Genomic DNA, 115,343 nt, shown 5'->3' with positions numbered 1-115,343 from the left:
CTTCGCGTCGCTGCCCTCGCTCTTGCGGGCGGACGCCGCGAAGGACAGCACCGAGTACGCCATGAACCCGTAGAAGATGCAGCGCATGGCCGAGAACACCCGCTTGCCCGGCTTGTCGCCGCCGGGGCCTGATGAGCCGAGCAAGGCCTCGGTGAGCCGCCACAGCGCCATCCCGATCAGGCCGATCCCGACGGCCCACACCAGCACCTTGCCGAACGGCTGCTGGGCCAGCTCGCGGATGGCCCCGCTGCTGTCGGCCTCCTCGCCCCCGCCGCCGAACGCGACGCGCAGGGCCAGCAGCCCGATCAACAGGTAGAGCACTCCTCGGGCCACCAGACCCCAGCGCGCGCCTGTGTCGACGACCGAACTGTTCGCCGCTTTACGGGCCTTGGCCCCGCCCCTGCCCTTGATTGCCATCACGCGCTTTCCTCCCGCCCTGTGTGCACCCGTGGTTCGGCGCAGGGACGACAAGTGCCCCGGGTCGGGCGCGACATGCGGTGACGCGCGGCACGTACCGGGTCAGAGAGGGGCGTCCACGTGCCGGGGGCGGGCGGTCGACAGCCGGCGCAGGGCTGCCTCCGAGGAGGAGCCGGGGGCAGCGGTGTGGATGACCAGCTGCTGGTCCTGGCCGGTGATGTCGAGAACGTCGCAGTTCACGGTGACCGGTCCGACCCGCGGGTGGTCGAAGGTCTTGCGCAGCGTCGGCGTCGCGTCCACGTCGTGCGAGGCCCACAACCGGGCGAACTGCTCGCTCCCGGCGAGCAGTTCGTCCACCAGGCGCGTCACCTCGCGGGAGCCCGGGTAGCGGGCGGCGGTGGCGCGCAGTCGCCGGGCCGAGTTCCGGGCGAAGGCGTCCGCGTCGGACACCCCGTACAGCCGCCGCCCGCCGGGGTGCGGGCCGAGGAAGAACCGGCGCACCAGGTTCCGCTCGTGCGGCGGGACCGCGGAGAAGTCCTCCATGAGAGCCGCGGCCACGTCGTTCCAGGCGAGGACCTCGAACGACGCGGAGGTCACGGTCGCCGCCGCCTGCGGCAGCCGGTGCAGCAGGTCGAGGATGCTGCGGCGCACCTCGCGCGGCGGTCCCGGCGCCGGCACCGGGGGCGACCCGGCGAGGTGGTGGACGTGGTCGCGCTCGGCGTCCGAGAGCCGCAGCGCGCGGGACAGCTGGGCCAGCACCTCGCGGGACGGATGCGGGCCACGGGCCTGCTCCAGGCGCGTGTAGTACTCGGTCGAGATGAACGCCAGCTGGGCGACCTCCTCACGGCGCAGCCCCGGCGTGCGGCGCCGTGGGCCCCCGGGCAGTCCCACCTCGGCGGGCACGATCCGCTCACGCCTGCTGCGCAGGAAGCCCGCCAGCTCTCGTCTGTCCACGCGACCAGTGTGCGACGTGCACAGACGCGCAGCCAGGTACGGGTGGTGCCTGGTTGCGCGGGCGGCCCCGGCGCAGGCTCGGCCCCATGAACAGCGATAGCGCAGGCAGCGCACCCTCTACCGACACCTCCGCACCGGCCCCGCTCGGGCTGCTCGCGGGGAAGACCGCCCTCATCACCGGAGCAGGCCGGGGAATCGGCGCCGCGGCGGCCCGGCTGTTCGCCCGGGAAGGCGCACGTGTGCTGCTCGCCGCCCGGACCGAGCGGCAGCTGAAGGCCGTGGCGGAGGAGATCGGGGCCGCGGGAGGTGAGGCCGCATATGTGGTGTGCGACCTGGCGGACGCCGCGAGCGTACGCTCCGCCGTGCGCCGCGCCGTGGAGCTGTACGGGCGGCTCGACGTCGCGTTCAACAACGGCGGTACGTTCGTGCCGCCGGGCCCGATGGACCGGGTGGAGGAGGGCGACTTCGACCACGTCTACGCCGTGAACCTCAAGGGCCCCTGGCTGGCCATGGCCGCCGAGGTCGCCGCCATCAGGGCCACGGCCGGAACGGGCGCCATCGTCAACAACTCCAGCGTCGGCAGCTTCCGCGCCAACCCCGAACTCCCCGCCTACGCCGCGATGAAGCGCGGCCTCAACAGCCTCACCGAGTCGGCCGCCGTCACCTACGGACCGGAGGGCATCCGGGTCAACGCCATCGCCCCGGGACACACCGCGACCGAGATGATCCGCGACTGGGAAGCGCACTCCCCGGGACTGTCCGAGCGGCTCACCACGCATACGCCCCTCGGTCGCGCGGCCGCCCCTGAGGAGATCGCCCAAGCGGCGGCCTGGCTGCTCAGCGACCGGGCCTCGTACGTCACCGGAACCATCCTGCGGGTCGACGGGGGAGCGCGCGTGTGACCGCGGACGGAGTTCGGCCGGACTTTGAACTCATGGATGACAAAGTATGGACGAGTTGAGCAGAAGTCCCTTAGCGTGACGGCGCAACCGTAGGAACCCTGTCCTTCCGCGCATCGCGGATCCGTTCAAAGACAGGCTCTCAGCTCGACCGGAGTGCAATCCGGCGGCCTCCGGTCCCGTCCTGGAGGACCGATGCATCCACGGCTGTTCCACCGCGCCCGAAGACGCCTCACCACCCTGCTCGTCGGTGGCTTTCTCGCCGGAGGTGTCTGGATCGCGCCCCCGTCCGTCGCCGCCGCCGACGAGATCCCGCCGCAGGAACCCGGCGTCACCCTGCGCGTCTTCGACACGCAGGTACCGCTCAGCAAGCTGTGCACGCTCAAGCCCGGCCAGACCCCCAACCACGACAAGCTGATGCAGACCGTGGACTGGTCCACGGTCGACGACTTCGGCGGATTCGCCGACAACTTCACGGCCCAGGCCTCCGGTTACCTGGTCGTCCCGAGCGACGGCACGTACTCCTTCCGTCTCACCAGCGACGACGGCTCACGGCTCACCGTCGACGACCGTGAGGTCATCGACCACGACGGGCTGCACGGCGCCGAACCGAAGGACGGAGCCGTCCAACTCACCGCGGGCTCCCACCCGTTCCGCGTCGACTACTTCGAGGCGACCGGCGGCCAGCAGCTCACGCTCGCCTGGAAGCCGCCGGGCGCGAGCGACTTCGGTGTGGTGCCGCGCGAGGCACTGAGCACCGACGCCGGGGTCGTCCGGGTCACCGCGCCGGGCCGCAAGGAGTGCGAGGCGGGCGCGGACAGCCCCGGCGACGGCCTGCCGCTGACCGACGTACGCCCCGATCTCGACCTCACCGACCTGCGCCCGGACGGCTTCGAACCGCAGGTCACCGGCATGGACTGGCTGCCCGACGGGCGCCTCGCGCTCAGCACGTGGGGCGGCTCCGAGAACGTGGCGGGCGAGGTGTACCTCCTCGACCACGTCACCGGTGACACCGACCGCTCCAAAGTGACCGTCAAGAAGATCGCGAGCGGCCTTCGCGAACCGATGGGCATCAAGTACGTCGACGGTTCCCTGTACGTGTCGCAGAAGCACGAACTGACCCAACTCGTCGACACCGACCAGGACTTCGTCACCGACGAGTACCGCACGGTCGCCACCTGGCCGTACGGCGGCAAGTTCCACGAGTTCGCCTTCGGACTGCTCTACCGCGACGGCTCCTTCTACGTGAACCTCTCCGTCGCCATCGACTACGGCGGCGCGACCACCACTCCGCAGCCGGCGCCGGGCCGCGGCACCACGTACAAGGTCAGCAGGAAGACGGGGAAGATCCAGGCGGTCGCGGGCGGTCTGCGCACCCCCAACGGGATCGGCTGGGGCCCGGACGACTCCCTCTTCACCACCGACAACCAGGGCGGCTGGCTGCCCGCGTCGAAGCTCGTCCAGATCAAACAGGGCCGCTTCTTCAACCACTACACCGAGCCGTCGGGCCCGTTCGACGACCAGCCCGTCACGCAGCCGGTGCTCTGGCTCCCGCAGAACGAGATCGCCAACTCACCGAGTACACCGCTGTACTTGACCAAGGGCCGGTTCGCGGGCCAGATGCTCTTCGGTGACGTCACCTACGGCGGACTCCAGCGCGGGTACCTGGAGAAAGTGAAGGGCCAGTACCAGGGAGCCGTGTTCCGCTACACCCAAGGGCTCGAGGCCGGCGTCAACCGGATCACCATGGGCCCGGACGGCGCGATCTACACGGGCGGGCTCGGCGCCGACGGCAACTGGGGCCAGGAAGGCAAGCTGCGGTTCGGCCTGCAGAAGCTCACACCCAATGGGGGCAACACCTTCGACATCAAGGAGATGCGCGCGGTCCCCGGCGGCTTCGACCTGGAGTACACCCAGCCGGTGTCGCAGGACACCGCGGACAAGCTGGCCGAGCGCTACACGGCCGAGCAGTGGCGTTACACCCCGACCAGTGACTACGGCGGACCGAAGATCGCCGAGGAGCAGCTCGCCGTGCGTTCGGCGACCCTCGCCGACAAGGGCCGCACGGTGCGGCTGCGGCTCGACGGCCTCAAGCCGGGGCGCGTCGTGCACGTCCGTTCGCCGCGCCCCTTCGCGTCGACGTCCGGCGAGTCCCTGTGGAGCACGGAGGCCTGGTACACCCTCAACGAAATGCCGGGCAAGCAGCCGCCGGCCGCCACGCAGTACGAGGCCGAGGAGGCACGCCTCACCGGCACCGCCGGCGTCCACACCGACCACACCGGCTACTCGGGCAGCGGCTTCGTCGACCGCTACAACACCGAGGGCAAGGCCGCCACGACCTTCGACGTGACGGTCCCCAAGGCCGGTGACTACGACGTGAACCTGCGCTACTCCAACGGCCCCAACCCCTACGAGGGCACCAAGTCCCTCTCCCTGTACGCCAACGGGGAGAAACTGAGACAGACCTCGCTCGCCTCGACCGGCACCTGGGACGCCTGGTCGACGAAGACCGAACGCGTCAGGCTGCGCGCCGGGAAGAACACCATCGCCTACCGCTTCGACACCGGGGACGCGGGGCACGTCAACCTCGACCTGATCACCGTGCGCCCGCACGGCGCGCCGGTCGCCCTCTTCGACGGCACCACCGCGTCCCAGGCGCAGTGGCAGCATCCGGACGGGCGGCGTGCCGAATGGCCGCTCGCCGACGAACGGTCGATGGAGGTGTGCTGCGGTGATCTCCGGACCAAGGACGCCTATCAGGACTTCGCACTGCACGCGGAGTTCCGCGTCCCGCTGCTGCCGGCCGACGTGACCGGCCAGGACCGCGGCAACAGCGGCATCTACCTCCAGGACCGCTATGAGCTCCAGATCCTCGACTCGTACGGCGACACGACCCTCGACACGAACGAGGCCGGTGCGATCTACCTGAAGAAGGCGCCGGACGTCAACGCGTCGCAGGCGCCGGAGACGTGGCAGACGTACGACATCACGTTCCGCGCGGCGCGCTTCGACGACAGCGGGAAGAAGACCGCCGACGCGCGGGTCACCGTGGTGTGGAACGGCAAGAAGGTCCACGACGACGTCGCGATCGACGGCCCGACCGGCGCGGGCGCGCCGGAGGGGCCTGCGGCCGGGGCGATCCGCCTCCAGGACCACGGCAACAAGGTGCGGTTCCGCGACATCCGGGTGACGCCGCTGAGCTGAGAGGCGTCCGAGGCGCCCGGGAGGGGAGGCGCGCGCACAGGACCGTGCGCGCGCCTCTTCTCTGTCATCATGTGATGACATCACTTGATGACATGGATGACATGGATGACATGAACGGGAAAACCTTGCGTCCTTCCATACCGGCGCCCGCCTCCGGCACCTCCGCGACGGCCCCCGCACTCCGCCACCCGCGCGCACTCGTGCCCGTCCTCGTCTCGCTCGGCATGCTCGTCGCCGTCGTCAGCAGCCTCGGCGCGCCGCTGATCCCCACCATCGCCGCCGAGGACCACGTCGGCGTCTCCACCGCGCAGTGGGCGCTCACCGTGACGATGCTGGTCGGCGCCATCGCCACGCCGGTCATGGGGCGCCTCGGCGACGGCCCGTACCGCAAGCGGGTCATCCTCACCGGACTCGGCGCCGTCATGGCGGGCAGCCTGCTGGCGGCGCTGCCGCTCGGTTTCCCCTGTCTGCTCGCCGGGCGGGCCCTGCAAGGCGTCGGCATGGGGCTCGTCCCGCTCGCCATCGCCACGGCCCGCGACGCGCTGCCGCCGGAGAAGGCGCGCGCGGCGGTGGCGACACTCTCCTTGACCACCGCCGCGGGGATCGGACTCGGCTACCCGATCACCGGGCTGTTCGCGGAGTACCTCGGCATGTACGCGGGATTCTGGTTCGCGGCCGCCACGGCGGTCGCCGCGTTCGTCGCCACCGTGATCGTCGTGCCCGCGCCGCCGCACCGCCCGACCACGCCCATGGACGTGCCCGGCGGGCTGCTGCTGGCCGGCGGCATGGCGGCGCTGCTGCTGAGCCTGGCGGAGGGGGAGCGCTGGGGGTGGACCTCAGGACCCCTGCTGGCACTCGCCGTCGCCGCCATCGCTCTGCTCACCGGATGGGTGGCCCACTCGCTGCACTCCGCGCACCCGCTGGTCCGGGTGAGTCTCGTCAAGGACCGCGGCGTGCTCGTCGCCAACCTGACCACGATGGTCGGCGGCGTCGGCACGTACCTGCTGATCGCTCTGGTGACCCGGTACGTCCAGACGCCCGAGACCGCCGGATACGGCTTCGGCGCGTCCATCGTCGTCACCGGGCTGCTGCTCGTCCCGTTCTCCGCGGCCAGTCTGCTCACCGGCCGGCTGGTCCGCATGATGGGCAGCGCCGCCACCCCGGCCCGCATGCTGCCGCTCGGCTGCCTGCTCTCGTTCGCCGGACTGGTCTGCTTCCTGCTCGCCCGCTCCAGCCTGTGGGGCATCGGCGTGATGATGGCGCTGGCCGGACTCGGCGTGGGCGTGACGTTCGCCGTCACCCCCGGCCTGATCGTCGGCGGGGTGCCCGCGGCGGAGACGGGCAGCGCGATGAGTTTCAATCAGGTCGTGAAGTACATCGGATACTCGACCGGCAGCGCGCTCAGCGCGGTCGTCCTCCAGGCCCACACCGACGTCGGCGCGGTGCTGCCGACGAACGACGGCTACCGCAGTGCGGGCCTCGTCGGCTGCGCCGCCTTCCTGATCACCGGGGTGATCGCCGTGGTACTGACCCGGGTCGGCGCGCGGCCGCGGCCCTCCCTCGTCACGGCCGGTGTCGCGGCCGGCACGGTCGACGCCGGCGTCGCGGTCGAGGCGAGCAAAGACGCGGGCCGCCCGTGACCGGGCAGGCGCAGGACCGGCGCCGCAGCGCCGCCCCCAGTCGCGAGGCGCTGCTGCGGGCGGCGACGGAACTGTTCTCCGAGCGCGGCTACGACCGCACCACCATCCGCGAGATCGGCGAGCGGGCCGGGGTCGACGCCGCGCTGATCGCCCGCCACTTCGGCAGCAAGGCCCTTCTCTACGTGGAGGTGCTCCGCTCCGAGCACGGCGACAGCGCCCCGGACGACCTGCTCACCGAGCCCCGGCTGCGCGAGGTCGCCGAGCGGGCCGAGCGGCGGGGCCCGGTACCGCTGCTGCGCGTCGCGGTCCAGCCGCTGAGCGAAGAGCGCGCCCAGGACGCCACGCGCGCCGCTCTGCAGGCGCGGCTCGTGGAACCGTTGCGGTCCCGCTTCGCCCGCGAGGGCCGCGACCGTCCGGGCCTGCGGGCCGACGTGCTGGTCGCGGCGGTCGCCGGAGTCCTGCTCGCCCGCCACTCCGGGGCGTTCGACGACCTGGCCGAGGCCGAGGTCGGCGACGTCGTCGACATCCTCATGGAGATGTACGCGGGCGGCGCCTGAGCACCGCCCGCGCCGAGGCCGGGGTCAGCAGACGCTGTCGGTCGGCTTCGGGTTGCCCAGGCCGAACAGCGGTCGCAGCCGCAGCCCCGCCCAGGTGCCGAGGATCGCCACGCCGCCCCAGATCCAGCCGTGCAGCGAGCCCGAGGCGATGCCCGCGAGGTAGGCGCCGATGTTGCAGCCTCCCGCGAGCCGCGCCCCGATTCCCATCAGGAGACCGCCGATGACCGCGGCGAGCGCCGTCCGTGCGGGGATGCCACGGTGCAGCTTCCACACACCGCCCGCGGCGGCCGCGACGGCGGCGCCGACCATGATGCCGATGTCGGTGAGGCTGTTCTTGTCGGCGAGCACGGGGCCCGACAACTGGGCCGCGCTACCGGGCTGCCGCCAGTACGTCCAGGCCTCGGGCGAGCCGCCGAGCCAGCCCACCACCTTGGAGCCCCACAGGGAGAACGCGCTCGTGATGCCCCAGGCGCCGCCCGAGACGAGGAGCACTCCGGCGCCGAGCACCGCGAGCACCACGGCGCCCACGACCAGCGGCCAGGAGCCGCGCACCGTACGGGCCAGAGCGCCCCGCGCCGAGGGCGCGGCGCCGACCGGCGGGGGGTTGCGGCGGGCCTGGACGGTACGGGCGACGAACCAGATCGCGGCCAGCGCCACGATGGTCACCGCCCAGGATCCGAACCAGCCGACGTGGTCGGAGAGGAGGAACGGGTCGAACGCGGGCAGGTCTTTCCAGAGCCCGAACTGCCACGCGGCGAGCGTCGAACCGGTGATGAACCCGAAGAGGGTGAGCACGATGGTGCTCTGCCCCGAGCCGACGGCGAAGAGGGTGCCGGAGGCGCAGGCGCCGCCGAGCTGCATGCCGATCGCGAAGAGGAACGCCCCGACCAGCAGGCCCACGCCGATCGGCCCAGCGCTGGGCGCGGGCACCGTGCCGAAGAGGCCGCTGCCGGTCCCGATGATCAGCGCGAAGAGCGTCGCGGTCGTGCCGAGGAGCAGGGTGTGGGCGCGCAGCCCGGTGCCGTTCCCGACGGCGACCAGCTGCCGCCAGGCGGAGGTGAACCCGAACCGCGAGTGGAACAGCGCGAACCCGAGCGCGATGCCGAGCAGGAGCAGGACACCCGGCTTGGCACCGTGCTCGGCGAAGACGTAGCCGGACAGGGCCACGCCGATGACGCCGGCGCCGACCAGCGGAGCCCGCCTGACCGGCGGCGCGGGTTCGGCGAGGGGAGCGGGGGACGAGGTGGGGGCAGGCGCGAGCAGGGCGGCCCTGGGCGGCGCCCCGGCGGGGGGAGCGGTGGTCACGGTGTGTCTCCGGGAGCGGGAGGGGGGAATGCCGGACGGGCGGTGAGGGCGCTGCGGTGTTCCGCGGCGCGACGTCAGCTGCGACAGAGCGCGTCGTCGACGCTCCACGGCGTGGCCGCGAAGAGCGCGAGAGCGAGCTGACGAGCAGGTCCGAACATGTGCACCACTCTAAGGATGTCTTCGAGATCCCATAAAGGTGTCTCATATGCCGAGCGTCCGACCTTGCCGTGCCGGCATACAGTCATGCCTATGACGCAAGAGAACGGTGAGCTGGACAGCCTGGTACGCAAGCGCATCCGCGCCCTGCGCATGGCCCAGGGCTGGTCCCTGGAAGAGCTGGCCGGCCGCGCGAAGGTCAGCCAGTCCACCCTGTCCCGTATCGAGAACGGCCGGCGACGCCTGGCCCTGGACCAACTCGTGATCCTCGCGCGCGCCCTGGACACCTCGCTCGATCAGCTGGTCGAGACGGCAACGGACGACGTCGTCTCCCATCCGACGATCGACAGCGCCCGCGGCCAGCTGCGCTGGCCCATCAAGGCGCAACCCGGCATGAGCGTCATCCGGCAGCGGATGACCGAGCCGCCGCCCGACAACCCCTCGCGCATGCGCGCCCACCCGGGCCACGAATGGCTCGTCGTCCTGTCCGGCACGGCGATCCTGCTCCTGGGCGATCGGCGCCTGCGGATCGAGACCGACCAGGCGGCGGAGTTCCCCACGATGCTCCCGCACGCCATCGGCGCCGACGGCGGCCCCTGCGACGTCCTCGGCATCTTCGACCGCGAGGCCCGCCGCGGCCACCAGCGCGGCGAGAACACGTAGATCTTCGGCAGGTGTACCCATCGGTTTCCCGGGTATCCGGCGCGCAACGGGGAACGTCAGGCCAAGCTCGAAACACAAGGAGCGGGACTCAATGATCACCGTGACGGCGCAGGGGCGGAACCAGGCCACTCGGAACGAGGAGGACCTGGTCGAGCGCGCATACACGGATCCGTCCTCCATCGCGCCGAAGGATGCGCGGGAGGTCGGCAAGCGGTTCTTCGACCGCCTCGGACAGCTCGAGGAAGGCACGCACGAATTCCAGTACGTGCGCAACTGCCTGATCGAGATGAACCTCTCTCTGGTGCAGTACGCGGCCTCGCGGTTCAAGCACCGCGGCCCGCAGGAGATGGAGGACATCATCCAGGTCGGCACGATCGGCCTGATCAAGGCGATCGACCGGTTCGAACTCACCCGCGAGGTCGAGTTCACCTCGTTCGCCGTGCCGTACATCACGGGTGAGATCAAGCGGTTCTTCCGCGACACCACCTGGGCCGTGCACGTCCCGCGCAGGCTCCAGGAAGCCCGGCTCGAACTGTCGAAGGCCACCGAGGAGCTGCGCTCGCGGTTGGGGCGTTCACCGTCGACGGTCGAACTCGCCGACCTGATGCAGCTGGAGCCGTCCGAGGTGGCGCAGGCGCAGATGGCGTCCAACGGCTACAACGCCGTCTCCCTGGACGCGGCGATCAACGGCCAGGACGACGAGTCCGACACCATGCTGGCCGACTTCATCGGCGTCGACGAGGAGTCCTTCGAACTCGTCGAGAACTTCCACTCCCTGGCCCCGCTGATAGCGGAGCTCGACGAGCGGGACCGCACCCTCCTGCACCTGCGCTTCGTGGAGGAGCGGACGCAGCAGCAGATCGCCGACGAGCTGGGCTGCTCGCAGATGCACGTGTCGCGGCTGATCACCCGGGTCGTGGGCAAGCTCCGCGCCGGCCTGCTGACCACCGACTAGTCGTCGCCGCCGGCCCCGCGGGGACGGAGACGACGAAGGCGCTGCCGCGGATCTCCCGCGGCAGCGCCTTCGTCGTCTCCGTGCTCAGCGCGGAGTGAGCCGGAACTGGCTCTCGAGTTCCTGGTCACCGGAGGCCGAGCCGACGTCCTCGACGGTGAAGGCCCGCTCCAGCGCCTTGCGTACGGTCGTCACGTCGTGCGGCGCCCCCTGGGCGGTCAGCGAGACGGAGCCCTCGATCCCACCCGTACCGGACGCGGACGTCGGTGCCGCGTCCGATCCGTCGGCGACCGCGTCGAACACGGCCGTCCAGACCGTGGCGTGCGCGGTGTCGGCGCCCGGTGTGTCCTGCGACGGGGACTGATCGGGGAACTCCGCGGAGAGGTGCGACAGCACACGCCGGGCGTCGTCGTCCGAGCAGTTGCTCAAGGTCACGGTGACCGGGTGGTCGTTGTGGTCGTCGGGTGCGGCGTTCATGCGAATCTCCTGGATCGTCGAGCGACAGAGCTGCCCGGCGGCCCTCGAATGCTCTGTCTGCGGGGGCCGGTCCTCGGGTTCCCACGTAAGCCGGACGCAGTCGTCCGGTTCCGGTCTCTCCTCCCAGCGTGACCCACGCCGATCGCGGGCGCACCCAGGTGAGGGCCACCGGCGCGCATCAACCTTCCCGGCCCTGGGTACGCGGGGTGATCTCCGCTCCGGGCGGTCACGTGGCGAGGCCTCGCACAGTGTGAGCCCCTGGGGGGAGGACCTTCACCCGCCCGGCCGCACACCGCACACCCGCACACGAGCACGCAGGGAGGCGCGAGAACATGCGCGCACTGACATGGCAGGGAAAGCGCGACGTCCGCGTCGAGGAAGTCCCCGATCCGCGGATCGAGAAGCCCGACGACATCGTCGTCCAGGTCACATCGACCGGTATCTGCGGCTCCGACCTGCACCTCTACGAGGTCTTCGGCCCGTACCTGGACGTGGGCGACATCCTGGGGCACGAAACGATGGGCATCGTCGCGGAGATCGGGCCCGAGGTCACCGGCGTAGCAGTGGGCGACCGCGTGGTGATTCCGTTCAACGTCTCCTGCAACACCTGCTGGATGTGCACACAAGGCCTGCACTCCCAGTGCGAGACGACGCAGGTGAAGTCCATGGGCAGCGGAGCCGCCCTGTTCGGCTACACCAAGTTGTACGGACAGGTGCCCGGCGGCCAGGCCGAGTACCTGCGGGTCCCCTTCGGCAACACCCTGCCCATCAAGGTGCCGGACGGCCCGCCGGACGACCGGTTCGTCTACCTGTCCGACGTCCTGCCCACCGCCTGGCAGGCCGTGGAGTACGCCGACATCCCCCCAGGTGGCAGCGTCACCGTCCTGGGCCTCGGCCCCATCGGGGACATGGCGACCCGGATCGCCCGGCTGCGCGGCGCGGAACAGGTCATCGGGGTCGACCTTGTCGACGCCCGGCTCGACCGCGCCCGGCGCAACGGCGTCACCGTCCTGGACCTGCGCGAGCTCGGCAAGGACGTGGGAGACGCGGTGCGCGACCTCACCCAGGGCCGCGGGACGGACGCGGTGATCGACGCGGTCGGTATCGAGGCGCACGGCGCGCCGGTCGCGCAGGCCGCCCAGTGGGCCACCGGGCTGCTCCCCGACAAACTCGCCCGGCCCCTGATGGAGAAGGCCGGCATCGACCGGCTCGGCGCCCTGCACACCGGGATCGACGCGGTACGCCGTGGTGGCACGCTGTCCATCAGCGGCGTCTACGGCGGCGCGGCGAGTCCGATGCCGCTGCTCCAGATGTTCGACAAGCAGCTCCAGGTACGCATGGGGCAGGCCAATGTGTGGCGGTGGGTCGACGACATCCGCCCGCACCTCACCGATGACGACCCCCTGGGCGTCGACGGATTCGCCACGCACCACCTGCCTCTCGCGGAGGGGCCGGCCGCGTACGCGACGTTCCAGGCCAAGGAGGACGGCATGGTGAAGACACTCCTGAAGCCGTGACCGTGACCGTGACCGTGACCGTGACCGTGACCGTGACCGTGACCGTGAGCGGAAGCGAACCGGAGGCGCCCCATGACCGCACTCGCACGGGCCGGCCAACTCCATCGGCCGCCCCCGCGCCTTCTGGCGCCCCCCGGCGTGTACGCGCCGCAGTACGACACCGAGCTGCTGATCCGCGCCCTGGGCGACGAGCCGGTGGGCGGGAACACGAAGGTGCTGGACCTGGGCACCGGCTCGGGAGCACTGGCCCTGGCCGCGGCGCGGCTGGGCGCGCGGGTGACCGCTGTCGACCTGTCGTGGCGGGCTGTGTGGACGGCGCGTCTGAACGCACGTATCCACCGGACCCCGATCACGGTCCGGCACGGCGATCTGGGCGCGGCGTTCGCCCCGGGCTCCTTCGACCTGATCGTCAGCAACCCGCCCTACGTGCCCGCGCCCTCCCGGCTCCCGCCCCGCCATGGCGCCGCCCAGGCCTGGGACGGCGGGCTCGACGGCCGCATCGTGGTCGACCGCGTCTGCGCCGCCGCCGCGCGCGCACTGCGGCCGGGAGGCACCCTGCTGATGGTCCACTCCGGGTTGTGCGACGCGTCCGCGAGCCTGGGCCGGCTCGCCGACCTCGGGATGGAAGCGGCGGTGACCGACAGGATCTTCGTGCCGTTCGGACCGGTTCTGCGGGCGCGCCGGGCCTGGCTGTGTGCCCGAGGACTTCTCGACGACGATGCGATACAAGAAGAGCTGGTGGTCATTCGTGCAGAACTCCTCTGAACGCCCGCGCCGCGTCACGCTCGACCGCGAAGGACCTCTGCTGATCGAGGGGCCGGTCGAAGTGACCGACGGCGACGGGACGGCACACGTGTCGCGGCGGTTCCAGACCGCGATCTGCACATGCCGCCGCAGCCGGACCTTCCCCTGGTGCGACACCAGTCACCGCAGACGCCGCCGTGTCGAAGAGGCCGGCGACGCGGCGACGGAAGGGGGAAAGCCGTGACCACGCTGACGGAGTCGCGACTCCTGCAGCCCGAACTGCCCGTACCGTGCGGCCAGTTGTCCGGCGCGGTCGTCGGCGCGCTGCGGCGCGACGAGCTGCCGGCCGAAGCGCTCGCCCGCGCCCGGTCGAGCGCCGAGACCGCCGAGCCGTACGGCCGGGACCTCCAGCTGGCGCTGTACGTGCTCTACGAACTGCACTACCAGGGGTTCCACGGGGTCGACGCCGAGTGGGAATGGGACCCGTACCTGCTGACCCTGCGGCGCGACATGGAGCGGCGCTTCCTCGACGCCCTGCGCGCCGACGCCGCGCCGCAGGCCGATGCCGGGCGGACGCTGGCGGAGCTGCTGGTGGAGGGCGCCGGATTCGACGGCACCAGCGTCAGCCACCATCTGCAACGCGACGGTGAGCTGTGGCAGTTCAGGGAGTACGCGGCGCTGCGCTCGCTGTACCACCTCAAGGAAGCGGACCCGCACGCCTGGGTCATCCCCCGGCTGCACGGCCGGGCGAAGGCGGCCATGGTGGCTGTCGAGTACGACGAGTTCGGTGCCGGCCGCGCGGACGACATCCATGCCGGGCTGTTCGCCGCGCTGATGGTGGACCTCGGTCTCGACACGGCGTACGGCCACTACCTCGACGCGGCGCCGGCACCGGCCCTCGCCACGGTCAACGTGATGTCGCTGTTCGGGCTGCACCGCGGCCTGCGCGGCGCACTGGTCGGCCACTTCGCCACCGTCGAGATCACATCCTCGCCCGGCTCGCGCCGCCTCGCGGACGCGCTCCGGCGCCTGGGCGTCGGAGCGGCGGCGCAGCGGTTCTACGACGAGCACGTCGAAGCGGACGCCGTGCACGAACAGGTCGTGCGACGGGACGTGGTCGGCGGTCTCCTCGGCGCGGAACCGGAGCTCGACGCCGATGTCGCCTTCGGTGTCACCGCGACCGGCTTCCTCGAGGAGCGCCTGGCGGAACAGCTGTTGTCGCGGTGGCGGCAGGGGCAGAGCGCACTGCGCCTCCCGCTGCCACCGGGAGCGGTAGGTGCGCTGTGAGCTCATTCGGGAGCAATCGGCAGGTATGACCGGCACCGTACCGAGTACACGATCAGGAAGAGAACCGAAAGAAAGGCGCATCATCATGGCTGACACCTCGCTCGACGGCCGTCGTGTCCTGGTACTCGTCACCAATTACGGTGTCGAGCAGGACGAACTGCTGGTCCCGCTCAACAAGCTGAAGGCCCAGGGCGCGAAGGTCACCGTCGCCGCCGCGAAGGCGGAATCCGTGCGGACGCTGGTGGGGGACAAGGACCCCGGTGAGACCGTGGAGCCCACGACCACGTTCGACGCGGTGGACTCCGACGACTACGAACTCCTTCTGATCCCCGGCGGCACCCTCAACGTCGACACGCTCCGCCTCGACGCGAAGGCGGTCGAGACGGCCAAGGCGTTCGTCACCTCCGGACGGCCGATCGCGGCGATCTGCCACGGGCCCTGGCTCCTGGTGGAAGCGGGCGTCCTCGAGGACAAGACGCTGACCTCCTATCCGTCCCTGAAGACCGACATCCGCAACGCCGGGGCCAAGGCGTGGGTGGACGAATCCGTCGTGAGCGACTCGGCGGGCGGCTACACCCTGGTCACCTCCCGTACGCCGAAGGACCTCGACGACTTCCTGGGCGCGATCAACAAGGTTCTCAACGCCTCCTGACCCGTCTCCGCGGCCCGTCCCGGACCGCCCAACCTTTGGGGAGCCAGATGAGCGCCCGCGCAGCCGTCTTCGACGTGGACGGAACTCTCGCCGACACCAACCATCTGCACACCGTGTGCTGGTGGGAGGCGTTGCGCCAAGCCGGTCACCACGTGCCGATGGTCTCGGTCCTGGGCGCCATCGGCCTCGGCTCGTCCGACCTGCTGGAGCACCTGCTCGGGAAGGAGCGGGACCGCGACCAGGACGCCACCATCAGCGCCGCGCACAAAACGCTCTACGCCACCTGGTACGAGCGCATCGCCCCCTTCGAAGGCGCCGCCGATCTGCTGCGGCGGCTGCACGACGACGGCTGGCCGGTGGTCCTGGCGACGTCGGCGGGCGGGCCGGAGCTGGCGGCGCTGCGCTCGGCCATCGACGCGGACGAGGCGATCACCGCCACCGCGAGCTCCGATGACGTGACGGAGGGGAAGCCTGCGGCGGAGCCCGTGCGGCACGCGCTGGACCTGGCGCAGGCGGAGCCGCAGGGCAGCGTCTTCGTCGGCGACTCGGTCTGGGACATGCAGGCGGGGCGGCGCGCCGGAGTGATCCCTGTCGGTGTGCTCAGCGGCGGGGTGAGCCGGGCCGAGCTGGAAAAGGCAGGCGCCGTGGAGGTCTACGCGGACACGGCCGATCTCCTGCGAGGACTCGAACGCAGCGCGTTCGGGCGTCGGCACAGGGACTGAACCCTGACCGGACCGCCCTGGCCGATGTCGGCTTGGGCATGGTTTGACCCCGGCGTGGGGGGACACCCGGCGGCTCCGAGGACGAGACGAGAGAGGCCGGTGGGACACATGGTGGACCGCTTCGCTGTGGAGCAGTCGGTGCTCGAGGCAGCCGAAGGCGACCCGGCCCGCCTTCCCGAGCGCCTGTGCGAGGCGTTGCGGGAGAGCGTGTCGATGGATGCCGCCACCCTCTCGCTGTTCACGGACACTCCCCACCGCCAGCTGCTGTGTGCGACCAGCGACGCGGCCCTGCGCGTGGAGAAACTGCAGTTCGGGCTGGGTGAAGGTCCGTGCGTCACGGCCGCACGGACGGGCGACAAAGTGATCGTCAACGATCTGCGTCAGGGTCTGACGGACTGGCCCCTGTTCGGAGCCTGCGCCCAGGAGCAGCTTGCCGATGTCGGCGCGATCTACGCCTTCCCTCTGCGGCTCGACGCCCGCCGTACGCTCGGCGCCGCCGACGTGCTGTGCGGGGACCCGCGCGATCCGGACCCGGACCTCATCGAGAAGGGCGTCATCGCCGCTCACGCCGCGAGCATGGCCCTGATGAACACCTATCAGGCCACGGTCGGACAGGGCGGACTGCCGCCGTGGGAGCCCGAGGACATCATGGACTCCTACTGGGGCCCGACCCACGCCGCTGTCGGCGCACTCGTCGTACAGCTGGACATCACGGCCGAGGAGGCGCTGACGCGCATGCGTGCTCGCGCCTTCGGCAGCGGCCGCTCGCTGCCGGAGATCGCGGACGACGTCATCGCGCACCCTTCCAGCTGGTCGGAGGGCGGCCCGGTCTGACGTACGGGCGAGAATCAGGCGGCAGACCGGATGGGTGACGCCGTCGGTACGGAGTTCAGCTCGGCGCGGAAAGCGACGACACTCTCGCGAGCTGCCTTGAGGCCGATCCGGGTGAAGTCCCTTTCCAGTTCGGCGAGTTCGGCCAACGTCTCCTGGCGGGCTCGGCCCAAGCGGGCCCGCGACTTGGTGAGGCCGAGCCGGGCCAGCGCCGCCCCGCGCTTCTCGTGCATCGCGCTGAACTCCGCCAACGCGATGCCGTACGTGACGCGGGCGGCCTCGAACCACCCGGCGCGGTAGAGAACGTTGCCGCGCATCTTGTGGTTGTAGGCGAGCGCGCCGGCCAGGTTCATGGAGCGGCAGACCACCTCGGCCTCGGTGAGCAACGCGAGCGCACGGTCCGACTCGCCCCGCAGCGACAGCACGTCGGCCACCCCGCGCAGCGACCAGGCACGCCCCCGGGCGTCGTCCGCCTCGGTGGCGATACGCACGGATTCCTCGAAGAGGTCGAGGGCCCTGTCGTAGTCACCCCTGTTGCGGTGCATCTGGGCGATGCCGGACATCGCCCAGACCATGTGACGGGCCTCGCCGTGCGCCCGGCCCTGTTCGAGGAGCTCCTCGTGCAGCTCGGCGACCGCGGCATAGTCGCCCTGGATGCGGCCGGTCTCGGCGAGCCCCGCGAGGGAGTATCCGTGCGCGATCCGGTCCCCACTGCGGGCGGCGAGCGCGACGGACCAGGCGAGGAGCCGGCGGGCCAGGGCGAGCGCGCCGCACTGCCGGGCCAGGGTGCCGCCGCTCCACAGCGCCCAGGCCATCGCGCCCTCGTCCCCCGCGGTCCGCGCGCTGCGGTAGCTCTCGTGCCAGGCGGCGCGCGCGTCCCCGACCCGGCCGAGACGCCGGTTGGCCTCGGCCACCGCCAGGGCGGCGCGGGCCCTGTCCGTGGCGGTGGCCGCGTCGGCGAGGGCGCGGCTCGCGGTCGCCAGGACGTCCTCGTACGAGGAGTTCACTCCGAGCTCCGCGCTCAGTTCACCTTGGTACTCGGGCGCGAATGCCTTGCCGTACATCAGTCCGTGGCCTCTCGGTCAACTCCGTGGTTCGACCAAGAAACTACGAGGTGGCGGAGGTGGAGCGAATCCCTCCGTGTATGGGTCGTGCCGTACGTCTGAAGTGCTACGCCGACGGCCCGTCTCCTCACCGGGATGTAGGGGAGGGGCGGAGCGGGGGCGCCCTGCGCCCACAGGCGCCCAGAGATATTCGGACTGTTTGTCCTGTTTCCCTACTGTGACGTCGGGTACCCCGAGAAGCGAGAAGGGGGCGGAACGTCATGTTCCGCCCAGCGCCCTGACTCGTACGTTCTGGAGATTTCATGTCGGACCAGCGGAAGAGCTCATTTGCGACCGTTAATCCCTACAGCGGGGAGACGCTCGCGGAATTTCCGTCCATCGAGGGTAAGGAAGTCGATTCCGCCCTTGAGGCCGCGGGAAGCGCCTTCGATGCATGGCGCAAGCGGCCGATAGCGGAGCGGGCCGCCGTGGTCGGACGTGCGGCTGAGATAATGAAGGAACGCAAAGAAGAGCTGGCGCAGACCATCACGCTGGAGATGGGAAAGCTGATCTCCGAAGCGCGCGGCGAAGTGGACCTCGCCGCCTCGATCCTGCAGTACTACGCCCAGCACGGCCCGGACTTCGCCGCCGCCGAACCGCTCGACGTCGAGGAGGGCGAGGCGTACCTCGTCAGCGAACCCCTCGGCGTCCTGCTCGGCGTCATGCCGTGGAACTTCCCGCTCTACCAGGTGGTTCGCTTCGCCGGTCCCAACCTGGTCCTCGGCAACACCGTGCTGGTCAAGCACGCCGGTATCTGCGCGCAGTCCGCGCTGGCCCTGGAGGCACTCTTCCGTGACGCGGGCGCCCCCGAGGGCGTCTACACGAACCTGTTCGTGAGCCACGACGAGATCTCCCGCATCATCGACAGCCCGGTGGTCCGGGGTGCCTCGCTCACCGGCAGCGAAGGGGCGGGCGCCCAGGTCGCCGAGCGGGCCGGGCGGAACATGAAGCCCAGCCTGCTGGAGCTGGGCGGCAGCGACGTCTTCATCGTCCTGGACGGTGAGCGCCTCGAGCGGACGGTCGGCGCCGCTGTGGCGGGCCGGATGGCGAACACCGGTCAGAGCTGCGTGGCCTCGAAGCGGTTCATCGTGCTGGACGACGTGTACGACGACTTCGTCGAGGGGATGCGCCGCAAGTTCGAGGAGCTGCGGCCGGGCGACCCCGCGGACGAGTCGACCACCCTCGGCCCGCTCTCCTCGGAGAAGGCGGCCGCCGACCTGGCCGACCAACTCCGCGAGACGGTGGACCAGGGCGCGGAACTGGTCACCGGCGGTCACCGCATCGACCGCCCGGGCGCCTTCGTCGAACCGACGATCATCACCGGCGTCAAGCCGGGGATGCGCGCCTACGCGGAGGAGCTCTTCGGTCCTGCCGCGGTGATCTACCGGGTCGCCGACGAGGACGAGGCCATCGCCCTCGCCAACGACAGCCAGTACGGCCTCGGTGGATCCGTGTTCTGCGCGGACGTCGAACGCGGGCGCCGGGTGGCGGAACGCGTGGAGACCGGCATGGTGTGGGTCAACCACCCCACCTCGACCCAGCCCGACCTGCCGTTCGGCGGCATCAAGCGCTCCGGCTACGGCCGCGAGCTGTCCAAGCTCGGCATGCAGGAATTCGTGAACCGCAAGCTCGTCCGGGTCCTGCCGCCCGACGCGGAGCTGAGCGGAATCGCCGGCTGAGGGCTTCCCTCCGCGCCCCGCACACCTGCGACGGGACGCACCCGAACGAACGATCCGGACGTACGACTCCGGACGCGCATCCAGACCATCGACCGGCATATCGACCGGCATATCGACAGACATCAGGAGATCCACCGTGACCGCAGTTCCCGACATCACCCTCAACAACGGCGTCAAGATCCCCCAGCTGGGCTTCGGCACCTTCCAGATCGAGCCGGACGAGACCCAGGAGACAACCCTGGCGGCCCTGGAGGCCGGCTACCGGCACATCGACACCGCGCAGATGTACGGCAACGAGAAGGAGGTCGGCGAGGCGGTCCGCGCATCCGGTATCGACCGCGCCGACATCTTCGTGACCAGCAAGCTCAACAACGACGCCCACGCGCACGACGACGCCCTCAAGGCGTTCGACCGCACCATGGACGAGGTGGGCCTCGACTACCTGGACCTCTTCCTCATCCACTGGCCGGCCCCCGCCAAGGGCGACTTCGTGGAGACGTGGAAGGCCCTGGAGGAGATCTACCGCTCCGGCCGCGCCAAGGCCATCGGCGTCTCGAACTTCCAGCCCCACCATCTGCGCCGGCTCATGCAGAACAGCGAGGTGGTGCCCGCGGTCAACCAGATCGAGGTGCACCCCTTCCTCACCCAGGACGACGTCAGGGCGTTCGGCGCCGAGCACGACATCGCCACCGAGGCCTGGTCGCCCATCGCCCAGGGCAAGGTGCTCGACGACCCGACCATCAACCGCATCGCCCAGGCGGTGGGCAAGTCGCCCGCCCAGGTGACGCTGCGCTGGCACATCCAGCGCGGGGACATCGTCTTCCCCAAGTCGGTCACGCAGAAGAGGATCCTGGAGAACTTCGACCTCTTCGACTTCGAGCTCAGCGAGGGCGACATCGGCGAGATCTCCGCGCTGAACCGCAACGAGCGGACCGGTCCCGACCCGGACCGCCTCCTCGCCTGAGAGCAGCCCTCCTCGCCACCGCTGTGGCGCTCGTTCCACGAAAGGCCCGGTCCTCGGACCGGGCCTTTCGGCTGCCCTGCCCGAACTCCCGCAGACACCCCGAAAACGGCCCGGGACAGTGAGCCCACCCATAGGAGCCACGTCACATGCGAAGAACGGTAGTAGTGCCGTGGCCGCCCCACCCGAAGCTATGGGCGGTTTGTCCGGACTCCTGCCTGGTCCGTCTTCGTACCCCGGTAGTACGTCACACCTTTGCGTCCCCCTCCACGCGCCGCTAACCCTTGCAGTCGTTCCGGTCGTCATTCCGCGCCGGGCCGACCATCACGTAGCGCACGCATTGGAGAGTCACCCCGCATGATCGCCCTGTCGCAGACCAGCCTCCGCTTCCGCAAGACCTCCTTCTCTGGCATAGCCGCCGCGGGCGCCGTCGCCGCGGCCCTCACGCTGGTCCCCTCGACCGCGCACGCCGCCGAGCCGGCCGCCGCGAAGACGACCAAGGCCGCCACGAGCACCAAGGCCGCCACGAGCACCAAGGCGGCCCAGGCCGCGACGGCGAAGAGCTACCCCGACAACCTCGACGGCTGGATCCGCCAGTCCCTCGACATCATGAAGGCCAAGGGCATCCCCGGCTCCTACGACGGCCTGCACCGCAACATCATGCGCGAGTCCTCCGGCAACCCGAACGCCCAGAACAACTGGGACGTCAACGCGGTGGCGGGCACCCCGTCCAAGGGCCTGCTGCAGGTCATCCAGCCGACGTTCGCCGCCTACCACGTCTCGGGCACCGCGAACGACCTGACCGACCCGGTCGCCAACATCACCGCGGCCGCCAACTACGCCGCCGACAAGTACGGCTCCATCGACAACGTCGACTCGGCGTACTGAGCAACCGGTCGACGACGAAGGGCAGCGCATGCCGCACGACAGCGGAAACGAGCACCAGGCACACATGGCCGACGGCTCGGCGGTGCCCCCCTACGGGCCCGCGCGGGTACGCCGCGCCCGCCGCAAGCCCCGCAAAAAGGCCCTGCGCTACGTCGCATGGGGTGCCCTCGGCCTGGTCATCGCAGGCGGCGGCGGTACGGCCTACGCCTGGCAGCACCTCAACGGAAACATCCAGGGCACCGACGTGAACGCCGCCCTCGGAAAGAACCGGCCCGGCGAACAGCACAACGGCTCGATGAACATCCTCCTGCTCGGGTCCGACTCCCGGGCCGGAACCCACGGCCAGTACGGCCGCGGCGTCGAAGGAGCCCGCGCCGACACGGCGATGGTGCTGCACGTCGACAAGACCCACAAGAAGGCCTCGGTCGTCAGCATCCCGCGCGACACGATGGTCGAGCGGCCTCAGTGCGCGACGGGCCATGGCGGCACCGCACCGGCCGCACACCAGGCCATGTTCAACTCGTCCTACCAGGTCGGCGGTCCCGCCTGCACCGTCAAGACGGTCGAGAAGATGTCGGGCGTCCGCATGGACCACTACCTCGAAGTCGACTTCAAGGGCTTCCAGAAGCTCATCGACGAACTCGGCGGCGTGGACATCACCACCCACAAGGCGATCAACGACCCCAACAGCGGACTCTCCCTGAAGGCCGGACAGCACACGCTGAAGGGCAAGCAGGCACTGGAGCTCGTCCGCACCCGGCACGGCGTGGGCGACGGCAGTGACCTGGGCCGCATCCAGCTCCAGCAGGCCTTCATCAAGGCCCTGATCCACCGCGCCGACACCGTCGACCCGCTCAGCGACCCCGGCAAGGCCTACGACCTGGCCGACACCGCGACCAAGACCGTCAGCGCCGACTCCGGGCTGGCCTCCACGGACAAGCTCCTCGGCCTGGGCAAGGACCTGAAGGGCATCAGCCCCGACCACACGAACATGGTCACCATGCCGGTCACCTACGACACGCAGGACTCGGGCCGCGTGCTGCCGCTGGAGAAGGCATCGCACCAGGTCTGGAGCGCCCTGCGGCACGACCGCCCCATCCCGGAGGCCGCGACGCACGGCTCGGTGGCCGACCGCACGGATTCACCGGTGTCGGCGGGCGCCTGACCGGGCAGACGGACTCAGCTGCCTGCTAGAACGGACCCACAGATCGGTATGGGCCGGCAGGTTGCGCCCACTACTTCGTCGGGACGGTTTGCATGCGCAGTGTCGGTGTGGAAGAGGAACTGCTGCTCGTGGACAGCGAGAGCGGCGAGCCGCGGGCCCTGTCGCACGCGGTGCTGGCGATGGCCGCGCGCCAGGGGCAGGGCGACGACGAGGCGTTCGAGGCGGAACTCCACCGCCAGCAACTGGAGTTCGCCACCAGCCCGCGCGAGGCCATGTCGGAGCTCGCCCAGGAGATCGTCCAATGGCGCCGGGAAGCCGCGCGGCACGCGGAGACGCTCGGCGCCTCGGTCGCCGCCCTGGCCACGTCGCCGCTGCCGGTGAACCCCAAGGTCGGCACCGGGGAACGCCACCAGTGGCTCGCGGAGCACTTCGGTCTGACCACACTGGAACAACTCACCTGCGGCTGCCACGTACACGTCTCCGTGGAGTCCGACGACGAGGGTGTGGCGGTGCTGAACCGGATCCGGCCCTGGCTGTCCGTGCTGATCGCGCTGAGCGCCAACTCCCCGTTCTGGCAGGGCAAGGACTCCGACTACAGCAGCTACCGGAGCCGGGTATGGGGGCGTTGGCCGTCGGCGGGTCCGGTGGAGCTCTTCGACAGTGCCGACGCCTATCACGAGCAGATCCGCGCCATGGTCGCGACCGGTGTCCTGAAGGACCAGGGCATGGTCTACTTCGACGCCCGCCTCTCGGCGAACTATCCGACCGTCGAGGTACGCGTGGCCGATGTCTGCCTGGAGCCGTCGATGACCGTGCTCCTGGCCATGCTGGTACGCGGGCTCGTCGAGACGGCGGCCCGGCAGTGGCGGGCCGGCGAACCCCCTGCCGAGATCCCGGTGGCGCTGCTCCGGCTCGCCACCTGGCGCGCGGGCCGCTCCGGCCTGGACGATCAGCTGGTGAGCCCGGTACTCATGCGCCCCGTCCCGGCCCTCACCGCCGTGGAGTCCCTCTTCGAGTACGTCCGGCCCGCGCTGGAGGACTCCGGCGACTACGACGAGGCCCGCTCCCGCCTGGCCCGCATCCTGCGTGACGGCAACGGCGCGCGCATCCAGCGGGAGACCCTCGCGCGCACGGACAGCCTGCGGGATGTGGTCGACGAGTGCGTACGGCGCACCAGCAGCGCGGTGTGAGCACGCGCGGTGTGAGCACGCGCAGTGTGAGCACGCGCAGTGGAGCCGGGGGAGGGGCCCCGCCCCCGGCTCGTGCGTCGCGGCCCTCGTTCACTTCGGGCAGTACTCCGCCTCGATGACCGCCTGGCTGTCCCCCGACCAGTCGCCGTTGAAGTTGAAGGCCAGCGCATGCTTGCCGTCCGCGGTGGTCACGGCCTGGGACGCCGAACCCTGGATGTTGCCGCCGTGCCCCCAGACCGTGACGCCGCAGGACGGCGAGAACTTCATCAGCCCGAGACCGTAGGCCGTGATCAGACCGGCCCCGCTGACCGGGACCGTGGTCTTCATCTCCTTGAGCTGCGCCGCGGGCAGCAGCTTGCCGCCCAGCAGGGCCGAGTAGAAGCGGTTCAGGTCACCGGAGTCGGAGATCATCGCGCCCGCCGAACCCGCGGCCGACGGGTTGAGCTCGGTGACGTCATAGGTCGGGCCCGTCGGCTGCGGTGTCAGGGAGAGCTTGGAGTACGCGCGCGAACTCGGCGCCGGCATCGACGAGTTCGTGCGGGGGACCGAAGTGGCGTACAGGCCGAGCGGCTGGACGATGCGCCGCTTGATCTCGTCCTCGTAGGGGTGGCCCGTGACCTTCTCGATGATCATTCCGGCCAGGATGTAGTTGGTGTTCGAGTAGCTCCAGCTCGTGCCCGGGTCGAAGAGCGGCTTCTGGCGCACGGCGATGCCCACCAACTGCGCGGGCGTGTAGGTGTCGTAGCGGTGCTCGAGGAACTTCTCGGTGAAGCCCTTCTCCAGGAACTCGGGGTCGGAGGTGTAACTGGGCACCCCGCTGGTGTGGTTGAGCAGTTGCCGCACCGACAGCAGGCGGCCGTCGTTGCCGTTGCCCCGGACCACCCCGGGCAGCCATTTCTCGACCGTGCTGTCGAGGTCGATCCTGCCGTCCGCCTCCAACTGGAGCAGCACCGTCGCGACGAACGTCTTGGTCATGCTGCCGATCCGGTAGCGGTCGAACGCGGAGCGCGGCGCGCCCGTCGTGAGGTTCCCGACACCGGCGGCGCCCGGCCAGAGCGAGAACGCGTCCTTGACCTGCCCGGCGACCCCGGGCACCCCGGCCTTCACCGCGGCGTTCATGGCCGCTTGGGTCTGCGCGTGGCCCAAGCCTTGCACCGAGCTCCCGCCCGAGCTCCCGCCCGAGTCCTGACCGGCCGCCGCGGGTGAGGTGAACGATGCCGCGGTCAGCGCCGCGGCCGCCACCAGACCCACCGCGCCGATCCTTGCTCTGCGTACTGCCATCTGCTGCCCCTCTCAGTTGCTCGCTCCTCGAACTGGTGCTGTCCGGAAGCTAGGGGCAGCGACCCGGCCGTCGCTTCGTCGCGGTCGACGACGCGGAGCAGGGCATTCATCGGGGGCGACGAACGACTCTGGCGGAGGCCTGTCAGGCGCGCTGGAAGAACTCCACCTCCGCGAGAGCGATGTGGTGGCCGCGGGTCAGCCCGGCGGGGGCTTCGAGGGTGAGGCGGATGCGCGTCACCTCGCTGATGCCGACCTGCATCGTCTGCGAGCCCGCCTTGTCGCTCAAGGAGAACTCCTTGTGCTCGATCGCGCCGTCCCGCCCCGTCACCTCGGCGTCGATGCGCAGGGCCCGTCCCTCCTGGGCGTACTCCTCGGCGGACCTCGACGCGCCATTGGTGATGACCACGTCCAGCAGCCGGAACGGCTTGTCGAACGTGTACGTGACGGAGGCGCCCGGCCCTGGCACCGCCCAGTAGTGGTTGCTCACCCCGTCGGTGGTGTTGGCCGCCGGATGCCCGGGCACCGCCGCCGTGGCGGAGACGCTCGACGGGGTCACCGCCTTGGCCTTGCCGAGTTTGTCCCGGGTGTCCTCGAACAGATGGCGTCCGGCGGGGAGCAACAGGAAACCGGCCGCGCACAGTGCAAGGACGACGGCGAGAATGATCAACAGCCGCACCATGCGGCCCGATCCGGACCGGGTGCGCCGCCGGAACGGCCACACCGTCCGCCACCACGGCAGGGGAGCGGCCGTCGCGGCCGGGGCCAGCGGCGCGGCACACCGCCGGCAGAAGCGACGGCCGGGCGGGTTGGGTGTCCCGCACACCGGGCACGGCGGACCGGAGATGTCCTCGTCCGCCGCGACGGGACGCACCACGGGGCGCGGGGTGACCGCCCGGCCGGGTTTCACCGGTTGTGGCGCGGCGGGGGCCTGCGGCGGCACCGGGCGGCCGGGCGCGCTCGGACCAGGGCCGGCGCCGGAGGCAGGGGCAGGCGCGGCGGTCGAGGGAGGGGTCGCCGGCTTGGGCGGCGCCCCGGCGCTCGCGTCGGTGACGGGCAGTGGGCGGGGCGGGGAAGAGGGCAGGGGCGGGGGCAGGGGCGATGCGCTGGTCACGGGGGTGTGGGCCACCGGGGCACCGGGGGACCGTGGTACGCGGGATGTCGGTTCGGGGGCCGGTTCGGGGGCCGGACCGGAAGCCGGAGCCTCCATCGACCCGGACGGGCCGCCCGCCCCGGACGGTGCCGCTGCCCCGGACGGCCCCGTCGAGCTGGACGTCCGTGCCGTGTCCGGGAGATCGCCGCCGCGGTCCGGGCCGGGCGTTCCGGACGGCTCCGCGCCGGTCGCAGGGGCGGGAGACGTACCGGCGGCAGAGGCGGGCGGCGCAGCGACGGTACCGATGTCCGCCTCCGGCTCGGCGGACACCCGTGCCGAGCGGCCCGCCGCGGCCTCGTCCGACCAGCCCAGGTAGTTGCCGCAGTTGCCGCAGAAGTCGTCCGTCTCGCCGTTGGACGCTCCGCAGGCAGGGCACTCGCGCATGGCCGTCACCTTCCGTCGTCGGTGGGCGGTCCGGCCAGGACCTCCACCCGGTATGCCGTGTGCACCGGGCACAGGGCCCGGACAAGTTCGCGCACCCGCTCCGCGTCGACCTGTGCCGTCCGGTCGGGCCAGACCCGGATCAGCACTTCGGCGTCGGGCGCGGGGGGCAACTCCGCTTCCGCTGTGCGCGACCAGGCCGCCGCGCCGCCCCCGACCACGTCCGCGCCCACGCCGAGCACCAGCCGCAGCGCCTCGGTCAGGCCGCGCGCGGTGCCGCGGCCACGATGCAGTTCCATGGCACGGACCGTGGCCTCGCGGCGCAGTTCGAGCGGCCAGCGTGGGTCGTCGGCGCCGCCGACCCACGAGGCGAGCCAGGCCAGGAAGTCGGCCGGCGCGACCCGTGGATCGAGGTAGGCGGGCAGGTTGTCCAGCGTCGCGAACACCGGCGCGAGGACCGTGTCGAGCCCGGCCGTGAACCGCTGGGCGAAGTCGTCCTCGGCGTACAGCGCGGGCAGTTGCTGCCCGATGGGGTACCGGCTGGGCAGGCCGGGGACCGCGGACCGGCTCATGCGCGGCCCCCCGAGTCCGCGACGCCCACGACCACTTGATGCTGGTACGAGAAGACGAGGGTGCCCGCACCGATGTCGATGCGGTCGGCGGGTGAGCCGCGCCGCCCGGTGATCGGATCGGCGGCGAACAGCCGGATGTCCTCCACCAGCACGTCCTTGGCGGCACGTTGCAGCACGCCGAACACCTCCCCGTACTGCACCGGCCTCCCGAACTGCCAGCCCGTGCCGTCGGGTCCGCCGTGCAGGGGGTTGAGGTGGCGGAAGAGGGCGGCCAGCGCCGCCTCGCGCACCCGGTCGGTCTCGCCGGCCGGTGCCGTGAGCCGGGCGACGACGGTGACGCCCTGGTAGACCGGCGGCTCCACGATGAGCCGGGTGCCGATCAGACGCCGCTCGTCGAGCGCTTCGGTGATCGTGGCGAGAACCTGGTCGGAGGGGATCAACTGCTCGAAGCGGAGCCGGTCGTCGCCCTCGTCGGCCACCGCGTCCGGCACGACCAGCACCCGTACCGCACCCGGGCTGTCGGCGGCGGGCAGGCAGCGCACCCGGCGTACGGAAGGCGCCGCCCGGCGGGCGATGATCTCGTGGTCCTCGGCGGTCACCGCGCGTTCCTGCATCCGCAGCGCCTGCGGGGCGCGCAGCTTGGCGTTCTCGACGCTCTCCCCGGCGACGCCGCCGAGCGCCGCCTCCCGGTTGTCCACCCGGGCGACGTACGGCACGGAGCTGCGCAGCACATTGATCGCGCCCCGGGCCACGTTGCCGGCCGGGCCGCCGCCCGTGCGGTAGCGGGCCACGCGCACCTGGGCGCCCTTCGGCGGTACGGCCCCGCAGGCGCGCAGGGTGCCGTCGGCCTCGCGGAGCACCGGTGGGAACGTGAACTCCCCTGTGGAGGCGTTCACTTGAACGTGCCGGTCCTCCGGGCCCGAATGCCCGAAGTGGTCCACGACGGCCCAGCGTCCCCACCCCTCGGGCGAGGACACCTCCACCAGCGGCGGTTCCCCGTCGAGCAGCACGGGCGGGCGGTCGAGCCGGAACGACTGCCCGGCGACACCTTCCGACGTGCCCAGCGGCACATCGGTCACCGTCTCGGCGTGCTCCGCCCGCATGGTGCCGCCGACGGTGAACACCGACGCCTCGCGCACCGTGGGGGACTCGGAGTAGAACGGCTGTCCTGGCTCCGCCTCGACGACCCGGCAGCGCAGCCAGCCGGCGCGCGTGCCGCCGACGACCGACGCCGTGTGCCCGGCCGGCACGTACACGATGACCTCGCCCGGCTTGTTCAGGCCGCCGGTCGAATCCTCGCCGGTCTCGCAGCGCTGCCAGCGCCCACCGTCCCACGCCTCCCACACCAGCGGGGGCTGGCGCGGGTCCACGCCGACTCCTTCGACCTGGCTGTCCAGACGCACCGCGACGATGCACCGGGGCACGGCCGTCGGCAGCCCGAACAGCAGCGCGTCGCCGGGCTCGGGCGTCGCCTGGAAGCACGGCACGCCGTGGCCGTCGGCGAGCGCACCGGTCCTGTCCGTCTGCTCACCGCTGCGCGGCGCGGTCACCAGGCGCGTCAACTCGCTGGGCAGGATGCTCAGTTCGCCGGTGGTGGCGAACACCACGGCGTCCTCGTTCTCCCCGGCCGCGGTGGTGACCTCGGTGCCCGCGCTCAGCGTGACCGCGTCCGGCTGCGGGGCCGACAGCCAGAAGTCGATCTCGGCGCCGGCGGCCACGGGCGGGAACAGTTCGATGCCCAACAGGTCGAGGAATGCCAGGTAGTTCTTGTCCGGGACCCGGTTCAGCCGGTACAGCAGCTGGTCCACGAGGTAGGCGAACGTCTCGATCAGCGTGACACCGGGGTCGGACACGTTGTGGTCCGTCCACTCGGGAGCGCGCTGCTGCACGTACCGCTTCGCCTCGTCGACGAGCTGCTGGAACCGTCGGTCGTCCAGATTGGGGGAGGGCAGGGCCATCAGTTGCCGACCGCTTCCTCGGTCCCCTCCTCCGAGGGGATCGTGTAGAAGGGAAAGACCAGGTTGCGCCGGTCGTTGGTGGTGCGCACGGTGTAGTGCACGTCGATGTAGAGGGTGCCGGCGTCCACCGAGTCGAAGGCGACGACCACCTCGTCCACGGTGACCCGCGGCTCCCACCGCTCCAGCGCCTCGCGCACCTGCTGGGCGACGCGTCCGGCGGTGGCGCCGTCGCCGGGCGCGAAGACGTAGTCGTGGATGCCGCAGCCGAACTCGGGCCGCATCGGCCGCTCGCCGGGCGCCGTGCCGAGGACGAGCCGGATGGCCTCCTCGATCTCCCGCCCCCGCTCGACCATGGCGATGCCACCGGTGGGGCCGACCCGCAGCGGGAACGCCCAGCCCCGGCCGATGAACCGTTCGCTCACAGAACTCCCCCTATCTGTACGGTCAGTGCGCCCGGCAGGAGCTGGGCACCGCACGCCGCCTTGTCGCCCGCCCGGGCGGCGGGCAGCCCGCCGATCAGGACCGTGCCCCCGACCAGGTCGGCAGGGTCGGGCACGATCACATTGGTCAGCAACAGCGCGGCGTGCGGCACGATCGGGCAGACGTGCAGGCTGCCGACGACGGCCGCCGGCAGACCGCCGATCAGCACGCTCTCGACCGCGAGGGCGGCCGGGGGCGGCGGGGTGGTGACGCGGCCGCCGTGGCTGGTGGGGTCACCGGTGCGGGCTGCTGCGGGCATCGAGGCTCCTTCGCGCGAGGTCGGGGACGGTTCCGGTGTCCGGAAGTCCGGAAGTCCGGAAGTCCGGAAGTCCGGAAGTCCGGAAGTCCGGAAGTCCGGAAGTCCGTGAAGTTCAGGGTCAATTGATCTTGATGAGTTTCGCCTTGAGGATCCCCATGAGCCCGCCGTCGACGGCGACCTCGGAGCGGCCGGTCACAGCCACCTTGCGGCCGCTGACGTCGACCCTGGACTGGCCCTCGATGTTCACCCTGCGCCCCTTGATGTTGACCTCGCCGCGCCCCGCGTCGAGCGTGATGCCGTCCTTCTCCATGACCAGCGACGTCGCGACCTGCCCGGCCGCCCGGTACACGGTCACCTCGATCCGGTCCTTGCGGTCGTCGAGCGTTACTTCGAGACGCTTGTCCCCGGTCATCAGGCGCAGCCCCGAAGGGCCGGGGTTCGGGGCGTCGAGCAGCTCGACCCGGTGCCCCGAACGCGACACCACGGAACGGCGGTTGACCTTCCCGCTCGTCTTGTCGATCAGCGGCACATCGTGCGGCGAGGGCTTGTCGACGCCGTTGTAGAGCCCGCCGATGACGTACGGACTGTCGAGCAGACCCTGCTCGAACCCGACGAGCACCTCGTCGTTGACCTCGGGGCTGACCACGCCGCCGCCGCCCTTGCCACCCCACTGCACGGTCCGAACCCAGTCGCTCACATAAGTGTCGTCCAGCCAGGGGAACTTGAGGCGTACACCGCCACGGTCCGCACCCGTCGGCTCCTCCCGCACATCCGTCACCACGCCGATCGCCAGACCCGGCAGACGCGGGCCACGACCCGGCGCGTTGGCCCCCGTGACCAGACCGGTCAGTGAGCGGTCCGGGCTCGAACTCACCCACACCGTGGTGCGGTAGCCGCCGTGCGGCTCCACGACGTGCTGCACGGCGGTCGCCGTGTACCGCCCGGAGAACGCCTTGCCGACGTTGCCGAGCGCGATCGGCTGCCCGGCGCGCAGCAGCGGGTTGCCCTCCACGACCGCCTCCAACTCGGCGAACCCCGAAGCCACTTGCTCGGCCGTCGCGCGCGCCACGGCCGTCGTCTCGGCCTGCGTGCGGTACGGGGTGTCGGTGACGGTGAGCTGGGTCGCCTTGCCGAACCGGTTGACCGACGCCGGGTCGAGACCCGGCACCGCGGTACCGCTGACCATGGACGCCTGCTCCGCGACCAACTGCCGCTTGGTGGTGACGTCCCAGCCGCGCACCTGCACCTTGGAGGCCGCGTCGGCGGTCGTCAGGGCGGCGCGCAACGCCAGCAGGTTCCCCCCGTACTGCAAAACCATCGGGTTCGTGGCCGCCGGCGTCGACGGCGCGGGCGCCCCGGAAGCCCGCAGCGGCCGGGTGAACTGCAGCACGCCCTTGTCGTCGACGCGCACCACGGCACCGCACTCGCCCGCCAGGTACTGGAGGAAGTCCCAGTCGGAGACATTGGCCTGCGACAGCTGCTGGTGCGTGACGGCCGGCGCCTCCACCTTCCCGACGGCAAGGCCGGCAGCCGTCGCCACCTTGCGGATGATCGCGGACGTCGTCATGTTCCGGTACGCCACCACTTTGCGGCCGCGCTGGAGGCGGTGCGTCTTGGAGTAGGCACGGACGACGGTGAACGTACCGGTGCTGTCCCGGTCCAGTTCGAGGGCCGTGACCTCGCCGTTGAAGAGGCGCTGGCGTGCCTGCCCCTTCACGGTCACCATCGACACCCGCAGCGGGGTGCCGATGGTGATGCCGGTCGCGGCCAGGAACTCGTGGTTCGGGTCGCGGTAGCTGAGCACAGCCATGTCGGGCAGGCCGACGTTCTCGTCCACCACGCAGCTCACCAGCTGCGCCACCCAGGCGCTCGGCAGCTCCGCGGGTGCCTCGACGACGGGATCGGCCGCGAACGACCGCCCGCCGCGTGCCTCGGGTGTCGTCATGACTCCTCCTCGTCCCACGCGTTCCGGACACCCGGCACCACGAGCTCGGTGCCGGGGACCAGCGCCATCGGGTCATCGATCTCGTTGGCCTCCGCGATGGCCCGCCAGGCGGTCGCGTCCCCGTACTCCCGCCAGGCCAGCATCGCGAGACTGTCGCCCGCCACGACCGTGTGCGTACTGCGCGCGGTGCGCGATCCCGACGTCGGGTTCTGCCCCGGCGGATCGACGCTCGCCTCCTCGATGGAGAGCGAGCAGTTGGCCCGCAGCGGCTTTCCGTCCACGTCGAAGAGCGTGTACGACACCGACAGGCTGGACATGACCCCGTCGAACGACGTGGTGCGCGCGGTACCCCACTCGAACCGCACCCAGGGACTCGCCGGCTTCTTGCGCCCCAGGCTCGCCGGGGTCGGCACACACGCCTTCATCAGCTTCTCCACCGCCTGTTCCACGGAGTTGTCGTGGGTGGCGGTGGCGTCCAGGAACACTTCGAGGCTCAGGCTGCGCGGCCCGCTGCCGACGAACTCCGGCAGCGCGGACTCGCCCGCCATCCGTGAGGGGGTGCGCCGCCACTCGGTGGACTTGCTCAGCTGCAGCGTCGAGGGGTTGAACTGGAGGTCGAGGCGCGCGATCGTGCCGCCGGGCCGCGACCCGACCGAGGTCGGCGGCTCCTTCAGGGTGAGCTGGGCCCTGGCCCGGCCGGCGCGGCCCGATGGGGACATGACGTGCGTTCCTCTCCGAAAATGTGCGGGGCCTCTGCGAACGGCGGGTCGGCAGTGCGGTTCAGGAGGGCGACAGGCCTTCGTGTGCGATCTCCAGCGTCTCCACCGCCGCCGCGGAGTTGGCCGGGTCGAACGACGGCCCCTGCCAGCGCACGGGCACGATGCCGTAGACCTGCCAGCCGATGATCCGGCTCAGGTCCGGCCGCAGCGCGACGATCTCGCCGTCCTTGGGCTCGACCCGGCGCAGCGTCTCGTCGAGCCAGCGCGCGATCTTCGCGGTGTCGGTCGTGACGGGCCGGGTGAGCGTGATGTTCGACCAGGTGACACGGCCCGGCAGCTGCCAGGAGAAGCCGTTGTTGCCGCCCTCGGCATAGCTCTCCATCTCGACCTCCGCACCCATGCCGGAACAGGTGTGGAAGGCGCCCAAATCGTTGCCGCCGATGGCGAGCCGGAAGAACACACTCGTAGCGAAGATGTTGTCCGTCATGTGTCCGTCCGTCGTCCGTTCTTCGTGCGGTGCTCGACCGTGTTCGTCTGCGCTCGTCTGCGCTGGTCCGTGGTCGTTCCTGATCGGGCGGGCCCGAGGTCAGCGGCGGCCGTCGGCGGGCCTGCCCGTCCGGTCCCGGCCCCGCCGTAATTCGGTACGCAGCAGGCGGGACACCGGGTCGATCAACCGACGGGCCAGCTCGTCCAGTTCGGCACCGGGGGGCGGCGTCGCCGCCTTGCTTCCACCGTCGCCGCCCGTGCCCTTGGCGGAGGCCTTGCCACCCTGGGCCGCCTCGGTCTGCGTCCCCATGGTGGAGGTCGTCGTGGCCGACGCCGTGGCGCCGTCTCCTCCCGTCGGGGCGCCGCCCACGTCCCGCTGGACGACCCGGGCCGCGGGGCGCACCACGGGAGCGGGCCCGGCCCCCGAACTCTGGGCGGGCCGGGTCGTGAACGTCGGCTGAACCGGCGGGAGTTGTGACCGAGGGGCGGTCACGGGCAGCGCGCGGGTCGGCGCCTGGGCCGGTGCCGAGGCGGCCGGGTGCGATACCGGCACGGCCGGGGCATGGGCTGCGGCGGGCTGCACGAGGCGGGGCGGGGCAACGCCGAGAGGGGCGCGCTGGATGTCCGGCGCGCTGCCACCCGGGGTCTGGGGTGCGTGCCCCCAACGGGGTACGACGACAGGGCGGACGTCGGCGCGCGGAGTGGGCGCGGCCACGCCGTCGGCCGCCCGCGTGCTCAGGGTGAGGCGGCGCGCGGGAAGGAGTTGCACGGTGGGCCGGAGCGTGGGTTCGGTGGGGGCAACGGAGGTCCCCGGGGCAGTCACGGCCCGTGCGACGACCAGGGGCGCGGCGGGGGATTCGCTCCCGGCTCGCCGGGGTGACGCCGCGTCCGGGTACCCGGTGCCGCGCACCGCGCTCGTGGTCGTAAACCGCTCTTGGGGGAGCGGGCCGACGGGCTGAGCGGTTGTGGGGGTGGCGGTCCGGCGTTGTACGAGTTCGCCGGGTGTGCCGGGGGCGAGCGGCCCGCTCGGGGCAGCGGCGTGCGGCGCGGCGGAAGGTGACGGTGGCGATACGCCCGTGGCGGGCGAGCGGCCCAGCAGGGGAGCCTGCCCGGTTGCCCCGGGGGTGGCCGTCGGTGGATGTTGCGGGGCGCGCTGTACGGGAGTTCGCGCGGGCGGCGCGTTCCGCGGCCCCGGGCCCGCGGCAGGACCGGGCGTCTTGGCGTCGGCCGGGAGCGCGGGCAAGGGCGCGCCGAGTCCAGTACGGGCGCGCGGCCGGGACGGCTGGGCCGACGGGAGGGGTGCGGAAGGTCCCGAGGCGGCGGACGGGGACGTTCGGCGTTCGGCATGTGCCTGGTCCGAAGCCCCGTCGGCCGGGCCGCCGTCCGTTCGGCTCTGCACCACGGGAAGGGGGGACGGACGCCCGGCAGGCGGTGTCACGCCCCCCGGGGCCGAGGTGACGGCTGTGGACGGAAGGTCGGACAGCGGCGCGCCCAGCGGCGGACGGCCGGCGATCTGCCGCCGCTGAACGTCCGTGCGGGGAGCGTCCGCGCGGGGAATGGGGCTTGGCGACGGCGCGGCAGCCGGGGTCCGTTCTGCGGGGATGGCGGGAGCGAGCGCCGGTATCCGGCGCACCGGCACCGCCGTGCTGCGGGCGACGATCAGCGAGCGGCCCGAGGGGGTCGGGCGGACGATGCGCGAAGAGGACCCCGGTCCGACGGACCCGGGGTCGCGCGGTTCGGTCCGTGTGCGTGCCGCTGCGGACGGAGCCGTGGCTTCTGTACGGGGTGCGTGAGGTGCGGGGCGGTGCTCCGGGGCCGGGGTCGCGGGCAGCGCCGTGCTCGTCCGGCTCTCAGGTACCACCGCCACCCGGCGCACCACAGGGAGGCCGGGGGCCGCAGCCGCGGGAGTACTGCTCGGTGTGCCGGGCTGTGGCGTGGAGGACGACGAGGGTGCGGCTGTGTCCAGCACCGCGGGGGACTGCGAGGACATGAGGGCCCGCTGCACGGGTGCCCCGCCGGACGCGAACGCGGGCGCCGGGGCGGCCCGACCTGGGCGGGGAACCGAGACCGAACGGCCCTGCTCATCCCGCGAGTCGGTGTCCTCCTCAGGGGCGCGCGTGGTCCGCGATGCGGTGGCCTCGCGGCTTTCGTCCCCGGGCGCACCGGAGCCGGACGTCGCCTCGCGGCGCCGCACCGTGCGCGAGCCGCGCGCAGGAAGCGGCGCCGACGGAGCACCGCTCTGCACGCTCCCGTCGCCCGGCGCACCGGAGCCGGACGTCGCTTCGCGGCGTTGCACCGTGCGCGACCCCGGCGCGGGAAGCGACGCCGACGGACCACCGCCCCGCACGCTCCCGTCACCCGGCGCGCGGCGCTGAACCTGCGGCAGCTCTCCTGGGGACGGTGCCGCAGAAGGTCGGCCGTCCGGTGTCCGGCGCTGAACCCGCGGCGCCCGCTCGGCGTCCCGGCGCTCCGGCCTCGTACGTTCGGAAGCACGGCCGGAAGTACGGCTGGAAAGTGAGCCCGAGCTGGGCGTGGGGTCGGGCGTGGAGGCGGGCGGGCGGGCGCCACCCGGTACCCGGGGCACCCCTTCACGCGCCACCTCGGCACCGGTGGGCGCGGGTCGCCGGACCTGCGTCAACTCCGGCCGCGCGGGCGGCTTCGGTGCCACAGGACCGACCTTGGCGGCGCCCTCCGTGACGTCGGGCTCCGCCCCGTCCTGCCGCAACGCGCGGAGCAGCAACGGACCGCCCTCGCTGTGCGTGGGCCGAGGCGCGGCCGGGCGGGCGACCCCGCCCACGAGGCCGGCCGGAGCGGAGGGCAGCAGCCCGTGCGCGAGACCCGTGTCGAACGACGGATCGCGCCACGCCGCCAGCTTCGAACGGAAGACCAGGCCGTCACTGACCGCCAACGGTGCGTGCGAGACGGTGAGTTGGGGCCCACCGGCATGCCGCCAGCCGCCGTCCCAGCCCTCGGGCACCCCGACGGGACCCCGCTCCGGCGTACCGGCGTCGGGGCCGGGACGCGGCGCGGCCGGGGTCTGTGCCTCGACGGCGCGCCCCCTGCGACGTGCCCTGTCCCGCCATGCCATGCGCTCAACCGCCTTCGTTCACACGGGTGTTGATACGGGCGATCTCGGTGACCCACTCCCGGCGTTCGCCGTGGGTCAGGTCGAGGATCTCCTCGCGGGGCCAGTGGAAGTGGTAGGCGATGTACGCGATCTCCTCCCGCAGCCGGGGGAGCGCGTACGTCACGATTCCCCCAGGCGCCCACCCGAGAGGTCGACCTCGAAGCCGCCCTCGCAGTGCGGGCACGTGACGGCCGCGCGGGTGTGGCCCTCGCTGTTGACGCGCCGGTAGAAGTCCTGGAGGAACGCCACATCGGTGGCGTACATCCGCTCCACGATCCCGGCGTGCACATCGGTGATCGTGCCGATCCGGGTGATCACCTGGCTGAGCAGCACCACGCTCAGATACGCCGGGTTCTCCTTGACCCGCAGGTCGATCTGGGGCCGCAGCTCGTCGCGTGCGGTGGCCAGGCGCATCGCGCCGTGCCGGTGCACCGTGCCCGCCTCGTCGACGTACCCGCGCGGCAGCTCGAAGTCGAACTCCGTGCGCAGCCCGTGGTCCTGATGGGAGGCGGGAGGGGGAGCGGGGGAGGCGGGCACGGGGGCCGCCGCCCCCGCCTCCGCGGCAGGCGCCGTGGCCTGGAGGATCTCCTCCAGGTTGCCCGCCGTCACCGTACGACGCCTCATTCGACGACGATCTCCTCGAACACGATGGTCACCGACTCGGTGGCCGCGGAGGACTCGCCCGCCTTCAGCGAGGGGCCCTCCCACTTGGACGCCCAGCCCTGCAGCAGCTGGATGCGGCGGACGGTCTCGCCCGTGGAGTCCTTGATCTCGATGGTGAGGTTCTGCCGCGCCGTGTCGACGGCACCGTTGTTGAGAGTCTCCTTGATCCACTTCGTGAACTCGCTGCTCTGGTCGAGTCCGCGGGTGATCGTGATCTCACCTGCCTGCCGGGCGCCGGGCTGCTTGCGGATGATCTGCTTGCCCTCCGCGCTGACCTGGCGGACCTCGACGACCTCCTCCTCGACGGTCAGACCGCTGATCTCCTGGATCGACTCGACCAGGTAGCCACCGAGCTGCACGCCGAAGATGTGGGTGGAAAGAGCATCGCCCTCTGCCATGACTGTCTGTCACCTTTCATTGCTACCGCGGAAGTTGAGGCCGCAGGGGCCGGTATCACTCGTCGACGAGGCTGGTGCTGTCGGAGAACTGGGCGAGCCGGAACACCACGAACTCGGCGGGCTTCACGGGCGACACACCGATCTCGCAGACCACCCGGCCCTGGTCGATGGACTCCTGCGGGTTGTTGTCGCGGTCGCACTTCACGTAGAACGCCTCCGTGGCGGTCTGCCCGAACAGCGCTCCCCGGCGCCACTCCTCGGTGAGGAACGCGCTGACGTTGCGGCGGATGCTCGACCACAGGCGGTCGTCGTTCGGCTCGAACACCACCCACTGGGTGCCCAGGAGGATGGACTCCTCCAGGTAGTTGAAGAGGCGGCGCACGTTCAGGTAGCGCCAGGCGGGGTCCGAGGAGAGGGTGCGAGCGCCCCAGATCCGGATGCCCCGGCCGGGGAAGGCGCGGACACAGTTCACGCCGATCGGGTTGAGCAGGTCCTGCTCGCCCTTGCTGAGCCGCAGCTCCAGGTCGACGGCGCCGCGGATGACCTCGTTGGCGGGCGCCTTGTGCACACCGCGCTCGGCGTCGCTGCGCGCCCACACACCGGCGACGTGACCGCTCGGCGGGACCGTGGTGTTGTGCCCGGCCGCCGGGTCGAAGACGCGCACCCACGGGTAGTAGAGGGTGGCGTAACGGGAGTCGTAGCCCGCCTCGTCGTTGCGCCAGGTGCGGACCTGCTGCGCGGAGAGACCGGGCGGTGTGTCCAGGACGGCGACGCGGTCGCCCATCTGCTCGCAGTGCGAGATGACGGCGAGCTGCACGGTGCGTACACCCTCGGCGTCGATGTCGCCGCGCTCGAAGGCGCTCATCAGGTCGGGGACGGCGACCATCGTGATCTCGTCGATGGTCTCCAGACCGGAGAAACCGGTCCGCGCGCCCGCGTCACCGACGTACTCGGCCGGGTCGAGCCGCGCCACGTCACCCGAGCCGACGGGGGCGGGCGCGGCCGGCGCGTCCGGCACCGCCACCGTCTGCGCGGCGGGCTTGCTCTGGCTCGCGCCGCGCTGCTCGGTGACCTCGATCAGCTTCGAGGCGCGGGTCTGGCTGAGCAGGTAGCCCTTGACGTTCTTGCGGGTGGAGGCCTCGTAGGTCTCGGCGACCTGATCGCCCTGGCGCACCAGCACCTTGAAGCGGTCCTCCGGCGGGTTCTCCCCGTCGGGGTCGGCGATCTCCACCGACACGCCGCTCACGCCGGGCCGCGCCGAGACGAGGAAACCGCCCAGCTCGACCGAGGGTGCCACGGCCTGGTTCCGGGCTCCGGCGGAGCCGTTCACGGCCGGCGCCGAGGTGTCGTCGGCGGAGCCGCCGATCCGCACGATGTACGCGGCGCCGCCGCCGTTGGCGAAGTAGCCGTACACGGCGTGCGGCAGATACGTGCCGCGGGTGAAGCCGCCGAACTGCCGGCTGTACTGGTCCCAGCTGGTCACCAGTGTCGGTGCGTGGAACGGTCCGTCCTCGGCGAAGCCGACGAACGCGGCGACGGCGGTGCCGACCCCTTCGATGGGACGAGCACCGGACTGCACCTCCTCCACATACACACCTGGGGTGAGGTACGTCGGCATGCTCGCTCCTTCACGGGTCCTGCGGTCCGGGTCGCTCCCCAGCCTTTCGGCTGCCCGATGCCGGCGGCAGAGGACTTCGGGCCTGCGCGGGGGCAATCGCCCTGCCCGCGCGGGCGCCGGGACCGGTCGCCGCGTGCAGGCTCAACGGCCGGTGACCTGCGTCAGGTAGGGACCGAACTCGGCTTCCAGGACCAGGCGGCCGAGCTTGCGGTACTCCTGGGCGACCGCCGCCACCACCTGGCCCATCGTCAGGTGCGTGCCGGACTCGGCCGACAGATACGCGGCGGTCACCGCGCAGGACCGGATCGAGCCGCCCGCCAGCTCGAAGCGGGCCGCGCAGAACGGGAGATCCAGATCGTCGGCGCGCGGCAGCCGGTCGCCCAGACACCGCTCCCACAGGGCCAGGCGCTGGGTTTCGTCGGGCACCGGGAAATCGGCCACCACGTCGAGGCGCCGGGTGAACGCCTCGTCCAGGTTGGCCCGCAGGTTGGTGGTCAGGACCGCGATGCCGTCGAAGGACTCCATGCGCTGGAGCAGGTAGGCCGACTCGATGTTGGCGTGCTTGTCGCGGGAGTCCTTCACCTCGGAGCGCTTGCCGAAGATCGCGTCGGCCTCGTCGAACAGCAGCACCGCGTTGACGGCCGAGGCCTCCGTGAAGATCCGCTCCAGGTTCTTCTCGGTCTCCCCGATGTACTTGTCGACGACCGTGGACAGGTCCACCACGTACAGGTCCATGCCCAGATCGGCGGCGATCACCTCGGCGGACATCGTCTTGCCGGTGCCGGACTCCCCGGCGAACAAAGCGATCACCCCGCGCCCCCGGCCGCCGCCCGGACGCATGCCCCACCCGCCCAGTACCTGGTCGCGGTGGCGGGCGCGCACGGCGAGTTCGCGCAGTCCCCGATGGGTCTGGGGCGGCAGCACCAGGTCGTCCCAGCCCACCGCCGGCTCCACCCGGCGGGCGAGCCGCGCCAGGCCCGCGCTGTTCTGCGCCCGCACGGCGGCCCGCAGATCGTCCGGTCCCAGCGGGCCCCCGGCCAGCGCGGCCGAGCGCAGCGCCGCCTCGGCCGCGCGCCGCAACTGCCCGGAGTCCAGGCGGTGCGCCGCGACCGACCGGGCGAGGAGTTCGACGTCCGCGTCGGGGGCGCCTTCGTCGGCGGCGACCTCCAGCGCGTACCGCCACCGGGCGGCCTGCTGCTCGGGGGAGGCGCCGGTCACCGTCAGGACCACGGGCGTCCGGGCCGCCCAGGCCGGGTCCCAGCCGTCCGCGCCGTAGGTGAACAGCGGAATGCCGGTCAGCGCCGTACTCAGCGTGCGCAGTGCGCCGGCCCGTTCGGAAGGCTTGTCGGGCAGGTCCTCCAGCGGGCCGACGATGATCCCGGCGCCGGTCAGGCGGGCCTCGCGGGCGGCGGCTCCGGCCAGCTCGGGCAGATCACCCGGGCGCCGGGCGAGCGCCGCCGTGTCCAGGACCAGTGGGCGGCGCCCGGACGCGCGCAGGGCGGCACCGGCCAGGCCCTCCGGGGCACCGCCACGCGCCCGCAGGTGCACATGGCCGGTGCCGCTGGCGGCCGCCGCGGCGGCCTGCCGGACCTGCGCGGCGTCGACGGTCGGGTCGACCGTGTCCACGCCGAGCACCGCCGTGAGGCGCGCGTCCGGCACGGAGCTGCCGAGCAGATGCGCGGTGACCCGGTCCGGTACGGCCAACGCCCGGGAGAGCGGCGGGCGTTCGGGCTCGGTGACCTCCAGCAGACCGCCCGCGACCAGCGGGGCGCCGGGCGCCAGCCGGAACCGGCCACCGGTCAGTCCGGTGTGCCCGCACAGTTCGAGGGCGAGACCGACCGTCGGCCGACGGCGCGTCAGATCGTCGTTGAGGTAGCCGTAGAGCCGCTCGAACCGCGCGTCCAGGTCCGGCGCCAGCGCGATCAGCAGCAGATCCACGTCCAGCCGCGTCAGACCGAAGTCCTCTGCGAGAAGGGCGAGGACCGAGCCCGGCGGCGGTTCCTCGGCCGGGAGCGCGGGCAGTGCGGGGCCGGCCGGTCCGTCGAGGATCCCGGCGACGGCGTCGGGCGTGAGGTACTGCCCCCGATAGGGGTCGTCGGGATCGGGGTCGCCCGCGCGCCGGACCGCCACGGCCTGCCGCACCCGCTCCTCCACCGACCGCAGCCGACGCAGCAGGAAGGGCGTCCGCTCGGTGTCGGTGGGTTCGGTGGGCGCGGCGGGTTCCACGGTGTACGTCACGGCTGGCGGTCTCCTCCTCGTCGTCGGCGCGCGGGCTGCGGGTGCCGGTCCCGTGAGCCGCCGAAGCCCTCCTGGCCCGGGTCGCTCACCTCGGTGTAGCGCAGGCGGCGCGCGGCCTCGTCGGCGTCGGGGCCGGACCGCGGCACCGAGCGGACGAGGAGCCCCTCGGTGACCGGCGGCGCCACGACCCGGCTGATCCCCGCGAGCGGCGCGCGCACCCGTACCCCGAGCGACGGCTTCAACTCGCCGCCGAGCGCGGACCACACGTCGGAGGCGGCCGGCGCGTCGAGGCCGGTGCCGCCCGCGTCCACGCCGACGGTCAGGCCGAGTTCGGCGAGCGAGCCGGTCAGCATCTCCGGCCCCAGGGTGTCGGTGGACACCAGGCACGCGAGCACCTGGGACAGCAGGCGGTGCTCGTCCTGCGGCCGGCTCGCCCACGCCGTGACCAGGTACGTCAGCTCGAACCAGCGGGCGGGGGAGCGCCGCGCGACGACGAAGCCGTCCTCGTCGTACACCTCACCGCTGCTGCTGCCGCGCCGCGTGTTGTCCTCGCGGATGTCGTACAGGAACACGCAGACGGTGGGGGCGCTGCGGCGGGCGGCCCAGTCGCGGGTCGGCGCGTCGAAGACCACCTCGACGCCGGATGCCGCGAGCCCGGCCCCGTCGAGCAGCCGGCGCAGCCCCTCGTCGACCTCGTGGATCATCGGCGGGTCACCTCGTCCGGGGGCTGCACGCTGCCGTTGACGACCAGGAAGTCCGTCTTCACCGGGGAGAATCCGGGACCGCTCGCGGTGATGGTCCGCGGGCCCGTCTGGTCCTTGGTGAGGATCAGCAGCTGCCCGATGAACGTGCCGTCGCGCAGGGGCACGGTCGGGGCCGCCGCGGCGGTGATGCCCGGCTTCCACTTGAAGCGGACCGGCGCACCCGGCGGGAAGTCCTTGCCGCGTACCGAGGTCACGAAGCCGGGCTTGCCGATCGGCGGCACCGCGACGATCTTCGGCTGGAGGATCTTCAGCCGCTGCCGGGCGGAGTTGTCGCCGAGGTCGGCGTCCGTGCCGGTGGTCGTCAGCGTGCCCGTGACCTGCGTGGTGACGGCCCTTCTCGGAGTGAGTACGACCTGGAGCTCGGCCCGCGCGCCCTGGGCCAGATCGGGCAGCGCGCACACCCAGCTGCTGTCGCAGCCCGCGGGCGGCCCGTTGTTCGGGATACCGGTGGGCAGCCCGAGGCGCAGCCGCAGCCCGGAGGCCAGCGCGTTGCGGCCGTTGCTGACGGTGTAGGTGACGACGACGCGGCCGCCCACGTAGCCCGGGTTCGGCTGCGCCGTGACGCGAACCCCGGGGCCGGCCTTCGGCGCGGGCGGTTCAGCAGGCGGCGGCGCGGGCGGTGCGGGCGTCGTCGGTGGCGTCGTGGGCGGCGTCGGGCTCGGCGACGGGTCGGGCGGCGTGGGCGCCTCGCGCACCGGCACGACGGTCCGGTCGGTGTTGTCGCCGGGGTTCGGGTCGAGGACGGCGCCGGTGACCGACCAGTCGACCGGCTGGGTTCCCGGTGTGACGCCGGTGAGGGTCACGGTCACGGGGACGGTGCTGTCGGGCGGCACGACACCGAGGTCGCAGGTGAGCGCGGCGGGGTCACAGCTGCCCCCGGGGGCGGTCAGGCCGGTGATGGTGACGCCCGTGGGCGGGGCGACGGTCAGCCGGGTGCCGGGCGACGCGGCGGGCCCGTGGTTGACGACGTCGACCTCGACCGTGCCGGTGCGGCCGACGACGATGCCTCCCGTGGTCTCCGGCGCCTGCACCGCGAGGTCCACGGACTGCTGCACGCTCGGCTCTTTCTGCCGCCCCGGCAGCTGCGTGGTGAGCGGGGTCAGCGTGCCCGAGTCGACATCGACCCGGTGCAGCTTCTCGGGGCTGTTGGCAGCCACTTCGGAGCGGGAGCTGATCACGAGGCTCTTGCCGTCGGCCGTCCACGCGGCGTCGCGCGGCTGGAACGGGCCGGTCGCCGTCGTGTCGGGCAGCTCGCGGCCGCACGCCCCGGGCAGTCCGCGCGCGGCGGCGGGCAGCAGGACACGGCAGTCGCCGCCGTCCGCCGAGGTGAGCAGGATGCCGTTGTGTTCGTCGGTCCGGCCGGCGCCGTTCTTCCGGTTGAAGGCGATGGTCGTCCCGTCCGGCGAGAACGCGGGGCTGTCGTCGATGACCTCACAGGCGCCGGGGCAGTTCGCGGCGCTCAGGTCGTGTTGCTGGTCGAGGTGGTCCACCGGCACGGTCCAGATGTGCTTGTTGCCGCCTCCGCCGTCGATCACCTTGTTGCGGGTGAAGGCCAGCGTGGTGCCGTCGGACGACCAGGTCGGCTGGGCGTCGCCGCCGGTGGCCTCGCCCGCGGGCGGGGTGATCTCGCCCTTGAGCGCCCCCGTGGCGACGTCCGCGATCAGCACGCGGCTGGGCCCGGCGGCGTTCCCGACGCCGCCGGGCGAAGTCCGGGTGAACGCGAGGGATTTACCGTCGGGCGACAACGTCGGATCGGTGTCCCAGTCCTTGTCGCCGAGCCCGGCGAGCGGCACGCGCTGCTTGTTCATGCCGTCGGCGTCGATCAGCCAGATCCGCTCGACGCGTGCGGCACCGGTGCCCTCGAAGACGGTCACCACGATCCGGCGGCCGTCGGGCGTGTAGTTCTGCCGCTCGGTCCACGGGTCGTGGCCGGCCGCCGGCTGGAACAGCGGATCCTTGGCCGGGTCGGTGTTGGTGTCCGCCGCCGGGTCCTCGTTCAGGATCACCAGATTGAGGTCCCGCGGGTCGGAGCCGTCCGACCGGATGTCCTGGAGGGTCACCACGTGCGGGCCCGCCGCGGTCGTGCGGTCCACGACGGCCGTGCCGCCGCCGAGCGGACCGAGCCAGGTCACCGAGGTGACCTCGCGGTCCTCGCTGAGCACCAGGTCGGGCGTCGCGTCCGAGTGCGCGGTCACCCGGAAGACGTGGTCCCAGTCGCCCTCGCACGTGCAGGTGCGGTTCGGGCTGAGGAAGAGCAGACCGTCCCCGTCGGGCAGCCACGCTGCCCCGTGGGTCCGCCAGTCGGCCTGCGCCCCGGACAGCAGCGGACCGCCCCCGCCTCCGCCGCCGGCCGTCCAGCGCAGCCGCGGACCGTCCGCGCCGGTGGCGGTGTAGGCGATGATGTCGCGGTTCTCGTCGTCGTTCACGGGGTTCCAGGCGGGCTCGCTCGCCGTGCCGCCCGCCGGATCGGTGACACGCCGGGCCGCCGTGCCGCCCCGCAAGGGCCGTACGTAGATCTGCTGCCCGGCCACGGGATCGCCGTCGCCGGAGTAGGCGAGCCGCTCTCCGTCCGGTGAGAGCGTCGGGTGTTCCTCGTCCGCGGGCGTGTCGGTCAGCCGGGTGAGACCGGACCCGTCGGTGCGTACGAGCCAGAGGTCGCGCTGGGTCCCGCCGCCGGTGCCACCGGGCTCGGCGGAGTCGAAGACGACCGACTGCCCGTCCGGTGTCAGCTGCGGGTGCGCGGCGTCCCGGCCTTCGGTCAGTTTGCGCACCGACCCGTCGGCGGCCCGTAGATACACCTGCGGGTTCTTCTCGTCCCGGCGGCTCGCGAACACCAACTGGTCGCCCAGCGCGGACGGTTGCACATCGGCGTGGGCCGGCCCCGTACCGAACAGCGGAGTGCTGGACTCGGTGCTCTCGACCCGGCCCAGGCTGTGGTGCCGGGTCCCGGCGTACGCGATCCGCGTCTCGGCGGTGTCGGCCGCCACCGCCCGGGTTCCCGCGTCGCCCGGCCCCGCGGCCGCGGTCACCGCGAAGAGCGGGACGAGCAGCAGCAGTGCCGTGCCGATACGCCCCGCGCGGTGCCGCAGACCGCCGGATCCATCCGTGCCTGTCACGGTCCACCTCACCCGTCGAAAACCGTCCTCGCACATACGCCTGCCATCCTGGGTGTCGTCGGCCCCCGCGGAGCAGGGCCGACGGGACGCACCCGGGGGAAGCAGCGGGTGGGTGTTCGGGCAGTGACCGGGCGGCGCCGCGGCCGCCCGGCCTCCCGACGGTGTGTCAGATCAGGCCGTTGCGCAGCGCGTAGCCGACCGCGTGGGCACGGTTGCGCAGTTGCAGGCGGGTGATGATCTCGTGCAGCACGTTCTTGACGGTGCGTTCGGAGTACGCGGTCTTGCGGGCGATCTCGGCGGTGTCCAGGCCCTCCGACACCAGACGCAGCATCTCCGCCTCGCGTGAGGTCAGCGTCGACAGGGACGTGGCGCGCGGGTCGAGCGTGGAGCGCTGCAGGCTGCCCACGTGGGTGAGCAGCTTGGCGAGCAGATCGCCCGGCAGCATGCCCTCGCCATTGGCTATCGCCAGGACCAGGCGCAGCAGCCGGTCCTGGTCGGCCTCGGCGCGCCGCAGTACCGCCGCGACCCCCGCGTCGATGGCACGCTGCAGCGCGTCCCCCGACTCGAACGTGCCGACCACAAGACCCGTACGGGTGCCGGAGTTGTGCCGCAGCCGGTTCAACAAGGCGGTCGTCTCGTCGTCCACGGTGTCGACGGTCACCAGGGACACCTGCGCGCTGTCCGCGTCGGCGTCGTCGGTGAGTTCTATCTCGGGTCGCTGTCGTAACTGCTGCACCACACCCACGTAGAGAACGGGATCGGGTGCGTATACGGCGACGGACACGCGCTCGGGGCGTTCGGTGGGCGCGGTCCAGCGGATGGTGCTTGCGCGAGAGGAGTGGGCAAAACTGCTTGCCTGGGGGCAGGTCATGTTCGGTACCTGTTCTTTGCAGCGTGTGGGGGTCAGGGCGGATGGCGCCACAGTGCGGTGCTGGGAGTCGTGAACAGGCAGGCGGTGCACGGCAGTTGTGTGAGCCCGGTGCGGACCGGCCGAAGCCGCCGTGAAGGAAGCCGGCGGGAGCTGCCCGGGGCATCGCGGCTGCCCGGGGCCTTGCCCTCACGCCTCTCCAAGGGGCCGGGGCCGCGGCATAGCCTCGCCGCGTGACGTCTCCAGCAGCCTCCCCCAGTCCCGGTGCGCCCGGCCTCGACATCCCCGAGGTGTCAGTGACGCCCGGCGGCACCGCATCCACCAGCCTGACCGTCCGTAACGACAGTGACATCGTCGAGGCGTACCACCTGGAAGTCGTCGGCGACTGCGCTGCCTGGGCGACTGTGGAACCGGAGCGTCTCTCGCTCTACCCGGGCACCTCCGAGACGGTGACGATCCGCCTCGATCCGCCGCGCTCCCCCGAGGTGCGGGCCGGTGAGCTGCCGCTCGCCGTGCGCATCCTGCCCACGGAGCACCCCGAGGCGGTCCGGGTGCCCGAAACCACCGTGCGCGTCGAGGAGTTCCGGCAACTGCGCTCCGAGATCGCGCCGCGCCGCCGCCGCGGCTGGCTGCGCGGCCGCTACCGGCTGGCGCTGCGCAACGAGGGCAACTGCCCGGTGCAACTGGGCTTCACGCCGGCCCAGCCGGGGGAGGAGCTGGGGTTCGCGCTGCGCCCGACGGTGCAGAAGCTGGAGCCGGGCGAGTCCGCCGAGGTGGGCCTGCGGGTGCGCATCGGGAAGCCGGTCTGGTTCGGCAGCCCCGTGGTCTGGCCCTTCACGGTCGCCGTCGCCGAGACCGGTGACGGCGTCGAACAGCGCGAACCCGCGGCGGCGCTCGACGTCCGCGCGCCCCTGGACGCCGAGTTCGTGCAGATACCGATCTTCCCGAAGTGGCTGCTCGCGGTGCTCGCCGCGGTGCTCGCCCTGCTGCTCGCCTGGTTCACCCTGGTGCGGCCCGCGGTGCGCAGCACGGCCAAGCAGGCGGCCGACGAGGTCGTCCAGCCCAGGCCGACCCCGGGCAGTCCGGACGGACAGGGCGCGGGGGGCGGCGCGGACCAGCAGCCCGGCGGTGGCGGATCGAGCACCCAGCCGGGTACCGGAGGTGACGGATCGGGTACCGGGACGGGCACCGGAACCGGCACCGGAAGTGCGGGCGGGCAGCAGAGCTCGGCCACCATCGACCTGCAGACGGGCAGCGGCGCGAACAAGACCGGCACCTACACGGTGCCCGCGGGCAAGGTGTTCGGGATCACCGACATCGTCGTCGCCAACTTCCAGGGCGACGAGGGGGTGTTGACCATCAACTTCGGCGAGCGCAAGATCACGACCATCGCGCTCGAGACGTTCCGCAATCAGGACTACCACTGGGTCACCCCCATCAGGATCACCGAGAACGACACGGTGACGGCCCAGGTGACCTGTGCGAAGCCGGGCACTCCCGCCACGGGGCGCCGTGCGCAGGAATGCCACGAAGTGCTCAATGTGAGCGGTGTGCTCAGCAGTACCAGGTGAACCAGGCGTCACTGACATGGTCGACGAGAGGGGGCGCGGTGCAAAGCGAAGCGGCCACCGCGCGTCCGGAAAATGGACCCCGCGCCCACTCCGCCGGGTGTCCTCTTTCTCACCCTATGTTCTGGTGCCATCGTTGCAATACCCGGCTGTGGTGGGATGACGGGCCATGGATTCCCGAGAGAAAAATGGCCGATTCAAGGCGTTACCCCTGAAGCAGAATGGTCAGAACGAGCCGGTTCCCCGCAGGTTCAACGGTAGGGAGCGGTGTCCAGTGCGACGAATATGGTCTTGCCCCCGTCGTGCGCCTCGACGGTGACGGTGTGCGCCAGGTCGTTGACCAGCATCCAGCCGAACCCGCCGGGGACGGTGGGTTCGTGAGGTCTGGACAACGGCGCCTGCGGGCTGCGGTCGCTCACCTCGACGAGCAGGGCGCTGTCGCGCACGCGGGCGCTGAAGCGTGTGATGCCACCGCCGTGGCGCAGCGCGTTCGAGGCGAGCTCGCTGGCGATCAGGAGCGCGTCCTCATGGAGACGGCGGGCCTGCTGCTGGGGCAGGCCCGCGCACAGGGAGACCAGAGCCGCGCTCGTGTCGGCCCGAGCCTGTGAACATGTGAAGCGCTCCGTGTCGGACGCGTCCGGAGCACCCACAAGACCTCCTCCAGCGGTTCCGCTGTCTCGTCAGGGGCGGGGCAGCTGCGTGGTCGTGTCCAGGTAGAACGCGTCGATGCTCTGGACCGCGTGCTCGAAGTCGTCGAGGTTGACCGGCTTGGTGACATAGGCGTTGGCGTACTGCTGGTACGCGCCCGTCACATCGTTCGGCGCCGAGGAGGTCGTGAGGACCACGACCGGGATCGAGCGCAGATCCTCGTCGCCCTTGAGTACGGCCAGCAGCTCCCGCCCGTTCATCCTCGGCATGTTGAGATCCAGGACGATCAGATCGGGACGGGTGGAGTCCGGGTCGCGCAGGTACTCCAGAGCGGCGATGCCGTCCTCGACCTGGGTCAGGTTGCGGGCGCCGCGCGCGGTCAGGGCGTCCTGGACCAGCATGGCGTCGGCGAGGTCGTCCTCGACGAGGAGGACGTCGTAGGGACGAGTCGGCGTGGTCATCTCATGGGCTCCGGGGCGGGTTCGGGTCGACTGAGGCGTGGGACGGGTGGGTGATCAGATCGGGCCAGCGGTTTCTGGCCCCTTGCCTGGTGATGTTGAGTACCCGGCCGAGTTGGGGGTAACCGGCTCCTGCCGCGACCGCTTCCTGGGCCGCCTGGTACTCCAGGCGATCCAATGCGCTTCTCAGCTGCAACACCATGTACAAGCGCGTCAACGCCTGCGATTTGGGGGTCGCGTCGTCGTCGCTGCCGCCGCCGACGGGACGGGGATCGAGGGTGCGAGGAGTGAGCCGACGGACAAGGTCGTCGAGCGCGTCGATGGTCAGCTCGGCGATCTCCTCCTCGGTCACGCGTAGCGAGAAATGCTTGCCCGGCATGCCGCCCACCCTAGGGAAAGTGCCAGTTGCTCGACAACATGACTTGTCGAATTGCGGTTACAGTATGCACGCCGCGCGCTTGGGGGGCGGCCCTGGCTGAATCTCGAGGAGCGTTCCGGTATGGCGACCGATGTCAAGAGCCGGCGTTCCGGATCGTCCCGTGCGACCTGGACGACGCGCCGTTGGCTGCTGGTGAGCGCCCTCTCGGCTCTCGTCGTGCTCACCGCCCTGGGCGGTCTCGGCCTGTGGTCCCTGAACCGGGCTTCCGGCATCACCGACGAGCTGGTCGACGTGCGCAGCCCCTCGCTCTCCAACGCCGTCCGCCTGGAGGCGGCCCTGGTCAACCAGGAGACGGGCATCCGGGGCTACGGCCTCACCGGCGAGCGCAGCTTTCTGGCGCCCTACAAAGAGGGGCTGGCCAGTCAGCGGTCCGCCGTGACCGAACTGCGGCGGCTGCTGGTGCACGACAGCCGGGGGCGCACCGATCTCGACAGCGTCCTGGACAAGGCGGGCCGTTGGCAGCGCACCTTCGCGGGACCGGTCGCCGAGGCCCCCGCCGGCGCCCCGGTGGAGATCTCCGCACAGCGGGCCAACCAGGGCAAGACGTCGTTCGACGCGCTGCGCAAGGCGATGGTCGTCCAACAGGACCGCCTGCGCGACGCCCGCCTGGCAGCCACGGACGACCTGCGGAGCGCGACGCGGCTGCGTGACGGCATCCTCATCAGCATCGCCGCTGTCATCCTGCTGCTCACGGTCCTGATCTTCGAGGGACTCCGGCGGGGTGTCACGACCCCGCTCGGACAGTTGGGCGCCGATGCCCGCGAGGTCTCCGGCGGCAACTTCGAGCACCCCGTCGTCGCCTCCGGGCCCGCGGACCTGCGCCTGCTCGGCGCGGACGTGGAAGCCATGCGCCGCCGGCTCCTGGACGAACTCGCGTTCGCCGAGGACGCCCGCCACCGGCTCGACGAACAGGCCGCGGATCTACGTCGCTCCAACTCCGAGCTGGAGCAGTTCGCCTACGTCGCCTCGCACGACCTCCAGGAACCCCTGCGCAAGGTGTCCAGCTTCAGCCAACTCCTGCAGCGCCGCTACGCCGGACAGCTCGACGAGCGGGCCGACCAGTACATCGGGTTCGCGGTGGACGGGGCGAACCGCATGCAGAAGCTCATCAACGACCTCCTGGAGTTCTCCCGCGTGGGCCGCGTCCACAACGACCACCGCGAGGTCGACCTGGAGGAGGTCGTCGGCCAGACGCTCGACGCACTGAGTGTCTCCATCGAGGAATCGGGAGCCCGGATCGTCCGCGACCCGCTCCCCACCGTGACCGGGGACAGCACACAACTCGGCATCCTGTGGCAGAACCTGATCGCCAACGCGGTGAAGTTCCGCCACGCCGACCGTGCGCCCGAGATCAGGATCGAGGCGGCCCGCGACGGCGACCTGTGGCGCTGCGCGGTCAGCGACAACGGCATCGGGATCGCCCCGGAGTTCGCGGAGAAGGTGTTCGTCATCTTCCAGCGTCTGCACACCAAGGACGCCTATCCAGGAAGCGGAATCGGCCTCGCCATGTGCAAGAAGATCACCGAGTTCCACGGCGGAACCATCGGCATCGACCCGGACCACGCGCCGGGCACCCGCATCGTCTTCACTCTCGCCGCCACCGAGCCCGTGCGGCAGCCCGTCGTCGAGGGCGCGGCCGCGAGATGAACACCTTCGTGCCCGAGCAGCACGTCCGGATCATTCTGGTCGAGGACGACGACGGCGACGCTCTCCTGGTCGAGGAGTTGCTGATCGACACCGGACTGCGCCACTCCCTGATCCGGTGCAGCAGTCTCGGCGCCGTCCGCGGCGAACCGACGGTCCACGCCGCGGACTGCATCCTGCTGGACCTGCACCTGCCCGATGCCAGCGGGATAGGCGCGGTCGCCGCGGTCCAGGAGATCGCACCTGACGCGGCGATCATCGTCCTGACCGGTCTCGCCGAGTCGCAGGCGGGCAGTGAAGCGGTGGCCGCCGGTGCCCAGGACTATCTCGTCAAGGGTCAGGTCGACCGGGACCTGCTGCACCGCGCCGTCCGCTACGCCGTCCACCGCAAGCAGGCCGAGCGGGTCAGCGCGGACATCCGGGCCGGGCAACTGCGCGCCGAGGAGAACGCCCGCCTCGAACGGGGCCTGCTGCCGCAGCCGATGATCTCCGCCTCCCGGATCAGAGCCACGAGCCGCTATCTGCCCGGCCGCGACCGGGCCCTGCTCGGCGGCGACTTCCTCGACGTGGTCCAGACGGCCGACGGTCAGTTGCACGCCGTCGTCGGCGACGTGAGCGGGCACGGTCCCGACGCCGCCGCACTCGGAGTGTGCCTGCGCATCGCCTGGCGGTCCCTCACACTGGGCGGCCACCGCGCCGAGGATCTGCTGCTGCTCCTCGAACGGATGCTGGTCGCCGAGCGCCCGCAGAGCGACCTGTTCGCGACCGTCACTCTGGCGTGCCTGGACCCGGCCGGTGGCCGCGCGACCCTCTATCTCGCCGGCCATCACCCACCCCTGCTGACCACGGCGGACGGGACGCACGAGGTGTCGGCGCACCACGGCATCGCTCTGGGCATCGCACCGGGATACGCCAACTGGCACGCCAGCGAGCTCACCCTGCCGGACCGCGGAGCGCTGGTGATCTACACGGACGGCCTGGTCGAGGGTCACGAGGGGGAGGAGCCGGAGCGCCTCGGCGTCGACGGACTCATACGTCTGATGGACCGGATCCCGGCGGACGACACCGACACGCATCTCGACGAGCTGATCACCCAGGTCCGCGAACTCAACGCCAACCGGCACACCGATGACCTCGCCATTCTCCACCTGGAGTGGAACGGCATCGGTGCGCCGGCGGGCCTGGTGCCGGCCCCGGGCAAGGCGGAGGCCTCATCACTGCAGCTCGATCGTCGTGGCTGACGCTCAGAGCCTGTCCATGAACCCCCGACCCCGACTAATGCCGGGCCGCGCCGGATCCGACGGTCGGCAGGTAGCGCGGCGCCCGCCAGGCCTTCAGCCGGTGCTCCACCGCGGCCCCCAGTGACAGGAGTCCGGCGTCCTGGTGGTCACCGGCCATCAGGAGCAGGCCGACGGGCAGTTCGTGCACGGACCCGGCTGGCACCGAGAGGGACGGGTATCCGGCGACGGCCGCCGGGGTGGAGGACGGGATGACGTCGTTGTCGCCGCGCGCGCAGTCGGTCGTCCAGGCGGGCGGGTTCGTGGGCGCGGCGATGGCGTCCAGGTGCCGGGAGGCCATTGTCTCGTCGATGGAGCGCCGGGAGAGGTCCTTCAACTCCGCGCGCATGGCGCGGTATTCGGGGTCGGTGGTGGGCGGCGCGGCGAGCGCCTGCTCGAACAGCTCCTGGCCGGCGAAGCAGGTCTGCTCCGCGGGGTGGTCGCGGTTGAACTCGATCAGTTCGGCGAGGTCGCGGGGTCCCTTGCGCGTACTGAGATAGGCGTCGATGTCCCGGTGGAACTCGCTGAGCAGCGCCGGGAATTCGAGCTCGGCGAGCCGCGCCTGGTACGGGGGTGTCACCTCGACGACCACGGCTCCGGCCGTGCGCAAGGCCTTCGCCGTGCGGGTCATCACCGCGTCCACGTCCGACCCGAGCGAGGGCAGGCGCCACAGGCCGATCCGTTTGCCGCGGAGGCTGCCGTGGTTCGCCGCCGCACGCGAGCCCTTCCCGTCGCTCAGCACCGAGAGCGTGAGCGCGGTGTCGGTCACATTGCGCGCCATGGGCCCGGCCGTGTCCTGCTCGGCGGAGATCGGCACCACGCCCGACTGGCTGACCAGGCCGAGGCTGGGTTTGTGGCCGACGACGCCGTTCATCCCCGCCGCGCACACGATGGAGCCGTCGGTCTCGGTGCCGATCGCCACCTGCGACAGCGACGCGGCGAGCGCGGCGGCGGAGCCCGCGGAGGAACCGCACGGATTCCGGTCGAGGACGTAGGGGTTGTTGGTCTGCCCGCCCACCGCCGACCACCCCGATGTCGGCTTGGCGGCACGGAAGTTGGCCCACTCCGACAGGTTGGTCTTGCCGAGGATCACGGCCCCCGCCTTCCGTAGCCGCGTCACCAGCGCGGCATCGGTGTCGGGCGGGCTCCCGGCGAGCGCGAGCGACCCGGCTGTCGTCGGCATGTCGCGGGTGTTCACGTTGTCCTTGAGCAGTACGGGGATGCCGTCCAGCGGCCCGAGGGTCTTGCCCCGCCGGTGCCTGGCGTCGCTGGCGGCCGCCTGGCGCAGGGCTGTCGGGCTGGTACGCAGCACCGAGTGGATCGTGGGGTCGACCTTCTCGATCCGCCGCAAGTAGGCCCGGGTCAGCGTCGACGAGGACACCGAACCGTCCGCCATGTGTGCCTGCAACTCCGGGATGGTCACGGTGTCCAGGTCGACCCCTGGTGCGAGAAGTGACCCGGTCGGCGGCGACGAGCTGTCGCTGCCTTGCCCGGCGGCTCGTGCACTTGCATGCGGTACGCCCGTCAGAAGGGACCCCGCGACAAGGGCGGCGGTCATTGCGGCCATGCTCCTCTTCCCCATGCGGATCAGCGGACTACACGGGGATCGTCCGGCGCAAGGGTGCGAGGCCTGCGAACTCGGCGGACCCGCTGGGGTGTTGGTGTCGGCAGCCCGGAAATCTCTCGTTGTCGCAGGTCGGGCCGGGTTTCGTCACCAAGGTGCCCGCAAACGGTCGCGGGTCTGTGGTTTGAGCTTCAAATCTTGAGCACAAATTACACACATCCCTGTCTTCAGATGGGGCTCGATGGTCTACATTGAGCTCGCTTCACATTCTGTGACACCAGCCGACAAATGATGATCAATGGGGCTGCTGTTGACGACAGTCAACGGCCGGGCCCCCGGCGCCGGGCGCCGGCAGGGCACGCGCGGGGGTGGGGGCCCCAGGGGGGAAGAGCGGCGCGGCGCGGGGGCGGGGGCCCCCTCGTGGTGAGGAACTGACGACCACGTCGAACCACTGGGGACCGGGGGGTTTCTGTGCAGGGGGGATTAGTCGGCCCTTTTCCGTCGGCGCACGAGCGTCTGACGGACGGGGCGATCAGCCAGCAGGCGAACGACTGGGAGCAGCGGTACCGCCGTACCGTGATCACCAGCGACACCGTGGCCACCGCCTCCGTGGTGGCAGCGATCGGCAACTTCTTCGGGGCCCGGGACGCGGCCAACTGGCATGAGAAGTGGGGGATTCTCGCCTTCGGCACCGAACTGCTGGTGCTGGGCGCGCTTGCGGTGAGCCGGTCGTGGGCGCCGGCCGTACTCGGCCAGGGCGCCGAGGAATTCCGCCGGCTCGGACGCTCACTGTTCACCGCGACCGTCGTACTGGCCCTCGGCGGGATCGCCCTCACCTCGCGCAACATCAAGCTCTGGATCTTCGTCGCGATCCCCGCGATCGCGTTCGTCACCATGACCGAGCGGTACGTGCTCCGCCTCTGGCTGCACAAGCAGCGTAAGGAAGGGCAGTGCCTGAGACCGGTGCTCGCTGCCGGGAGCCCGGCCACCGTGCGCGACCTGATCAGCCGGACCCGCAAGTTCCCGCACCTCGGCTGGCGGGTGGAGGCGGTGTGCACGACGGACGGTCTCGGGCCCGACGGTGACCAACTGGACGGAGTGCCGGTCGTCGGCCTCCTGGCGGACGTCGCCAACCACGTCCGCCGCGACGGCTACCGGGTCGTCGCGGTCACACCGGACCCGCACTGGTCACCGGACCGGCTGCAGCGGCTGGCCTGGAACCTCGAAGGCAGCGAGGCCGAGATGGTCGTGGCCCCCGTACTGATGGAGGTGGCAGGACCGCGGCTGCACGTCGACGCGGTGCTCGGGATCCCGCTGCTGCGCGTCAGCATGCCGACCTTCAGCGGAGGCCGCCGGGCGATCAAGGGGGTCGTCGACCGGCTGGGCGCGGCGGTCCTGCTGATGGTGTTCGCGCCGCTGATGGGGTTCGTCGCACTGCTCGTGCTGGTGGACAGCAGGGGCGGGGCGTTCTACCGCCAGCGCAGGGTGGGCAAGGACGGCCGCGAGTTCACCATCTTCAAGTTCCGCACCATGGTCACCGGAGCCCACCGGGCCCGTGCCGAGCTGGCCGACCGCAACGAGGGCGCGGGTCTGCTGTTCAAGCTCCGCCGGGATCCGCGGGTGACCCGGGTGGGAGCAGTGCTGCGCCGGTACTCGATCGACGAGCTCCCGCAGCTCTTCAACGTACTCACCGGATCGATGTCGCTCGTCGGCCCGCGGCCCCCGCTCCCGGAGGAGTCCGCCGCCTACGGCCCGGACATCCGGCGGCGGCTGCTCGTCAAGCCGGGGCTCACCGGCCTGTGGCAGATCAGCGGCCGCAGCGACCTGCCGTGGGACGAGGCCGTCCGCCTCGACCTGCGGTACGTGGAGGACTGGTCGCTCGCTCTCGACTCGGTGATCTTGTGGAAGACGCTGCGTGCGGTGCTGCATGGCCAGGGGGCCTACTGATGCATGGGGGGCGTCGGGTCTCCGGCGTACGGACCGCAGGCCACAAGGGCCTGCCTGGGGGGAGGAACAGGGCATGAGAGTCAGCGTGTTGGGGCTCGGTTACGTGGGCTGCGTGTCTGCCGCGTGCCTGGCGAGCCTGGGTCACGACGTCATCGGGGTGGACGTGAACCAGGCGAAGGTCGACCTGGTCAACCAGGGCAGGGCCCCGGTGGTCGAGGAGCGGATCGGCGAACTCACCGCCGAGGTCGTGCGGACAGAGGCGTTACGCGCCACCGTCGACGTCCGCGAGGCGATCCTGGGCAGTGACGTTTCGCTGGTCTGCGTGGGCACCCCGTCGGAGCCCAACGGCAGCCTGTGCACCACGTACTTGGAGCGGGTCGCCGAGCAGATCGGCGCCGCGCTGGCGGAACGCGGTGCGCGCAGCGGGCGGCACACCGTCGTGTTCCGCAGCACCATGCTCCCGGGCACCTGCATGAACCTGCTGATACCGATTCTGGAGAAGCACGCAGGCGGCACGGCAGGCGTGGACTTCGGGGTCGCGGTCAACCCGGAGTTCCTGCGCGAGGGGACGAGCGTGCGGGACTTCTTCGACCCGCCCAAGACCGTCATCGGCGAACTCGACCCGGCGAGCGGCGACGCGGTGGCCGCGCTCTACGACGGCCTGCCCGGCGAGGTGTTCCGGGTACCGGTCCCCACGGCCGAGGCGATCAAGTACGCCGACAACGCCTTCCACGGACTCAAGATCGGCTTCGCGAACGAGCTGGGCGCGGTGTGCCAGGCACTCGGCGTCGACTCCCACCAGGTGATCGACGTGTTCCTGGCCGACCGCAAGCTGAACATCAGCCCCGCCTATCTGCGGCCCGGCTTCGCCTTCGGCGGCTCCTGCCTGCCCAAGGATCTGCGCAGCCTGGTCCACGCGGCCAAGCAGGCCGATGTCTCGGTGCCCATCCTCTCCCACGTGCTGCCCTCCAACTCCGACCATCTGCAACGTGCGGTGGACCTGGTCGAACGCACCGGCAAGCGCCGGGTCGGCCTGTTCGGTCTCTCCTTCAAACCCGGCACCGACGACCTCCGCGAGAGCCCGCTCGTCGAGCTGGCGGAGCGGCTCTTCGGCAAGGGGTACGACCTGCGGATCTACGACGCCAACGTGAGCCTCTCCCGGCTGATCGGCGCGAACCGCGAATACATCGAGACCCGGCTGCCGCACCTCGCGCAGCTGCTCGCGAACTCCGTCGACGAAGTGCTGGAACACGCCGAGGTGTGCCTGGTCGGGACCAGGGACCCGGCCGTCCTTTCGGCGCTCGGCCACGGCGAAGAGCCGGTGATCGTCGATCTCGTCCGCCTTCCCGACGCCGATGCGCGCCGGACCGAACCGGGGTACGTGGGCCTTGCTTGGTGAAAGATCGTTCAAGGACACAACCAGCGGCGACGGGACGAACCGGCGCGCGCTGATCCTCGTGGAGAACCTGTCGGTGCCGTTCGACCGACGGGTGTGGCAGGAGTGCACGACGCTGCGCGACGGGGGCTGGACGGTGCACGTCATCTGTCCCCAGGGGAGCAGGCGGGACACGGAGCCGGAGGCGGAGATCGACGGGGTGCGGATCCACCGCTACCCGTTGCGCGCGGCCACCGGAGGCCCGGCCGGCTACCTGCGGGAGTACGGATCGGCGCTGTGGCACACGCTCCGGCTCGCCCGCAAGGTCGGCCCGGTCGACGTGGTCCACGCCTGCAACCCGCCCGACCTGCTGTTCCTGCCCGCGCTGTGGATGAAGCGGCGCGGCGCGCGGTTCATCTTCGACCAGCACGACCTGGTACCCGAGCTGTATCTCTCCCGGTTCGACCGCGGCGAGGATCTGCTGTACCGCGCCGTGTGCGCGCTGGAACGGCGGACCTACCGGGCCGCGGACGTCGTGCTCGCCACCAACGAGAGCTACCGGGACGTCGCGCTGCGCCGTGGCGGCAAACGGCCGGAGGACGTCTTCGTGGTGCGCAGCGCGCCCGCCGTCGAACGGTTCCAACCGGTGCCGCCCGAACCGGAGTTGAAGCGCGGCAAGCCCCATCTGCTGTGCTACCTGGGTGTCATGGGCCCCCAGGACGGTGTCGACTACGCCCTGCGGGCCCTGGCGAAGCTCCGCGACGAGCTCGGGCGGACCGACTGGCACGCGGTGTTCGTCGGCTCCGGCGACGCCTTCGACGCGATGGTGGAGCTGTCCCGGCAACTCGGGCTCTCCGAACAGGTCCAGTTCACCGGGCGCATCCCGGACGCCGACCTGGTGCGCTACCTGTCCACCGCGGACGTGTGCCTTTCCCCCGACCCGTGCAATCCGCTCAACGACGTGTCGACCATGAACAAGGTCCTGGAGTACATGGCGATGGGCCGGCCCATCGTCTCGTTCGACCTGCGGGAGGCGCGCGTCTCCGCAGGCGACGCCGCCGTCTACGCGGCCGGCGACGACGAGGCCGCGTTCGCCGGGCTCATCGCGCTGCTCCTCGACGATCCGGAGAAGCGGGCCCGGATGGGCAAGATCGGCACGGAGCGGATCAGCGGGGACCTCTCCTGGCGGAACTCGCAGGCGTCACTGCTCGCGGCCTACGCCGCCGCGTGCCGTGACCGCACTCCGGTGCCGACGGGCGAGCAGGCCCGGGCGCGGGGGAGGCAGCGTCCTTGAGCGAGGAATCGATACGCCTGGTCACGGTCGGGCGCGTGCTCCGGCGGCGCTGGCGGCTTCTCGCCGTCCTCACCGTGGTGGGCGCGCTCGTCGGCTACGGAGCCTCAGTGCTGTTTCCGCCGCGCTACACGGCGTCGGCATCAGTACTGCTGCCAGGGCAGTGGGAAGAGCGCGAACTGCTGACCCAGGTGGACATCGCGACCAGTTCGTCGGTGGTCGACCGCGCCGCCGCCACACTCGACTGGCGGGGTGTCAGCACGGGCGAGCTACAGGACCGGGTGAGTGCCGCGGCCGCCGACGGGAACCTCGTCAAGATCTCGGGAACGGCCGACACCCCGCGGCGCGCGCAGCAGCTCTCCGACCAGGTGGCCAAGGAATTCGTCAGCTTCGCCGCGCGGATCGCGGGCGGCGGCACCGACCCCGACGCGGCCACGGGGACCGAGGCACTGCGGCAGCAGGTGGTGGAGACCAACCGCCGTATCACCGACCTGGCCGACGCGGCCGATCCCGGGCAGACAGTGGAGAGCGTGCAGGCCCGCACCGATCTCGAAAAGCTGCGCACCTCGCTGGAAGAAGCCATGACGAAACTGGACCAGGCCGACCCGGCGAACAACAAGGCCGGCATGGTCGTCATGGGTCCCGCGGCCCGGCCGACCGGCGAGGCGCCGCCGACAAGGACGCAACTCATCGCCGCCGGGGCCCTGTTGTTCCTCCTGCTCGCGATCGTCGGCCACCTCGCCGCCGCCCGCATGAACCGCCGGCTGCGCACCGAACCGGAGATCGCCGCGGCGCTGCGTTCGACGCTCCTCGGCAGCGTGGACGTGCCGGGTGAGGAGCGCGCGCGACCGCGAAACCGTGGCCCGCGCGCCCGGATCCGTCGGCTCCTCGGCGTCGACACCCGGTGGGACATACCGGCCCCGCGGACGTCGGGCGACGAGGCCGGCCGGCGGATCCGCTATCAGCGGGTGTGCGCTCGCCTCCGGGACCAGCTGCCCGCCCCCCGACGGCTGCTGGTCGTCGTACCGGACGGCGACGAGATCGCCCGCCGGGCCGCCGGGCACCTCGCGGCCGAAACCAAGAGCGACCCGCTGCTGAACGTGGTGGAGGTGTCCGTGGACCGGCCGATCGTGCCGGACCGCGACACCGAGTCCGGCGCGCTGGTCGTCCTCAGCGCGGGCAGCTGGACGGCGGAGGAGCTCACCGGCATCGCCGAGGCGTGTGCGGACGGCGGACACGAGGTCGTCGGCGTCGTCGTCGCCGGCCCGGTCCTGGCCCGCCCGACGCGCTCGGCCGACGGGGTTCCGGACGACGCCACCCTGGCGCTCGCGGTTCCCGGCCACGCGACGGGAGGCTCGGCGTGACGACGAGCACGATTTCGGAGTCGTCGGCAGCCTCTCCGCTCTTCGACCTGCACGCGCTGGTGGTGGCGGTGCGCAGGCGCCGCCGCCTCTGGTGGTCCCTCGCGCTCCTGGGACTGCTGGCCGGCGCCGCGCTGGCGGTCCTGATGCCGCCGCCGCCGACCGCGGTGACCAAGGTGCTGGTCGCGCATGCGGACGACCAGCCGAACGACACCGGAACGCTGATGCGCACCGACGTCGCCCTGCTGGGGACCACACAGATCGCCGACAAGGCCCTGCGGTCCCTCAACTCCTCCGAAAAACCGGAGGACTTCATGCGGGACTACCGGGGGACTGGGCTGACCAACAACCTGATGCAGATCGATGTGACAGGGGACAGCGACGCGGAAGCCGTGGCACGGGCCACGGCGCTGGCCGACACGTTCGTCGCCGACCACATACGGCGGATGAAGGAAGCCGCGCAGGCCGAGGCCAGAGCCCTGGCCGACCAGCGCGACCGCATGCGGGGCGAACTCGCCCAGGTCAACAAGGAGATCGGGGACCGGTCGCCGGAGACCGACGCGAAGGCGTCGGCGAGCATCGAGTCGCTCTTCGCCCGCCGGGCCGAACTCAACTCGCGGATCGCCGACTTCGACCAGCGCGCCGAGGAGGCGCGCACCGGCACGCCCAAGGTCGTCGCCGGCACACAGATCGTGGACGCCCCGCGCGCGGTGCGGCACTCCCTGCCCAGATCCGCGGCCACCAGCGCCGCGATCGGGTTCGTCCTCGGACTCGTCCTCGGTCTCGCCGTGGCCGCGGTCGGCGTGGTGGTGCGGGACCGCCCCGTGCTGCGCCGGGACATCGCGGGGAACCTGGGAGCCTCGGTCCTCGCGGAGCTGCCCCGGCCGGGCAGGCGGTGGCAGCGCCGAAGGACCCGGGCGGCACGCGAACGCCTCACCGCGACCCTGGCCCGCACCCTGCGCGACTCCGCGGAACCGGTGTCGCTCCTCGAACTGGGCTGTGCGCGCGGCACGAGCGTGATCGCCCTGGACCTCGGCCGGGCACTGGCGGCGGAGGGGCCGGTGGTCCTCATCGACGGCCTGCCCGGCCAGGAGTTGGCAGGCCACCGCCCGAAGCCGGGGGACCCGAGCGTGGTCAGCGGCGAACGGGCCGCGGCGGTGTCGCCTCAGGAGCGCCGGCTCGGCGTCGGCTCGGTGGCGCCCGGCACGGCCTGGACCGGCCTGGAGGACCTCGGCACCCGGACCGTGCTCGTCGTGCGCGCCGGGCACGGCAGCACCGCATGGCTGCACACCGTGGCGCGGCAGCTCGCGGACCTGCTCATCCCGGTGATCGGGGTGGTGCTCATCGACCCCGACCCGCGGGACAGGACCGACGGCACCCTGTGGGACGGGCTGCCCACCGCGCTGCGCGGCCACAACGGGCGGCACGCCCGGGAGAACACGACGGGCCGGACGGAGCGGCCGTCATGGGCACGCGTCCCGGACATCGACCAGAAGGCACGGTAAGACATGTGTGGCATCGCAGGCACGTACCGATGGCCGGACGGGAAGGCCGTGACCGACCGGCTCACCGACACCCTCGCCCACCGCGGCCCCGACGGGGCCGGCCGGTACAGCCACTCCACCGGTGACGGCGAGGTGCACCTCGGGCACCGTCGGCTGGCCATCATCGACCTGTCCGAGACCGGCGCCCAGCCGATGGTCTCGGACGGCCTCGCCCTCACGTACAACGGCGAGCTGTACAACGCGCCCGAGCTGCGTGCCGAGCTGGCGGCCGCCGGGGCGCGCTTCCGCGGTACCTCCGACACCGAGGTGGTCCTCGAAGCCTGGCGACGCTGGGGCACCGACTGCCTGCCCCGGCTGCGCGGCATGTTCGCGTTCGGCATCTTCGACGAGCGCACCGGTGAACTGGTGGTCGCCCGCGACCAGTTGGGCATCAAGCCGCTGTTCCTGCTCCGGCGTGGCGCGGGCCTGGCGTTCGCCTCCGAGCTCAAGGCGCTCGCCGCCGCCACCGGCGGGACCCTCGAGGTGGACCACGCCGCGCTGGTGGCCTCGCTGCTCTACTACTGGGTGCCCGACTCGCGGTGCGCGTTCCGCGAGGCGGAGAAACTGCCGCCGGGGAGCTGGCTGCGGTGCTTCGCCGACGGGCGGGTGGAGCGCGGCCGGTACTGGAACCTGAAGGACGTGGCCGCCGAGGGCCGCGAGCGGGCCCGCAGCGGCGAACTGCCCGACCTGGCAGCCGTTGTCGAGGAGTCGACCCGGCGGCACCTGCTCTCCGACGTCCCCGTGGCGACCTTCCTCTCCGGCGGCCTCGACTCCAGCTACCTCACCGCGCTCGCGGCCCGCGACCGACCCGGGATCTCCGCCTACACGATCGGATTCCGGCCTGAGGACGCCAAGTTCGAGGCGATGCCGGACGACCTGCGCTACGCCCGGCAGGTCGCCGCGCAATTCGGCGTCGACCTGCACGAGATCGAGATCGCTCCGAACGTGCTCGACCTGCTGCCGCAGATGACGTACGCCCTGGACGAGCCGATCGGCGACCCCGCCGCCATCAACACCTTCCTGATCTGCGAGGCCGCCCGGGAGGCCGGGGTCAAGGTGATGCTCTCGGGGATGGGCGCCGACGAGCTGTTCGCCGGGTACCGCAAGCACCTGGCCAACCTGCTCGCGCTGCGCTACCAGCGTGTTCCGCGGCCCCTGCGGCGCGGCCTGTCCAGGGCCGTCGACCGGCTGCCGGTCGCGACGGCCCGCCGGGGGTACCGGTCGGTGCGCTTCGCGAAGCGGTTCCTCTCCTTCGCCGACCTGCCGGAGGAGACCGCGTTCCGGCGCAGCTACACCATGTACGACCAGGACGAACTGCTCGCCCTGGTCAACCCTGACCTGGCAGGGACGGTCGACGACGTACTGACCGAACATGCCGACATCTACCAGGACAACGACCTCGACGACTTCGTCAACCGCATGTGCCTGGGCGACGCCCGGATGTTCCTGCCGGGTCTGAACCTCGCGTACACGGACCGCTCCAGCATGGCCGCGTCGACCGAGGTGCGGGTGCCGTACGTGGACGTCGAGGTGGTCAAGGCCGCGTTCGCCGTGCCCGGCGACCGCAAGATCGTCGGACGACAGGGCAAGGCCGTCCTCAAGGAGGCGGCCACCTCGATCCTGCCCCGGGAGATCGTCTACCGGCCCAAGGGCCTGTTCAGCGCACCGCTGCGCGCCTGGATGAGCCGGGATCTGGCACCGCTGGTGCGCGAGGTGGTGAACGACGGCGTACTCGTCAGCTCCGGGATCCTGCGCCGCGACGCGCTGGCGCGCATGGTCGCCGAGGACGCCGCCGGGCAGCGGGACTTCTCCAAGCATCTGTGGCATGTGCTGACCCTCGAGTACTGGTACCGCGAAGCGACCTCCGGGTCCGGCCGGACAGCTCGCTCGGCAGCGTAGAAAACGGCTTAGAAACAAGGGGACTTCGGGTGAAACAGGTTGTGCAGAACTACAAGAGCGGCGAGCTGGCGGTGCTCGACGTGCCGGCGCCGGGGTGCAAGCCGGGCGGGGTGCTGGTCCGCACCGCCTACTCGCTGATCTCCACCGGGACCGAGCTCATGAAGGTGTCCGAGGCCGGTATGTCGATGCTGGGCAAGGCCCGCTCCCGGCCGGACCAGGTGGCCAAGGTCATGCAGAGCGTGGCCACCAACGGGGTGCCCGCCACCTACCGCAAGGTGATGGGCAAGCTGGACTCCTACACACCGCTGGGCTACTCGCTGGCCGGGGTGGTCGAGGAGGTCGGCCCCGGGATCGACGACGTGAAGGTCGGCGACCTCGTGGCCTGCGCCGGCAACGAGCACGCGCTGCACGCCGAACTGAACTGGGTGCCGAAGAACCTCTACACCCCGGTCCCGGACGGCCTCGCGCCGCGGCACGCGGCCTTCGGCACCGTCGGGTCGATCGCCATGCAGGGCGTCCGTCAGGGCGAGCCGCAGCTCGGGGAGGTGGCGCTGGTCATCGGTCTCGGCCTCATCGGGCAGCTGGTGGTGCAGCTCCTCACCGCGTCCGGGGTCCGCGTCGTCGGCGTCGACCCCGACCCGACGCGCTGCGAGCTCGCCGCACACCTGGGCGCGGCGACCTGCGGCGATCCCGAGTCCGCGGCCGTGGAAGCAGCCGTCGCCGAACTCACCGACGGTCACGGCGTGGACCAGGTGTACCTGGCCGCCGGCGGCGACAGCAACCAGCCCGTCGAGCTGGCCGCCCGGCTCTGCCGGGACCGCGGGCGGGTCGTCGACATCGGCAAGTGCCGCCTGGACCTGCCGTGGAACGCGTACTACGAGAAGGAGCTCGACGTCCGGTTCTCGCGCTCCTACGGACCCGGGCGCTACGACCCGTCGTACGAGCTCGAGGGGCGGGACTACCCGATCGGCTACGTGCGCTGGACCGAGCGCCGCAACCTGGCGTGCTTCCTCGACCTCCTCGCCCGCGGCAAGGTCGACGTGGAGCCCCTGGTCTCCCACGTCGCCGACTTCGACGATGCCGTCGATACGTACCAGCGCCTGAAAGACGGCGAGTTGAAGGCCGTGGCCGTGCTGTTCCGCTACCCCGAACACGCGGCGGAAGGGACAGCGAAGGCCCCGGCGGTGGCCGTGCCCGAGGTGCGGCGGCGCGGCGGCGCGGCGTCCGCCCCGGCCAGGACCGCCGGGACGCCGGTGCGCCTCGCGTTCGTCGGCGCGGGAAACTACGCGACGTCGATGCTGCTGCCGCACCTGGCACAGCGCGACGGCGTCGAGCTGTCGACCGTCGTCACCACGACGGCGCTCTCCGCGGCCAACGCGCAGCGGAAATTCGGCTTCGCCGAGGCGACCACCGACCTCGACGCCGTCCTCGGCGACAAGTCCGTCGACGCCGTGTTCGTGGTCACCCGGCACAGCTCGCACGCCGAGCTGACCCGCAAGGCACTGCTGGCAGGCAAGTCCGTGTTCGTGGAGAAGCCCCTGGCCCTCACCGAGGAGGACCTGGCCGGCGTACTCGCGGCGGTGGAGGAGTCCGGCAACGACCGGCTGCAGGTGGGCTTCAACCGCCGGTTCGCGCCGCTGCTGCAGGAGGCCAGGAAGCGGTTCGGCGCCCGGACCGGGCCGGCGAGCCTGCGCTACCTGGTCAACGCGGGCCAGCTGCAGCACGGCAGCTGGTACCTCCAACAGGACGCCGAGGGCTCGCGGTTCGCCGGCGAGGGCGGACACTTCATCGACACGGCGAGCTGGCTGCTCGGGGCCGACCCGGTCTCGGTGTACGCGGCCGCCCCGTCCGGCAACGAGGACCTCCAGGTGGTGCTGGGCTACCCGGACGGGTCCACCGCCACCATCAGCTACGTCACCACCGGCGCGCCCGGCTTCCCCAAGGAGACGCTTGACCTCGTCGCGGACGGCAAGGTGCTGCGGCTCGACGACTTCGTCCGCGCCTCGGTCTACGGCCGTAAGCGGTGGGTCAGTTCGCGGCTGCCCAAGGCCCGGGACAAGGGGCAGAACGCCGAACTGGCCGCGTTCATCAAGGCCGTGCGGACCGGCGGCCCGATGCCGGTGCCGCTGGAGTCGCTCGTCGCCACCACGTCTGCCACCCTCGCCGTGCAGGCCGGCCTGGCCGGCGGCGCGCCGGTGACGTTGGCGAGGGCGCGATGACCGCGAGCTCGGGGACCGCGGGCTGGTACCTGCGACGCCTGTCCCGGATGAGACCGGCGGAGGTCGGCGGCCGGGTGGGCGACGCGGTGCGCCGGCGGCGGTGGCGGTCGGCGCGGCCCGACTGCCCGCGGGTGACCGGCGCCCGGTTCACCGCCGTACTGCCCGCCGGGACGATCGCCGCGATACCCCCGGACGCCGCGAAGCGACTCGTCGCCGAGGCGGACCGGCTGATGTACGGGCACGCCGAGTACTTCGGGGTGGTCCGCGACGACCTGACCGACCCGGACTGGTGGTGCGACCCGAAGACCGGGCGGCGGGCCCCGTGGGGCTACGCCTTCGACGTGCCGTACCGGAACGAGGACGCGGTCGGGGACATCAAGCAGATCTGGGAGCTGTCCCGGCATCAGTACCTCACCGTGCTCGCCGCCGCCTACGCGATCACCGGGCACGAGCGGTACGCCGAGCGCGTGGCCGAGCACCTGAGGTCGTGGTGGACGGCCAACCCGCCGCTGCGCGGCGTGCACTGGATCAGCGGCATCGAGCTGGGCATCCGCCTGCTGTCCTGGGTGTGGATCCGCCGGCTGCTCGACGGCTGGCCGGGCGCCGCCGCTCTCTTCGAGGACAACCAGGTCGCGCTGAACCAGATCTGGCACCACCAGCGCTGGCTGGCCGCCTTCCCCAGCCGGGGTTCCTCGGCGAACAACCACGTCATCGCCGAGGCCGCCGGGCAGTTCGCCGGGGCCTGCGCGTTCGGCTGGTTCCCCTCCTCGGCGCGCTGGCGGGCCGGCGCGCTCCGGTCCCTCGCTCAGCACTTGCGCGCCAACACATTCGACTCAGGGCTCAACCGCGAGCTGGCCACCGAATACCACGGACTGGTCCTCGAACTCGGTCTGGCCGCGGTGGCCGAGGCGGACGCCGCCGACGTGCCGGTCCCCCCGTCGATCCGTCAGGTGCTGCTGCGGATGACCGACGCGCTCGCGGCCGTCGTGGACAGCCACCTGCGGCCGCCGCGCCAAGGAGACGCGGACGACGGCCACGGCCTGATCGTGGACGGCGCGGGCACCGACCGCTGGGCCTCGCTCCTGGCCACCGGGGACGCCGTGTTCGGCCGGCTCGCCTGGTGGCCGACGGTGACCGGCACCGATGTGCGCACCCCGCTGCTCGCCGCGCTCATCCGGCCGTATCCGAAGAACGCGGCCGCCCCGGCCCCGGCCCGCCCGGCAAGCCGCCCCGCCCACTTCGCCGACGCGGGCCTCACCATCCTGCGCAGCCCGGGAGAAAGCAGCCCGGGGGAGATCTGGTGCCGCTGCGACGGTGGCCCGCACGGCTTCCTGTCCATCGCCGCGCACGCCCACGCGGACGCGCTGTCCGTGGAGGTCCGGCACGACGGGGTCGACGTGCTCGCCGACCCGGGGACGTTCTGCTACCACGGGCAGCCCGAGTGGCGGCAGTATTTCCGGTCGACCCTCGGCCACAACACCCTGCAACTGGACGGCACCGACCAGTCCGTCTCCGGCGGCCCCTTCCTATGGACCCGGCAGGCCCGCAGCCGCGTCCTGACCGCGGAGCGGGCTCGCTGGTGCGCCGAGCACGACGGGTATCAACGCTCCGTGCACCGCCGTCAGGTCCAACTGTCGTCAGAAAGCCGCGAGTTGACGGTCAACGACGAGGTGCGCGGCCCGCGCCGTGACGTGCGGCTTGCATTCCACCTCGGCCCGGCGATCACCGCGGACCTGGTGGAGAACCGGGCCGTACTCACCTGGACCCGGGACGGCGAGGACCGCTCCGCGGTGCTCGACCTGCCCGGGGAGCTGGGCTGGCGGGCGCATCGCGGCGAGAGCGATCCGCCCCTCGGGTGGTACTCCGCCGGCTTCGGACGCAAGGAACCCACCACGACGCTGGTCGGCACGGGATTCGCCGACGGCACGCAGGGGTTCACCACCGTCCTCAGGTTCCACGGCTAGGGGGGCGCGTGCGGAACAAGAAGCGGCACTGGGCGTGGGCGGCGGCACCGCTGGCGCTGGCCCTGCTGACGGCGACCGGGTGCGAGAGCACGCCGGGAGCCGAGACGGAGCCGAAGGCCGCGCCGTCCACGTCCGCCACCTCCGCGGCGCGGCCCGTGGCCCGGGTGTGTGCCGAGCCCGCGGCCGGGCCCGCGAAGGCGCCGACGGGCGCGGTGACGGTCGACCCCGCGAAGGTCGGTGACCTGGCGGCGAAGACCAAGAACAGTCCGCCGCACACCACGTTCTGGCTGCGACCGGGCAAGCACCGGCTCGACCCGGACCGCTACGCCCAGGTCATCCCCAAAGAAGGGGACCGCTACCTCGGTGCGCCGGGCGCGGTGCTCGACGGCCGGAAGAAGAACCAGTACGCGTTCGCCGGCGGCGCCGGCGACGTCGCGATCCGCTACCTGACCGTGGAACGTTTCGTGGCGCCGCCCGACGAGGGCGTGGTCAACCACGACTCGGCCGACGGGTGGGTGATCGAGCACACGACGATCCAGCACAACTCCGGTGCCGGGCTGATGGCCGGCGCCCGCCAGCAGGTCCGCGCCAACTGCCTGCGCGAGAACGGCCAGTACGGCATGAACGCGTACAAGGGCCACGGCCGTATCAAGGGCCTGGTCGTCGAGGGCAACGAGATCGTCGGTAACAACACCGGCGACTGGGAGCGGCGGCGCGAGGGTTGCGGCTGTACCGGAGGCATCAAGTTCTGGGAAGTGGACGGTGCCGACGTACGCGGCAACTGGGTGCACGACAACCGCGGGCCCGGATTGTGGGCGGACACCAACAACAACGACTTCCGCATCGAGAACAACGTGATCGAAACCAACGACGGTGCCGCGCTGATCTACGAGACCAGTTACAACGCCGTCATCCGCAACAACACGATCCGGCGGAACAACTGGGTCGAGGGCCGCAGCGCGGCCGACAGCGGCGACACGTTCCCGTTCGCGACCGTCTACCTGTCCGAGTCCGGCGGCGAACCACGGATCCGGGCCCGCACCGACAACATCGAGATCTTCCGGAACGTGCTGGAGAACAACTGGTCCGGGATCACCCTGTGGGAGAACGCCGACCGGTTCTGCAACAGCCCCGCCAACACCTCGTCCGGTGACTGCACCTTGCTGGTGCGCTCCACCGACCGCTGCGCGAAGCCGGCGATCGCCACGGCGCCGCTCTACGCCGACTGCCGCTGGAAGACCCAGCGGGTGGACATCCACGACAACCGCTTCGTGCTGGACAAGTCCGTCCTCAAGTGCACGGTGAAGTGCGACCGCATGTCGGTCCTCGCCAACTACGGCACCTACCCGGACTGGTCGCCGTACAAGGGCGAGCGGGTGGCCGAGGCGATCACCCGCAAGCAGCACAACCGCTGGCACGACAACGTCTACGTCGGACCGTGGCAGTTCGTCGTCCACGACCCGAGCCGGGTGCTCGACTCCGCGCAGTGGCAGGCCGCGCCGTACCAGCAGGACGCTGGCAGCAAGTTCCCCGCACAGGCCGGTGGTTGAGGTGGCACGAGACCTGACGCGCGATCAGCTGCCGGTCGGACCGGACACCGCGGGGATCCGGCCCGGCGCCGCGCAGCGCCCCGACGGCACACCGAAGGTCGTCGGGGTCGTCTGGGGGCTGCTGATCCTCAACACGCTCGGCTCCGCCGGGGCGAAGACCATCGTCCCGCTGCCCCGTTCCCTCATCCAGATGGTCACCATGGGCGCGCTGGTCGCCGCGTTCGCGCTGGCGCTCGCGGTCAACCTCCGGCTCCGCATCCGGGCCGGCGCCTTCCTGTTCCTGCTCACCCTGCTCCTCGTACCGAGCGTCATCTCCAGCGCGGACCTGGAGTCCGGGTTCGGCGCGCTGTTCCGCTGCGGCCGACTGGCACTCTTCATCGGCACACTGTGGCTGCTCAGCCGCTGGTGGGACGGCGGCCTGACGTTCGTCCGGCACCACATCCGGCTGTACTTCGCGGTGCTCGGGTCGGTCGCCGCAGGCCTGGTCGTATCACCGGGCGCTGCCCTGCCCGACCTCTACGGCGGGCGCCTGGTCGGCGCGCTGTGGCCGCTCACCCCGCCGCAGATCGGTCAGTACGCGGCGGTCATCATCGGGCTCACCGTGCTGCTCGTCCTGGGGCGGCGGACCGACCGGACCAGCGCGGCGGTGGTCATCGTGCCCGCACTCGTCCTCCTGGCGCTGACCCACACCCGTACGGCCACGCTCGGCCTGCTCGTCGGCCTCGCACTGGCGATCGGCTCGCTCATCCTGACCAGCGCCGCGGCCCGCCGGTTCTTCGCCTGGACGGTGCTGATCGCCACGGTGGCCGCGGTGGGGTTCAGCTCCGCGCTGCAGGCCTGGTTCCTGCGCGGGCAGAGCCAGGAGAACTTCTCCAACCTCACCGGCCGGGCCAAGGTCTGGGACGCCCTCCTTGCCGCACCCCGGACGACCACGGAGCAACTGTTCGGCATGGGCCTGGGCGACAAGTCGTTCGGCGGGCTGCCGATCGACAACAGCTGGCTGGCCGTCTACCAGGAGCAGGGTCTGATCGGCACCACCATCGTGGCGGCGATCATCATCGTGCTCGCCGGCGTCGCGCTGCTGCGGCCACCGTCGCTGCAGCGGGCCTGCGCGATCTTCCTCATCAGCTACTGCGCGATCGCGTCGTACACCGAGGCGGGCCTGGGCGACGCCTCGCCGTATCTGCTGCATCTGGCCGTGGCCGCCTCGCTGTTGGCGACACCTGCCGCGGCCCCCGCGCTGCCGACGCCCGCTCTCCCCCGACGACGCGTCACGCGTCGGGCCCGGAAACCGGAGGTGGCCTGAGCATGCACGTCCTCGTGGTGCACAACCGCTACGGCTCGGCGCAGCCGAGCGGCGAGAACAAGGTCGTCGACCAGGAGGTGGAGCTGCTGCGCGCGGCCGGCCACCGGGTCGAGGTGTTCGAGCGGCGCAGCGACACCATCGCCGACCGGTCGTTGGCCGGCAAGGTCGCGGTGCCGCTGCTGGTGCCGTGGAACCCGGCGGTCCGCACGGAACTCGCTGCCCGGCTGCGCACCGAGCGGCCGGACATCGTCCATGTCCACAACGTCTTCCCGCTCCTGTCGCCCGCGGTCCTCGCCGCCTGCGCGGACGCCGGTGTGCCCGCCGTCGCGACCCTGCACAACTACACCCAGGTCTGCCCGCCCGGCACGCTGCAGAGGGACGGCCGGCCGTGCACCGAGTGCGTAGGGACGGCGGCGCCGCTGCCCGCCGTCCGGCACGGCTGCTACCGGAACTCCCGCCTTGCGACGGTGCCGCTCGCGGTCAGCCTGGCGGTCAACCGGCGGCGCTGGTGGTCCGGCGTGGAGCGGTTCTTCTGCATCTCCGCGGCCCAGCGCGACGTCCTGGTCCGGGCGGGCATGCCCGCCGCACGCCTTGCGGTGAAACACAACTTCGTCCCCGACCCGGGCACGTGCCGGGAAGGCGCCGGTGAGCACGTGCTCTTTCTCGGCCGGCTCGCGGAGGCCAAGGGGGTGCGGCTGCTCATGGCCGCGTGGGACGAGATCGCGGCGGGCGGCGGTGTGGGCGTGCCGCTCGTGATCGCCGGGACGGGACCGCTGGAGGCCGAGGTGACCGCCTGGGCGGCGGGCCGGGACGACGTGCGCTACGTCGGCCTGTACGACCAGGACCAGTGCCGGGAGGCCGTCGCGCGATCGGCCGCCGTACTCGCTCCCTCGACGTGGCTGGAGGCGTTCGGCCTGGTGGTCGTGGAGGCGATGGCGGCCGGGGTGCCGACCGTCGCCGCCGGACACGGCGCCTTCGTCGAACTCGTCGAGGACGGCGTGACCGGGCTGCTGCACCGGCCGGGCGAGGCCGCCTCGCTCGCGTCCTGCATACGCCGCATCGCGGCCGAACCGGACCGCAACCGGGAGATGGGCCGGGCGGCCCGACGCCGATACGAGCAGGGTTTCAGCCCGGCCGTCGGCCTCGAGCGCCTGGTGGAGGGGTACCGCACCGCGATCGCGGGACGGTCAGCACAGGCTCGCGGCGAAGACACCCGCGCGAGCGGAAATGGGGGGAAGTAGATGACACGATGCCGACTCTGCGGCTCGGCGGCGATGGAGAGCGTCGTCGATCTGGGGGCGACCCCGCCGTGCGAGAGCTTTCTCGCCGCGGATCAACTGGACGAGCCGGAGCCCGCGTACCCGCTGCACCTGCGGGTCTGCACCGACTGCTGGCTCGCCCAGATCCCGCCGCTGATCACGCCGGAGGAGACGTTCAAGGAGTACGCGTACTTCTCCTCCTTCTCGACGTCCTGGGTGGAGCACGCGCGCACGTTCGTCGCCGATGCCGTACAGCGGCTCGGCCTCGGCGCCGACGCCTTCGTGGTCGAGGTCGCGAGCAACGACGGGTATCTGCTCAGGCACCTGGTGGACCGGGGGATCCGCTGCCTGGGCATCGAGCCGTCGGTGAACGTCGGCGCCGCGGCGCGGGAGGCCGGTGTGCCCACGCTCACCGAGTTCCTGTCCCCTGACACCGGCTCGGCCGTCCGCGCCGAGCACGGTCCTGCGGACCTGGTCGTGGCCAACAACGTGTACGCGCACATCCCCGACGTGGTCGGCTTCACCCAGGGCCTTCGCGCCCTGGTCGCCGATGACGGCTGGGTCTCCATCGAGGTGCAGCACCTGCTGACCCTGATCGAGGAGAACCAGTACGACACGATCTACCACGAGCACTTCCAGTACTACACGGTCGCGTCCGCGATCCGGGCACTCGAAAGCGGCGGACTCACGCTCGTGGACGTCGAGTTGCTGCCCACGCACGGCGGTTCCATCCGTCTCCTCGCCCGGCCGGCCGAGGTGGCCGGCGAGCCGCACCAGCGGGTGGCCGACGTACTGGCCCGGGAGAAGGCGGCCGGGCTGCAGGAACTGTCCGGGTACACCGAGTTCTCGGCCCGGGTGGCCACGGTGCGCCGCAACCTCCTGAAGTTCCTCATCGAGGCGGCCGAGCGCGGCGAGACGGTCGTCGGCTACGGCGCCCCGGGCAAGGGCAACACCCTGCTCAACCACTGCGGCATCCGGCCCGACCTGCTCCCGTACACGGTCGACCGCAACCCCTACAAGCACGGCAGATTCACCCCGGGCACCCGCATCCCGATCCTGTCGCCCGATCAGATAGCCGCCGACCGACCGGACTACGTACTGGTCCTCCCGTGGAACCTGCGGGACGAACTCGTCGAGCAGCTGTCCTTCGTGCACGACTGGGGCGGCCGCCTGGTCTTTCCCATCCCGGAACTGAGCATTGTCGAGGTCGAGCGATGAAGGTCGTACTGTTCTGCGGCGGTTACGGGATGCGGATGCGCAGCGGCGCCGCGGACGACGTGCCCAAGCCGATGGCGATGGTCGGCCCGCGCCCGCTGATCTGGCATGTCATGCGCTACTACGCCCACTTCGGGCACACGGAGTTCATCCTGTGCCTCGGGTACGGGGCGCACCACATCAAGAACTTCTTCCTCAACTACGAGGAGACGACGTCCAACGACTTCGTGCTGCGGGGCGGGCGGACCGAGCTCCTCTCCACCGACATCGCCGACTGGACGATCACGTTCGCGCAGACCGGCATCGAGTCGCCGATCGGTGAGCGGCTGCGCCGGGTGCGGCACCACCTGGACGGCGACGAGATGTTCCTCGCCAATTACGCCGATGTGCTCACCGACGCTCCGCTGCCGGAGATGATCGACCGGTTCGCCGGGCGTGACGCCGGGGCGTCGATGATGGTGGTGCCGCCGCAGTCCTCCTTCCACTGTGTGGAGTTGGGCGAGGACGGCCTGGTGGGGGGTATCACCCCGGTCAGCGAACTGCCGATGTGGGAGAACGGCGGCTACTTCGTGCTCCGCCAGGAGGTCTTCGACCACATACCGGAGAACGGGGACCTGGTCGCCGACGGATGTGCCCAACTGGCCAAGCAGGGGCGCCTGGTGGCGCATCAGCACCGTGGCTTCTGGAAGCCGACCGACACCGTGAAGGAGCGGGCCGCGCTCGACGACGCCTACGCCCGCGGCGACCGCCCGTGGGCCGTGTGGGAGCGGGACACCGCAGGAGCGAGAGCGTGATCCGGCTCGGGGCCGGCCCCCTGGACCGGGTCGTCGCGGTGGGCGCGCACTGCGACGACATCGCCATCGGCGCCGGCGGCACACTCCTCACGCTCTGCCTCGCACGGCCGGGGATCCGCGTCGACGCGCTGGTGCTCTCCGGCGGCGGCAGCAAGCGGGAGCAGGAGGAGCAGGCCGCTCTCGCCGCCTTCTGCCCGGGTGCCGACCTGCGGCTGACCGTGCTCAAGCTGCCGGACGGCCGGATGCCCGCGCACTGGGAGGAGGCCAAGGCCGCGGTCGAGGAGCTGCGGATGCGCACCGAGCCGGACCTGGTCCTCGCGCCGCGCACCGACGACGCGCACCAGGATCACCGCGGGCTCGCGCAGCTCCTGCCCACCGCGTTCCGCGACCACCTGGTGCTCGGCTACGAGATCGTCAAGTGGGACGGCGATCTCGGCCGGCCGGCGGCGTACCAGCCGCTGTCGCCGCAGATCGCCGAACAGAAGGTGCGGCTGCTGCAGGAGCACTACCCCTCGCAGCGGCACCGGCCGTGGTTCGACCGGGAGGCCTTCCTCGGCCTCGCGCGGATCCGCGGCATCGAATGCCACGCGCGCTACGCCGAGGCGTTCGCCGTCACCAAGCTCACGCTCGATCTGGGCATTTCCGCTCAGAGCATTGCCAAGCAGAGCACTTCCGCTCAGAGCACTTCCACCATGGGGGATTGAACCGTGCGCGTACTGCTGACCGGACACCAGGGCTACCTGGGCACCGTGATGGCCCCGGTCCTGGCGGCTGCCGGACACGAGATCGTCGGTCTCGACGCAGGCCTGTTCGCCGACTGCGTCCTGGGCCCGCAGCCCGCGGACCCGGCCGGGCACCGGGTCGACCTGCGCGACGTCACGTCCGACCACGTGGCCGGAGTGGACGCCGTGATCCACCTGGCCGCGCTCTCCAACGACCCGCTGGGATCACTGGCACCCGACCTCACCTACGACATCAACCACCGCGCCTCCGTACGACTTGCCCGGCTCGCCCGCGACGCCGGAGTCCGGCGCTTCCTGTACGCGTCGACCTGCTCCGTCTACGGCGCCGCGGGCGGTGACGACCTGGTGGGCGAGGACGCCCCGCTGCGCCCGGTGACCCCGTACGCGGAGTCCAAGGTGCGCGTCGAGGACGACCTGCACGCCCTGGCCGACAACGACTTCAGCCCGGTGTACATGCGCAACGCCACCGCCTTCGGCTACTCACCCCGACTGCGCGCCGACATCGTGCTGAACAACCTGGTGGGCCACGCGCTCCTCTCCGGCGAGGTGCTGGTGCTCTCCGACGGCACCCCCTGGCGCCCCCTGGTGCACGCCGCCGACATCGCACGCGCCTTCACCGCCGCGCTGAGCGCGCCACAAGCGGCGGTGCACGACCGGGCGTTCAACATCGGCAGCGAGACCAACAACGTCACGGTCGCCGAGATCGCCGACCAGGTCGCCGAGGCGGTGTCCGGCGCGCAGGTGAGGATCACCGGGGAGAACGGTGCCGATCCGCGCTCGTACCGGGTCGACTTCTCCCGGTTCCGCGCGGCGATCCCCGGCTTCGACTGCGAGTGGACGGTGAAGCAGGGCGCGCTCGAACTCGCCGACGCCTACCAACAGTTCGGGCTCACCCGGGAGGACTTCGAGCAACGCTTCACCCGCCTCGCCGTGCTGCGCGCACAGTCCGAGGCAGGCACCGTCGACGACACCCTGCGGCGGCGCCGATGACCGGGCCCGGCGAACAGATGCACGCGCTGGTGGAGCGGCTGTACCCGCTGTGCCGGAGCATCACGGGGGACGGGGTGCGCGCCACCCTGGACATCGTCGGCGAGTACGTCCCGCTGCAGATGCACGAGGTGCCGACCGGGACACAGGTGCTCGACTGGACCGTGCCGCAGGAGTGGAACATCCGCGACGCGTACGTCGCCGACGCCGCAGGCCGGCGGGTCGTCGACTTCGCCGCGTCCAGCCTGCACGTGCTCGGCTACAGCGTGCCGGTGGCGCGGACGATGCCGCTGGCCGAGCTGCGCGATCACCTGTACACCCTTCCGGAGCAGCCGAGTTGGGTGCCGTACCGCACCAGCTACTACAAGCCGGACTGGGGATTCTGCCTGGCCCAGGAGACCTTGGACGCGCTGCCGGACGGCGACTACGAGGTGCGCATCGACTCCACACTCGCCGACGGCCACCTCACCTACGCCGAGCACGTGATCCCCGGGCAGGTCCCCGACGAGGTGATCGTCTCCTGCCACGTCTGCCACCCTTCGCTGGCCAACGACAACCTGGCCGGCATCGCGGTGGCGACGTTCCTGGCCAGGGCGCTGGCGGAGCAGACGCCGTACTACACCTACCGGTTCATCTACGCGCCCGGCACCGTCGGGGCGATCACCTGGCTGGCCCGCAACGCGGAGCGGATCGAGCGGGTCAAGCACGGCCTCGTGCTGGCCTGCGCCGGCGACTCCGGCCACCTGACGTACAAGCAGAGCAGGCGCGGCGACGCGGAGATCGACCGGGTGCTGCGGCATGTGCTGGCCGCCTCCGAACGGCCGCACCGCGTCACCGAGTTCACTCCGTACGGTTACGACGAGCGCCAGTACTGTTCGCCCGGGTTCGATCTCGGCGTGGGCTCGCTCAGCCGGACCCCGTACGCCGGATACCCCGAGTACCACACCTCGGCGGACAATCCGGACTTCGTCCGCCCGGAGGCGATGGAGGACACTCTCGCGGTCTGCCGTGAGGCGCTCGCGGTCCTCGACCGCAACCGGCGGTACGTCAACCTCAGCCCCTACGGCGAACCACAGCTGGGCCGACGCGGGTTGTACGACTCGCTCGGCGGGCGCAGCGACGCCAAACAGGCCCAGCTGGCCATGCTCTGGGTGCTCAACCTCTCCGACGGCGAGCACAGCCTGCTCGACATTGCCGAGCGGTCCGGGCTGCCGTTCGACACCGTTGCCGTCGCGGCCGACGCCCTGGGCGCCGCCGGGCTGATCAAGGCATGACGCCGATGACCACCGAGGAGGAGAAGACGACGGGGTCCGCCCGGCGGGCCCTCCTCGGCAGGCTGTCCTGGGGCCTGGCCGACCAGGCGGCCTCCAGCATCAGCAACTTCGCGGTCGGCATCTACGTGGCGCGCTCGCTGGGGGTGACGGCGTTCGGCGTGTTCAGCCTCGCCTGGGTGACCTACGGCGTGGTGCTCAACGTCTCCCGCGGCCTCGCCACCGACCCGCTCGTGGTGCGCTTCAGCGGCGTGCCGGACGCGACCTGGCGCGCGGCCGTGGCCCGGTCGTCGGGGACCGCGCTCGGCGTCGGCACGGCCATCGGCGCGGCCTGCCTCGTGGTCGGCCTCGGCCTCGGCGGCCGTGTGGGGCCCGCGTTCGCCTGCCTCGGCGTCATGCTGCCGGGGCTGCTGCTGCAGGACGCCTGGCGGTACTCGTTCTTCGCCGCGGGCAACGGGCGGAAGGCGTTCGTCAACGACGTCGTGTGGGGCGTCGCGCTCGTCCCGGCCATGGTCGTGGCGGCCCGCGTGGGCAGTGTGGCCGCTTTCGTGCTCGCCTGGGGCGCGTCCGCCACGGTGGCCGGGGGGTACGGCTACATCCAGTCCGGCATCCGGCCCCGACTGACCCAGGCGCGCGGATGGCTCCGCGAACAGCGCGATCTCGGCTACCGGTACCTGGTCGAGAACGTCAGTCTCAGCGGCGCGAACCAGATGCGGGCGTACGGGCTCGGCGTGATCGTCGGGGTCGGCGCGGTCGGCGCGGTCCGGGGCGCCGAGCTCCTGCTCGGCCCGTTCCTCGCCGTGCTCATGGGCCTCTCGCTGGTCACCGTCGCGGAGGCGGCACGGGTGCTGCGGCGGGCCCCGCACCGGCTCGGCAGGTTCTGCCTCCTGCTGGGCAGCGGGCAGGCCGTCGGCGCGCTGCTCTGGGGCGGGGCGTTGCTGCTGATGCCGGACCGGCTCGGTGAGTTCGTGCTCGGCGATGTCTGGCACCTGTCCGCACAGCTCATCGCGCCGGTCACCCTCGGCGTCGCGGGCGCCGGCCTCGGCACCGGCGCGGCGGCCGGCCTGCGCGCGCTCGCCGCGGCCCGGCGCAGCCTGCGCTGCCAGCTCTTCGCCTCCCTCTGCTACGTCGGCGGCGGGCTCGGCGGAGCGGCCGTCGGCGGCACGGTCGGCTCGGCCTGGGGCGTGGCCGTCGCGACCGGCTGCAGCTCGGCCGTGTGGTGGCTGCAACTGCGGTCCGCCCTGCGCGAGCGCCACCACCACTCCATTTCCGAAGTGAGGACTTCATGAGTGCCCAACCCAGGCTGAGCGTCGGCCTGCCTGTGTACAACGGCGAGGAGTACCTGGCCGAGTCGCTCGACGCCCTCCTCGGCCAGACCTACGAGGACTTCGAGCTGGTCATCTCCGACAACGCCTCGACCGACGGGACCCAGGAGATCTGCCGCAAGTACGCCGCGCGGGACTCACGCATCCGGTACATCCGGCTGCCACGCAACGTCGGTGCCACGCCGAACCACAACTACGTGTTCACCGAGTGCCGCGGTGAACTGTTCAAGTGGGCCTCGCACGACGACCTCTACGCCCGCGACCTGCTGCGCGCCTGCGTGGAGGCGCTGGACGAGCGGCCGGAGGTGATCCTCGCGCACTCCGGCCAGGCGGTCATCGACGGCGAAGGACGGCTGAAGGTTCCCTACGAGTACGGGCTCGCCACCGACTCCCCGCACCCGCCGGAGCGCTTTCGCAGCCTGCTCCTCGAGCCGGGCGGCGACGACTTCTACGGCGTGATGCGGGCCGACGTGCTGCGCCGGGTGAAGCCGCTCGACAGCTACCACCACGCGGACCGCACGTTCGTCGCCGAGATCACCCTGCACGGGCCCTTCCACCAGGTGCCGGAGCTGCTGTACTTCCGCCGCGACCACCCCACCCGCGCCGAGCGGGCGAACCCGTCCAAGCGCGCCCGGTGCGTCAACCTGGACCCGCGCCGGGCGGGCCCGCTGCATCCGACGCCCCGACTGCTCGCCGAGTACCTGGGCGGCTTCGTCGCGGCGATCCGGCGGGCGCCGCTGTCCACGGCCGACCGGCGCGCGTGCTACGGCCACCTGGCCGCGTGGCTGACCAGCCGGGTCAGGCCGGGCGCGGGCGAGCGGGTCGAGGACCGCGCCCCGGTCGACCCGGGCGCACTCACGGTCTCCGTCGACGCCCTCGTCGCCGGCCGTGAAGGGAGGCAGGCATGACGTCGGAGAGCGAAACCCCGGTGCGCGTCGGGCTGTTCGGCCTGCTCGGCTCCGGCAACCTCGGCAACGACGGGTCGCTCGAAGCGGTGCTCGGGTACCTGCGCGCCGAGCACCCGGACGCGGTCGTGGACGCGCTGTGCGGCGGACCCGAGGCCGTGACGACCCGGTTCGGGATCCCCGCGACGCGGCTGCACTGGTATCGCGGGGAGTACCGGACCGCCTCGCGAGCGGGCGCGATCGCGGGGAAGGGCCTCGGCAAACTCGTCGACGTCGTCCGCACCGCCGCCTGGGTGCGCCGGCACGACGTGGTGATCGTGCCGGGCATGGGCGTCCTGGAGGCCACGCTGCCGCTGCGGCCGTGGGGCTTTCCGTACTCGCTGTTCCTGCTCTGCGCGAGTGGCCGGCTGCTGCGCACCCGGGTCGCGCTGGTCAGCGTCGGCGCCGCTGAGATCGGCAACCGGCCGACCCGGGCCCTCGTGCGCTGGTCGGCACGGCTTGCCGCGTACCGCTCGTACCGGGACACGCGGTCGCGTGACGCGATGCGGGCGCTGGGCGTGGACACCGCACGCGACGAGGTCTACCCGGACCTCGCGTTCTCCTTGCCGACACCGACACCGACACCGACACCGACACCGACACGGCGGGCGAGCGGACCCTCCGACACACCAGGACCGGTCTGCGTCGGCGTCATGGACTTCCACGGCGGCAACGACGACCGTGCCCGGGCCGAGGAGATATACCGGCGCTACCTCGACGGAACGATCACGTTCGTCCGTACGCTGGTCGAGGAGGGCAGGCCGGTCCGGCTGCTCACCGGCGACGAGTGCGACGCCTCGGTGGTCGCCGCGATCCTCGACGCGGTGGACTCGCCGCTGGTCACCGCCGCCGAGCCGGCCTCACTCGCCGACCTGATGACGGAGATGGCGGCGGCCGACACCGTGGTGGCCGTCCGCTACCACAACCTGATCTGCGCGCTGAAGACCGGCACACCGGTACTCGCCCTCAGCTACGCGGCGAAGAGCGACGCGCTCATGGACCGGATGGGTCTCGGCGCGTACTGCCACCCTGCGCGCGAGGTCGACGCCGGCCGGTTGCTCGATCAATTCCGGGAGTTGGAGAAGCGATCGGCAGAACTGCGGCAGACCCTCACCGAGCGCAACCAGGACGCATCCCGGCAACTGGAGGCCCAGTTCGCCCAGTTGACCGCGACCCTGTTCCCGGCGACCGAGCACACCCACACTCACGCCCACACCCATGCTCACGACCTGCGGGAAGCCAAATGAAAGCGACCGAAGTACCGGCCATAGCCGGGGCGTACCTGTTCGAGCCGACCCCGTACGCCGACGAACGCGGCTTCTTCTGCCGCACCTTCGACGCCGACGTGGTCCGCTCGGTGGGCCTGGACCCGGACGCCTTCATCCAGGACAGCCTGTCCCGCTCGGTCCGGGGCGTACTGCGCGGCATGCACCTGCGCTCCGGAGCCGGCGAGGCCAAGCTGGTGCGCTGCTCGTACGGGAAGATCTTCGACGTCGTCGTGGACCTGCGCCCGGACTCGCCGACCTACCTGGGCCGGGCCTTCTTCGAGCTGTCCGGCGAGACCCAGGTGACCCTGTACATCCCGGCGGGGTGTGCGCACGGATTCCAGGCGCTGACCGAGACCGCCGACACCTCGTACAGGATCGACCGCCCGCACGATCCGGCCGAGGACGTGACGATCGCCTTCGACGACCCGGAGCTCGCCATTCCCTGGCCGCTGCCGGCCACCTCGATGTCCGAGCGGGACCGGCAGGCGCCGGGACTCGCCGGGGCCCTGAAGCAGAGAGATGGCTGAGGCCGATATGGAAGCCGATATGGAAAGCGAAGAGTTCCTCCTGCCCCGGTCGCGGCTGGCCAACGAGCGGCTGCACGCCGTGATCCCCGGAGGCGCGCACACCTACGCCAAGGGTGACGACCAGTACCCCGAGAACCTGGCCCCGGTCATCAGCCACGGCCGCGGCGCCCACGTGTGGGACGTCGACGGCAACCGCTACATCGAGTACGGGTCGGGACTGCGGTCGGTCAGCCTCGGCCACGCCCACCCCCGTGTGCTCGAGGCGGTGCGGCGCGAACTCGACCGCGGCAGCAACTTCGTCCGGCCGTCCATCGTGGAGGCCGAGGCCGCGGAGCGCTTCCTGGCCACGGTGCCGACCGCGGACATGGTCAAGTTCGCGAAGAACGGCTCCGACGCCACCACCGCCGCGGTGCGCCTCGCCCGCGCGGTCACCGGGCGCACGCGCGTGGCGATCTGCGGCGACCATCCGTTCTTCTCCGTGGACGACTGGTTCATCGGCACCACGCCGATGGCCGCCGGAATCCCGGCGGCCATCAACGAGCTCACCGTGGCATTCCCCTACGGGGACCTGGCCGCCACCCAGGAGCTGCTGACCCGGTATCAGGACGAGATCGCCTGTCTGATCCTCGAACCAGCCGGCCACGCCGAGCCCCCGCCCGGGTACCTCGAAGGCCTGCGCGCACTGGCCGACCGGCACGGCTGCGTACTCATCTTCGACGAGATGATCACCGGCTTCCGCTGGTCGGAGGCGGGCGCCCAGGGCCTGTACGGCGTCGTGCCCGACCTCTCCACGTTCGGCAAGGCGCTGGGCAACGGCTTCGCCGTCTCCGCGCTGGCCGGGCGCCGCGAACTGATGGAGCGGGGCGGGCTGCGGCACTCCCACGACCGGGTGTTCCTGCTGTCCACCACGCACGGCGCCGAGACGCACTCCCTGGCAGCCGCGATGGCCGTGCAGACCACCTATGTCGAGGAGGGCGTCACCGCGCGGCTGCACGACCTCGGTGAGCGGCTGGCCGCAGGTGTGCGCGACGCGGCGGCCGCCATGGGCGTAGGAGACCACGTCCTCGTCCGGGGCCGGGCCAGCAACCTGGTCTTCGCCACCCTCGACGAGAACCTGCGGCCGTCGCAGCAGTACCGCACCCTGTTCCTGCGCAGGCTCCTCGCGGGCGGGGTGCTGGCGCCGTCGTTCGTCGTGAGCAGCGCGCTCGGCGAAGCGGACATCGACCGTACCGTCGATGTGGTGGCCCGCGCATGTGCGGTGTACCGGAAGGCGCTCGACGCCGCGGACCCCACCCCCTGGACGGCCGGGCGGCCGGTGCGGCCGGTGTTCCGCCGCCGGGCGTGACAGGACCCGACACGACCTGATGTGACGTGACGTCAGCGGGGCCCGCGGGGACCGGCGTCGGCCGTCCGGCCGGCGAGCCGGTCGGCCACCCGGTCGACCAGCCACGCGGTCACCGGCACCACCACCAGCGCGGTGCACCAGCCGCCGAGGGCGTCCGTCGGGTAATGCGCGCCCAGGGCGACCTGTGCCCACCCCATCGCGGCGCCGGCCACCAGCGGCGCGGCGAGCACGAGTGACGTACCGGCCGTCCTGCCGAGGCCGAGCCGGCGGATCGCGAGCAGCGCCGCCATGAGGGCGAGCGCGGTGGCGAAGGCGGTGTGTCCGCTCGGATAGGACAGGTTGTCGGCGCCGTGGATGGTGCGTCCCACCAGGGACTTGAGCAGCGTCGTCGCCACCACGGTGAGTCCGGCCCCGGCCACCACGAACACCGCCGCGCGGGGGCGCCGTCGCAGCAGGCAGCCTGCCACGGCGGCCGCGACCACCAGCGCCGATCCGGCGGGCTCCCCGAAGAAGTCCAGGGCCAGAGCGACATAACGCCATGGCGGCCGCACGCTGTCCGCCGTCGGCGCGATGAACCACCTGTCCACGCTGCCGGGTCGACTGTGTCCGGCATACAGCACCCCGAGCACGATGACCGTCAGCGCGGCGAAACCCGCGATCAGCGCGAGCCGTCCGCGCAGCGACGGGGGCACCACCGCGCCGGGCCGACCCGCGGCGGCGACCTCCTCGTCCGCTGTGCACGCCGCTCTGGCCAGGCGATCCAACACGAGCCCCCCGTCATGTCCGACCCGTTCCGAAGCCGGGTCTGCCATGTTGGCACACGGATACATACGGGCAGTGTGAGAACAACTCCGCGAGAAAGCCGTGGAGTTGATGACCACCTCTGCGATGGGAGACCACCAAATGTCCACTCTGGTATGGAGGAGAGTGCGGACGGCCGCGCTCGCGCTCGCGGCCGTCGCGGCCCTCGCCGCCGCTCCCGCCCCCGCCTCTGCCTCTGCTCCTGCTCCTGCTCCTGCTCCTGCGAAGCAGGGGCCGACCTCGGTCGCGTACGTCGAGGTGAACAACAACAGCATGCTGAACGTCGGCAAGTACACCCTCGCCAACGGCGGGGGCAACGTCTTCGACGTCGCCGTGATCTTCGCCGCGAACATCAACTACGACACGGGCACGAAGGCGGCGTATCTGTACTTCAACGAGAACGTGCAGCGCGTCCTCGACAACGCCGCCACGGAGATACGGCCGTTGCAGCAGAAGGGCATCAAGGTGGTTCTGTCGGTGCTCGGCAATCACCAGGGCGCCGGCTTCGCCAACTTCCCTTCCCAGCAGGCGGCTTCGGGGTTCGCGAAGCAACTGTCGGACACCGTGACCAAGTACGGACTGGATGGGATCGACTTCGACGACGAGTACGCCGAGTACGGCAACAACGGCACCGGCCAGCCCAACAGCAGCTCATTCGTGTACCTGACGACGGCGCTGCGCGCGAACCTGCCGGACAAGATCATCAGTCTCTACAACATCGGCCCGGCCGCATCGCGCCTCTCGTACGGCGGCGTCGACGTCTCGTCCAAGTTCGACTACGCCTGGAACCCGTACTACGGCAGCTGGCAGGTCCCCGGCATCGCCCTGCCCAAGTCGAAGCTGTCACCGGCGGCCGTCGAGATCGGCCGGACCTCGCAGAGCACGGCCGCCGACTTCGCCCGCCGCACCGTCAGCGAGGGGTACGGCGTCTATCTGACGTACAACCTCGACGGCGCCGATCGCAGCGCCGATGTGTCCGCCTTCACCAGGGAGCTGTACGGCAGCGACGCCGTCCACACGTCGTAGGACAGCCGGGCGTCCTCGGGCGTGGAGCTCACGGCATGGGGTGCGACAGTTCGATGTCGAGGGCTTCGGTGCCGGGGCCCGTGACGCGCAGCGGAGTGGCGAGCGGCGGGTAGCCGCTGGCGACGACGGAGTACTCGCCGGTGTCCAGGTCCGCGAAGGCGTACACACCGTCCGCGTCGGTGGTGGCGGTCGCGGCGACGTTGCCGGCCGCGTCGACGAGGGTGACGCGGGCGTCCGGCAGCAGGCGCCGGTCGGTGCCGGAGCGCACCGCCCCCCGGAGCCGGGAGCCGGAGACGAGGGCGATCTCCACCCGGCCGGGCCCGCCGTCGCCGACCGTGACCGGCGCGGCGGCCGGCCGGTGCCCCTCCGCGTTCACGGCGACGGTGAACTCGCCGGCGGGCAGCTCCCCGAAGGTGAACTGCCCGTCCTGGCCGGTCTGTCCGGTGGCGAGCACCTCGCCGCGCACATCGGTCACGATCACCATGGCGGCGGCGACGGGCAGCCCGTCGCCGCCGTTGACGCTCCCGCTCAGGCCGCGCGGTCCCGAGAGCCGGATGTCGTGGGCGAGCGGCTCGGCGCCGACGGTGACGGTGGCCGCCTGCGGCTCGTGCCTCTCGGCGGCGGCGATCAGTACGTAGGTGCCGGCGCCGGGTGCGGTGAGCTCGTAGCCCCCGTCGGAACGGGCCACGGTGCGGCTCAGTTGACGTCCCGTCAGGGAGATCAGAGTGACCGTGGAGGAGCGGGAGGCGCCGGTGGAGCTGCGGATGTGGCCGTGGATGACGGAGCCGGCCGGGACGGGGGCTTCCTGGGCCTGAGCCTGAGCCCGGGGTGTCTCATTGGTCTCGGCCTGGGCGGGGGCCGGGGCCGGCCGGGCCGGTTGCGGGCGGCGGAAGCCGATCAGGGTGGCCGTGGCGATCAGGGCCACCAGCATCCCGGCCGCGCCGATGGTCATGCAGACGTGGACGGCGTCGGTGAAACTCGCGCCGATCGCGCCGAGCGCGGGGCCGGTCGCCTCGGGGGAGAGCCCGAGGTGTCCCGCGGCGCCCACACCGCCCTGTGCGAGGGCCGCGCTCACCTGCTGCTGGTCGGCGACGGGCAGCCCGGAGTCCGCGAGGTGCCCGGGAAGGGCGGAGGCGAGCCGGCTGGTGAGGACGGCTCCGAGGACGGCGGGACCAAGGGCGCCGCCGAGCTGGCGCAGGGTGTTGTTGCCCGCGCCCGCCATGCCCGCCAGGTGGTGCGGGACGCTGCCGACGGCGACCGCGCTGATCGGTGTCATCACGAAGCCCATACCGAGACCGAACAGAGCGAGCGGGCCCGCCATCGCGCCGAACCCGGAGTCGGTCTCCAGGCCGGTGAGCCAGAGCATGGCGCCGCCGGTACCGAGCAGGCCGACGCAGAGGAGCACGCCGGGGGCGACCTTGCCCATCAGACGGCCGACGATCGGTCCTGCGACGATGGAGACGCCGTTGAAGACCAGCATGCGCCAGGCGATGTCGAGGACGGAGAGCTGCTGGACGCTGCCGAAGAAGAGGCTGAGGGTGAAGACGGAGCCGATCATCCCGAACATGACGACGGCGTTGACGACGCCGGCGCCGGTGAAGGGGCGCACCGCGAACAGCTTCAGGGAGAGCATCGGCGAGCGGGAGCGCAGCTCGGCGATGACGAAGGCGATCAGGCCGAGCGCGGCGGCGGCGAACGCGACGATGACCTTGGTCCGGCCCCAGCCACCGGTCCCACCGCCCTCGATCACCCCGTAGATCAGGCCGACGATGAAGATGATCGCGGCGATCTGGCCGGGGACGTCGATGGCACGGCCGTGCGCGGAGCGGGAGTCCTCCAGCATGCGTACGGCCACCAGGCCGGTGACGGCGGTGATGACGGCGGCCGGCAGGAAGATCCAGCGCCAGCCGGCGTGCTCCAGGATGACACCGCTGATCAGGGGGCCGAGGGCCATGCCGATGCTCAGGGATGCGGCCCAGGCTGCGATGGCCTTGGCGCGGGCCTTGAAGTCCGGATAGGCGTGGCTGATCAGGGCGAGCGTGGAGGAGGCGAGAGCCGCCGCACCCGCGCCGGCAATGGCCTGGCCGACCCAGACCTGCGCGACGCTGTGCGCGGTCAGGGAGGTCACGGAGCCGGCGGCGAACAGGAGCATGCCCGCGAGGTAGGCCTTCTTGCGGCCGTACAGGTCGCCGATCAGGCCGAAGGTGAGGATCAGCGCGGCCATCGGCAGGATGAACGCGTCGGAGACCCATTGCAGGTCGGACGTGGAGGCGCCCAGCCCTTGCTGGATGCGCGACAGGGACACCGAGACGCTGCCGATGGGCACGTATGCGGCGAACATCCCGAGACACGCCAGCACAGTGGTGAGCGCCGGGCGCGCGACGGCGCGGTGGTGGGGGGTGGATATCGCGGACATGGTGAGACGGCCCTCCTGATCGAACGCGCCGGTCAAGTTATCAGTTGCCTGTCAAAGTCCCAAATAACTGAGAACCGGGCGCACGGGGAAGGCGGGGCGAAATCTCTCAGCCGGCCGTGGGCGGGTCGGGCCACATACGTGCCACGGGGGAGTCGGGGCCGTCGAGGGCGACGGCGACGCGGCGCATGCCGAGCGTCAAGCGGGCCAGCTCCTCGGGCCCGCCGACCGCGTCGGAGATGCGTTCCACGACCGCGCCGACGAGCCGCCGCCCCTTGGCCATGCCGCGCAGCCCGGCCTCGGTCGGCTCGACCAGCACCACCCGTTTGTGCACGGCGTGCGGATGCCGCTCGATCCACCCGATCCGCTCCAGATGCGCCAGCGCCGTCGTCACGCTCTGCGGCGTGATGCTCTGCATCCGGGCCAGGTCCGCCCCGGACAGCGGCCCGTACTGGTCGAGCGTGATGACGATCCCGAGCTGCGTCATCGTGACGTCCAAGGGGCGCAGCCGCTCGTTCAAGGCGCGATGCAGAGAGTTGTTCGCCCGCCACATCGAGTGGTTGAACGTCTGGTTCCACGGCGTGGCGGAGGCGGTCCCCTCCGGGCGACGGCTCGGCATCTTCAACTCCCTGCGGGCAAACGGCCCCCATCCTAGCGGTGGAGGGACCGGCCTCCCGCCGGGCCGTGGCCGGGCCCGGCGCCGACGCTCACCGCACCGGCCTGCGTGCCCATACCTCCCGTCCGGACGCTGTGGCGCCGGGCTCCTTGGTGGGCAGTTCCTTCCAGCCCCACGCGCGGAAGAGTTCCGTGATCCCGGTTGCGGCCCTGTCCCGGTCGACACCGGCCACCACCAGGTCCTGGGAGAGGCGGGAGAGCAGCAGGTTCCCGAGGCGGGTCGCGACGCCGAGGCGGCGGTGGGTGGGCAGCACCATCAGCTCGGTGAGGGCGAACACCCGGCCGGACGCGGTGAGTTCCTCCGTCTGGGGTGTCACCTCGACGGGGAAGTCGGCCCACCATGCGCCGTCGCGCTCCAGACGGTATCCATAGGCGCAGCCGACGAGGCCGGGCGCGTCGGCGACGACCATGTCGAAACCGTCGTTCTGTACGTGCTGCTCGAAGCGGCGCTGGAATTTCCTCCGGTCCCGGTACTCGGCCCCGGCGGCGCCGTGGTACGCCATGACGTACACGTCGGCGATGGGTTCACGCTGCTGTTCGGCCTGCCACCGGGTGAGCCGGCGCAGATACACCTCGGCCATCCGAACTCCCTTCGCGGTTCCTTCGAGTGGCCCGGCTCAGCGGGCCCGCACGTGCGCGCCCCCGATGCCGTGACCCACCGAGGACGAGACCCGCGCGGGTGCTGGAATACGAAGAATACGAAGGGCCCCTTGGTGCCTGGATGGTACTCCCGAAGGGTGCATTCCGTAATGAGTCGGTCGCGCAACGTGATTTCCTGGAGGGGTCTTCAAAGACCGGGTGTTCGAACGCCATCAAAGCGCGGCCGATGCCACGGAGGGCGGGACCGCCCTCCGTGGCATCGGCCGGTCGGCCGCCTGCCCTATCGAATGCTCACTGTGATAGGCGCATGCACGCTGTGGCGCGGGAGTTCGATGGTGAGAACTCCCGTGGCGCTGTTCCAGTCGTAGGCGTCCGGCGCCAGCCGGGCCCCGCGCGCGGTGACTTCCTTGGGTGCGGCATGGGTCCCCAGAAGCGCGAGCGTCCAGCGGCGGTTCTGCACCTGGCCCGGGAAGGAGCCCTTCGCCGGGTCGATCGTCACGGTGCGGTGCGAGCCCTTCTGTTCGTAGCGGATGCGTGTCGTGGCGTTCTTGGTCTTCTGTGCCGTCGTCCCCTCGTCCTCGTAGAGGCTGTACGAGCCCGAGGCTCCGGTCGCGATGGAGAGGGTGACGTCGGTCAGGGGGTTGCGGTCGTGGTCGGTGACGTCGTGGGAGCGCGTGGGCAGGATGCCGCCGGCCTTGACGAACACTGGCATGGAGCCGAGGTCGGTGGTGACGTCGTGGGTGGTTCCGCCGGCGTACGTCTTGCCGGTGAAGTAGTCGGTCCACTCGCTGCCGGGCGGGAACCACACCGACGTGGTGGCGGAGTCTCCCGGTGTGGTCACCGGGGCGACCAGTACGTCGGATCCGTAGAAGTACTCGCTGTCCGCCGCGGCGTACGCCTGGGGCTCGTCGGGGTACTCCAGGTAGGTGGGGCGCACGATCGGCAGGCCGGTGCGGTGGGCTTCCTCGGCGAGCGTGTACGTGTAAGGAACCAGTTTCTCGCGGAGGTTGAGGAAGGCGTCGGCCGACTTCCGCGCCGCCGTGCCGTACTGCCAGGGCAGCCGGTCGCTGTGATTGCTGTGCAGTCGGTCGATCGGCTGGAAGGCTCCGAACTGGACCCAGCGGGCATACAGATCGTCGGGCAGTTTGTGCGTGGTGCGGGACGTGCCGTTGTCGTCGTACGTCTCCGAACCGGTCAGCCCCGTCGTGTCGTTGTGGCCGCCGATGTCGTGGGTGACGGACGCCATCCCGGTCGCGGCGGACTCGCCCGGGGTGTAGCCGACCTCGAACTTCAGCATGCCCCAGGTGGAGGACGTGTCACCGGTGAAGTGGACGGTGGAGCGCTTGTCCGCCCAGGGGCCCGTCGGCAGCGCCTGCTGGCCGCTGTACCCACCGGCCTGCAGTGAACCGTAGGCGCGGGAAAGGACGAATCCCCGGCCGAGCGTCTTGGCGGTGGAGTCGGCGTACTGCTGGTTGATCCACGCGTCCGGGGTCACGCCCGGCATCGACGACTGGGACGCGTCACAGCACCAGTCGAGCCACCAGAAGTCGTTGCCCTGCGCGTCCATGGTCCTGTGCAGGTCCATGTAGGCCTTGAGCTGGTTCGGGTCCCCGAAGTCGAAGGTGTAGCAGTTGTCCTCGACACTGGCGCCGGAGGCGCAACCGCCCTTGCTCAGCTTGCCGTTGGCCGTCGCCTGTGCCTGCGCGAACTGGGGGTCGGACGCGAGGATGCTGGGATGCACGTTGAGCGTATTGTGCAGCCCCTGCGCCGCGGACCAGTCGAAGAAGTCCTTCGGGTCGGGGAACTTCGAGCGGTCGATCTCCCAACCGCTCCAGTCGTTCACGGCTTTGTAATCGGTATCGGTCACCAGGACGTCGAGCGGGACGCCTTCGGACCTGAACTTCGGCAGGATCGTGTTCCGGTAGTCGGCGTCCGTCCGGTCGATGTACTCCGAATACCAGACGCCGTACGCCCAGGTGGGCAGCAGTGCGGGTGGCCCGGTCAAAGTGGCCAGGTCGGTCAACGCCTGCTTGTAGTCGTGTCCGTAGCCGAAGACATAGCCGTCCTGGTATGCGGAACCGGCGTGGCCGGGGCGCGGCCGGACCTTCTTCGCCGTGGTGTCGTACAGAGCCGACGGCGTGTCGTCGAGCAGGTACCAGCCGTCCCGCTGGAGCAGGCCCGGCGTGGTGACCGGTGCGTCGCCGGCGCCGCTCACGCCGTCGAGGCCACGGCGGTACCCGCCGAGCGCGATGTGCGGCGCGGGCGCCGGATCCTCGGGGACCGCGACGGACAGGGTGTCCGCGTTGATGTGGCAGTCGGCCGGATCGGGGCAGCCGAGGGTGACGTCGTTCGCACCGGCCTTGAGAGCGACGGGCACGGACGCCGTCTGCCAGTCGTCCCAGTCCTTCGTCGCGGGAAGGTCGATGACGGCGGGGGCCGCGTCGCCCGTGCTGACGGTGGCCGAGCGCTTCTGGTGAAGGCCGTCACCACCGCTGCCGTTGGCATAGCGCAGACGAAGGGTGTAGACGCCGTCCGCGGGAACGCCGACCACGTGCGTCGTCAGGCTCGACCCCTGATTGAGCTCGGCGACGAACCCGTCGCCCGCGTACCCCTTGTGGTCCGTGGCGCTGACCGCCGTGCCGCCGAACCGTGCGGTCTCCGCCTCACAACTCGCGCCGGACAGACAGCTCTTGATCGCCGTGGTGGAGGCGGGCGGGTACCCGGCGCCGGGCGTGACCAGCGCGACGCTGTCGACATTGACGGAGCCGGAATCCTTGGCGGACCGGGTCAGGGCGATCGTATGGTGCCCCGCGCCGAGTCGGACGCCGGCCTTGGCCAGGCCCCAGCTGTCCCAGTTCGCCGTGGCCGGCAGACTCACCGTCTGCGCCGCACCTCCGTCCACGGTGAGCGACAAGGTGCGGGTCTGCGTCTTGCCGTCACCGCCGGAGGAGTTGGCGTACCGCAGGGCGAAGTCGTACGTCCCCGCGCTCTTGACATCGATGTCAGAGGACAACGAGCTGCCGGTGCTCTCGAACCCCGCGGCGAAGCCCGGCCCGGTGTGGTCCTTGTGGTCAGAAGCGCTGGAGACCCCGTTGAGCTGGAGATCCTCGGCTTCGCACAGCACGCCGACCGCGCAGACGAGGCGCTGCCAGGGTGCGGCGGTCACCGGGGATTGCCCCGCCGCCAGGTGTACGGAGAGGTTCTGGGCGTCGAAGGCCCCCGAGCCGACCCGGTAGCGCAAGGTCATGCCGCTCGTCCTGATGGTGAGCCAGCCGTCGGACGTCTTGGCGCTGTACGCGGTCGGCGTGAATCCGCCGCGGCCTATCGCGTTGAACGTCGGCTCGTCGGTGAACTTCTTGTCGCCCGCGTACTCGGTACGGATGAGCGTCGGCGAGAGAATCTCGAAGCGGGCGCCCCCGGACGAGACGGATGGGATGCGGTGGCCCCGGGCCCCGCCGGCCGACGCGGGCCCGGCTCCGGTGAGCGTCGCGGCGGCGACCACGGCCAGGCCGGCGACGACGCCCACGTGGGAGCGTGCGCGTGAGCGTCTCGGACGTCGAGGTATCGAAGCGGCTCTCATAAGGAACTCCGTTCTTCTGTCAGCGAATGGCTCGTCCACGCCGCGCTGGTGGCAGCCACGGCGCGCCCCTGCGTGGCGGGTGGGGAGGACGCGGCCGGGCTGCGCTGTTCCCGGGCGGCACGGCGTTCGGCGTCCCGGCCGGATGCCGAGTCCGCTGGCCGGGACGACCGTGGCGCCGCGCTTGCATCGTTGGAAATCATGGTGGGAGATCACGCACTGGGCATAAGAGCACGGCGTCTTACGTGGTGTCTACAACGGGGCGTCATACAAAGGGCGTTCAGCATGACCGGCCCCGGCCTCGTCCCTCCCGAGCGGTGAGGTGCTCTAACCGTTGTGCAGCCCTTTGACCGGGTTCAGGGCGTGTGGGGCCGAGTCGGCATCATCGCGGGGCCGGTGCCGTCCTGGTGCTCATGCCCAGCAGCCTGTGACGGTTTCGGATCGGGCTGTCCTTGCCCGGTGACCAGGGCCCACGCGTCGATGTCCTGGTAGCGCCGCGGGCCCGAGTTGCCTCTGACCGTGCTGCCGACCAGGTGGAGGCGTTCGGTCGGCCAAGGGCGTCCGGTGAAGCCGTCGAGGCAGGCGGCCGCCGCCGTCACGGACGCGTTGTCGTAGCGGCGAGCGCGGGCCAGTGTGAGGTGGGGGCGCAGCGGACGTTCGGCGAAGGCGATGCCGCAGTCCCTGACCCGCGTCCGTACTACTTCGGCCAGCTCGCGCAGTTGGCCGAGTTCGCCCTCGATGCCGCTCCACAGCACTCGCTCGTCGAAGTGTCCGCCACCGTGCAGTGCCAGTTCCAGAGAGGGGCGGGCAGCCGCCAGGTCGGCGAGGGGTGAACGAAGCCGCTGGACGGCCCGGACCGGCAGCTCGCCCAGGAAGGCCAGGGTGATGTGCCAGTCCTCTATACGGTTCCAGCGCAGGTCGGTATAGGCGGCGTAGGCCGGGCTCAGCGCGTGCGCAAGCTCCTTCTTCGCACAGTCGGGCGGCGCAAGAGCGATGAACGCGTGCTGGGTGGCGGCCTGGGGCGGTTCGGTCACGGATGTCTTCTTACCTCATGCGTCCGCCCGTTCTCCGCGCAGGCCAAGGGGTTCTGGCAGAGGTGTGGGACGTGGCGGCGGGCTTTGGGCGCCCCGCCGCCTGTGCACTGCCGGTGCGCTACCGAACCCGCGAACTCGTCCCCGTACCCCGGCCGGGGTACGGGGACCTTGGGTCTTCCGAACGATCAGGTCAGGCTTCCGGGATGGCGCGGCCGCGCTCGGCGAGGGTGACGGTCTCGGGTTCGGGGCCCCCGCGCCGGCCGGTCTCCAGGGCGTCCAGCGCGGTGAGTTCGTCGGCGGTGAGGTCGAAGTCGAAGACGTCGATGTTCTCGGCGATCCGGGTGCGCCTGGTCGACTTGGGGATGACCGAGCGGCCCTGCTGGATGCCCCAGCGCAGCAGCACCTGGGCCGGGCTCTTGCCGTGCGCCTCGGCGATGCGGGTGACGGCCGCGTCCTGCAGGACGCTCTTGCGGTCCTCGCCGTAGCCCGGGTAGAAGGTGATCCCTCCGATGGGGGACCACGCCTGGTTGAGGATGTGGTGCTGGTCGTCGAAGTCGAGTACGTCGCGCTGCTGGAAGTAGGGGTGGATCTCCAGCTGGTTGACGGCCGGCACGACGGTCGTGGCGTCGAGCAGCCTGGTCAGGTGGTCGACCATGAAATTGCTGACGCCGATCGCGCGGACCTTGCCGTCGGCCAGGAGCTTCTCCAGAGCGCGGTAGGCGGCGACGGTCCTGTCGAAGTCGGAGGGCAGGGCCTGGTGCAGGATCAGCAGGTCGATCCGGTCGACGCCGAGCTTGGCGGCGCTCTTGTCGAAGCCGTGCAGCGTCTCGTCGTACCCGTAGTCACTGATCCAGATTTTGGTCTCGACGAAGATCTCGTCGCGGGGTACCGCGGAGTCGCGGACGGCCCGGCCGACCTCGCGTTCGTTGCCGTAGGCGGCGGCGGTGTCGATGTGCCGGTAGCCGAGCTCGAGCGCGGCCCGGACGGCGGCCTCGGTCTCTTCGGCAGGCGTCTGGAAGACACCCAGCCCGAGAGCGGGCATCTCGACGCCGTTGTTCAGGGTGAGGCTCTGCATCACAGGGACCTTTCGTTGCGGGTGGCCCGGGAGGGCGCGATGAGGGTGAGGACGGTCACGACCGCCTCGGCGCGAGCAGGACGGCGGAGCCGGTCAGGGCTGTGCCGGAGTGGGCCGCGATGTCGGCGGCCGTGTGACCGGCGGCAGCCGCGGCGGCCAGGTGCTCAGGCTCAGCGCGCTGCCGATCCGACGCACGGTGTTGACCAGGCCCGGGGCGGCCCCCGCGTCCGCGGGAGCGACGCCGTCGGCGCCGCTGGAGGTCATCGGGGCCAGTGCCGGGCCCTGGCCCGCGCCGGGTGCAGATCGCTGCGCAGACGCAGGCTGTGGTGATGCGGACCAGCGCGTCGGTGCATTCCTTGAGGCTCGGGTCGGCGACCTGCCCGACACGGACGTCGCCGGCTTCGTACATGAGTGCTGCGCGCACGGTGTTTCCTCGGATCGAAAGCGTGGTTCAGGCCCGGACTCGGATCTTCGTCTCGGGCCTCTTCCAGGAAACCGCGGGCAGGCGCGCAGGTGGGAGTCACTGCCCTTCCAGGTAATGGCAGTACCTCGCACGTCTTCGGCGACGGACCTACCGTGAGAGGACCGGCTCAAGATGTACGCCGATCAAGAGGAGTGTTCCGTGGCCCTGGCCCCTTCCGCAGCCCATGCCCCCCGTACGTGCGACGGTGTCGCGGACCACCTGCGCGGCGTCTGACCGTGGCCGGCATCGACAGGAAGAACCTGGCTGCCGAGGTGCGCGAGTTCCTGAGCACCCGGCGGGCACGCATCACCCCTGAGCAGGCCGGCCTGCCGGTCTTCGGCGGGAACCGTCGCGTCGCGGGCCTGCGGAGGGAGGAGGTCGCTCTGCTGGCGGGCATGAGTGTGGACTACTACGTGCGCCTGGAGCGCGGCAATCTCAGCGGCGCCTCCGATTCGGTGCTCGAAGCCCTCGCGCACGCGCTGCAACTCGACGAGGCCGAGCGCACCCACCTCTATGACCTGGCCCGCGCCGCGACCCCGTCGGGCCGTCGCCCCACCGTGACCGCATCCCGCGTGCGGCCCACGATCTGGCGGCTGCTCGACTCGATGACCGATGTGCCGGCCTACGTACGCAACGCACGCTTCGACATCGTGGCGGCCAACGCGCTGGGGCGGGCCCTGTACGCACCGGTCTTTGATTCGCCGCTGTTCGCCCAGCGCGGGCCGGTCAACACCGCCCGCTTCATGTTCCTGGACCCCGCGGGCCAAGATTTCTGGGCCGACTGGGACAAGGGCGCCAACGATGCGGTCGCTTTCCTGCGTACCGAGACGGGGCGTGCACCGCAGGACAAGGCGCTGACCGACCTGGTCGGGGAACTGACGACCAAGAGCGACGACTTCGCCCGCCGGTGGGCCCGCCACGACGTGAAGTTCCACCGCTCCGGCGTGAAGAACCTCCACCACCCGCTGGTCGGCGATCTCGCCCTGCCCTACGAGGCGATGGATCTGCCGTCCGACCCAGGCCTTCGACTCAACTTCTACACCCCCGAACCGGACTCGCGAGAGCGGGAGGCCCTTGGCCTGCTGGCCAGTTGGGCAAGCACGGGCACGGTCGTCCCCTCCGGGAACGACTGACCGCACGACGATTCGACCGCGCGACGACTTGACCGCACGACGAATCGACCGCACGACGAATCGACCGCACGACGATCTGTCCGCACGACGACTTGACCGCACCAACTAGGAGAACACCCATATGCAGTACCGACCGCTCGGCCGCACCGGCGTCCAGGTCAGCCCGCTCTGCCTGGGCGCGATGATGTTCGGCCCATGGGGCAACGAGAACGAAGCCGACTCGGTACGGATCATCCACCGTGCTCTCGACGCGGGCATCAACTTCGTCGACACCGCCGACGTGTACTCCGGCGGTGTCTCGGAGGAGATCGTCGGCAAGGCACTCAAAGGCCGGCGCGAGGACGTGTTCCTGGCGACCAAGTTCTTCATGCCGATGAGCCAGGACGATCCCAACCGGCGTGGAGGCTCCAGGCGTTGGATCATCCGTGCGGTGGAGGACTCCCTCAAGCGGCTCGGCACCGACCACATCGACCTCTACCAGGTCCACCGCCCCAGCCCGGACACCGACGTCTCAGAAACCCTCGGTGCCCTCTCCGACCTCGTACACCAGGGAAAAATCCGCTACATCGGCTCGTCCTCCTACACCGGCTCCCAGATCGTCGAAGCGCAGTGGACTTCACGGGAGCGCCGCCTGGAGCGGTTCGTCACCGAGCAGCCGCCGTACTCGATCCTGGTCCGCGGCATCGAAGAAGACGTCCTCCCCACCGTGCGCCGCCACGGCATGGGCACGCTGACCTAAAGCCCGCTCGCCGGTGGCTGGCTCTCCGGCCGTTACCGCAAGGGCAATGCCTCCGGCCCGGCCTCCGCGGCCCGCCCACAGGCTCGCTTCGACATGAGCACCCCGGCCAACCAGCGCAAGCTCGATGCCGTCGAGCAACTCGCGGTCCTGGCGGAGAAGTCCGGGCTCACCCTGATCGAGCTGGCCGTCGCCTTCGTCATCAACCACCCGGGCGTCACCTCGGCGATCATCGGCCCGCGCACCATGGAACAACTGGAAGCGTTCCTGCCCGCCGCGGACGTCACGCTCTCGGCCGACGTCCTCGACCGCATCGACGAGATCGTGGCGCCCGGCGTGACCGTCAACCCCGCTGACAACAGCTACGGCGACTTCGAGCTGCGAGCCGACCAGCGCCGCCGCTGAGGCGAACCGCGCGTGCAGAGCGGTCACCGTGTCGCCGTCGGCGCCGTTGTTGAGGAGACGGGCCGCATCTCGTATGACCACGCGCCCCGACGGGCTTCAGAACAGGCTTCAGAGGAAGACGCGCGCCACCTGCAGCCACTTCTGGGCGTCCTCGCCGGTCGCCGTCATGTTGGTCTCGGACCAGGGGCGTCGCCGGGTGACACACAGGCAGAAGTCGAGTGCGCCGCCCCGTACCCGTTGCGCGGCAGCCTCGGGGCCCCACACCCAGGCCCGTCCGTCAGGTGCTGTCAGCTCGACGCGGAAGGGGTCTGCCGGCTCAGGCAGTCCGACGGCGGCGAACGACAGGGCCCGCCCCAACACCCCCAGCGACGCCACGTGGTGCAGCCGATCCGTCGGGCGGTGCGCCACGCCCACAGCATCGAAGACGTCCTGCCCGTGTGCCCAGGTTTCCATCAGACGAAGAGGCACCATCAGAGCCGGGGTCACCTTCGACATGTACCAGGGGAATGCGTGGTCCCATGGCGTGTCCCGCAGTGCCGCCGCCAGTTCCGCTCGACCGGTCCGCCACGCGTCCAGAAGTACCGGCCGCGGTGTGGCCGCTCCCGCAGCGGCGGCCTCGTCCGCGTACCCGCTGCCTGCGGCACCCGCCCGACTGAGCTCGGCGCCGAACGCGTCCGGAGTGCGTAAGGCGCTGAGTGCGTTCGCGTCCGCCCACGCGAGGTGGGCTATCTGGTGGGCGACCGTCCAGCCCGGCGCCGGTGTCGGTACGGACCAGTCGTCCACGGTCCTGACCAGGGCGTCGAGCTCGTCACCCTCAGCCACCAGCGCGGACAGGACACCGGCGTCATCTGCATCGGAGACGGCCAGGTTGTAGTTCAACATGGGCGCCATCGTGCCACCCCCTCCGGACGAACCAGGCGAACGGTTACGTCGGTGTCCGTCAGGCGAGCGCGGTCCTCTGCATGCGTCATCCCGCGACGGAAGCGGCAGTTCTGGCTGCCCCGGAGGCGGCCGAACTCTCCGCGGAAGTCCTGCAGATCCTCCTAGTTGCTGAGCAGTCAGGGATGGTGGCAGCACCCCGTGGTTGCCTGGAGGAGTAACGCCGCCTCCAGACAGCCGACGTGAGGATCTAGAAGAACCCAAGCTTCTTAGGGCTGTACGAAACCAAGAGGTTCTTCGTCTGCTGATAGTGCTCCAGCATCATCTTGTGGTTCTCCCGCCCGATCCCGGACTGCTTGTACCCGCCGAACGCCGCATGCGCCGGATACGCGTGGTAGCAGTTCGTCCAGACGCGGCCCGCCTGGATCGAGCGGCCCGCGCGGTAGGCCGTGTTCATATCGCGGGTCCAGACGCCGGCGCCGAGGCCGTACAGCGTGTCGTTGGCGATTTTGATGGCGTCGTCGAAGTCGGTGAAAGAGGCGACCGAGACGACGGGGCCGAAGATCTCCTCCTGGAAGATCCGCATGCGGTTGGAGCCCTCGAAGATGGTGGGCTGGACGTAGTAACCACCTGCCAACTCGCCTGAGTATTCGACGCGTTGGCCGCCGGTGAGGACCTTCGCACCCTCCTGCTGGCCGATGTCCAGGTAGGAGAGGATCTTTTGGAGCTGGTCGTTGGAGGCCTGGGCGCCGATCATCGTGTCGGTGTCGAGCGGGTGGCCCGGCTTGATGGCCTCGGTGCGGGCGATCGCCGCCTCGAGGAACTCGTTGTAGTGGCCCTGCTGGATGAGCGCCCGGGACGGGCACGTGCAGACCTCACCTTGGTTGAGGGCGAACATCGTGAAGCCCTCAAGGGCTTTGTCGCGGAAGTCGTCGTCCTTGGCCCAGACGTCGTCGAAGAAGAGGTTGGGGGACTTGCCACCGAGTTCGAGGGTGACCGGCTTGATGTTCTCCGAGGCGTACTGCATGATCAGGCGGCCCGTCGTGGTCTCGCCCGTGAACGCGACCTTCGCCACGCGCGAGCTGGAGGCCAGCGGCTTGCCCGCCTCGACGCCGAAGCCGTTGACGATGTTGACGACGCCCGGTGGGATCAGGTCCGCGATCAGGCTCATCCAGAAGTGGATCGACGCGGGCGTCTGCTCGGCCGGCTTGATGACGACCGCGTTGCCCGCGGCGAGCGCCGGTGCCAGCTTCCAGGTCGCCATCAGGATCGGGAAGTTCCACGGAATGATCTGCGCGACGACGCCGAGCGGCTCGTGGAAGTGGTAGGCGACCGTGTCGTCGTCGAGCTCCGAGAGGCTGCCTTCCTGGGCGCGGAGGGCGCCCGCGAAGTAACGGAAGTGGTCGATCGCCAGGGGGATGTCGGCGGCGAGGGTCTCGCGGACGGGCTTGCCGTTCTCCCAGCTCTCGGCGACGGCGAGCTGTTCGAGGTTCTGCTCCATCCGGTCGGCGATCTTCAGGAGGACGTCGGCGCGGGCGCCGGCGGAGGTGCGGCCCCAGGCGGGCGCGGCGGCGTGCGCGGCGTCGAGGGCGCGCTCGACGTCCTCGGCGGTGCCGCGCGCGATCTCGGTGAACGGCTGCCCGTTGACCGGGCTCGGGTTCTCGAAGTACTGGCCGCGGGCGGGCGGCACGTACGCGCCACCGATGAAGTGGTCGTAGCGGGCCTGGTAGGAGACGACGGAGCCCTCGGTGCCGGGCGCTGCGTAACGGGTCATCTTGGCTGGCCTCCCGTGCGGGCTGCCCGCCGTTGGGCAGCCGTCGTCCCGGAGGCTAGGAAGCGGAACGTTGCAGCTACGTTGCGTGCGCGGCCTCTACGTTGCGTACGGGGCCTTTATGTTGCGTACGGGTCTTTCGGGGCGCGCTGCTCCTCGTCGAGTGCGGCGAGCCGGGCCAGGATCGGCGGGGTCGGGCCGACCGCCGCCAGCGCCTGCCATACGTCGAGGTCGTCCTCGCCCCACGGAGCGTGCGCCCAGTCCGCGAGCAGGTCCGGGTCGCCGCGCGCGATGAGCGCCGCCCGCAGCCCGTCGGCGAGCCTGCGTCGGATCCGGGCCACCGCCGGGGCCCGCGAGGCCGGGAGCAGCGGACCACTGTATGCGGAGGCCGCTGCCGTCACCGCGCCCGAGCCGAGGCGCCGCTCGACCGTCGTCAGGTCCGAGTCGGCCGGGACGGCGAGACGGTAGGGCCTGGACGTCAGCACGCCGGGGCCCAACACCCGGCGCAGCCGCGCCAGTTCGGCCCGCAGCGTCACCGGTGTGACCGACTCGTCCTCGTAGAGGAAGCACATCAGCTCGTCGCCGGTCAGCCCCTCGGGATGGCGGGACAGGAGGACGAGCAGCTCGCTGTGGCGGCGGCTGAGCCGGATCTTGTGGCCGGCCTCCGTGACCAGCAACGCCTCGTCACGGCCGAGCACGCTGAGCCGCAGGCCGGGACCGGCCGTCGGCAGGGGCGAGAGCAGCGCGAGCTGGGACTCCGCGGCGCGGGCCACGGCCTGCACGAACGCGAGACTGTGCGGATGCGCGAGGCCGTCCCCGCCGGTGATGTCGACCGCGCCCAGCAGCCGGCCCGAGCGGGGGTCGTGCACCGGGGCCGCCGCACACGTCCACGGCTGCACGCTGCGGATGAAGTGTTCGGCGGCGAACACCTGGACCGGCCGGTCCACGGCGACCGCCGTACCCGGCGCGTTCGTCCCCATCGCCGACTCCGACCACCGGGCGCCCGGCACGAAGTTCATCCCGCCCGCCCGCCGCCGGGTGGCCGGGTGCCCCTCGACCCACAGCAGCCTGCCCTGCGCGTCGCACACGGCCAGGAGATGTTCTCCGTCGGTCGCGAACGTGCCCATCAGTTCACGGAACAACGGCATCACCCGGGACAGCGGATGCTCCGCGCGATACGCCCCGAGGTCCCCGTCGGTCAGCTCCACCGACGCGGCGGCGTCCGGGCTGACGTGCGCGCCCGCCGAACGGCGCCAGGAGTCGGCGACCACCGGGCGCACCGGACGGGCCATGGTGCCCGCCGCGGTGAACCTGTCGTGGGCGCGGCGCAGCACCCGGACCCGCTCGGAGGGATCGGCACCCGGCTCCAGGGCCACCCAGGGATCGGTCAACTCGGCCTCCAGGACGGCGATGCGGTGAGGACATCGTCGCCCGGCAGGCGCGCGTCGACAAGGAGCCGGGCACGGTCGCCCGAGGGGGCGCATGCCGTGGGGCGTGGAGTGTCAGGCGAAGTTGACCATCCTGATGTAGCGCGACCAGTCCCAGTAGGGGCCCGGATCGGTGTGGTCGGTTCCGGGGACCTCGACGTGGCCGATGATGTGCTCGCGGTCCATCGGAATGCCGTATCGCGCACAGACCGAGGCCGTCAGGGCCGCCGACTGCTCGTACATCGCGTCGGTGAAGTACTCGGGCTGGTCGACCCAGCCTTCGTGCTCGATGCCGATGCTCCTCGTGTTGTAGTCCCAGTTGCCCGCGTGCCAGGCGACGTTCTTCTCCCGGACGCACTGCGCGATGTGCCCGTCGGCCGAGCGTACGAGGTAGTGGATGGAGACCTGCTTGGCGGGGTTCTGGAAGATCTTGACGGCGTCGGCGTACGTCTCCTGCGTGACATGGATGATCACGTAGTCGACGGGATACGTCGAAGGGCGGTTGGACACCGTGTAGTTGGAGGTGCTCGCGGGGACGGACTGGGCCGCCGGGTAGTCGACGGCCTGCGCCTGCGCTCCGGCCCGGCCCGCGGGCAGCAGCGCGCCGGGCACCGCGGCAGCGGCGGCCAGCGCCCCGGCCTGGAGGAGACGGCGGCGGCTGGGGTGGGGGAGGTCTCTTGCTCGGTCCATGGCGATCCTGCCTCTCGAAAGAACGGCTCGGATGAACGGTTCGGGTGAACAGTTCGGATGAACGGTTCGGTTGGATGGCTCGGACGGTGGGGGGAACCGGTGGCGCCGAAAGGTCAGCGCCCGGGGTGCGGCAGTGTCGCCGCGATCTCACGCAGCCGCGCGTGCACTCCGCGGTGCGTCTCGCGCGCCGGCAGCCACTCCTTGCGGAGCTTGGCGACGCACGTGTAATTGGTGTCGCACACGTTGGCCAGCGGCGACTCCACGGTCTGCGTGGCGAACTGGTAGGCGTCCAACTCGCTGAAGCCGTAGTCCCGTACGAGCCATCGCACCAGGTCGAGCTGGGATATTCGGAACGCGTCCTCCAGCGGGCGCGCCGAGCCCGTCGAGATGATGTGCGTGTCCGACTCGATACGCGGCCACGGTGTCGCCACGCCTTTGAGCAGCTCCACCACGACGACGGTCCGCATCGCGCACTCCACGGCGACCCCGCACGTCTCGCCCTCGCCCTGTCGAGCGTGCCCGTCACCGAGGCTCAGCAGCGCGCCCTCGACGTTCACCCCGAGATAGCAGGTGACGCCCGCCCGCATCTCGGGCGTGTCCATGTTCCCGCCGTGGGCGTCCGGCACCAGTGCGGAGCGCACCTCCAGGTTGGCCGGTGCGACGCCGACCGTGCCGTGCATCGGGTCCATCGGCAGTTCCGCCGTGAACTCGCTGTCCCGCGCGGCGAATCGAGCGGTGCGCCGGTCGCGGTCGAGCTCCCAGATCCAGACCGTCTCGGGCAGCGGCGGCTGGAGCGAGGCAGTGCTGTGCGTGGACGTCAGCGCGCCGAACAACGGCACCGTCGTGGACGCCGCCCAGTCCCGGGCGGGCTCCACCGACACGAAGTGCACCGCGACCGTGTCACCCGGCTCCGCACCCTCGATGTGGAAGGGGCCCGTCTGGGGATTGAGGTACGGGAACTCGCACACCTGCGACACGAGGTCCTTCTCCGAGCGGACCCGGCCCGCGAAACAGTCCTCGGTGAACAGATCCAGGACCGTGCCCGGAGCGATGCGCGCGATCGGCGGCGCGCCACCGAACGTCCAGGCGTACGTGCCGGGTTCGGGCCGGACGGTGAGCATCCTGGGGTCGGTCATATCGGCTGAGCTCCGCTCCGTGGACAGCGGCGAACGTTCGGGGGGCAGAACCCGGCGCCACTCCGTCGGAAGGACGGCGCGGCGCCTCGCCTGAAGTACGGTACGGGGCTCGCAGGTTGCGGCGGAAGAGGGCGCGGTGCACCTGTGGACAACGCGGCCAATGTGAACAACTGCACGTCAGAGGTCCGAACCAGTGGCGGCGGCCGTCGCGGACAGGCCGCCGCGGAGGGTGGCCCCAGGTCGCCGCGGGCGGTGATTCAGGCCGCCGCGGACGGTGATTCAGGCCTCTTGCGCCACGCCCATCGGATCGTCGAGCACCGCCCGCACCACGGAATGCGCCGCGCCGAGGAGCGGGCCGTCCGAGCCGAACCGGGAGACGGCGACCCCGTCCGCCGGAGTAGCCGTGCGGCGCGTCAACTCCCGCTCCAGAGACGGCAGCAGCCACGGCGCGAGGCGGGAGAGCGCGCCGCCCAGCACCACCGCGCGCGGGTCGAGCAGATTCACCGCGCCGGTCAGCGCGATACCCAGTGCGGTGCCGGCGCCGCGCAGCGCACGCCGGGTGTCCGCATCGCCCGCCGCGGCCCGTTCGGCGAGCAGCGACACGCGGTCCGCGCCCGGTGCGACGCCCGCCGCGCGCAGCACCGCCTCCTCGCCCGCGTACTGCTCCAGACAGCCCCGCCCGCCGCACGGGCAGGCCGGGCCCTCGGGACGTACCGGCATATGACCGAGCTCGCCCGCGAACCCCCGTGTGCCGCGCAGGAGTTGGCCGTCCACGACGAGGGCGGCGCCGATGCCGATCTCCGCGGACACATGCAGGAAGTCCGCCGGGGACTCCGCGGCGAGCCAGAGCTCGGCGAGGGCGCCGAAGTTCGCCTCGTTGTCGACCCGCAGCGGCACCTCGAACGGCAGCAGCTCGGCCACGTCCGTGTCGTGCCAGTCCAGGTTGGGGGCGCGGACCACGGTGTGGGTGCCGCGCGCCACCAGACCGGGCATCGCGACGGCGAGCCCCGCCGGACGCAGCCCCGCGGCCGCGGCCTCCTCGGTCACCTGCCGCACCAGCACCGCGAGATCACTGAGCACGGGGCCCGGCGCGCGCCCCCGGTTGCCGACCCGCAGCTCGGCGCGGGCGCGCACCTCGCCGCGCAGATCCACCGCGCACACCGCCAGATGGTCGACGCCCACCTCGGCGCCGAGCCCGGCGGGGCCCCGGCCACTGACCGCGAGCGCGGAGCCGGGGCGGCCCACACCGCCGGGCCGCTGCGGCCCCAGCTCCTCCAGCAGACCGGCCCGGATCAACTCGTCGACCAGGGTGGAGACCGCGGCCCGGGTCAGCCCGATGCGGCCCGCCACCGAGGCCCGGGACAACGGGCCCTCGGCGGCGACCGCGTGCATCACGCGGGACAGGTTGCGGCGGCGCATGCCCTGCTGGTTGTCGGGCGTCCCCGGTTTGGGCCGGTGCAATGGTGCGGTCATGCGCTCATGTTCCCAGGGCGCGCGGACAGTGCCGCGCCCAGGTCCGGAGTGCGCGGCCCGACCGCGCGCCCGGCGCTCGGAGCGCCCCGGTTCACGGCCCCTCCAGCAGCGGCGCCGCGCCCGCCAGGACCCCCGAGATCCGCTCCAGCGCCGCGTCGTCCCGCTCCACGGGGTCGAGGACCGGGCCGCGCGCGGTGTTCCAGCGCCGGGCCACGGCCGCCGGGTCTTCGCCGGTCAGCAGGCCCGCGGCCTGCGCGGCGGCGCCCAGCGCCACGAGTTCGCGGGCCTCGGGGATCTGGACGGCCCGCCCCGAGAGGCGGCGCACCGTCTGTTGCCAGGCCGTGCCGCGCGCGCCGCCGCCGATCAGCAGCAGCGGAGCGGACCGGTCGGCCTCGTCGTCCAGGACACGGTCGAGGGCGCCGAGCAGCGCGTGCACGGCTCCGTCGTACGCCGCTTGCAGCAGCTGCCCGCCGGTCGTGTCGTGCCGCAGGCCGGTCAACAGGCCGGCGGCGTGCGGGAGATCGGGTGTCCGCTCGCCGTCCAGGTAGGGCAGGATCGTCGCCGCGCCGCCCGCTTCGACGGCCTCCCGGTCCAGGCCGAGCAGCGCGGCGATCCGGTCCACGGCAAGGGTGCAGTTCAGTGTGCAGGCCAGCGGCAGCCAGTCCCCGTGGGCGGCCGCGAACCCGGCGACGGTGCCGCTCGCGTCCGTGGGGCGGCGCCGCGACACCGCGTACACCGTGCCCGAGGTGCCCAGGCTCAGTACGGGCGTGCCCGGCAGGAGGCCGAGGCCGAGCGCGGCGGCAGCATTGTCCCCCGTGCCCGCGGCGACCAAAGTGCCCTTGGCGAAAGGGAGTTCACCCTCGGCGACGTGGACCGTGCCCGCGACCTCGCCGGGCCCGACCACTCTCGGCAGCAGGGCGGGATCGAGCCCGACCCGCCCGAGGACGTCCTCGTCGTACGCCTCGGTCGCCGACGCCCACCACCCGGTGCCGGACACGTCGCCCCGGTCGGTCGTGCCCGCACTCGTGCCCGCACCCGTCAACCTCCCGGTCAGGTAGTCGTGGGGGAGGCGTACCGCGGCCGTCGCGCGGGCCGCGGCCGGCTCGTGCTCGGCCAGCCACGCCCACTTCGACACGGTGAACGAGGCGCCGGGCACGCTGCCGAACCGGTCCGCCCACACCTTGGCCCCGCCCAGCTCGTCGACCAGGCGCCGGGCCTGTGGCGCGGAGCGCACGTCGTTCCACAGCAGCGCGGGACGCACGGGCTTTCCCTGCGCGTCGAGGGTCACCAGCCCGTGCTGCTGACCGCCGACGGACACGGCCGAGGCGCGGCGCGCCGCGTCGCCGCACTGGGCGAGCGCCGAGCGCAGCGCGGTGTACCACTCCTCGGGGTCGCTCTCGCGGCCGGCGCCCGAGGTCACCGTGTGCGGTGCCTGCCCACTGGCCACGACGGCGCCCGTGGCGACATCGACGACCAGGGCTTTCGTGGACTGCGTGGAACTGTCCACCCCTACGACATACGGCCCGACGGGCCCATCGGCAGCTGACATGCGGCTCTCCTGATTTTCCGGCGTTCCCATGAGCGAGACGCGACCGAGAAGGTCCGATACCGGGTCCGATAACGGGATATCAGGCTCGATACCGGGCCCGATACCCGTCAGCCCTTCCCAGACGCGTGCTCGCATACTAATTTGTAAAGCGCCATGACGAAATAGGTGGGCGGCATGACATCGCCATGCCGCCCGCGACCGGCGAGGGAGCCGCAAGATGACGTACCAGCCCACCCCCGACGACAAGTTCAGCTTCGGCCTCTGGACCGTCGGCTGGCAGGGACGCGACCCGTTCGGCGACGCCACCCGGCCCGCCCTCGACCCCGTCGAGTCCGTGCAGCGCCTGGCCGAGCTCGGCGCGTACGGCGTCACGTTCCACGACGACGACCTGATCCCCTTCGGCGCCTCCGACACCGAGCGCGAGTCCCACATCAAGCGCTTCCGTCAGGCCCTCGACACCGCGGGCCTGGTCGTTCCGATGGCCACCACGAACCTGTTCACGCACCCGGTCTTCAAGGACGGCGGTTTCACCGCCAACGACCGGGACGTACGCCGCTTCGCGCTGCGCAAGACGATCCGCAACATCGACCTCGCCGCCGAGCTCGGCGCGAAGACGTACGTCGCGTGGGGCGGCCGCGAGGGCTCCGAGTCCGGTGGCGCCAAGGATGTCCGTGACGCCCTTGACCGCATGAAGGAGGCCTTCGACCTCCTCGGTGACTACGTGATCGAGCAGGGCTACGACCTCAAGTTCGCCATCGAGCCCAAGCCGAACGAGCCGCGCGGCGACATCTTCCTGCCCACCGTCGGTCACGCTCTCGCGTTCATCGAGCGCCTGGAGCGCCCGGAGATGTACGGCGTCAACCCCGAGGTCGGCCACGAGCAGATGGCGGGCCTGAACGTCCCGCACGGCATCGCCCAGGCCCTGTGGGCGGGCAAGCTCTTCCACATCGACCTCAACGGCCAGTCCGGCATCAAGTACGACCAGGACCTGCGCTTCGGCGCCGGCGACCTGCGCGCCGCGTTCTGGCTCGTCGACCTGCTGGAGACCGCCGGGTACGAGGGGCCGCGGCACTTCGACTTCAAGCCGCCGCGGACCGAGGACTTCGACGGCGTGTGGGCGTCGGCCGCGGGCTGCATGCGCAACTACCTGATCCTCAAGGACCGGGCGGCCGCCTTCCGCGCCGACCCCGAGGTGCAGGAGGCGCTGCGCGCGTCCCGGCTGGACGAACTGGCGCAGCCGACCGCGGCCGACGGGGTCGCCGGCCTCCTCGCGGACAAGAGCGCGTTCGAGGAGTTCGACGTCGCGGCCGCCGCTGAACGCGGTATGGCGTTCGAGCACCTCGACCAGCTGGCGATGGACCACCTGCTGGGCGCGCGCGGCTGACGCCACCGGGGCGTGGCGAACGCCACTGGGGTGCGGCGAACGCCATCCGGACGCCATGAATGCCACCGGGGTGCGGCGAACGCCACTGGGGTGCCGCGGACATCAACTCCCGTCAGGGGGTCGCGCATCGGCCCCCCGGGCGGGGATTCTGGGGGTATGTCCGCGCCCCCGCCTCCGCCGCACCCACCCCCGCCGCCCAGCGATCGGCCGCCCACCGGCGGCGGGTTCGGCCCGCCGTCCGGCGGGCCGTTCGGTGCGCCCCCACCCGAGGGGCCACAGCGCCCCGGGCGGCGCCCTCTCCTCCTGATAGCCGTGCTGGTCGCTGTCGTGGTGATCGTCGGCACCGTCGTGCTCGTCGCGGCGCGTTCCACGGGCGGCGACGACAAGCCCTCGCCCGACAGGAGCAGCCGTTCGGGCGCGCCTTCACCGTCGTTCAGCATCCCGAGCGGTCTGCCGAGCGCCCTGCCCAGTGAACTCCCGAGCGGCCTGCCGTCGAAGATCCCGACTGAACTGCCCAGCAGACTCCCCAGCGGCCTTTTGCCCAGCGACATAGAGACCCTGCTGCCCTGAGCCGGTTCTGGCGCGGGACCGTCGCAACGGGTGTCCCGGCAGGCGGCGTTTCTCGACGCGTGGCATCCGGGTGGGGAGCCGATGCCGGCCATCGAGGAGACAGCCGGCGCACAGCCCTGACGTCCGCGGTCCGGGTGTTCAGGGCGTCTGTCAGAAAGCTCCGTCGGGCAGCCTCACGTACGTCACCTTCGTCTCGATGCCGCTGTCCACGAGCCGCCCGTTCGCGTCGAACGCACCCGCGCCTTCCGTCATCCCGAAGTCGTTGTCGTTGATCAGCGCGAGGGTGCCGTGTCCGGCGAGCGCCACGCCCTCGATCTTGTCCTGCACCCCGTCGACCGTGTTCAGGTCCACCACGAGCCGTTTGCCGAGCACCGGCACCCCCGCGACGGCCGGGTCGTCGAGCTGTTCCAGCGACGGCGACGTACCGGCGTCGTCCCACGCGTCGCCCAGAATGTTCGCGCGGCGGGTGAGCCGTACCTCCTGAAGGCGGGCCGCCTTGTCGGTCCGCTCCTCGACCAGCAGGCGGTCGTCGCCGAGCGCCACCACGGAGGAGATCTTCAGCTCGGAGGTGTCGTCCTCGCCCGGGTCGACGACGCCGACCGGGTCGAAGCGGTACGCGTACTCGGCCGTGACCGCCTTCTTCTTCGGCGAGAACCGCAGGAGCCGCGTGGTGCGCGAGGCGTCACCGGCCGCCCCGTCGGGCAGCGACAGCGGGCTCTGTACGGCCAACACCAGGTCACCGCCGGGGAGTTGGGCAAGCCCCTCGAACCCTCGGTTGGTCTTGCGGTGCAGCAGGATCGCCGGAAGCGACTCGACGACGGGGTAGCCGGCGCCCTTCAGGTGCAGCCCCTTCGGCACGTGCCGTGCGAGCACCTTCCCGCGCGCGGAGACATGCACCAGCGACGGGCCGTACTCGTCGACGAGCCAGAACGTCCCGTCCGCGGCGCGCACGATGCCTTCGGTGTCCAGACCGTTCGGGTTGTACGGAAGCGGGGTCCCCGCGTCGGACGTGTACGGCTTCTCGTCCCGGCCCTCCTGGTTCGGCAGGCCGGTGACAGGCTTGCCGGACGACGTGATCAGCGGAATCGACCGCAGGACCTTCACCCGCTCGCCGGTGACACGGATCTTCACGATCGCCGGGTCGAAGCCGGGTACCGGGAACGTCCGGCGCTTGGTGCCGTCGACCTTGATCTGGCCGTTCGGGCCGCGGTCGGTCACCGTCCAGAACTCGCCCTTGCGGCCCGCCGGGTAGAGGTCGGACCCGATGCCGCCGAGGTCGACACCCCGGTCGTCGTCCACCGAGCCCGGCAGCAGGCCGTTGCTGAACGCGGCCAGCGGTATGTCGCCGAGCGTCGAGCTCCCGGTCACCTCGGCCGTGCGGGACGCGGCGTGCCCGGTGGGGACGCCCGTCGCGGTCCCGGCCGCGGCGATCGCGACCAGGGTGGCGAGCGGTATCCCCGCCGCGACGGTGCGGCGGACGCGGCGCTTGCCGGGGACGTGCGAGGGCATGAAGCCTCCTGAGGCGCGGAAAGGTGAACTGCGCACACAGTCGGCCCCGGCGTCGAACTCCCGGTGACGGCAGGGTGAATGAGGGTGGGCGCGCGAATACACGGACGGCGCCTCCCTGCCCCGTCCGCGGGTCGTCACCTGGCGGCGAAGTGCGGCAGGACCATGTCGACCAGCGCGTCGACATCGGCGTCGGCCATCGGCTCGCCGGTCATGCCCATTCGGTGGAGCAGCACCCCGACCACGACGTCGATGAAGAACAGGACCCGGTGCTCCGGCTCGCCGAGCGCTTCCTGGAGCGCGAGCCGGTACGGGTCCTGGAGCCGTGTGGACAGGATCTCGCGCAGCGCCGGGTCGCTGACGGCGTCACTGAACACGCCGGCGAACGCGTCCCCCACGCCGGGCTCGGCGATCTTCCGCGCGATCCAGTGAATGGTCGAGGACATGAGCTCGGCGGGACCGGCGCCTTTCAGCGGCGCCGGACCGAACGCGTCCAGCAGGCAGTCCACGATCAGCGCGCCTTTGGACGGCCAGCGCCGGTAGACCGTCGACTTCGCGACGCCGGCCGCGGCGGCGATGCGCTCGACGGTGGCGCGCGCGTAGCCGAGCTCCTGGACCGTGCTCAACGTCGCGGCGAAGACCGCGTCGTTGACTCCGGTGCGCGGACGGCCGGGCGGTTTGGCGGAATTGGGCGAAGGCATGGGCGAACGATACCCCTTTACGCTACCTTAGGTTTCGATACCTCAAGTCGCGAAACTATCGAGGCGGGCAACTGCCGTCGCAAGGAGATGACATGAGCGAGATCACTGCCGTCCAGAGGCCGCCGCAGCCGGACTGGAACGCGATCACGGCGGAGGAACTGATCGCCTACCGGGACGCGGAGAACCGCTTCAGGGCGTCCGACGCGGCGCGGGTGGTCCTCGGGCAGCCGGACACCGATGCCACGATCCAGTGGCAGGAGGTCGCCCTGCCGGGCCGCGAGCTTCCGGTGCGGGTGTACCGGCCGGCGCCGGGGCCCGACGGCGACGATGCTCCCGCGGCCGGCTTGCCACTCGTACTGCACGTGCACGGGGGCGGGTTCGTCGGTACGGCGGTGCAGTGCGACTGGGTGACCAGCCACGTCGCGGCCCGACTGCCCGCCGTCGTCGTTTCGGTCGAGCACCGCCTCCTCGCTCCTGACAGCCCCCTGTCGGACGCGATCGACGATGGTTGGGACGTACTCCGGCACGTGATGGACCAGGCCGAACAGTGGGGCATCGACCCGGAGCGGACGGCCCTGTTCGGCGAGAGCTGCGGCGCGTTGATCAGCGCCCTGGCCGCGATCCGGGCCCGGGAGACCGGCCTGCGCCTGCGAGCACAGGTGCTGGTCAACCCGGCCGTCGACGTGACCGAGACGATGCTCGACCACGACTCGGTCGCCGAGTACGGCCACAGCCCGTCCCTCGCCGCACCGCAGCTGCGACTGTTCCGCCGGCTCGCCGTCCCGCCGGGGACCGACCCCCGCCCGCTCTCGCCGCTGTACGCCGACGACTTGACCGGGCTGGCCCCGGCGCTCGTGGTCGTGCCGACCCACGACGCGGTGGCGGACCACGGCCGCCGCTACGCCGAACGACTGCGAGCGGCCGGGACACCCACACGGCTCACCGAATACCCCGGCGCGGGACACGCGTTCATCAGCACGCCGGGCCTGGCACCGCAGGCCGAGGCCGCGCGTACGGAGATCCTCGACTTCCTCCGTACCTCCCTGCGGGACTGATGGCGGGGCTGATGGCAGGAGAGCAGGAGAGCAGGAGAAGGCCGCGAGGGACATGACGGGGGAGACGTGATGAAGAGCATCGGCATCATCGGAGTGGGCGAGATCGGCCGGGCCATCGTGACGGGCCTGTGCGAAGAGGTCGATCGACGTCGACGGCCGGAGGTCCACCTCTCACCCCGAGGAGCCCGCACGGCCGCGGAGTTGGCCGAGCGCTACGACGGCGTAAGGGTGTGCGCCGACAATCAGCAGGTCGTGGACCGCTCCGAGGTGGTGATCATTGCCGTCCGCCGCTCGGACCGCCACGGAGCCCTGGCCGGCCTGCGGGTGGACGGCGACAAGGTGGTGGTCAACGTCATGGCCGGCGTCGGCAACGACGAGCTGAGCCGGATCCTCGCCACCGACGCCCCGCCGGTACGGGCCATTCCGCTGCCCGCCGTACGCGAACGCCGCGCCGTCACGGTGACGTACCCGGCGCACCCGGTGGTGAACTCCCTGTTCGAGGGCCTGGGCGGCGTGCTCCCGGTCGCGGACGAGGCGGCGTTCGACGTCTTCTCCGCGCTGACAGGGACCTTGACGACTCATTACTGGTACCTCGCCACCCTCACGTCGTGGGCCGTCGACCACGGCATCCCGGCGGACGACGCGGACGGTTACATCCGCAGCCTCTTCCAAGGTGTCGGCCGGGCCCTGAGTGACGGGAACCGAACTTTGCACCAGCTCGCAGCCGACCACGAGACCCCGAACGGGAACAATGAACGCATCCGCACCACCTGGTTCGACCCGGGCAACTCCGAGGCCCTCGGCAAGGCCCTCGACGGCCTTCTCGGCGATCTGAGGAGGCAGCCCCCGGATCAGGCCGCCGGTCAGCCCCAGCCCGGGTGACCGGATCCCGGTCGGCCCGGCCGGCGCACTGAGATACTGCGGCCGTGAACACCAGTACGAGCCGTCCTGCCTGGTCGCTGCGCCCGGCCGGGTCCGACGACCTCGAGGCCATCGTCGAACTCCGTGCGGTGGTGATGCGCCCGGATCTCGAGCGGCTCGGACGGTACGACCCGCATCGCGTGCGGCAGCGCTTCCGGGACTCCTTCGTGCCGGGGCTCACCTCCGTCGTCGAGGCGGACGGTGCGTTCGCCGGCTGCGTCACGCTGCGGCCCGACGGGGACGAGCTGCTGCTGGAGCACTTCTACCTCGCGCCCGCGCTCCAGGGCCGCGGCCTGGGATCGGCGGTGCTGCGCGCCCTCCTGGACCGGGCCGACGCCGAGACCCGGGCCGTCCGCCTGAACGTGCTCACGGGCAGCCCCGCGCGGCGGCTGTACGAGCGGCACGGTTTCACCCTGGAGTCGCAGGACCCGGTGGATGTGTTCATGATCCGCAAGCCGAACTCCGGCCTGGCCGGCGGATCGCTCCACCGATCGTTCTGATGGATCGTTCCGGCGGATCGTTCTGAGCGGATTCGATCGATACGATGATGTGGCCGACGCCGCGAAGGCGGGCGGACCGGGGCAGGGAACCAACGGGGAGGGGCCGGACTCATGCGGCTGCACGTCGACCGGCGCCACGCGCGTGTCCTGGAACTGCTGCGGGAGCGCGGCACGCTGCGCGTCGCCGACCTCGCCGGCGAGCTGGGCGTCTCCCCGGTCACCCTGCGCCGCGACGTCGAGACGCTCGCCGTGCAGGGCCGGCTCCAGCGGCTGCACGGCGCCGTCGTATGGCCCGGCGATACGGCCGAACTCCCGCTCCCCGCGGCCCGGTTGATCGAGGGCACGGTGGTCGGCATGGTGGTGCCGACCACCGAGTACTACTACGCGGAAGTGGTGCGCGGCGCCCGGGAGGCCGTGGAGGAGCGCGGCGCCCGCCTCGTCGTCGCGCTGTCGCGGTACCTGCCGGGTGAGGACTCCGTGCAGGTCGACCGGCTGCTCGCGGCGGGGGCCGACGGGCTGCTCCTGACGCCCAGTTGGGACCGTGGCGTGCCGGGGGCGGGGGAGGGGCTGCGGATCACCGAGCGGCCCGTGCCGGTGGTCCTCGTCGAGCGATCGGCCCCGCACGGCCACCCCGCCGCCGCCCTCGACCGGGTCCGCTCCGACCATGCCCACGGCGCCGCCGAGGCCGTCCGTCATCTCGCCTCGCTCGGCCACCGCACCCTCACTCTTGCGGCCCAGGAGTCGCCCACCAGCGCCCAGTTGAGGAGGGGCTACGAGGCGGCGGTGGAGGCGCTCGGGCTGCGCTCCGTTCCCGAGCCGACCGTGTCGGGGCGGGCGGACACAACGGAGGCCGAACGGTTCGAGCGGACCTTCGCGTTCCTGCGCCAGGCGGTGGAGGAGCGCGGGGTGAGCGCCGCGATCCTGCACAGTGACGCCGACGCGATCGTCCTGGTGCCCCGGCTGCGCGCACACGGCGTGCGCGTGCCCGAGGACCTGTCCGTGATCACGTACGACGACGAGGTCGCCGCCCTCGCGGACCTGCCGCTGACGGCGGTCGCCCCGGCCAAGCGGACGGTGGGCCGGCGCGCCGCCGAACTGCTGCTCTCCCGGCTCGCGGAGCCGTCAGGCACCCATGAGCCGGGTCAACACCTCGACATCCTCCCGGAGTTGCACCTGCGCGCCTCGTGCGGCGCACCGGTCAGCCGAGCCGGACGGTCACCTTCTGTGTGACGCCACCGGTCGCGCTCAGGTCGCCGAACGTGAGCTTCAGCTCCCGGCCCGGCTCGGCCCCCGTCACCGAACCGGGCTTCGACGTCACCGACCTGACCGGGCGCCGCCAGGTCAGCGTGGCCGCCTTCACCGCACGGTTCGGATCGCTGACCGACACGGTCGCCGTGCCGTCCCGCTTCTCCCGGATCTGCACGATCAGCGGCGCGTCGACCGTCACCCGTCCGACCGTCCCTGCCTCCCAGAACGTCACGCCGGTGAACCCGAGGGACGGCACCCGAACACCCTGCTGGGCACCGGAGTTGGCATCGACGTCCAGCCATCCGAGGTCCAACGCCCGTGCGGCCGTGCGCAGTTCACTCGCGCCCGGCAGCAGGATGTAGGCGTACGACGCGTCCGTGGGGTCGGTGCCGTGGTCGGCGAGCAGGGTCACGTACCGGCGCGTCACAGGGTCGGTCGAGCCGCCGCCGTTGATGCTCTGCCAGGTGCCCGTACGCTCCTCACGCAGCGCCGTCAGGGACGTACCGCCGGGAAAGACGTAACCGCCGTGCCCGGCCACATGAGCCCAACGCGTTTGCTGGAAAGCTGAGTTCCAGGGGGCGCGCGTCGGCTGCGGACGGCCGTCGACCGTCAGGCGCGCGGTGCCCGAAGCGCCGAGGTTGCGGCTGTCGAAGACACTCTCCACCCCGGCGCCGTCGGTGCTCGTGATGCCCGCCCCCAGGCAGACCACCGCGTCGTCCAGGAAGAACCACGACTTCTTCGCCCGCAGCGTCGATGACACCCCCCGGACATCCTGGGCGAGCGCCCCGTAGGTGCCGTCCGTCGCACCGCCCACCCACGTCGTGTCGGGCCGCGCCGCACCCCATGTCCCGCCCTCGGCGTCCGCGAGTACCTTGCGCGAGACCGTCGTGCCGGGCAGCCGGTACGGGTCCGCGGTCGGCCAGTAGCCGTCGCTGTACTGGCCGCCGCCGGCGCTGTCGCCCTCGGCCCACCAGGAGAGCAGACCCGAACCGGTGTGCCAGCCGCGGATGTTCTCGCCGTTGCCGTTCTCGTAGAACGTGATCGCCTTCGACGACATCGACACCGACGCGGTGAACCGCTTGGTGCGGTGCGTGGCCCGCGCCATCGACGGGAACACGTGGTGCCCGGTCGGTTCGGCCGCGGGCTTCACCGCGGAGTCGTCGAGCACCGCCGTGACCCGGGAGAGCGCCGCGACCCCGAGGGTGCGGCCCGTCGTCACGTCGCTGTAGCGGTCGCGGGTGAACCAGCCCTTGGCGAGCGCCCGCCACCGCGCGTTCTCCTCGGCGCTCGCGCCCTGCCCGAGCAGCAGGATCGAGGCGATCACCCCGTGCCCGCGCGAGTGGTCGTCCTGCTGGATCTTCAGCGGATCGGCGGCGACCAGACCTCGGCTGATCGCCCGCCCGGACACGTTGTCGACCATCAGTCCGTCGTGCAGGAACGGCGCGTACGCGTCCTCCACCGAGTCGAGGAAGATCTGCCGCCCGCTGTCGGTGATCGCCCACGTGGAGTCGCCAAGGAGCGCGAACAGCTTGCTCAGCCCGTCGATGAGGACCGCGCCGTAGGAGCCGGTGTACGGCACGTACGTGTGCTGGATCAGCGAGCCGTCCGCGTACAGGCCGTCGCCCGAGGTGACGTACGGGAAGACCGGCGCTATGGCGTCCCGGGCCAGCGCGACCTTCGCCGCGGTGCCGTCGAGGATGCCGCGCAGGGCGAGGACGCGGCACAGGTCGATGCGGTTGGCGCCGGTGCTGGTGCCCGTGTACTTCCCCACCAGCGAGTCCGGGACGAAGTGGTCGACCGCCTCGACCGCCGCCGTCAGCTGCTCGGCGCTCAGGTGCTCGTACATGAGGACCGCGATGTCGAGCAGCCGCTGCGGGGCGCCGATCTGGAAGTTGTACCAATTCCCGTACTGGGCCTTGGACTTGTTGTAGACCTGCGTGCTCAGGTGGTCGACGGCGGTGAGCACGGCCGTCTTGAGGGACGCGTCGCCGGTGAGGCCGGTGCCCGGCTGGCAGAACGCCTCCGCCATCGCCCGGACCCGGTCGTAACTGGTCTGGATCTTCTCCGAGTAGCCGTACGACTCGGTGTCCGTGTCGGGGTCCGGGTCGCCGAACACCGCGTCGGGCCAGAGCGAGCCGTCCGCCGGGGCCATCGCGTCCCGCCAGGCCTTGGCCTGCGATCCCAGCGTGGCGAGCTTCGACTTGAAGGGCTCGGCGGTCGGACTGAAGCCCTCGCCGAGGTACAGCGCCCGCCACTTCGCCCGCAGCGCGGCGAACTCGTCGTCGGCCACGGCCGCGCCGTCCCCGCCGGCGGCCACCGCCTGCTGCGGCAGTCCGACGGCGAGCGCGGCACCGGCGGCCGCGGTCGAGGCGAGGAAGCCGCGCCGGGACCAGGCCGGGACCGACGGGAGCGGGGAGGAGGGGGACTGCGACGTCATGAAGAGCTCCGGGATGCTGGAGGAACCGCTGGGAGTAAGCGGTTTCTAGCATCCGGAGATCGAAACGCTCAAGAGGATCGCCCAAGTTGAGCGTTTTGATCGTTCTGCGGTAAGGGGTGCGCCGGGTCGGTTCAGGCCGCGACCCACACGGTGGTGATGTTGCAGAACTCCTTGATCCCGTGGCCCGCGAGCTCGCGCCCGTAACCGGACCGCTTGGCGCCGCCGAAGGGGAGCGCCGGGTGCGAGGCCGTCATGCCGTTCACAAATACCCCGCCCGCCCCGCTGTCCCGGGCGAACCGCTCGATCTCGTCCTCGTCACCGGTCCACAGGTTGGAACTCAGCCCGAACGGCGTGTCGTTCGCGACCTTGATCGCCTCGTCCAGGTCCGCGACCCGGTACACCGTCGCGACAGGACCGAACGTCTCCTCGCGGTGGATGCG

At 71.5% G+C, this 115,343-nt stretch carries 94 protein-coding genes and 3 pseudogenes (2 of these 97 running past the window's edge); 51 read left to right on the top strand and 46 right to left on the bottom strand.

Annotation, left to right across the window (positions count from 1 at the left end; translation table 11 throughout):
• On the bottom strand, positions 1-417 hold the 5' portion of the coding sequence (locus tag ACIREE_RS29910; RefSeq protein ID WP_404159094.1) for a DUF1206 domain-containing protein. Its footprint begins 408 nt before the window's first position; 417 of the gene's 825 nt are visible here — the first part of the coding sequence; it begins with the start codon at positions 415-417; its stop codon lies off the left edge, out of view.
• Between the two features lie 102 nt (positions 418-519).
• Positions 520-1,371 (bottom strand): helix-turn-helix transcriptional regulator, encoded by an 852-nt coding sequence (locus ACIREE_RS29905; RefSeq protein WP_404158814.1) that lies wholly within the window; start codon positions 1,369-1,371, stop codon positions 520-522.
• 86 nt (positions 1,372-1,457) lie between these two features.
• Between ACIREE_RS29905 and ACIREE_RS29900 the strand changes: the two genes are divergently transcribed.
• The 4 genes from ACIREE_RS29900 to ACIREE_RS29885 all read left to right on the top strand — a co-directional run bounded on the left by ACIREE_RS29900 (position 1,458) and on the right by ACIREE_RS29885 (position 7,671).
• Positions 1,458-2,273 carry an SDR family NAD(P)-dependent oxidoreductase gene (locus ACIREE_RS29900; protein WP_404158812.1) on the top strand — a complete coding sequence of 272 codons (816 nt, stop codon included), beginning with the start codon at positions 1,458-1,460 and terminating at the stop codon, positions 2,271-2,273.
• 192 nt (positions 2,274-2,465) lie between these two features.
• Positions 2,466-5,474, top strand: coding sequence for a family 16 glycoside hydrolase (locus ACIREE_RS29895; protein WP_404158809.1), 3,009 nt, complete (start codon positions 2,466-2,468; stop codon positions 5,472-5,474).
• A 92-nt stretch (positions 5,475-5,566) separates the two neighbouring features.
• Positions 5,567-7,114 carry an MFS transporter gene (locus tag ACIREE_RS29890; protein WP_404158806.1) on the top strand — a complete coding sequence of 516 codons (1,548 nt, stop codon included), beginning with the start codon at positions 5,567-5,569 and terminating at the stop codon, positions 7,112-7,114.
• Positions 7,111-7,671, top strand: a complete 561-nt coding sequence (locus ACIREE_RS29885; RefSeq protein ID WP_404158803.1) for a TetR family transcriptional regulator — start codon at positions 7,111-7,113, stop codon at positions 7,669-7,671. The genes ACIREE_RS29890 and ACIREE_RS29885 overlap by 4 nt, the downstream gene beginning before the upstream one ends.
• A gap of 24 nt (positions 7,672-7,695) precedes the next feature.
• Here ACIREE_RS29885 and ACIREE_RS29880 read toward each other — a convergent pair whose 3' ends face one another.
• A complete protein-coding gene (locus ACIREE_RS29880) occupies positions 7,696-8,976 on the bottom strand; it encodes a YeeE/YedE family protein (protein WP_404158800.1) in 1,281 nt (426 codons plus the stop codon).
• 249 nt (positions 8,977-9,225) lie between these two features.
• On the opposite strand from ACIREE_RS29880, the gene ACIREE_RS29875 reads away from it, so the two are divergent.
• Both ACIREE_RS29875 and ACIREE_RS29870 read left to right on the top strand, forming a co-directional pair.
• A complete protein-coding gene (locus tag ACIREE_RS29875) occupies positions 9,226-9,795 on the top strand; it encodes a helix-turn-helix domain-containing protein (RefSeq protein WP_404158797.1) in 570 nt (189 codons plus the stop codon).
• 91 nt (positions 9,796-9,886) lie between these two features.
• The gene (locus tag ACIREE_RS29870) at positions 9,887-10,750 is read left to right on the top strand and encodes a SigB/SigF/SigG family RNA polymerase sigma factor (RefSeq protein WP_404158794.1); all 864 of its coding nucleotides are present in this window, start codon (positions 9,887-9,889) and stop codon (positions 10,748-10,750) included.
• A gap of 84 nt (positions 10,751-10,834) precedes the next feature.
• Here ACIREE_RS29870 and ACIREE_RS29865 read toward each other — a convergent pair whose 3' ends face one another.
• Positions 10,835-11,224, bottom strand: coding sequence for a hypothetical protein (locus ACIREE_RS29865; protein ID WP_404158792.1), 390 nt, complete (start codon positions 11,222-11,224; stop codon positions 10,835-10,837).
• Between the two features lie 332 nt (positions 11,225-11,556).
• Here ACIREE_RS29865 and ACIREE_RS29860 point away from each other — a divergent pair, with 332 nt between their 5' ends.
• From ACIREE_RS29860 to ACIREE_RS29830, 7 genes are all read left to right on the top strand, one after another.
• Positions 11,557-12,741: an alcohol dehydrogenase catalytic domain-containing protein gene (locus tag ACIREE_RS29860; RefSeq protein WP_404158789.1), complete on the top strand. Its 1,185-nt coding sequence runs from the start codon at positions 11,557-11,559 to the stop codon at positions 12,739-12,741.
• A 72-nt stretch (positions 12,742-12,813) separates the two neighbouring features.
• Entirely contained in the window at positions 12,814-13,506 is a 693-nt protein-coding gene (locus ACIREE_RS29855; protein WP_404158787.1) for a HemK2/MTQ2 family protein methyltransferase, read from the top strand.
• The gene (locus tag ACIREE_RS29850; protein ID WP_404158784.1) at positions 13,490-13,729 is read left to right on the top strand and encodes a CDGSH iron-sulfur domain-containing protein; all 240 of its coding nucleotides are present in this window, start codon (positions 13,490-13,492) and stop codon (positions 13,727-13,729) included. Before ACIREE_RS29855 ends, ACIREE_RS29850 begins: the two co-directional genes overlap by 17 nt.
• The gene (locus ACIREE_RS29845) at positions 13,726-14,772 is read left to right on the top strand and encodes an iron-containing redox enzyme family protein (RefSeq protein ID WP_404158781.1); all 1,047 of its coding nucleotides are present in this window, start codon (positions 13,726-13,728) and stop codon (positions 14,770-14,772) included. The genes ACIREE_RS29850 and ACIREE_RS29845 overlap by 4 nt, the downstream gene beginning before the upstream one ends.
• 85 nt (positions 14,773-14,857) lie before the next feature.
• Positions 14,858-15,424, top strand: coding sequence for a type 1 glutamine amidotransferase domain-containing protein (locus ACIREE_RS29840; protein WP_404158778.1), 567 nt, complete (start codon positions 14,858-14,860; stop codon positions 15,422-15,424).
• Between the two features lie 47 nt (positions 15,425-15,471).
• Entirely contained in the window at positions 15,472-16,146 is a 675-nt protein-coding gene (locus tag ACIREE_RS29835; RefSeq protein ID WP_404158775.1) for an HAD family hydrolase, read from the top strand.
• 108 nt (positions 16,147-16,254) lie between these two features.
• Positions 16,255-16,980 carry a GAF and ANTAR domain-containing protein gene (locus tag ACIREE_RS29830; RefSeq protein ID WP_404158772.1) on the top strand — a complete coding sequence of 242 codons (726 nt, stop codon included), beginning with the start codon at positions 16,255-16,257 and terminating at the stop codon, positions 16,978-16,980.
• Positions 16,981-16,994: 14 nt separating this feature from the next.
• Here the strand turns inward: ACIREE_RS29830 and ACIREE_RS29825 are convergent, their stop codons facing one another.
• The gene (locus ACIREE_RS29825) at positions 16,995-18,041 is read right to left on the bottom strand and encodes a tetratricopeptide repeat protein (RefSeq protein WP_404158771.1); all 1,047 of its coding nucleotides are present in this window, start codon (positions 18,039-18,041) and stop codon (positions 16,995-16,997) included.
• Positions 18,042-18,343: 302 nt separating this feature from the next.
• On the opposite strand from ACIREE_RS29825, the gene ACIREE_RS29820 reads away from it, so the two are divergent.
• The 5 genes from ACIREE_RS29820 (at position 18,344) to ACIREE_RS29800 (ending at position 23,963) form a co-directional block, all read left to right on the top strand.
• Positions 18,344-19,759 carry an NAD-dependent succinate-semialdehyde dehydrogenase gene (locus tag ACIREE_RS29820; RefSeq protein ID WP_404158768.1) on the top strand — a complete coding sequence of 472 codons (1,416 nt, stop codon included), beginning with the start codon at positions 18,344-18,346 and terminating at the stop codon, positions 19,757-19,759.
• Between the two features lie 136 nt (positions 19,760-19,895).
• Entirely contained in the window at positions 19,896-20,723 is an 828-nt protein-coding gene (locus ACIREE_RS29815; RefSeq protein WP_404158766.1) for an aldo/keto reductase, read from the top strand.
• A gap of 354 nt (positions 20,724-21,077) precedes the next feature.
• A complete protein-coding gene (locus tag ACIREE_RS29810; protein ID WP_404158763.1) occupies positions 21,078-21,608 on the top strand; it encodes a transglycosylase SLT domain-containing protein in 531 nt (176 codons plus the stop codon).
• A gap of 64 nt (positions 21,609-21,672) precedes the next feature.
• Positions 21,673-22,773 (top strand): LCP family protein, encoded by a 1,101-nt coding sequence (locus tag ACIREE_RS29805; RefSeq protein ID WP_404159092.1) that lies wholly within the window; start codon positions 21,673-21,675, stop codon positions 22,771-22,773.
• Between the two features lie 92 nt (positions 22,774-22,865).
• The gene (locus ACIREE_RS29800) at positions 22,866-23,963 is read left to right on the top strand and encodes a glutamate--cysteine ligase (RefSeq protein WP_404158760.1); all 1,098 of its coding nucleotides are present in this window, start codon (positions 22,866-22,868) and stop codon (positions 23,961-23,963) included.
• A 90-nt stretch (positions 23,964-24,053) separates the two neighbouring features.
• Here ACIREE_RS29800 and ACIREE_RS29795 read toward each other — a convergent pair whose 3' ends face one another.
• From ACIREE_RS29795 to ACIREE_RS29710, 18 genes and pseudogenes are all read right to left on the bottom strand, one after another.
• Entirely contained in the window at positions 24,054-25,244 is a 1,191-nt protein-coding gene (locus ACIREE_RS29795; protein WP_404158756.1) for a serine hydrolase domain-containing protein, read from the bottom strand.
• A gap of 142 nt (positions 25,245-25,386) precedes the next feature.
• Complete coding sequence (locus ACIREE_RS29790) at positions 25,387-26,778, bottom strand: NADase-type glycan-binding domain-containing protein (protein ID WP_404158754.1); 1,392 nt, start codon at positions 26,776-26,778, stop codon at positions 25,387-25,389.
• Between the two features lie 5 nt (positions 26,779-26,783).
• Positions 26,784-27,347 (bottom strand): phage tail protein, encoded by a 564-nt coding sequence (locus tag ACIREE_RS29785; protein WP_404158752.1) that lies wholly within the window; start codon positions 27,345-27,347, stop codon positions 26,784-26,786.
• Entirely contained in the window at positions 27,344-29,305 is a 1,962-nt protein-coding gene (locus ACIREE_RS29780) for a putative baseplate assembly protein (protein WP_404158749.1), read from the bottom strand. The genes ACIREE_RS29785 and ACIREE_RS29780 overlap by 4 nt, the downstream gene beginning before the upstream one ends.
• On the bottom strand, positions 29,305-29,727 hold the full coding sequence (locus ACIREE_RS29775; RefSeq protein WP_404158747.1) for a GPW/gp25 family protein: 423 nt from the start codon (positions 29,725-29,727) through the stop codon (positions 29,305-29,307). The genes ACIREE_RS29780 and ACIREE_RS29775 overlap by 1 nt, the downstream gene beginning before the upstream one ends.
• Positions 29,724-30,044, bottom strand: a complete 321-nt coding sequence (locus ACIREE_RS29770) for a PAAR domain-containing protein (protein WP_404158744.1) — start codon at positions 30,042-30,044, stop codon at positions 29,724-29,726. The genes ACIREE_RS29775 and ACIREE_RS29770 overlap by 4 nt, the downstream gene beginning before the upstream one ends.
• 118 nt (positions 30,045-30,162) lie before the next feature.
• On the bottom strand, positions 30,163-31,989 hold the full coding sequence (locus ACIREE_RS29765) for a VgrG-related protein (protein WP_404158741.1): 1,827 nt from the start codon (positions 31,987-31,989) through the stop codon (positions 30,163-30,165).
• Positions 31,986-32,708, bottom strand: coding sequence for a LysM peptidoglycan-binding domain-containing protein (locus tag ACIREE_RS29760; RefSeq protein WP_404158738.1), 723 nt, complete (start codon positions 32,706-32,708; stop codon positions 31,986-31,988). The genes ACIREE_RS29765 and ACIREE_RS29760 overlap by 4 nt, the downstream gene beginning before the upstream one ends.
• 61 nt (positions 32,709-32,769) lie before the next feature.
• The gene (locus ACIREE_RS29755; protein ID WP_404158735.1) at positions 32,770-33,195 is read right to left on the bottom strand and encodes a phage tail protein; all 426 of its coding nucleotides are present in this window, start codon (positions 33,193-33,195) and stop codon (positions 32,770-32,772) included.
• Positions 33,196-33,294: 99 nt separating this feature from the next.
• The gene (locus tag ACIREE_RS29750) at positions 33,295-33,963 is read right to left on the bottom strand and encodes a hypothetical protein (protein WP_404158732.1); all 669 of its coding nucleotides are present in this window, start codon (positions 33,961-33,963) and stop codon (positions 33,295-33,297) included.
• Between the two features lie 2,323 nt (positions 33,964-36,286).
• Positions 36,287-36,445, bottom strand: coding sequence for a DUF6760 family protein (locus ACIREE_RS29745; RefSeq protein ID WP_363197357.1), 159 nt, complete (start codon positions 36,443-36,445; stop codon positions 36,287-36,289).
• Positions 36,442-36,945, bottom strand: coding sequence for a hypothetical protein (locus ACIREE_RS29740; protein ID WP_404158729.1), 504 nt, complete (start codon positions 36,943-36,945; stop codon positions 36,442-36,444). Before ACIREE_RS29740 ends, ACIREE_RS29745 begins: the two co-directional genes overlap by 4 nt.
• Positions 36,942-37,382: a phage tail protein gene (locus ACIREE_RS29735; RefSeq protein WP_363197359.1), complete on the bottom strand. Its 441-nt coding sequence runs from the start codon at positions 37,380-37,382 to the stop codon at positions 36,942-36,944. Before ACIREE_RS29735 ends, ACIREE_RS29740 begins: the two co-directional genes overlap by 4 nt.
• 55 nt (positions 37,383-37,437) lie before the next feature.
• Complete coding sequence (locus ACIREE_RS29730; RefSeq protein ID WP_404158726.1) at positions 37,438-39,000, bottom strand: phage tail sheath family protein; 1,563 nt, start codon at positions 38,998-39,000, stop codon at positions 37,438-37,440.
• A gap of 141 nt (positions 39,001-39,141) precedes the next feature.
• Positions 39,142-41,238 carry an AAA family ATPase gene (locus tag ACIREE_RS29725; RefSeq protein ID WP_404158723.1) on the bottom strand — a complete coding sequence of 699 codons (2,097 nt, stop codon included), beginning with the start codon at positions 41,236-41,238 and terminating at the stop codon, positions 39,142-39,144.
• Complete coding sequence (locus ACIREE_RS29720; RefSeq protein ID WP_404158721.1) at positions 41,235-41,942, bottom strand: DUF4255 domain-containing protein; 708 nt, start codon at positions 41,940-41,942, stop codon at positions 41,235-41,237. Before ACIREE_RS29720 ends, ACIREE_RS29725 begins: the two co-directional genes overlap by 4 nt.
• The gene (locus tag ACIREE_RS29715; protein ID WP_404158719.1) at positions 41,939-45,118 is read right to left on the bottom strand and encodes a hypothetical protein; all 3,180 of its coding nucleotides are present in this window, start codon (positions 45,116-45,118) and stop codon (positions 41,939-41,941) included. The genes ACIREE_RS29720 and ACIREE_RS29715 overlap by 4 nt, the downstream gene beginning before the upstream one ends.
• 166 nt (positions 45,119-45,284) lie before the next feature.
• Positions 45,285-45,905, bottom strand: a pseudogene (locus ACIREE_RS29710) (LuxR C-terminal-related transcriptional regulator); the annotation flags it as partial.
• A 314-nt stretch (positions 45,906-46,219) separates the two neighbouring features.
• On the opposite strand from ACIREE_RS29710, the gene ACIREE_RS29705 reads away from it, so the two are divergent.
• Positions 46,220-47,557: a hydrolytic protein gene (locus ACIREE_RS29705; protein WP_404158716.1), complete on the top strand. Its 1,338-nt coding sequence runs from the start codon at positions 46,220-46,222 to the stop codon at positions 47,555-47,557.
• Between the two features lie 248 nt (positions 47,558-47,805).
• Here the strand turns inward: ACIREE_RS29705 and ACIREE_RS29700 are convergent, their stop codons facing one another.
• The 3 genes from ACIREE_RS29700 to ACIREE_RS29690 are packed head-to-tail and all read right to left on the bottom strand — an operon-like array spanning position 47,806 to position 49,039.
• A complete protein-coding gene (locus ACIREE_RS29700; protein WP_404158713.1) occupies positions 47,806-48,204 on the bottom strand; it encodes an ATP-binding protein in 399 nt (132 codons plus the stop codon).
• 30 nt (positions 48,205-48,234) lie between these two features.
• A complete protein-coding gene (locus tag ACIREE_RS29695) occupies positions 48,235-48,663 on the bottom strand; it encodes a response regulator (protein ID WP_404158711.1) in 429 nt (142 codons plus the stop codon).
• Position 48,664: 1 nt separating this feature from the next.
• Complete coding sequence (locus ACIREE_RS29690; protein WP_404158708.1) at positions 48,665-49,039, bottom strand: hypothetical protein; 375 nt, start codon at positions 49,037-49,039, stop codon at positions 48,665-48,667.
• 120 nt (positions 49,040-49,159) lie between these two features.
• Between ACIREE_RS29690 and ACIREE_RS29685 the strand changes: the two genes are divergently transcribed.
• Positions 49,160-50,746 carry an ATP-binding protein gene (locus tag ACIREE_RS29685; RefSeq protein ID WP_404158705.1) on the top strand — a complete coding sequence of 529 codons (1,587 nt, stop codon included), beginning with the start codon at positions 49,160-49,162 and terminating at the stop codon, positions 50,744-50,746.
• Positions 50,743-51,984, top strand: a complete 1,242-nt coding sequence (locus ACIREE_RS29680) for a PP2C family protein-serine/threonine phosphatase (protein WP_404158702.1) — start codon at positions 50,743-50,745, stop codon at positions 51,982-51,984. Before ACIREE_RS29685 ends, ACIREE_RS29680 begins: the two co-directional genes overlap by 4 nt.
• 34 nt (positions 51,985-52,018) lie before the next feature.
• On the opposite strand, the gene ACIREE_RS29675 is transcribed toward ACIREE_RS29680, so the two are convergent.
• Positions 52,019-53,602, bottom strand: a complete 1,584-nt coding sequence (locus ACIREE_RS29675; protein ID WP_404158699.1) for an amidase family protein — start codon at positions 53,600-53,602, stop codon at positions 52,019-52,021.
• Positions 53,603-54,055: 453 nt separating this feature from the next.
• On the opposite strand from ACIREE_RS29675, the gene ACIREE_RS29670 reads away from it, so the two are divergent.
• From ACIREE_RS29670 to ACIREE_RS29570, 21 genes and pseudogenes are all read left to right on the top strand, one after another.
• Positions 54,056-55,531, top strand: coding sequence for a sugar transferase (locus ACIREE_RS29670; protein ID WP_404158696.1), 1,476 nt, complete (start codon positions 54,056-54,058; stop codon positions 55,529-55,531).
• 73 nt (positions 55,532-55,604) lie between these two features.
• Entirely contained in the window at positions 55,605-56,930 is a 1,326-nt protein-coding gene (locus ACIREE_RS29665) for a nucleotide sugar dehydrogenase (protein ID WP_404158693.1), read from the top strand.
• Positions 56,887-58,200: a glycosyltransferase family 4 protein gene (locus ACIREE_RS29660; RefSeq protein ID WP_404158690.1), complete on the top strand. Its 1,314-nt coding sequence runs from the start codon at positions 56,887-56,889 to the stop codon at positions 58,198-58,200. The genes ACIREE_RS29665 and ACIREE_RS29660 overlap by 44 nt, the downstream gene beginning before the upstream one ends.
• Entirely contained in the window at positions 58,197-59,561 is a 1,365-nt protein-coding gene (locus ACIREE_RS29655; RefSeq protein WP_404158687.1) for a Wzz/FepE/Etk N-terminal domain-containing protein, read from the top strand. The genes ACIREE_RS29660 and ACIREE_RS29655 overlap by 4 nt, the downstream gene beginning before the upstream one ends.
• Positions 59,558-61,063: a Wzz/FepE/Etk N-terminal domain-containing protein gene (locus ACIREE_RS29650; RefSeq protein ID WP_404158684.1), complete on the top strand. Its 1,506-nt coding sequence runs from the start codon at positions 59,558-59,560 to the stop codon at positions 61,061-61,063. Before ACIREE_RS29655 ends, ACIREE_RS29650 begins: the two co-directional genes overlap by 4 nt.
• Before the next feature lie 3 nt (positions 61,064-61,066).
• The gene (gene asnB / locus ACIREE_RS29645) at positions 61,067-63,001 is read left to right on the top strand and encodes an asparagine synthase (glutamine-hydrolyzing) (RefSeq protein ID WP_404158681.1); all 1,935 of its coding nucleotides are present in this window, start codon (positions 61,067-61,069) and stop codon (positions 62,999-63,001) included.
• A gap of 29 nt (positions 63,002-63,030) precedes the next feature.
• The gene (locus tag ACIREE_RS29640) at positions 63,031-65,220 is read left to right on the top strand and encodes a bi-domain-containing oxidoreductase (protein ID WP_404158678.1); all 2,190 of its coding nucleotides are present in this window, start codon (positions 63,031-63,033) and stop codon (positions 65,218-65,220) included.
• Positions 65,217-67,184, top strand: coding sequence for an alginate lyase family protein (locus ACIREE_RS29635; RefSeq protein ID WP_404158675.1), 1,968 nt, complete (start codon positions 65,217-65,219; stop codon positions 67,182-67,184). The genes ACIREE_RS29640 and ACIREE_RS29635 overlap by 4 nt, the downstream gene beginning before the upstream one ends.
• A gap of 8 nt (positions 67,185-67,192) precedes the next feature.
• Positions 67,193-68,734, top strand: coding sequence for a right-handed parallel beta-helix repeat-containing protein (locus tag ACIREE_RS29630; RefSeq protein WP_404158673.1), 1,542 nt, complete (start codon positions 67,193-67,195; stop codon positions 68,732-68,734).
• Complete coding sequence (locus ACIREE_RS29625; RefSeq protein WP_404158670.1) at positions 68,727-70,040, top strand: O-antigen ligase domain-containing protein; 1,314 nt, start codon at positions 68,727-68,729, stop codon at positions 70,038-70,040. The genes ACIREE_RS29630 and ACIREE_RS29625 overlap by 8 nt, the downstream gene beginning before the upstream one ends.
• 2 nt (positions 70,041-70,042) lie before the next feature.
• Positions 70,043-71,281, top strand: coding sequence for a glycosyltransferase (locus tag ACIREE_RS29620; protein ID WP_404158667.1), 1,239 nt, complete (start codon positions 70,043-70,045; stop codon positions 71,279-71,281).
• Entirely contained in the window at positions 71,282-72,517 is a 1,236-nt protein-coding gene (locus ACIREE_RS29615) for a class I SAM-dependent methyltransferase (RefSeq protein WP_404158664.1), read from the top strand.
• Positions 72,514-73,308 (top strand): glucose-1-phosphate cytidylyltransferase, encoded by a 795-nt coding sequence (locus tag ACIREE_RS29610; protein WP_404158661.1) that lies wholly within the window; start codon positions 72,514-72,516, stop codon positions 73,306-73,308. Before ACIREE_RS29615 ends, ACIREE_RS29610 begins: the two co-directional genes overlap by 4 nt.
• Positions 73,305-73,946: pseudogene (locus ACIREE_RS29605) on the top strand (PIG-L deacetylase family protein); the annotation flags it as partial. The gene ACIREE_RS29610 and the pseudogene ACIREE_RS29605, both read left to right, overlap by 4 nt.
• 69 nt (positions 73,947-74,015) lie before the next feature.
• Positions 74,016-75,041 carry an NAD-dependent epimerase/dehydratase family protein gene (locus ACIREE_RS29600; protein ID WP_404158658.1) on the top strand — a complete coding sequence of 342 codons (1,026 nt, stop codon included), beginning with the start codon at positions 74,016-74,018 and terminating at the stop codon, positions 75,039-75,041.
• On the top strand, positions 75,038-76,312 hold the full coding sequence (locus ACIREE_RS29595; RefSeq protein ID WP_404158655.1) for a DUF4910 domain-containing protein: 1,275 nt from the start codon (positions 75,038-75,040) through the stop codon (positions 76,310-76,312). Before ACIREE_RS29600 ends, ACIREE_RS29595 begins: the two co-directional genes overlap by 4 nt.
• On the top strand, positions 76,309-77,598 hold the full coding sequence (locus ACIREE_RS29590) for a hypothetical protein (RefSeq protein ID WP_404158652.1): 1,290 nt from the start codon (positions 76,309-76,311) through the stop codon (positions 77,596-77,598). The genes ACIREE_RS29595 and ACIREE_RS29590 overlap by 4 nt, the downstream gene beginning before the upstream one ends.
• Positions 77,595-78,542: a glycosyltransferase family 2 protein gene (locus ACIREE_RS29585; protein WP_404158649.1), complete on the top strand. Its 948-nt coding sequence runs from the start codon at positions 77,595-77,597 to the stop codon at positions 78,540-78,542. The genes ACIREE_RS29590 and ACIREE_RS29585 overlap by 4 nt, the downstream gene beginning before the upstream one ends.
• The gene (locus ACIREE_RS29580; protein ID WP_404158648.1) at positions 78,539-79,825 is read left to right on the top strand and encodes a polysaccharide pyruvyl transferase family protein; all 1,287 of its coding nucleotides are present in this window, start codon (positions 78,539-78,541) and stop codon (positions 79,823-79,825) included. Before ACIREE_RS29585 ends, ACIREE_RS29580 begins: the two co-directional genes overlap by 4 nt.
• A complete protein-coding gene (locus ACIREE_RS29575; RefSeq protein WP_404158646.1) occupies positions 79,822-80,373 on the top strand; it encodes a dTDP-4-dehydrorhamnose 3,5-epimerase family protein in 552 nt (183 codons plus the stop codon). The genes ACIREE_RS29580 and ACIREE_RS29575 overlap by 4 nt, the downstream gene beginning before the upstream one ends.
• Before the next feature lie 19 nt (positions 80,374-80,392).
• Positions 80,393-81,718 carry a glutamate-1-semialdehyde 2,1-aminomutase gene (locus ACIREE_RS29570; RefSeq protein WP_404158643.1) on the top strand — a complete coding sequence of 442 codons (1,326 nt, stop codon included), beginning with the start codon at positions 80,393-80,395 and terminating at the stop codon, positions 81,716-81,718.
• A gap of 32 nt (positions 81,719-81,750) precedes the next feature.
• Here ACIREE_RS29570 and ACIREE_RS29565 read toward each other — a convergent pair whose 3' ends face one another.
• Entirely contained in the window at positions 81,751-82,413 is a 663-nt protein-coding gene (locus tag ACIREE_RS29565; RefSeq protein ID WP_404159089.1) for a phosphatase PAP2 family protein, read from the bottom strand.
• A 208-nt stretch (positions 82,414-82,621) separates the two neighbouring features.
• Between ACIREE_RS29565 and ACIREE_RS29560 the strand changes: the two genes are divergently transcribed.
• Positions 82,622-83,545, top strand: a complete 924-nt coding sequence (locus tag ACIREE_RS29560) for an endo-beta-N-acetylglucosaminidase H (RefSeq protein ID WP_404158640.1) — start codon at positions 82,622-82,624, stop codon at positions 83,543-83,545.
• 28 nt (positions 83,546-83,573) lie between these two features.
• Here the strand turns inward: ACIREE_RS29560 and ACIREE_RS29555 are convergent, their stop codons facing one another.
• The 7 genes from ACIREE_RS29555 to ACIREE_RS29525 form a co-directional block, all read right to left on the bottom strand.
• Entirely contained in the window at positions 83,574-85,961 is a 2,388-nt protein-coding gene (locus ACIREE_RS29555) for an MFS transporter (RefSeq protein ID WP_404158637.1), read from the bottom strand.
• A gap of 106 nt (positions 85,962-86,067) precedes the next feature.
• Positions 86,068-86,577 carry a MarR family winged helix-turn-helix transcriptional regulator gene (locus tag ACIREE_RS29550; RefSeq protein ID WP_404158634.1) on the bottom strand — a complete coding sequence of 170 codons (510 nt, stop codon included), beginning with the start codon at positions 86,575-86,577 and terminating at the stop codon, positions 86,068-86,070.
• 88 nt (positions 86,578-86,665) lie between these two features.
• Complete coding sequence (locus tag ACIREE_RS29545) at positions 86,666-87,214, bottom strand: hypothetical protein (RefSeq protein WP_404158631.1); 549 nt, start codon at positions 87,212-87,214, stop codon at positions 86,666-86,668.
• Between the two features lie 299 nt (positions 87,215-87,513).
• On the bottom strand, positions 87,514-90,813 hold the full coding sequence (locus ACIREE_RS29540; protein WP_404158628.1) for a TIM-barrel domain-containing protein: 3,300 nt from the start codon (positions 90,811-90,813) through the stop codon (positions 87,514-87,516).
• A gap of 353 nt (positions 90,814-91,166) precedes the next feature.
• On the bottom strand, positions 91,167-91,844 hold the full coding sequence (gene thpR / locus ACIREE_RS29535; RefSeq protein WP_404158624.1) for an RNA 2',3'-cyclic phosphodiesterase: 678 nt from the start codon (positions 91,842-91,844) through the stop codon (positions 91,167-91,169).
• 190 nt (positions 91,845-92,034) lie between these two features.
• A complete protein-coding gene (locus ACIREE_RS29530; protein ID WP_404158621.1) occupies positions 92,035-92,919 on the bottom strand; it encodes an aldo/keto reductase in 885 nt (294 codons plus the stop codon).
• Between the two features lie 93 nt (positions 92,920-93,012).
• The gene (locus ACIREE_RS29525; protein WP_404158618.1) at positions 93,013-93,183 is read right to left on the bottom strand and encodes a hypothetical protein; all 171 of its coding nucleotides are present in this window, start codon (positions 93,181-93,183) and stop codon (positions 93,013-93,015) included.
• A gap of 435 nt (positions 93,184-93,618) precedes the next feature.
• On the opposite strand from ACIREE_RS29525, the gene ACIREE_RS29520 reads away from it, so the two are divergent.
• The gene (locus tag ACIREE_RS29520) at positions 93,619-94,515 is read left to right on the top strand and encodes a helix-turn-helix transcriptional regulator (RefSeq protein WP_404158615.1); all 897 of its coding nucleotides are present in this window, start codon (positions 93,619-93,621) and stop codon (positions 94,513-94,515) included.
• 121 nt (positions 94,516-94,636) lie between these two features.
• A pseudogene (locus ACIREE_RS29515) lies at positions 94,637-95,656 on the top strand (aldo/keto reductase).
• A 108-nt stretch (positions 95,657-95,764) separates the two neighbouring features.
• Here ACIREE_RS29515 and ACIREE_RS29510 read toward each other — a convergent pair.
• From ACIREE_RS29510 to xylB, 7 genes are all read right to left on the bottom strand, one after another.
• The gene (locus ACIREE_RS29510) at positions 95,765-96,538 is read right to left on the bottom strand and encodes a TIGR03084 family metal-binding protein (protein WP_404158612.1); all 774 of its coding nucleotides are present in this window, start codon (positions 96,536-96,538) and stop codon (positions 95,765-95,767) included.
• Between the two features lie 247 nt (positions 96,539-96,785).
• Positions 96,786-98,309: an aldehyde dehydrogenase family protein gene (locus ACIREE_RS29505; protein WP_404158609.1), complete on the bottom strand. Its 1,524-nt coding sequence runs from the start codon at positions 98,307-98,309 to the stop codon at positions 96,786-96,788.
• Between the two features lie 116 nt (positions 98,310-98,425).
• Positions 98,426-99,697, bottom strand: coding sequence for a GAF domain-containing protein (locus tag ACIREE_RS29500; RefSeq protein WP_404158606.1), 1,272 nt, complete (start codon positions 99,695-99,697; stop codon positions 98,426-98,428).
• A 111-nt stretch (positions 99,698-99,808) separates the two neighbouring features.
• Positions 99,809-100,423 carry an N-acetylmuramoyl-L-alanine amidase gene (locus ACIREE_RS29495; RefSeq protein ID WP_404158603.1) on the bottom strand — a complete coding sequence of 205 codons (615 nt, stop codon included), beginning with the start codon at positions 100,421-100,423 and terminating at the stop codon, positions 99,809-99,811.
• A 113-nt stretch (positions 100,424-100,536) separates the two neighbouring features.
• Positions 100,537-101,559 (bottom strand): acetamidase/formamidase family protein, encoded by a 1,023-nt coding sequence (locus ACIREE_RS29490; RefSeq protein ID WP_404158600.1) that lies wholly within the window; start codon positions 101,557-101,559, stop codon positions 100,537-100,539.
• A gap of 279 nt (positions 101,560-101,838) precedes the next feature.
• Positions 101,839-103,032, bottom strand: coding sequence for an ROK family protein (locus ACIREE_RS29485; RefSeq protein WP_404158597.1), 1,194 nt, complete (start codon positions 103,030-103,032; stop codon positions 101,839-101,841).
• Positions 103,033-103,123: 91 nt separating this feature from the next.
• Positions 103,124-104,581 carry a xylulokinase gene (xylB, locus tag ACIREE_RS29480; protein WP_404158594.1) on the bottom strand — a complete coding sequence of 486 codons (1,458 nt, stop codon included), beginning with the start codon at positions 104,579-104,581 and terminating at the stop codon, positions 103,124-103,126.
• A 217-nt stretch (positions 104,582-104,798) separates the two neighbouring features.
• Between xylB and xylA the strand changes: the two genes are divergently transcribed.
• Both xylA and ACIREE_RS29470 read left to right on the top strand, forming a co-directional pair.
• Positions 104,799-105,965 (top strand): xylose isomerase, encoded by a 1,167-nt coding sequence (gene xylA, locus ACIREE_RS29475; RefSeq protein WP_404158591.1) that lies wholly within the window; start codon positions 104,799-104,801, stop codon positions 105,963-105,965.
• A 312-nt stretch (positions 105,966-106,277) separates the two neighbouring features.
• Positions 106,278-106,535 carry a hypothetical protein gene (locus ACIREE_RS29470; protein ID WP_404158588.1) on the top strand — a complete coding sequence of 86 codons (258 nt, stop codon included), beginning with the start codon at positions 106,278-106,280 and terminating at the stop codon, positions 106,533-106,535.
• A 150-nt stretch (positions 106,536-106,685) separates the two neighbouring features.
• Here the strand turns inward: ACIREE_RS29470 and ACIREE_RS29465 are convergent, their stop codons facing one another.
• Both ACIREE_RS29465 and ACIREE_RS29460 read right to left on the bottom strand, forming a co-directional pair.
• Complete coding sequence (locus ACIREE_RS29465) at positions 106,686-108,044, bottom strand: esterase-like activity of phytase family protein (RefSeq protein WP_404158585.1); 1,359 nt, start codon at positions 108,042-108,044, stop codon at positions 106,686-106,688.
• 134 nt (positions 108,045-108,178) lie between these two features.
• Positions 108,179-108,742 (bottom strand): TetR/AcrR family transcriptional regulator, encoded by a 564-nt coding sequence (locus tag ACIREE_RS29460; RefSeq protein ID WP_404158582.1) that lies wholly within the window; start codon positions 108,740-108,742, stop codon positions 108,179-108,181.
• 92 nt (positions 108,743-108,834) lie between these two features.
• Between ACIREE_RS29460 and ACIREE_RS29455 the strand changes: the two genes are divergently transcribed.
• The 4 genes from ACIREE_RS29455 (at position 108,835) to ACIREE_RS29440 (ending at position 112,448) form a co-directional block, all read left to right on the top strand.
• Positions 108,835-109,797: an alpha/beta hydrolase gene (locus ACIREE_RS29455; RefSeq protein WP_404158579.1), complete on the top strand. Its 963-nt coding sequence runs from the start codon at positions 108,835-108,837 to the stop codon at positions 109,795-109,797.
• A 69-nt stretch (positions 109,798-109,866) separates the two neighbouring features.
• Positions 109,867-110,679 (top strand): NAD(P)-binding domain-containing protein, encoded by an 813-nt coding sequence (locus ACIREE_RS29450; RefSeq protein ID WP_404158577.1) that lies wholly within the window; start codon positions 109,867-109,869, stop codon positions 110,677-110,679.
• Positions 110,680-110,723: 44 nt separating this feature from the next.
• A complete protein-coding gene (locus ACIREE_RS29445) occupies positions 110,724-111,218 on the top strand; it encodes a GNAT family N-acetyltransferase (protein ID WP_404158573.1) in 495 nt (164 codons plus the stop codon).
• Positions 111,219-111,329: 111 nt separating this feature from the next.
• Positions 111,330-112,448: a substrate-binding domain-containing protein gene (locus tag ACIREE_RS29440; RefSeq protein ID WP_404158570.1), complete on the top strand. Its 1,119-nt coding sequence runs from the start codon at positions 111,330-111,332 to the stop codon at positions 112,446-112,448.
• On the opposite strand, the gene ACIREE_RS29435 is transcribed toward ACIREE_RS29440, so the two are convergent.
• The gene (locus tag ACIREE_RS29435) at positions 112,417-114,903 is read right to left on the bottom strand and encodes a polysaccharide lyase 8 family protein (RefSeq protein ID WP_404158568.1); all 2,487 of its coding nucleotides are present in this window, start codon (positions 114,901-114,903) and stop codon (positions 112,417-112,419) included. The genes ACIREE_RS29440 and ACIREE_RS29435 overlap by 32 nt on opposite strands.
• A gap of 131 nt (positions 114,904-115,034) precedes the next feature.
• Positions 115,035-115,343, bottom strand: partial view of an NADP-dependent succinic semialdehyde dehydrogenase gene (locus tag ACIREE_RS29430; protein WP_404158565.1) — the final stretch only. It continues 1,086 nt past the right edge of the window; the window shows 309 of its 1,395 coding nt (coding positions 1,087-1,395); the start codon falls outside the window, past its right edge; the stop codon is at positions 115,035-115,037.

It is taken from the genome of Streptomyces sp. NPDC102467 (genome assembly GCF_044765445.1).
Classification (GTDB): domain Bacteria; phylum Actinomycetota; class Actinomycetes; order Streptomycetales; family Streptomycetaceae; genus Streptomyces.
The sequence above is the reverse complement of the archived record's forward strand: the minus strand, read 5'-3'. Positions and strand labels throughout refer to the sequence as shown.

Coding starts and splice junctions, on each gene's coding strand:
- xylB (WP_404158594.1), bottom strand. CDS start 104,581: ATGTCAGCTGCCGATGGGCCCGTCGGGCCGTATGTCGTAGGGGTGGAC.
- ACIREE_RS29490 (WP_404158600.1), bottom strand. CDS start 101,559: ATGACCGACCCCAGGATGCTCACCGTCCGGCCCGAACCCGGCACGTAC.
- ACIREE_RS29840 (WP_404158778.1), top strand. CDS start 14,858: ATGGCTGACACCTCGCTCGACGGCCGTCGTGTCCTGGTACTCGTCACC.
- ACIREE_RS29695 (WP_404158711.1), bottom strand. CDS start 48,663: ATGACCACGCCGACTCGTCCCTACGACGTCCTCCTCGTCGAGGACGAC.
- ACIREE_RS29585 (WP_404158649.1), top strand. CDS start 77,595: ATGAGTGCCCAACCCAGGCTGAGCGTCGGCCTGCCTGTGTACAACGGC.
- ACIREE_RS29595 (WP_404158655.1), top strand. CDS start 75,038: ATGACCGGGCCCGGCGAACAGATGCACGCGCTGGTGGAGCGGCTGTAC.
- ACIREE_RS29510 (WP_404158612.1), bottom strand. CDS start 96,538: ATGTTGAACTACAACCTGGCCGTCTCCGATGCAGATGACGCCGGTGTC.
- ACIREE_RS29620 (WP_404158667.1), top strand. CDS start 70,043: ATGCACGTCCTCGTGGTGCACAACCGCTACGGCTCGGCGCAGCCGAGC.
- ACIREE_RS29450 (WP_404158577.1), top strand. CDS start 109,867: ATGAAGAGCATCGGCATCATCGGAGTGGGCGAGATCGGCCGGGCCATC.
- ACIREE_RS29835 (WP_404158775.1), top strand. CDS start 15,472: ATGAGCGCCCGCGCAGCCGTCTTCGACGTGGACGGAACTCTCGCCGAC.
- ACIREE_RS29825 (WP_404158771.1), bottom strand. CDS start 18,041: ATGTACGGCAAGGCATTCGCGCCCGAGTACCAAGGTGAACTGAGCGCG.
- ACIREE_RS29435 (WP_404158568.1), bottom strand. CDS start 114,903: ATGACGTCGCAGTCCCCCTCCTCCCCGCTCCCGTCGGTCCCGGCCTGG.
- ACIREE_RS29900 (WP_404158812.1), top strand. CDS start 1,458: ATGAACAGCGATAGCGCAGGCAGCGCACCCTCTACCGACACCTCCGCA.
- ACIREE_RS29690 (WP_404158708.1), bottom strand. CDS start 49,039: ATGCCGGGCAAGCATTTCTCGCTACGCGTGACCGAGGAGGAGATCGCC.
- ACIREE_RS29580 (WP_404158648.1), top strand. CDS start 78,539: ATGACGTCGGAGAGCGAAACCCCGGTGCGCGTCGGGCTGTTCGGCCTG.
- ACIREE_RS29455 (WP_404158579.1), top strand. CDS start 108,835: ATGAGCGAGATCACTGCCGTCCAGAGGCCGCCGCAGCCGGACTGGAAC.
- ACIREE_RS29525 (WP_404158618.1), bottom strand. CDS start 93,183: ATGACCTCCAGCGGCGCCGACGGCGTCGCTCCCGCGGACGCGGGGGCC.
- ACIREE_RS29870 (WP_404158794.1), top strand. CDS start 9,887: ATGATCACCGTGACGGCGCAGGGGCGGAACCAGGCCACTCGGAACGAG.
- ACIREE_RS29795 (WP_404158756.1), bottom strand. CDS start 25,244: ATGGCAGTACGCAGAGCAAGGATCGGCGCGGTGGGTCTGGTGGCGGCC.
- ACIREE_RS29440 (WP_404158570.1), top strand. CDS start 111,330: ATGCGGCTGCACGTCGACCGGCGCCACGCGCGTGTCCTGGAACTGCTG.
- ACIREE_RS29675 (WP_404158699.1), bottom strand. CDS start 53,602: ATGGGGAAGAGGAGCATGGCCGCAATGACCGCCGCCCTTGTCGCGGGG.
- ACIREE_RS29860 (WP_404158789.1), top strand. CDS start 11,557: ATGCGCGCACTGACATGGCAGGGAAAGCGCGACGTCCGCGTCGAGGAA.
- ACIREE_RS29680 (WP_404158702.1), top strand. CDS start 50,743: ATGAACACCTTCGTGCCCGAGCAGCACGTCCGGATCATTCTGGTCGAG.
- ACIREE_RS29735 (WP_363197359.1), bottom strand. CDS start 37,382: ATGGCAGAGGGCGATGCTCTTTCCACCCACATCTTCGGCGTGCAGCTC.
- ACIREE_RS29485 (WP_404158597.1), bottom strand. CDS start 103,032: ATGACCGCACCATTGCACCGGCCCAAACCGGGGACGCCCGACAACCAG.
- ACIREE_RS29890 (WP_404158806.1), top strand. CDS start 5,567: ATGGATGACATGGATGACATGAACGGGAAAACCTTGCGTCCTTCCATA.
- ACIREE_RS29785 (WP_404158752.1), bottom strand. CDS start 27,347: ATGAGCCGGTCCGCGGTCCCCGGCCTGCCCAGCCGGTACCCCATCGGG.
- ACIREE_RS29865 (WP_404158792.1), bottom strand. CDS start 11,224: ATGAACGCCGCACCCGACGACCACAACGACCACCCGGTCACCGTGACC.
- ACIREE_RS29590 (WP_404158652.1), top strand. CDS start 76,309: ATGACGCCGATGACCACCGAGGAGGAGAAGACGACGGGGTCCGCCCGG.
- ACIREE_RS29755 (WP_404158735.1), bottom strand. CDS start 33,195: ATGACGGACAACATCTTCGCTACGAGTGTGTTCTTCCGGCTCGCCATC.
- ACIREE_RS29760 (WP_404158738.1), bottom strand. CDS start 32,708: ATGTCCCCATCGGGCCGCGCCGGCCGGGCCAGGGCCCAGCTCACCCTG.
- ACIREE_RS29575 (WP_404158646.1), top strand. CDS start 79,822: ATGAAAGCGACCGAAGTACCGGCCATAGCCGGGGCGTACCTGTTCGAG.
- ACIREE_RS29830 (WP_404158772.1), top strand. CDS start 16,255: ATGGTGGACCGCTTCGCTGTGGAGCAGTCGGTGCTCGAGGCAGCCGAA.
- ACIREE_RS29790 (WP_404158754.1), bottom strand. CDS start 26,778: ATGCGCGAGTGCCCTGCCTGCGGAGCGTCCAACGGCGAGACGGACGAC.
- ACIREE_RS29555 (WP_404158637.1), bottom strand. CDS start 85,961: ATGTCCGCGATATCCACCCCCCACCACCGCGCCGTCGCGCGCCCGGCG.
- ACIREE_RS29545 (WP_404158631.1), bottom strand. CDS start 87,214: ATGGCCGAGGTGTATCTGCGCCGGCTCACCCGGTGGCAGGCCGAACAG.
- ACIREE_RS29800 (WP_404158760.1), top strand. CDS start 22,866: ATGCGCAGTGTCGGTGTGGAAGAGGAACTGCTGCTCGTGGACAGCGAG.
- ACIREE_RS29810 (WP_404158763.1), top strand. CDS start 21,078: ATGATCGCCCTGTCGCAGACCAGCCTCCGCTTCCGCAAGACCTCCTTC.
- ACIREE_RS29560 (WP_404158640.1), top strand. CDS start 82,622: ATGTCCACTCTGGTATGGAGGAGAGTGCGGACGGCCGCGCTCGCGCTC.
- ACIREE_RS29805 (WP_404159092.1), top strand. CDS start 21,673: ATGGCCGACGGCTCGGCGGTGCCCCCCTACGGGCCCGCGCGGGTACGC.
- ACIREE_RS29685 (WP_404158705.1), top strand. CDS start 49,160: ATGGCGACCGATGTCAAGAGCCGGCGTTCCGGATCGTCCCGTGCGACC.
- ACIREE_RS29540 (WP_404158628.1), bottom strand. CDS start 90,813: ATGAGAGCCGCTTCGATACCTCGACGTCCGAGACGCTCACGCGCACGC.
- ACIREE_RS29635 (WP_404158675.1), top strand. CDS start 65,217: ATGACCGCGAGCTCGGGGACCGCGGGCTGGTACCTGCGACGCCTGTCC.
- ACIREE_RS29495 (WP_404158603.1), bottom strand. CDS start 100,423: ATGGACCGAGCAAGAGACCTCCCCCACCCCAGCCGCCGCCGTCTCCTC.
- asnB (WP_404158681.1), top strand. CDS start 61,067: ATGTGTGGCATCGCAGGCACGTACCGATGGCCGGACGGGAAGGCCGTG.
- ACIREE_RS29665 (WP_404158693.1), top strand. CDS start 55,605: ATGAGAGTCAGCGTGTTGGGGCTCGGTTACGTGGGCTGCGTGTCTGCC.
- ACIREE_RS29660 (WP_404158690.1), top strand. CDS start 56,887: ATGCGCGCCGGACCGAACCGGGGTACGTGGGCCTTGCTTGGTGAAAGA.
- ACIREE_RS29505 (WP_404158609.1), bottom strand. CDS start 98,309: ATGACCCGTTACGCAGCGCCCGGCACCGAGGGCTCCGTCGTCTCCTAC.
- ACIREE_RS29895 (WP_404158809.1), top strand. CDS start 2,466: ATGCATCCACGGCTGTTCCACCGCGCCCGAAGACGCCTCACCACCCTG.
- ACIREE_RS29615 (WP_404158664.1), top strand. CDS start 71,282: ATGACACGATGCCGACTCTGCGGCTCGGCGGCGATGGAGAGCGTCGTC.
- ACIREE_RS29610 (WP_404158661.1), top strand. CDS start 72,514: ATGAAGGTCGTACTGTTCTGCGGCGGTTACGGGATGCGGATGCGCAGC.
- ACIREE_RS29875 (WP_404158797.1), top strand. CDS start 9,226: ATGACGCAAGAGAACGGTGAGCTGGACAGCCTGGTACGCAAGCGCATC.
- ACIREE_RS29530 (WP_404158621.1), bottom strand. CDS start 92,919: ATGCAGAGCCTCACCCTGAACAACGGCGTCGAGATGCCCGCTCTCGGG.
- ACIREE_RS29550 (WP_404158634.1), bottom strand. CDS start 86,577: ATGCCGAGCCGTCGCCCGGAGGGGACCGCCTCCGCCACGCCGTGGAAC.
- ACIREE_RS29780 (WP_404158749.1), bottom strand. CDS start 29,305: ATGGCCCTGCCCTCCCCCAATCTGGACGACCGACGGTTCCAGCAGCTC.
- xylA (WP_404158591.1), top strand. CDS start 104,799: ATGACGTACCAGCCCACCCCCGACGACAAGTTCAGCTTCGGCCTCTGG.
- ACIREE_RS29570 (WP_404158643.1), top strand. CDS start 80,393: ATGGAAAGCGAAGAGTTCCTCCTGCCCCGGTCGCGGCTGGCCAACGAG.
- ACIREE_RS29740 (WP_404158729.1), bottom strand. CDS start 36,945: ATGAGGCGTCGTACGGTGACGGCGGGCAACCTGGAGGAGATCCTCCAG.
- ACIREE_RS29765 (WP_404158741.1), bottom strand. CDS start 31,989: ATGACGACACCCGAGGCACGCGGCGGGCGGTCGTTCGCGGCCGATCCC.
- ACIREE_RS29820 (WP_404158768.1), top strand. CDS start 18,344: ATGTCGGACCAGCGGAAGAGCTCATTTGCGACCGTTAATCCCTACAGC.
- ACIREE_RS29770 (WP_404158744.1), bottom strand. CDS start 30,044: ATGCCCGCAGCAGCCCGCACCGGTGACCCCACCAGCCACGGCGGCCGC.
- ACIREE_RS29720 (WP_404158721.1), bottom strand. CDS start 41,942: ATGATCCACGAGGTCGACGAGGGGCTGCGCCGGCTGCTCGACGGGGCC.
- ACIREE_RS29855 (WP_404158787.1), top strand. CDS start 12,814: ATGACCGCACTCGCACGGGCCGGCCAACTCCATCGGCCGCCCCCGCGC.
- ACIREE_RS29460 (WP_404158582.1), bottom strand. CDS start 108,742: ATGCCTTCGCCCAATTCCGCCAAACCGCCCGGCCGTCCGCGCACCGGA.
- ACIREE_RS29465 (WP_404158585.1), bottom strand. CDS start 108,044: ATGCCCTCGCACGTCCCCGGCAAGCGCCGCGTCCGCCGCACCGTCGCG.
- ACIREE_RS29730 (WP_404158726.1), bottom strand. CDS start 39,000: ATGCCGACGTACCTCACCCCAGGTGTGTATGTGGAGGAGGTGCAGTCC.